This is a genomic window from Bradyrhizobium sp. 41S5, assembly GCF_011516665.3.
GTDB lineage: Bacteria > Pseudomonadota > Alphaproteobacteria > Rhizobiales > Xanthobacteraceae > Bradyrhizobium > Bradyrhizobium quebecense.
Genome location: NZ_CP083721.1, coordinates 5592360 through 5705897 on the forward strand (window position 1 = coordinate 5592360; position 113538 = coordinate 5705897).

Below are 113538 nucleotides of genomic sequence, written 5' to 3' on the forward strand. Positions count from 1 at the left end.
CGCCGGGAGAAGCCGCCGCGATCTTGTCGATGTCGAAGGAGCCCGCCTTCTCCACCGTCAACTTCCACAGCCACGGGCCGAGATAGGCCGCCTGCGTCACGTCTCCGATCACGGTCTTCTCGCCCCACATCTTCTTGAACGCGGGCACGAAGGCCTTGTTGTTCGGATTGTCGAGCGACTGGAAGTACTTCATGCAGGCATAGGCGCCGGCGATATTCTCACCGCCGATGCCGTCGATCTCGTCCTCGGTGACCGAGATCGTGAGCAACGTCTGCTTCGACAGGTCGATGCCGGCCGCCTTGAGCTGCTTGTAGAACGCGACGTTGGAGCCGCCGACGATGATCGCGTAGATCACGTCCGGCTTGGTCAGCTTGATCTTGTTGATGACCGAGTTGAACTGGGTCGAGCCGAGCGGGAAGTACTCTTCGCCGACCACCTTGCAGCCCTGCAGATGGTTCTCGATGTGCTTGCGCGCGATCTTGTTCGAGGTGCGCGGCCAGATGTAGTCCGAGCCAAGCAGATAGAAGCTCTTGGCGCCCTTGGTCTTGTTGACCCAGTCGAGGCCCGCGATGATCTGCTGCGTCGCCTCTTGCCCGGTGTAGATCACGTTCTTGGACTGCTCGAGGCCTTCATAGAAGGTCGGGTAGTACAGCATGCCGTTGTACTGCTCGAATACCGGCAGCACCGCCTTGCGCGAGGCCGAGGTCCAGCAGCCCATCACGGCCGCGCATTTGTCGTTGACCAGGAGCTTCTTCGCCTTTTCCGCGAAGGTCGGCCAGTCGCTCGCGCCGTCTTCCTGGATGAACTTGATCTTGCGGCCGAGCACGCCGCCGGCCGCGTTGATCTGCTCGATCGCGAGCTTCTCGGCCTCGACCGACCCGGTCTCCGAGATCGCCATGGTGCCGGTCACCGAATGCAGGATACCGACCGTGACTTCGCTATCGGTGACTGCAAGACCCGTGGTGTTGACCGCGGAGGTTGCAGGAACGTCGGCAAAGGCGGGACGCCCCAGCATCGAAACGGCCGGCAAAGCAGCCATTCCCATCAAGAGCCTGCGGCGGAGCGGAGACTTCAGGCCTGGTTTGGTTTCGTCTGACATGAGCACCCCATTGGTTCGAGAACGCTTATTGATCAGGCGAGGATTGCTCACTTTTGTGCAGCGCACTGATACGTGAGATCGCGTATACTGCACCGCAAAATAGCGACGTAGGTTTTTGGTACGGGATTTGCCCGCGATCAGAGCATCGTGGACCAGGAGTAGAGCGAGTGGCAGGGCGGCAGCGGATTGACCGCGTCAGGCGCCAATACAATCAATGGGTCGCCAACCAGACGCTGGAAGACTACGCGCTGCGCTTCACCGCCAAGAGCGCGCGGCGCTGGTCCGCCGCCCGCGTCGCCAACACCGCGCTCGGCGCAATCTCCTTCCTCGCGCTGGAGGCGATCGGCGGTACCATCACGCTGAACTATGGCGCGATGAATGCGACTGCCGCGATCCTGGTCGTCAGCGTCATCATCTTCCTCTGCGGGCTGCCGATCGCCTATCATGCCGCGAAAAGCGGCATCGACATCGACCTGCTGACCCGCGGCGCCGGCTTCGGCTATATCGGCTCGACCATCACCTCGCTGATCTACGCCTCCTTCACCTTCATCTTCTTCGCGATCGAGGCCGTGATCCTGGCCAGCGCGCTGGACATGTGTTTCGGTATCCCGCGGCCGATCGGCTACCTGATCAGCGCGGTCGTGATCATTCCGCTGGTCGTCTACGGCATCACGCTGATCAGCCGCTTTCAGCTCTGGACCCAGCCGCTGTGGGTGATTCTCCACATCATGCCGTTCGCGGCGATCGCCTGGGCCAACCCGCATTCGTTCACCGAGTGGCGCAAGTTCGCCGGCGAGCACGGCGATCCTGCGGGCAACCTCGATCTCCTGCTGTTCGGCACGGCGGCCTCCGTCGTGTTTGCGCTGGTGGCGCAGATCGGCGAGCAGGTCGACTTCCTGCGCTTCCTGCCGCGCGACCGCCGCACCTCGCGAAAGGCCTGGTGGATCGCATTGCTCAGCGCCGGTCCCGGCTGGATCGTGCTAGGCGCGCTCAAGCTGCTGGCCGGCTCGTTCCTGGCCTTCTTCGCGCTGAGCCACGGCGTGTCGGCGGAGCACGCGGCCGAGCCCGCCAACATGTATCTTGAAGCCTTCCGCTATGTGCTGTCACAGCCGGATCTCGCAATGGCGCTGACCGGGACGTTCGTGATCCTGTCGCAGGTGAAGATCAACGTCACCAACGCCTATGCCGGCTCGATCGCCTGGTCGAACTTCTTTTCCCGCCTCACCCATTCGCATCCCGGCCGTGTGGTGTGGCTGGTGTTCAACGTCGTCGTCGCGCTGCTGTTGATGGAGATCGGCGTCTACAAGGCGCTGGAGCAGACGCTGGCGCTCTACTCCAACGTCGCGATCGCCTGGGTCGGCGCGCTGGTGGCCGATCTCGTCATCAACAAGCCGCTCGGCTTGCGGCCGCAGCATATCGAGTTCAAGCGCGCCCATCTCTGCGACATCAATCCGGTCGGCGTCGGCGCCATGACGATCGCGACCGTGGTCTCGATCAGCGCGTTCTACGGCCTGTTCGGCCCGACGGCGAAGGCGCTGTCGGCCTTCGTCGCGCTTGCAGTCGCCTTCATCACGGCCCCCCTCATTGCCTGGGCGACCGGCGGCAAGTACTACATCGCCCGCAAGCCGAAGCGGAGCTGGCAGAATATTGAATCGATCCAATGCTGTATCTGCGAGCATGCGTTCGAGCCCGAGGACATGGCCGCCTGCCCAGCCTATGCCGGCCCGATCTGTTCCTTGTGCTGCTCGCTCGACGCGCGCTGCCACGACCTCTGCAAGCCGCATGGACGGATCGGCGCACAAGTCTCGGACGCCCTGGGCAAGGTGATGCCGCAGCCGATCTACGCCCGCATCAATTCGCAGCTCGGCCATTACCTCGGCGTGTTCGCGGTCTCGGCCGGCCTGGTGGCGCTGGTGCTCGGCCTGATCTACCTCCAGACCACCGCTGCCGTGCATGCCAACGAGCTATTGGCTGACGTGCTGTGGAAGGTGTTCTTTGCACTGACCCTCATCATCGGCGTCGTCGCCTGGCTGTTCGTGCTGGCGCAACAGAGCCGGCGCGCCGCGGAAGACGAAACCCGCCGGCAGACCACGCTGCTGATCCAGGAGATCGACGCCCACAAGCGCACCGACGCCGAGTTGCAGCGCGCCAAGGAAGTCGCCGAGGCCGCCAATCTCGCCAAGAGCCGATACGTCGTGGGTCTCAGTCACGAACTTCGCTCGCCGCTCAATGCGATCTCCGGCTATGCGCAGCTGCTGGAGCAGGACGACAGCCTCCCGGTGCGGCCCCGCGGGCAAGTGCGGGTGGTCCGCCGCAGCGCCGATCATCTGTCGGGGCTGATCGACGGCATTCTTGATATCTCCAAGATCGAGGCCGGCCGCCTCTATTTATCGCGCGACGAGGTGCGGCTGAACGATTTCCTCGAGCAGCTGGTCGGCATGTTCCGCCTGCAGGCTGCGGCCAAGGGCATCGACTTCGTGTTCAGGCGGCCGGCCGTGCTGCCGGTCGTGGTCTATGCCGACGAGAAGCGGCTGCGGCAAATCCTGATCAATCTGCTCTCGAATGCGATCAAGTTCACGCAGACCGGCAAGGTGCAATTCGTGGTGCATTATCGCAGCCCGGTCGCCGAGTTCGAGGTGATCGATACCGGGCCGGGCATCCAGCCCGACGATCTCGAACGGATCTTCGCGCCGTTCGAGCGCGGCGCGCTCGGCGTCACCCAGCCGCAGACCGGCACCGGGCTCGGCCTCACCATCAGCCGCCTGCTCGCGGGTGTGATGGGCGGCGACATCAAGGTCTTGAGCACGGTCGGCACCGGCAGCACCTTCCGCGTCAAGCTGCTGCTCTCCGAAGTCACCAATCCACGCCGCGATGCGCCGGTCGACGCTCCGGTGTACGGCTATCACGGCCCGCGCAAGACGATCCTGATCACCGACGATGACCCGACCCACCGCGACCTCCTGCGCGAGATCCTGGCGCCGCTTGGCTTCATCCTGCTCAGCGCGCCGGACGGGCCGGGCTGCCTTGCCCTCGCGCAGCATTGCCGGCCGGACATGTTTCTGCTCGATATCTCGATGGCGGGCATGGACGGCTGGACGGTTGCCGAGACCTTGCGCTCCGAAGGCCATCATCAGGCCCGAATCCTGATGATCTCGGCAAGCGCGCTGGAGGCCCATGGCGCACCGCTGGCGCAACCGTTCCACGACGGCTATTTGATGAAGCCGATCGACATCCCGCGGCTGCTCGAGAGCATCCGCCAGCTCCTCAAGATCGAGTGGCAGTATGAGGCCGAGCAGATTCCGCCCCCGCAATGGAAGCCCGACACTGGTTCGCGCCCGCCGGTGAAATATGTCGAAGAGCTGATCAGCCTCGGCCAGCTCGGCTATATAAGGGCGATCCAGCTCAAGCTCGACGAGATCGGCAACGAATGTCCCGAACATGCCGATTTCGTCGGCCAGATGCGCACGCTAATCGACCGGTTCGATCTCGATCAATATATGGCGACGTTGAAAACATTGCACAGCTATGACCATTGAACAGCGAAAGCGCGACGTTGCCCTCGTCGTCGACGACTCGCCCGAGACATTACGCCTGCTGACCGACGCGCTCGATGGCGCCGGCATGACCGTGATGGTCGCGCTCGACGGCGCCTCCGCGATGCGCATCGTCGACCAGATCACGCCCGATATCGTGCTGCTCGATGCCGTGATGCCCGGCATGGACGGCTTCGAGACCTGCCGGCGGCTGAAGCGCGACGCCGGGCTCGACGGCGTGCCGATCATCTTCATGACGGGGCTGGCCGAAACCGAGCACATCGTACGTGGGCTGGAGGCCGGCGGCGTCGATTATGTCACCAAGCCGATCGTGGTCGAAGAAATGCTGGCGCGCATCCGGGTGCATCTCGCCAACGCACGGATGACCCAGAGCGCCCGCGCCGCGCTAGACGTCTCCGGCCGCTATCTGCTCGCGGTCAACAGCTCAGGCGCGCTGCTATGGGCGACGCCGCAGGCACAGCGACTGCTGTCGGATACGCTCGCCGATGCCGCCGACAATTTCGTGCTGCCGGAGCCGATGCCGCAATGGCTTGAGCAGGCGCAGAAGGGGAAAGCCGGAGCGAAGACCGCAACCGTGGCGTCATTCCCCGGCAGCGAGCAGCTTCGCCTGCAATTCATGGGCAAGCTCGGTCCTAACGAGTTCCTGCTGCGGCTGGCCAAGGACACCAGCGGCGACATGCCGGCCGAGTTCTCCAGCGAGCTCGGCCTGACCACCCGCGAGGGCGAGGTGCTGTCCTGGCTCTCCAAGGGCAAGACCAACCGCGACATCGCGCAGATCCTGGGCTTAAGCCCGCGCACCGTCGACAAGCACCTCGAGCAGATCTACGCCAAGCTCGGCGTCGAGAATCGCACCGCCGCCGCCGCGATCGCGGTCAACGCCAGGCACCGCAAGTCGTAGCCTGCCGCCTCCGCTGCCGGCGCGCGTCTGAAGATGGCCAATCGCCTCGGACCGTGACAGGATGGGCATGATCGCTCATTCCTGCGGAGAATAGCCATGGATCGTCTGGCGGCGATGGAGACGTTCGTGCGGGTGGTCGAGACCGGCTCGTTCTCCGCAGCGGCGCGACAGCTACGGGTCGGCCAGCCGGCGATCTCGAAATCAGTCGCACAGCTCGAGGAATTTCTCGGGGTCAAGCTGCTCACGCGCTCGACCCATGGCCTCACCCCGACTGAAGCGGGGCTCGGCTATCTCGAGCGTGCCAGGCGCTCGCTTGAAGAGGCGGCCGAGGCCGAGATCGCGGCGCGCGGCGCCGGTGCCGGCCTCAAGGGTCGATTGCGGATCTGCGCCGCCGTCACCTTCGCCCGGATCCATCTCATTCCAATGCTGCCGAAGTTTCTCGCACAGCACCCGGAGCTGGAGCTGGAGGTCGTGCTCGACGATCGCCAGATCGATCTCGTGCAGGAAGGCATCGACGTCGCCCTGCGGATGGGCAAGATGACGGATTCGACGCTGACTGCACGCCGCGTCGCGAGATGCAGGCGCCTCGTGCTGGGCACGCCGGCCTATTTCGACCGCGCCGGCACGCCTGCCACGCCGAGCGAATTGAGCCGGCACCAGGCCGTCGTTTATCTCCGCGAGGGCAGCGTGTGGTCCTTTCAGCGCGAGAGCACCGAACTGGCCGTCACGGTGCGAAGCCGGTTGCGGGTCACCGCGGCCGAAGGCGTCCGGGCGGCAGTACTTGCCGATGCCGGGCTCGCGATCGCCTCGGAATGGATGTTCAGCCCCGAACTGAAAGCGGGCACGGTGCGTGCGGTCCTGCCGGAATGGAGCCTCCCCGCGCTCGATCTCTGGGCCGTGCTTCCGACCGGGCGCGCAGCGACTGCCAAGGCCCGCGCATTCGTGAACTTCTTCGAGCGCTGCTTCAATGCATGACGCGTCATCCGCCGGTTGAAGCGATTCACGCTTATTCCGGACAGGAATAAGCGCTAGTCCGGCAGCGGCGCTACCCCGCGCGGCTATCTCCTTTAGCTTCCTGCGTGTGAGTTCAACCGAACAGACGGCGCCGCCGTCCTTCATCCGGAAGCCCAAGGAGATCGCCATGTCGCTTCAAGCCAAGCTCGACGCTTTCAAAGCCGACTTCGAAGCCGGAAAGCCGCCCTACAGCGTTCCGCGCGCCTTCATCGAGACGATGCACCGTGCCACCGCAGAGCTCGTCGCGTCCGGTGCGGCCCAGCGCGCCAAGAAGGCGGGCGATGTCGCCCCCGCCTTCTCGCTCCGGGATCCAGACGGCAATATCGTCAACTCGGCCGACCTGCTGAAGCGCGGCCCGCTGGTGCTCAGCTTCTACCGCGGCGTCTGGTGCCCGTATTGCAACATGGAGCTGCAGGCGCTGGAAGCCGCCAAGCCGGAATTCGACAAATGCGGCGCTTCGCTGGTCGCGATCTCGCCGCAGACCGCGCCGAACAGCCGGAAGTCAGTGCGTCAGAACAAGCTCTCGTTCCCGATCCTGTCCGACGTGAAGGGTCAGATCGGCGACGCCTTCGGACTGCGCTTCCATCTGCCCGACTATCTGGTCGAACTTTACAAGCAGCTGAAGAACGATCTGCCGACCTTCAACGACGATCCGAGCTGGACGTTGCCGATGCCCGCCCGCTACGTCATCGGACAGGATGGCGTGATCCTCTACTCGGAGGTGAACCCCGACTATACCCGCCGCCCGGAGCCCGAGGACATGATCGCAGTTCTCCAGCAGGCGGCGGCCGTGAAGGCATGACAGCGCGCAGTGCGGCCGGTGGCGGTCGCCCATCGGCCGCTTGCCTGTCGTGGGTCAAACTTGTACGGCGCCTGGCGGATCACCCGGTGCGGCGACATCCGTCACGGCATCGGGTTCGGACGGCTGCCCCTTTCGCCACTGCGCCGGCGTCACGCCCATATGGCTCTTGAAGGCGCGCTGAAATGCGGCCTCGGACTGGTAGCCGACGGTCTCCGCAACGGCACCGGTCGACAGCGACGATCTCCTCAACTCGTTCGCCGCAAGCGTCATCCTGATATCGGTAAGCAGATCGCTGGCCGATCGCCCAAGCTTCTCCTGGAACTGCCGTGCAAGCGTGGCGCGCGACATGTTGCAGAGACGCGCAAGCTCCGGCAGCGACCATGCGCGCGCAGGCTGGTTGAACATGGCCGCCACCGCCGGCGCAAGACGGGGATCACCGACCAGTGCAAGCAGACCGTGTGACCTGTCATCGGTCTCGCTCGCAAGCCGCAGCACAAGCGCAAACATCGCCGTGGACAGCGCGTCCAGCATGGCGCGGCCGCCCAGATGATCGTCGGCCGTTTCGCTGCGCATCAGGGACACGAGTCCGGCGAGCTGTGCGGCGGTTCCCTTTCCCGTCCGCGGGCCGGCATGCACGAAAAGACGCGGCGGAAGATAGGTGCGCATCAGGCGGTCGTGCGGAGGTGCAATCGCGAAGTGTCCGCACAGCAGGTCAAGCCGCTCGTCCGAACCCAGGTTTTCGCTGATCGTGAAGTTCTGCGCCGCCCGGTTGCGCGACGGCAGCGGCGTCGCGCCGCTGCCGTCATGCATCACGTGTCGCGGGTTGCCGGGCAGCAGGAGAATGTCACCGGTCTTCAGCAGCAACGGCCGACCGCCTGCGCGATCGTCCAGGATCGCCGAGCCGGCAAGCACCGCATGATAGGGGATCTCGTTGGACGCGCCCGGCCCTTGGTCGATGCGCCAGGGCACGCTGTAGCTGCAACGCAGGTCGAGCCGCCCGCGCACCGGCATCATCGCGAACAGCCGGCTGAGCCAATCCATGGCAGTCCCCCAAAGCGACCGGATTGAGACGATCGAGCATATATATGAGCTAGATTGACATTTAGTGTCTCACATCTCGCTCCTATTGTCACTCCGCAATCGTTCACCAACCCCAACAAGGAGTGCCACCATGTCGCGTCTCTCAGTCCCCAATCTCGAAACCGATACCGGCCCCTCGGGCCAGATCTACGCCCAGATCAAGAAGGCGGCCGGCAGCGTCCCGAACGCCTATGCGGCGATCGCCGCCCACGGCCCGGCCGCGCTCAAGTCGATGCTCGCCGCCGATGCGGTGCTCGCCAGCGGAAGCCTTTCCAAGCGCGATCGGGAGATCATCAAGCTCGTTATCAGCGCCGCCGGCGGCTGCGACTACTGTGTCGCCGCGCATTCCCATCTCGCCAGGCTGGCAGGCGTGAACGCGGACGTCCTCAAGCAGATCCGCGACGGCGCGCCGACGGGTGACGCCAAGCGCGATGCGCTGGTGCATTTCGTCCGCAAGCTCGCACAGTCGAGCGGCACCGTCAGCGACGCGGATTTCGCCGCGATCAAGGCCGCCGGCTACAGCGACGCGCAACTGGTCGAGATAAGCCTGGCGTTCGCGACCATCGTCTTCACCAACGTCTTCAACCGCATCAACGACACCGACATCGACTTCCCCGCGGTCGCCTAGAGCGACCGTGCGATGTCACACGAAGGGATCACGACCATGCTTTCCAACACCACGGAAAATCCACTTGTCCGCACGCTGTACGGGTCCGGCCTGCTCACTGAAGATATCGACTACCACGTCGTCCGCGCCGCGATGGTGATCATGTTCCTGTTCTTCGGTTACCAGAAGTGGTTTCCGTACGAATTCGAACGGCTGGTCCCGTTCATCAGCAACGGGCCGCTGATCTGGTGGCTCTATCCAGCCTTCGGCCATGCCGGCGCCAGCTACTTCCTCGGCGCCGCGGAGTGGACGTTCGGCTCGCTGCTGCTGGCGGGTTTCTGGGACAAGTGCCTCGGCGTTCTCGGCGCCCTCAGCTCGACCGGCACTTTCATCGCGACCGTCACCATCATCCCGTTCATGCCTGATGGCTGGGACGTTGCCGCGGGAGGCTTCCCTGCAATGACCGGCAACGTGCCCTTCCTGATGAAGGACGTCGTTATGCTCGCCGTGTCGCTCTACCTTCTGAGGCAGGACGTGGTTCGCCTGACGCGGCAATAGGTGGCGTCCGCTGATGGCGATGGATCGCCGGTGAACCTCAGGTTCGCCGGCGATCGCGCGTTGATCGGGGGTCGGGGAAGGCGCGGGTGTCGCGACATCGCAGCCATTGTTGCGGTGCGGGCAAGCTCAGATCGTGCTTCGACGTCACGCCATGAGCTGTTGCTGAGTTTGCGGAACGCGTTGCAGTTGCCGGTCCGTTCCTGTGCGGGATCGGACTGGCGGTCCGGATGTTCGATCTAGATCGCATCGACGTTGCCATGCAGGAATGATCGGTCGCTCTCCCGACCATGAACATAGCTCTGCCGTGCGCTCCGGGTTACAAGATACCGCCGGTGTTGTTCTGGGGTGAGTTGATGAAGAAGGGCGACGTCACATGTCCGCGCTGCGGGGCTGGATTCCGGCGCCTTGAGCTGGCATCCGGATCAGGAAGCAAGGGCGAGTATCGCTGCCCGGTCTGCGAGACAACCCTCGAGCAGTTCGATGGCGACACGCTCGTGGCCTACCGCCTGACGATCCAACCCTCGATTCGCGGGCTGAAGACCGGATAACCACCCTGCTGCGTGGAATGCCGACGCAATCCCTCGATCACGATCGCCGCTTGAGGACGTAGCTGTCCATGATCCAGCCGTGCCGCTCACGCGCATCGCGGCGCGTTGCGACGATGCGAGGGCCTGCCTCGACCAGCTCGCCCGCCATGAGGATCTGATCGGGCATGCCGAGATAGGCGCCCCACCAGATCTCTAAGCCCTCCGGATCCAGCGTCTGGAATGCCGCGCCGCCGTCGAGCATCACGACGATGGTGTCGACGCCCGGCGGCCAACCGGTCTCGCGCAACCGCCTGCCTGTCGTGACCAGGAACGGCTCGCCGATCTCGTTGAGCGGCAGCGCATGCGCCGCGCACAGCGCCTGGATCGACGTGATGCCCGGGATCACCTCGATCGATGGCAACGGATCGAGCCGTCGCGCAATCCGCAGGCTCGAATCGTAGAGCGAAGGATCGCCCCAGATCAGCAGGGCGACGCGCCCCTCGCCGCCGAGATGGCGCGCGATTTCCTGCGACCAGGTCGCCGCGACCGCATCGTGCCAATCGTCGACGCCCTTGCGATAGTCCGCCTCGCCGGCGTCACGCACCGGCAGGTCGAACTCGGCAATCCGCGTGCGGTCGTTGTTCAGCGCCTCTGCGCAGATCGTTCGGCGCAAGTCGGCGAGGTCCGACTTCGCGGTCCCCTTGCGTGGGATCAGGACCATGTCGGCGGCATTGATCGCGGCGATCGCAGCAAGCGTGAGCTGCTGCGGATCGCCACAACCGACGCCGATCAGGGAAAGCGTCAACATGGTCGCATCAACCTTGCTCCGGCGCCAACGCGCCGAACAGGATAACGGCAGCCGCGGTGGCAGCGCCTGCATGCGTGAGCCGTTCGGCAAGCTCTGCGATCGTGGTGCGAACAAGCCGCTCGTCGGCATGGCCGAGCGACTCCGCCAACAGTGCGGGCGTCTCGGGAGCGAGGCCATACGCGATCAGCCTTGCCGCCAAGGCCGGAAAGGTGCGCCGGCCCATATAGACGACGGTGGTGGCTTCCGGATCGGCGAGCGCCGCCCAATTCAAATCCGTGGGCAACTCGCCCGTGACATCGGCGCCGGTCACGAACTGAACCCTGCGCGAGGTCAGTCGTCGCGTCAGCGGAATGCCGGCCCGCGCCGCGGCAACCGAGGCCGAGGTCACGCCGGGAATGATCTCGTAGCCGATGCCGGCCGCGCGCAACGCCTCGATCTCCTCCTCGAGCCGTCCAAAGATGCCGGCGTCACCGGATTTCAGCCGCACCACGCGCACGCCCGCCGCCGCGTAGTCGACCAGCAGCCGGCTGACATGATGCTGCTTCGCCGAGAGGCGGCCGGCGCGCTTGCCGACCGCGACGAGATTGGCGCCGGAGCGCGCGAGATCGAGGATCGCGCCCGAGGCGAGGTCATCATAGAGCACCACGTCGGCCTCGCCCAGCCGCGCGGCTCCCTTCATGGTCAGGAGCTCGGGATCCCCGGGGCCGGCCGAGACGAAGGAAACGAATCCGCTCACCGGTCCTCCGCAATCAGATGGAAAAATGTACCCGTTGCGTTGCCGCGCCGCGACCCCATCTCCGCCACGATCGCGCCGGTCGCGTCGCGCACCACCGCGAGCGGTGTGTCCGGCTGCGCGATGATCGTCGAGTAGTGAAATTCGTGGCCGCGCAGGCGTGCGCCGGGACCGTACCCGGGCATCGCAGTGGCCAGCTCGGCGAGCCGGTAGCCCAGATGCATGCGACGCTTGGCATAGCTGGTCTCAAGGCCGAGCAATCCGGCCATCTCATGGCGCACGCCTTCGGCATCGGTCAACGCGGCGCCCAGCACCATGTAGCCCCCGCACTCGCCGTGCACCGGCTTCGTCTCCGCAAAGGCGCGCAACTGCCCAAGAAATCGTGTGTTGGAAGCAAGCCGGGCGGCATGCAGTTCGGGATAGCCGCCGGGCAGCCAGCACACATCGGCGTCCGCGTCGGGGCCTTCGTCGGCAAGCGGCGAGAACGTCACGATCTCGGCACCGGCCGAGCGCCAGGCCTCCAGCATATGCGGATAGACAAAGGAGAATGCGGCGTCGCGCGCGAGCGCAATGCGCTGGGCCGGCGGCGTGATGTCGAGGCTCCGCACGGTCGATTGCGGCGACCAGGCGCGCGCCGATTGCAATACAGCGTCGAGATCGACATGCTCGACGACGAAGCGTGCGGCCTCGTCGATCAGACCGTCGATCTCGGCCTGCTCTTCGGCCTGCACCAGGCCGAGATGCCGCTTCGGCAAGGCGATCTCGGCGTGTCGGGGCAGCGCGCCCAACACCGGAATGCCCGCGCCCGCCACGGCGCTGCGCACCAGCGCTTCGTGCCGCGCACTGGCGACACGGTTGAGCACGACGCCCGCAAGCCGCACGCCGGACCGAAAATCGCGCAATCCCGCCGCGACCGCCGCCGCCGTCTGTGCCTGGCCGGAGGGATCGATCACCAGCAACACCGGCCATCCCATCATCTCGGCAATATCGGCGGTTGTGCCGGTACCCGACACGCCGCGCGTCGCGACGCCGTCAAACAATCCCATCGAGCCTTCGGCCAGCACGAGATTCGCGTCCGCGCCGCGGCTTGCCAGATGCGCGATCGCATCGCGCGACATCGCCCAGCTGTCGATGTTGACGGATGCGCGTCCCGTCGCGACCGCATGAAAGGCGGGATCGATATAGTCCGGCCCGCTCTTGAGGCATTGCACCTTTAGCCCGCGATTGCGATAGGCGCGCGCCAGCGCCAGGGTCAGCGTCGTCTTGCCGACGCCGGATGCCGGTGCCGAGATCACGAGCCCCGCGGTCATCGCGATGATTCCGGAAAGCGCGGCTCTGGCCCCACCGGCCGGTAGCGGCGGTCATAGTCGGCCGCATAGAGACGGCTTTCGGCGAATTCGCCCGCGCCGAGCGTCTTGCCGACCAGGATGAGCGCGGTGCGTTCGAGCTCGGGGCCAACCGCGGCATCGAGCGTCGCAAGCGTGGCGCGCACGATGCGCTGCTCCGGCCAGCTCGCGCGCCAGACGATCGCCACCGGACAGTCGGCGCCATAATGCGGCGTGAGCTCGGCGACGACCTTGTCCAACAGATGAATCGAGAGATGGATCGCGAGCACCGCACCGGTCGCGGCAAAGGCTGCCAGCGTCTCACCGTCAGGCATCGCGCTCGCCCTGCCCGGCGTGCGCGTCAGCACCACCGACTGGGCAAGGCCGGGCAGCGTCAGTTCGGCCTCCAGTGCCGCCGCGGCCGCCGAGAACGCCGGCACGCCGGGCGTGACCGAATAGGGAATCTGCAACGCGCGCAACCGGCGCAGTTGTTCCCCCATCGCCGACCAGATCGAGAGATCGCCCGAATGCAGCCGCGCGACGTCCTTGCCCTCGGCATGCGCCGCGGCGATCTCGGCGATGATCTCGTCGAGCGCGAGCGGCGCCGTGTTGACGATGCGCGCATCCTTCGGGCAATGCGCCAATACGCCCTCGGGGACCAACGATCCGGCGTAAAGACAGACCGGGCAAGAGGCGATGAGATCGCGGCCCCGCAGGGTCAAGAGATCGGCGGCGCCTGGCCCTGCGCCGATGAAATGCACCGTCATTCGCCGTCTCCTTCTGCGATCGCCGCAGTGGCCATCCGATCCTGGGACACGGCCCTGACCGAAATCAGGCGCGCGCCGCGCCCAGCGGCTGCGACCGCGGCTGCTTCGGCCACCGAACCCGTCCCGAACCTGGCCCCGATGAATTCGGATTGTGTCGCGGTTTGCATCTCAGCCAGTATTTCGGCGGGAATGCCCCGGATCGGCAACCCCAGTTCCTGTGCCAGTGCTCGCAATGCCATCGCACCGGCCTTGTCACTCACCGTCGCAACCGCCGCAAGGCCTTCTGGACCGCCGGCCGCGTCGAGCGCTTCGCGCAACGACGCGACGCTGGCATTGCTCCTGAACCCCAAGCCCGCGACCTTCATCGGACCGCGCTCCATTGCACGATCGGCCGCGCGGCTTTCCATGAGCGATAGCGGCCTAACGGCTCAGCCTGCGCGATCTCGATCCGCACCAGTTCGCCGCCAAGGCGCTGATGCAGATCGGAAAGCAGCGCCTCGGTTTCCAGGGTCACCGCATGCGCAACCAGTCGCGTTCCCGATGGAATGCGCGACCAGATCGCATCGAACATATCAGCATCGAGGCCACCACCGACGAATACGGCATCGGGCGCCTCAAGGTCTGACAAAATGCCGGGCGCCCCACCCTCGATGACGGTGACCCGGTGGGTCAAGCCGAAGCTCGCCGCATTGCTGCGGATGTTGGCGGCGCGTTCACCGCGGGCCTCGACGGCGATCGCCGTCCCGCCGCAAAGCGCCCATTCGATCGAGATCGACCCCGAGCCCGCGCCGACATCCCACAGCCGCTCACCAGGCCGCGGCGCAAGCGCCGACAGCGCAAGCGCGCGGACCGGCCGCTTGGTCAGTTGCCCGTCATGCACGAAGAGTGCGTCGGGAAGACCCGAGCTGCGCGCGATCCCCTGCGCTCCCGCGGCCTCCAGTGCAACGGCGACCAGGCTGTCGCTCGAATCGCCAGCATAGCTGTCAGCGCGATGCTGCGCGACGGACTCACGCGGTCCGCCAAGCGCCGAAAGCGTCCACATCGCCGAAGGGCCCCAGCCGCGATCCGTGAGCCATTGCGCGAGATCGGAAGCCGCTCTGCCATCGCGCACCAGGCAGATGATCCGTGCACCACGCGCCAGATGCGGCAACAGCCGTTCGAAGGGTGCGGCATGAAGACCGACACAGACGACATTCTCGAGCCGCCAGCCCAAACGTGCCGCCGCCAGCGAGAACGTCGACGGCGCGGAATGCGCGACCCACTCGCCGACCTGCAACTTCCCGACAAGGCTTCCGCCGACGCCATGCCAGAACGGATCGCCCGAGGCGAGCACAACAGTTGGTCGCCCCCGACATTCGAGCACGATCTTCGCATCGAACGGCACCGGCCAAACGCGGCCGCGCCCGGTGATTCCGGCCAGCGCCAGATGCCTTTCACCACCGAACACCGTTTCGGCTTCGCCAAGCGCCTTTCGGCTTGCGTCGGAGAGGCCGGCAAGGCCATCCTCGCCGATGCCGATGATGGTCAACCAGGGATTACCCATGATGCGCGCCCTGATCCTGGGCGGAACGGCCGACGCCAATTTGCTTGCCGCCGCGATGGCCCGCGCGGGGATCGACGCGGTCTATTCCTATGGCGGGCGCACCGCCGCTCCAGCGGAACAACCTCTGCCGACCCGCATCGGCGGCTTCGGCGGCGTCAGCGGTCTTGCCGACTATCTGCGTCGCGAAGGCATCACGCATGTGATCGATGCGACGCATCCCTTCGCGGCCGAGATGAGCCGCAACGCGATCGCCGCCTGCGCGCAAACCGCAACGCCGCTGCTCGCGCTCGAACGCGCGCCGTGGAAGAAGACATCCGGCGACCGCTGGATCGAGGTCGCTGACGTCGTCTCGGCGGTCGCGGCGTTGCCGGACAGCCGCGCCAACGTGTTCCTCGCGATCGGCCGCCAGCACATCGCGCCGTTCGGCAGCCGACCGCAGCATGCCTATACGTTGCGTTTCGTCGATCCGCCCGAGGAGACGCCGCCGCTGCCCGGCGCCGACGTCATCGTCTCGCGCGGCCCATTCACGCTCGAGAGCGAGCTCGCGCTGATGCGTGCGCGCTCCATCGCGTGGATCGTCGCCCGCAATTCCGGCGGAGGTGGCGCGCGCGCCAAGATCGACGCCGCCCGCACGCTTGGCCTGCCCGTCATTATGATCACGCGGCCGCTGCTGCCCGAGAGGCCGCGGGGCGAAAGCGTGAGCGAGGTGATGGAATGGCTCGGTCATCGGACCTGCCTCGGCGCATAGACCCAGCGGCCGACCCGCCGCGTTGTCGAATTGCAGACGATCACAAGCGTCCGCATGTCGGCCATCTCGGGCCTCGCGTCGCGCAATTCGACCATCTCAATGCGCTGCTCGGGTGTGCTGACGGCGCGCGCAAGAATCACAATGCGCTCGCCGCAGCCCGCCTCTTTCAAAATCTCGAGCGTCCGCGCAAAGCCATCAGGGCGGCTCGCCGAGCGCGGATTGTACATCGCGATCGCAAAATCGGCTTCGGCCGCGAGCCGCAGGCGCTGCTCAATCAGCGGCCAGGGCTTGAGATTGTCGGAGAGGTTGATCGCGCAAAAATCATGACCGAGCGGCGCGCCGGCACTGGCGGCGGCCGCCAGCATCGCCGTCACGCCAGGCAGAACGCGGATCGGCAGGTCGTGCCATTGCGGCGCGCCCTCGAGCGCTTCGAACACGGCGGATGCCATCGCAAATACGCCGGGATCGCCTGAGGAGACTACGACGACATGGCGCCCTACCGACGCAAGCCGCAGGGCCTCGGCGGCGCGCTGCAACTCAACGCGGTTGTCGGATGGATGCAGCGTGAGCCCTTCGCGCGGCGGCACGCGCGTCACGTACGGCGCATAGCCGACGATGTCGGTCGCAATTGCGAGCGCAGCGGAGACCTCCGGCGTGATCAGCGCCTCGTCGCCCGGCCCCAGGCCCGCGATGGTCAGCGTGCCGGTCATTGCGCGGCCTCCCTGCGCCGGCCCTGCCCGTGCACCAGCACGATCGCAAAATACGGACAGTCCGCCTCGCCGAGATCGGCGAGCCGCGCGACCCGCTGATCCGGCATGGTGCCGCGCTCGACGAGCCAGGCATCGTCGAGACGACCCGCGGACACGAGCGCGCGGCGGATCTTCGGAAGATTGCGGCCGGTCTTCATGACGATGAGCGCGTCGAAGCTGCGCATCCGCTGCGCGAGCTCAGCCTCCGGCAGCGTGCCCATCAGCACGGTGGTCACATCGTCTGCAAGCGCGATCGGCTGGCCGACCGCATTCCAGCAACCGACCATGCCTGGAATGCCGGCAATCACCTCGATCTCGACCCGCCCTTGCAGGCGCGCATGCAGGTGCATGAACGAGCCGTAGAAATAGGGATCACCCTCGCAGAGCACGACGACGTCGATCGCGCGCGCAAGCCGCGCCAGGCGCTCGGCCCATTCGTCATAGAAGCCCGCGAGCAGCCGCGCATAGTCCGGACTGTCGAAAGCGATCTCCGTGGTGACCGGGTATTCCATCGGATACTCGCTGACGCCGGCGGCGAGCAGGCCTCCGACGATGCGCCGCGCCTGCCCGAGCTGCCCCTTCTTGCGAAAATAGGCGACATGTTGCGCCGCTCGCACCATGCGGTCGGCGCGCACGCTCATCAGGTCCGGATCGCCTGGGCCAAGCCCGCAGCAAATGATGCGTCCCATCGCTACTCGCTCCGGCTCGCCAGCGCATTGACGGCGGCGACCGTGATCGCCGAACCACCGAGACGTCCCTCGACCGTCAGCGCCGGCACCGGCGGCGCGGCCATCAATGCTGCCTTGGACTCGGCGGCGCCGACGAAGCCGACCGGACAGCCGATGATCGCCGCCGGCCGTGGACAGTCGGCATCCTCCAGCATGTTGAGAAGGTGGAACAGCGCCGTCGGCGCGTTGCCGATCGCGACGATGGCGCCGGCCAGATGCGGCCGCCACAGTTCGAGCGCCGCCGCGGAGCGCGTGTTGCCCATTGACTGTGCGAGTGCCGCAGTCTGGGGATCACCGAGCGTGCAGATCACGGCGTTGCCGGCCGGCAGCCGTGCGCGCGTGATGCCCTCCGACACCATCCGCGCATCGCAGAGAATCGGCGCGCCGTTCTGCAAGGCTGCTCGTGCGCTCGCCGCCATGCCGGGCGTGAAGCGGACATGCGCTTCCAGGCCCACCATACCCGCGGCATGGATCATGCGCACGACCACCGGTTCCTCGTCGGGCGTGAAACGGGCAAGGTCGGCCTCCGACCGGATCGTCGCAAAGGACTGCCGATAGATCGCCGCACCATCAGTCTCATAGACGTGCGGCATCAATGGCCTCCCATGAGCACGGAGGGATTTGCGAGGAGGTCCGAACGGGCCAGCCCTCGCAGGACCGGCACGTCCCGCGTCGTGCCGCGACGGATAAGGTCAAAGCCCTCGCTTGACGCAACCAGGGTGACGTCGGCAGGGCCGGACTGGGCACAGCCCTTCGCGCAGCCGGACACGTGAAGCCGGGCATCCGCCGGGACAAAGGATGCAAGCGCCGATGCCAATGCACGCGTGTCGGCATGCGCCTCACGACAGCGCGGTGCGCCACTGCAAGCGATTACGCGGAGCGCCGGATCATCGGGATCAGTGATGAGGCCCGCGCCGCGGGGCATCTCATGCACGCCCTCTGCCAGCACCATCCGCCACGGCGTCATGCGGAGAGCCCGCGCGCACCCGGCGAGATGGCTGAGCATCTGGTGCGGCATTTGCCCGAAGGCCAGGCCGACCATCGCACCAGTCGGATAGCGGCCGGGCGCCGGGTCCGCCGATAGGGTCAGGGGTTTGGCGTCGCCGCGAAGCGATTCGGGAAGGCCCGCGCCGTGCGCCAGATGGGCCGCCATCCGCCGCTTTTCACCCTTGGCTCCGCCGGAGGCGACAAACCATTCGGCTATCGCGAGCCCGATATCCACCGCCTCTCCGCGCGAGACAGAGCGACCGTACCGTGCGCCATCGGCACGCACCAGCAGTCCGCCATTGCGATCGCGCTCGATCCTGATATCCGCAGACGCGCCGGCCAGCACCCGCTCGCTGCCGTCATCGATTGCGAAGCCGAACTTGGTCGGAAGACCGAGCGACGCGCTGGCGAGCGCCCGCTCAAGCTCGGCCGCGAGCGAAGGCGTGTCGTCATCGGCGGTCCAGAACGGCGTCACCAGAACGTTGCGCTGCGCCTCGGTATCCGAATCTGTGTCCAGCAACCCGAGCTCGGCGAGCCCATCGATCAAGGCGGGATAACCCTCATCGCTGACGCCGCGGATCTGGAGATTGGCGCGGCTGGTCAGATCGATCAGGCCGTTGCCGTATTGTGCAGCCAGATCGGCTATCGCCGTCGCCTGCACTGCATCGAGCCGCCCGCCGCGCGGACGGATGCGCACCACGAGGCCATCGCCTGATAGCATCGGCCGCAGCGCGCCCGGACACCAGCCCTTGATCGCGACCGCGCTCATGAGGCCACCTGCAGCGCCGCCGCGATCGAATTGCGCCGCGTCTGCCAGAGCGACGCCTCGTGCAGCCGAGTGAAGCAGGTTTCAATCGCAGCCAGCGCCGCCGGATTCTCGCGCACCATGAAGGCGCGAACGTCGTCATTGCCGAGCGTCGCGTCGTAGTAGAGGTCGAAGAGGTGCGGCGGCACTACGCCGGCGAGATGCGCGAACGCCGCCATGTGCTCCAGGGTCGCCGATATTTCGGCAGCGCCACGAAAACCGTGGCGCATCATGCCAGCGATCCACGCGGGATTGGCGGCGCGCGCCCGCACCACCCGCGAGATCTCCTCGGTCAACGACCGCGCATGCGGCTGATCCGGCCGCGTCGCATCGAGGTGATAGAGCGACGGGACCTTTGCGCCGAGCCGCCGCGCCGCGGCGGCGATGCCGGCCTCATGCGCGGCATAGTCCGCCGCCAGCAGCAAATCGGTCTCCGGCAAGTCCTGGGTGTGGACGAAGCTGTCGGCAGAGGCGAGCCGTGCCTCGATGCCGGCGCGGTCAGGCCTGATCTCGCCATCAGATGCAACGGCCCAGGACGATGCCGACAGCCAGGCTTCACCAGCCGCGTCGCGCGCCTCCTCCGTGAAGACGTCCGGGACGGACGCGATGCCGGCGCCATAGTGTCCGGGACGAGGCCCGAACACGCGCGAGACGCGCTGCCGGTAAGGATTCTCGTCGCTCTCCTCGCTGCGTTCGGACAGCGCCTCGGTCGCAGCTTCGAACAACTGCGCAAGCCCCGAGAAGACGTCGCGGAACAGCCCCGACACGCGCAGCGTCACGTCGATGCGCGGACGGCCGAGCTCCGCCGGCGCGATGATGTCGTAGCCCGACACCCGGCCCGACCCATGATCCCAGCGCGGCGCGATCCCGGCGAGATGCAGCGCCATCGCAAAGTCCTCGCCGGCGGTGCGCATCGTCGACGATCCCCAGAGATCGACGACGAGGCCTTTCGGCCAGTCGCCATGATCCTGCAAATGGCGGCGCAGCAGCTCCTCGGCGAGCTTGACGCCTTGCGCATGCGCCGACGGCGTCGGCACCGCGCGCGGATCGACCGCAAACAGATTGCGTCCGGTCGGCAGCACGTCCCTCCGCCCGCGATAGGGCGAGCCCGACGGCCCCGGCGCAACCCGCCGGCCGGCGAGCGCATCGCGCAGCGCTGCCCTCTCCGCCTCTCCGCAAGCGCCCTGCCCGAACACATGCAGGCCGTCGCCGAACTGGCTTTCCTTGAGATCGCAGACGAAACGATCGATCTGGGGAATGGCCTCGGCCGCGGAGGCTGACGCCGCGAGACCGAGATCGTTCTCCAGCCCGGCGATGCGTGCTTCCTCGCGTATCGCGGCAATCAGCCGCTGCCGCCGCGCCGGATCGAGACCGTCCGCAGTCGAATATTCATCGAGCAAACGCTCGAGCCTGCGCAACCCATCCGGCACCGCGGCCGGCGCGAGCGGCGGCGGCAGGTGGCCGATCGTCACGGCGCCGACCCGGCGCTTGGCCTGCGCGGCCTCGCCGGGATCGTTGACGATGAAGGGATAGATGACGGGCAGATCGCCGATCAGCGCTTCCGGCCAGCATGCGGATGACAGCGCAACCGACTTGCCGGGCAGCCATTCCAGCGTTCCATGCGCGCCCATGTGAACGACGGCATCGATGCCCTGCTGCCTGAGCCACAGATAGAACGCGACATAGGCATGGCGCGGCGTGCGCGAGAGATCGTGATAGTCGGCATCGCGCTGACCGACCTCACCGCGCTCCGGCTGAACCGCGATGATCGACTTGCCGCTCGGGATCGCCGCGAAATGAAACGCGCCATCGCGGCAATCGGGATCATCCTCCGGTGCGCTCCATGCGCGCGAAAGATCGTCCTGGAGCTGCCGCGGAAGGCTTGAGATCGCTGCGCGATATTCGGCCACGTCCCATGTCAGCTTCCGGTGCAAAAGCGCGTCACCCAGCGGCCCCACCGGCTCAAGGTCAAAGCCCGCAGCCGCGAGATCGGCCAGCAACGCCTCGATCGAGGCAAGTGCATCGAGGCCGACGGCATGCGCGATCTGGTGCGGGCGGCCGGGATAGTTCGAGAGCACGAGCGCAAGCTGCTTCTCCTGCACCGGCTTGTCGGCAAGACCGTGCCAGGCTGCCACGCGCGCGGCGACCGCTGCGACGCGCTCGGCATCCGGCCGATGCGCAAGACGCGCGAATTGCAGATCGGGATCGCGCTCGCCGGGCGATTTGAAGCTCACGACGCCCGTGAACAGGCGGCCGTCGACCTCCGGCAGCACCACGTGCATCGCGAGATCGCCGGGCGACAGGCCGCGCAGCGACAAGGCCCAATCCTCACGCTGCGCCGTCGACAGAGCGACCTGGAACACCGGGCACGATGCGGCATCGAACGGCGTCGTACCGTCGTCACCCGCCGCGGAGAACGCGGTCACATTGACGATGGCGGCCGGGCTGCATTGCGCGAACTGAGCGCGCAGCCAATCGGCCACGCCCGCCGCCTTCAACGAGGTGACGAACACGCCGTGGGCATCGAATCCCTTTTCGCGCAAAGCCTCGATCAGCGCATCGACCGGCGCCGTGTCGCCGGCCGCCAGATAGGAGCGATAAAAAGTCACCAGCACAAGCGGCCGGCCATCCGGTGCCGGCAGCGCCGCGACGGCACCGCGCTGCGAGTCGTAGACGCCGATCTCGGGAAGATCGATCTCACCGACAACCGGCCCGGCATAAAGGCCGGACGCCAGCGCCAGTTGCGCGATCACGGCCTGCGCGGCAACGGGGCCGCCCTTGTCGCACAGCACCTTCAGGCGGCGCAGCGTCGAGACCGGCAAGGTCGAGAATTCATCCAGCCGCAAATCGTCGCGGCCATCCGCCGGCAGCACCACCAGGGCGATGCCGCGTTCCTTCGCCAGGCGATGCACCACTGCCAGGCCATATGACCAATAGGGTTCGCCGCCGATCAGCCGCACCAGGATGCCGCGCGCATGCGACAGGGTCCGCTCGATATAGGTATCGACCGACAGCGGATGGCGCAGCTCCGCGAGATTGGCGAGCCGCAGCGACGGCAGCGCGGCACGGCCCCGCCGCCAGCCGGCTGCAAACGCGGCAAGGTCGCTGTCGGAAAACGACAGCACCACGAGATCGGCCGGATCCTGGCCGAGGTCCCTTGGCGTCGCGGTCTCCTCAAGGCCGCGGCTCTCGCGGAAGACGACGTGCATCAGACACCTAGTCGCGCCCGGATCGCGGCTTCATCGATATCGCTGTGTTCGCCGATCACGACGAGCTTCGACTGCCGCGCCCGCGCGCCCCAGGGCATGTCGAACTGATGCCTCACCCGCTCGCCGACCGATTGCACGAGCAACCGCATCGGCTTGCCTGCGACCGCGATATATCCCTTGGCCCGCAGCACGTTCTGCTCGCGCGACAGCCCCTTGATCGACGCGATGAGCGCGTCGACGTCCGAAATCTCCGGAAGGTCGATCACCACGGAATTGAAGTCGTTGTGCTCATGTTCGTCCTCACCGTCGTGGTGAGACGGCCGCGACGCGAGGTCATCTTCCGCCGCCGCTTCAAGACCGAGGATCACGCGGGCGTCGATCGCGCCATCGACGATGGGCAACATCGGCACCTCGCGCGGCATCTCGGCTGCGATCAGCGCCTTGGCCGCTTTGATCCCCTCGGCACCCGCGAGATCGGCCTTGGTCAGCAGCACGATATCGGCACAGGCGATCTGATCCTCGAACACTTCGGACAACGGCGTTTCGTGGTCGAGATTCTCATCTGCCGCGCGCTGCGCATCCACGGCGGCCGGGTCCGGCGCAAAGCGGCCGGCAGCAACGGCCTCCGCATCGGCCAGCGCGATCACGCCGTCGACCGTGATCCGCGAGCGGATTTCCGGCCAGTCGAACGCCTTCAGCAACGGCTTCGGCAACGCGAGACCCGACGTCTCGATCACGATATGATCGGGCCTCACGGGGCGCGCCAGCAATTGCTCCATCGCCGGGATGAAATCGTCGGCGACGGTACAGCAGATGCAGCCATTGGCGAGCTCGACGATATTCTCGGTCGGGCAATTGGCGTCGGCGCAGGACTTCAGGATCTCGCCGTCGACGCCTTCGCTGCCGAATTCGTTCACCAGCACCGCGAGCTTCTTGCCGTTGGCATTCCGGATCAGATGCTGGATCAGCGTCGTCTTGCCGGACCCGAGAAAGCCGGTCACGACGGTGACCGGAACCTTGGCGAGCGTCATCATTCTGCGGCCTCCGGCACGACGGCGATGGGTGGAATGCGGGCAAGCGATTGCTTGCGAAAGATTTCCGGGCGGCTGCGCCACGGCACGATGCCGTCAGGCGCCGCGGCATAGGCGGAGGCGCCGGCGATCACATCCCTGGCATTGTCAGCGGACAGGCGGCCGTAGACATAGGACCATCGCCCCGGCGCGCTGAGTGCGACCGAGCAACCCTGGCTGCAAGCCGACAGGCATTCGACCGGAACCAGATTGACGTCATCGGGCACGCCGGCCTCAACAAGCGCGGCATGCAGGCGCGCACCGGGCGCGATCTCGCCTTCGGCCGCCGTCTGGCCGGCGCGACAGGTGATACAGACATGAAGTGTAACGCTCATCGCCCTTCCTGGATTGACTGCGGGAAGCGATGAGGCACACGAACCTGACGTGAACAGGTTCGTTCCCCGTCGCGGAACACCCCGTCCGCCGGTCTCAAACACACTGCGTCGGCAGGTCTCCCGGCTTGCGGAGTAGGATTTCTCCCGTGATGCCCACCTTCCCGACTCCATCAGGGAATCAGTGGCTTGGGCATCTCTCCGGTCACGGTCGCGGGGGCGGCTGCGCTTTGGGCAAACCTTGCGGTCCGAGCCCTATCGCATTCCCTCTTCGCCTGTCGTAGGACAGGAACCAACGCGGGGTCACCATTCGTCCTGGCCTCGCACTTGTCAAGCCGAAGGAACGTGATGATTTCTGATGGAAACGACGCTGACGACGGCGACGTCGGCACCGACCCTTCGCTGGATGCGCGCCATGCGGCCAAAATGGCGAAAAAGAAGGTCGCCCGCGACAAGATCATGGCGACCAAGAGCGGCGAAAAGGGTCTGATCATCGTTCACACCGGCGCCGGCAAAGGAAAATCCTCCTCCGCCTTCGGCATGATCGTGCGCTGCGTAGCGCACGGCTTTCCCTGCGCCGTGGTGCAATTCATCAAGGGCGCCTGGGATACCGGCGAGCGCCGCCTGCTCACCGGGCATTTCGGCGATCTCTGTCAATTCCATGCGATGGGTGAAGGTTTTACCTGGGAGACGCAGGATCGCGCCCGCGACATCGCGGCAGCGCAGGCCGGCTGGGAAAAGGCCAAGCAGCTGATCGCGGATCCGAGCCTGCGCATGGTCGTGCTCGACGAGATCAACATCGCGCTCCGTTACGATTATCTGGCGATAGCCGATGTCGTCGAGTTCCTGACGACGTCGAAGCCGCCGATGACGCATGTCGTGCTCACCGGGCGCAACGCCAAGGAGGAGCTGATCGAGATCGCCGACCTCGTCACCGAGATGACATTGGTGAAGCATCCGTTCCGCTCCGGCATCAAGGCCCAGCCGGGCGTCGAGTTCTGACTGTCAGCACCATGGCGCGCGCATTGATGATCCAGGGAGCCGGCTCGGACGTGGGCAAGTCGCTCGTCGTCGCCGGCCTCGCGCGTGCCGCGAGACGGCGCGGCCTGCGCGTGCTGCCCTTCAAGCCGCAGAATATGTCCAACAACGCCGCCGTGACCGTCGACGGCGGCGAGATCGGGCGTGCGCAGGCGTTGCAGGCGCTCGCTGCCGGCGTCGAGCCGCACACCGACATGAACCCGGTGCTGCTGAAGCCGGAAACCGATGTCGGCGCCCAGGTCATCGTGCACGGCAAACGGATCGCGACCGCACGCGCGCGCGAATATGCCACCATGAAGCCGTCGCTGATGGGCGCGGTGCTGGAGAGCTTTGGGCGCCTGAAGCAGCGCGCCGACCTCGTTCTGGTCGAAGGCGCCGGCAGCCCCGCCGAAGTCAACCTGCGCAAGTCCGATATCGCCAATATGGGCTTTGCGCGCAGAGCCGACGTGCCCGTGGTGCTGGTCGGCGATATCGACCGCGGCGGCGTCATCGCGCAACTCGTCGGCATCCAGGCGGTGATCGATCCTGATGATGCCGCGATGATCCAGGGTTTTGTCATCAACAAATTCCGCGGCGATCCGACGCTGTTCGACGACGGCTACCGCCTGATCGAAGCCCGCACCGCCTGGCGCGGCTTCGGCGTGCTGCCCTGGTTCGTTCGCGCCGGCGAGCTTCCGGCCGAAGACGCGCTCGGGCTCGGCGAGGCGCGCAAGCCCGGCCAGTGCAAGATCGCCTTCCTTGCGCTGTCGCGGATCGCCAATTTCGACGACCTCGATCCGCTCAAGCTCGAACCCGGCGTCGATCTCGTGATGGTGCGGCCGGGCCAAGCCATTCCGGGCGACGCGCGGCTCGTCATCCTGCCCGGCTCGAAATCGACCCGCGGCGACCTCGCCTTCCTGCGCGCGCAAGGCTGGGATATCGACCTGCTGGCGCATCATCGCCGCGGCGGCCATATCCTTGGGCTGTGCGGCGGATACCAGATGCTTGGGCAGAGCGTCGCCGACCCTGATGGGATCGAGGGACTCGCCGGCGAAACGCGCGGCCTCGGGCTGCTCGATGTCACCACCACCATGACCGAACAGAAGACGCTGACGCGTGTCAGCGCCGTGCATGTTGCGACGGGTCAGCCGATCAGCGCCTACGAAATTCACATCGGACGCACTGATGGCCCGGATCGCGCGCGGCCCTTTTCAAGGCTTGACGGCTCGCCGGAAGGTGCCATGTCGCGTGGCGGGCGCGTTCACGGCAGCTATCTGCACGGCCTGTTCGCCTCGGACGGATTTCGCAAGGCGTTTCTTGCGCGGCTCGATATCCCGGCGGCGGATCAGCCATATGGCGCCAGGGTCGAGAGCGCGCTCGACGCACTTGCCGAGCACATCGAGGCCCATCTCGATGTCGAGGGCCTGCTCGCGCTGGCGCGCTAAACCATCAACACGACAACGCGGCAGAAAGGCGGGACCATTCGGCCTCGCTGCCCGGCAGACCGAGGCGCAACCATCCCGGCTCTTGCTGAAAGGCGCGCGACCAGATCTGGCCGCGGGCAAGCTTGTCCTGCACGGCCAGAGCGTCGCCGGTCTCGTAGAGACGAAACAGCGGCGTACCGCCGAGCAGCGTCCAGCCCTGCGATCGCGCCTCCGCATCGAGCCTGGCACAATCGTCTGCGAGCCGCGCAATCGTCGCCGTTGCCCAGTCGCGATCGAGCAAGGCGCGCCGCCCGATCGCGATTGCGGCGCCCGAAACCGGCCATGGGCCCACCATCGCCGCAAGCGCAGCGATATCCGGCTCGCTGCCAACAGCGAAGCCGAGCCGCAAGCCCGCAAGTCCGTAAAACTTGCCGAATGAGCGCAGGATCAGGAGCCCGGGTTGTCCGGCCTCTCCTGCAAGTGACAGGTCGGGCACAGCGTCCGCAAAACTCTCGTCAATCACGAGCCGGCCAACGCGCGGCAGCAGCGCGAGCAGTTCGCGCCGATCATGGCACCTGCCATCCGGATTGTTCGGATTGACGACGATGCCAATGTCCGCTCGCGCAAGCGCTGCGAGATCGGACACCTCGGTCACGTCCCAACCGGCGGCCGACAACATCCCGGCATACTCATTGTAGGTCGGCGCAAGAATGCGCGCCCTCCCGCGCGGCGCCAGATGCGGCAGCAACTGAATCGCGGCCTGCGCTCCGCCCATCGCCACGATCGGCGCTTCGGTGCCATAGGCCCGCCGCGCGGCGTTGTGCAGCGACTCGATATCGGATCGCGACGGCAGCGCATTCCATTGCCGCAGCTCGACATCGACGCCAGGATAAGGCACCCGATTGATCCCCGTCGACAGATCGATCCAGTCTTCCGCAGCCCCGCCGAACCGCTGCTGGGCGACATCGAGATTTCCGCCGTGCTCACGCATGCGCCGCTCCTTCACGCCAGCGCCAGGGCCACGAACGCCGCGGCCAACAGCATCATGGCGTAACGATAGAGTTTCAGCCCGGCGAGGACATCAGCGGCGGCCGGATCGCGCGCGCCCTCGTTCAGCCAGGGCTCATCCGCGATGCTGCCGTGATAGATGCGAGGCCCGCTGAGCCGCACACCGAGCGCGCCGGCCATCGCAGCCTCCGGCCAGCCGGCATTCGGCGAGCGATGGCGGCGCGCGTCGCGCAGCATGCAGGACCAAGCCTGCGAGAAGCGCGGCGCAAGCAGCACGAACAGCAGTCCAGTCAGCCGTGCCGGAACGAGATTGGCGAGATCGTCGATCCGGGCAGCGGCCCAGCCGAAGGCTTGATGCCGCTCGGTGCGATGACCGATCATGGAATCCAGTGTGTTGATGGCCTTGTAGCCAAGGATTCCCGGCAGGCCGAACAGCGCCCCCCAGAACACCGGCGCCACGATGCCGTCGGATGCATTCTCGGCAAGGCTCTCGATGGTCGCGCGCGCGATGCCGGCGTCGTCGAGCGTTGCCGGATCACGACCGACAATCTGCGCGACCGCCAAACGCGCGGCCGCGATGTCGCCGGACGCAAGCGGATGTGCCACCGCGGCGACATGGTCATGCAGAGAGCGCAGCGCCACCAGCGGCCACGCCAGCACACCGACCAGGACGACGTGAACCCATCCGGACGGGAGCAAAGATTGCACGGTCCAACCCAGCGCCGTCGCCAGCGCGATCACCAGGATGGCAGCCGCGACACCGGCGACGTGACGAAACGCCGGCGGATCGGAGGCCCGGTTCCAGGCGGTATCGACGAGATGGATCAACCGGCCGAGCCAGGTCACGGGATGGCCGATGCGAGCAAACAGCCAAGCCGGCCAGCCGATCAAGGCGTCCACAGCCATCGCCACCGCCATCGCTCCCGCAAAACCCACGCACCTCTCCTCACCGCGATCCCCCTGATGCGCAAGACGCCGGCCGAGTGCAAGCCCTCCATGGCGGATTTCGGCTTTGTCTTTTACCGCGATTGGTGGTTAGAGCGTTTTCGAGGCGAAGCGGATACCGGTTCGCGACAGGAGACCATATGGCCGTCATTCTGATCACCGGCGGAGCCCGGTCCGGAAAAAGCCGGCGCGCCGAACTTCGCGCGCGCAGCTTTCCAGGTCAGCCGGTCTATGTTGCGACCGCCGAGGCGCTCGACGCGGAAATGGATGAGCGCATCGCCAAGCATCGCGCGCGCCGCGGCAGTGACTGGATCGAACGCGAGGTGCCGCTCGACCTCGTGGAGGCACTGGCCGAGACCGACGGCGGCGGCGCAAGGCTGGTCGATTGCCTGACGCTTTGGCTGTCCAACCTGCTGCATGCGGAGCGCGACTGGTCGCAGGAAGTGACGCGGCTGGCGGACGTGCTGCCGCGCCAGCGCAGCCCGGTCATCATGGTCACCAACGAGGTTGGCCTCGGCATCGTGCCTGACAACGCACTGGCGCGGACCTTCCGCGACGCCGCAGGTCTCATGAACCAGAGCATTGCCGGCGCGGCGGACGAGGTCGAGCTGGTCGTTGCAGGCCTGCCGATGAAGCTGAAATGAGCAACGCGATCGATCCCGCCAAAGGCCCCGCCATGGTCTCGTTCGACGATGCGTTTCGCCGGCAACTGCACGAGCTTTTTGTTTGGCGGCGCGACGTGCGCCGCTTCCGGCCCGAGCCCCTGCCTGATGGCACGATGGAGCGGCTGATCGAGATCGCATGCCTTTCGCCTTCGGTCGGGTTGAGCCAGCCCTGGCGGTTCGTAATTGTCGACGATGCGGCACGGCGCCGCGCGGTGATCGAGGACTTCAAGAGCTGCAACACCGACGCGCTGCGATCCTATTCCGGTGAGCGTGCAGCAAAATATGCCGCATTGAAACTATCGGGCCTCGAAGAGGCGCCCGGCCATCTGGCCGTGTTTGCGGAAAAGACCGACCAGATCGGCTCCGGTCTCGGGCGTGCGACGATGCCGGAGACGACAGAATATTCGGTGGTCGCCGCGATCTGCTCGATGTGGCTTGCCGCGCGCGCGGAAGGCATCGGGCTCGGCTGGGTCTCGATCTTCAATCCAGGCCGCGTTCACGAGATCCTCGAGATACCCGATACGTGGAAATTCATCGGCTATCTCTGCATCGGCTACCCCCAGGCGGAATTCGACCGTCCGGAGCTCGAACAGGCCAAATGGGAATCGCGGCGAAGTCCCGGTGAGTTCACCATCCGACGCTGACCGAACTCGGCCGGCGACGGCGAATATCCCGACCGCGATCGGCTTTGCGCTTTTCGCTCGCGCAGGAATCATTTGAGATTCGCCGCGGAGCCTGATTAGGTTCGGCGATGCCGTCTGCCGCTGGCCTGACGGCGGCAACGCCGAACCGACAGGATCCAACCACCGATGGTCAAGGCGCGACGGACACGACCGACGATTCGTGACGTCGCGGCCGAGGCCGGCGTCTCCGTCTCAAGCGTCAGCCGCACGCTCAACGGCGGCATCTATACCAGCGCCGAGCTGCATGCGCGCATCATGCGCGCGGTGAAGCGCCTGGGCTTCGAGCCCGACCAGGCGGCGCAGGCGCTGCGCTCGCGCGCCTCCAACACGATCGGCTGCATGGTGGCCGATTTCTCCAATCCGCACTACACCGGCATGGTGAGCGCGGCGGAGGAGGAATTCCAGCGCGCCGGCTTCCTCCTGATGCTGGCGGCGACCAAGCATGAGGAGGCACGCGAGGCGGCGTTCCTGTCGGCGGTGCGGCGGCGCCAGATGGACGGCCTGTTGCTGTTCGCCGGCGACAATTCCCACAAGGATTTCATGAAGGGGCTGGCGACGCTTGACCTGCCCTGCGTGACCGTCGACCGCGAGGTACCCGATAGCGTCATGGTTCGGGTCGATCACCGCGGTGGTGCGCTGGAGGCGACGCGCTATTTGATCGGCCTCGGTCATCGCCGGATCGCGTTGCTGACCGGAAGCGCTGCGGTTCTGCCGAGCTCGGAGCGGCTCGCGGGCTACCGGCAGGCGCATCAGGAGGCGAGGATCGAGGTCGATCCAGCTCTGATCCGTCCGCACATGCAGGGCGCCAACACCGCCTTCAGCTCGGTGTGCCAGCTGCTGCAAATGACAAAACCGCCGACCGCGATCATCTCGCTCGGCACCAGCATGCTGGCCGAAGTGCTGGAGGCGATCACCAGCAACGGCCTGCGCTATCCGCAGGACGTATCGATCGTGTGCAGCGGCGACACCGATCTCGCCCGCCATGCGACGCCCGCGATCTCGGCCTTGAGCTGGGACATGAACGAGGTCGGCCGCACCGCCGCGCGGCTGCTGCTGGAGCGCATCCGCGACAACGACAAGGCCGGCAGCAGCGCCCCGGTGTTCCTGCCGACGCGCCTCATCCTGCGCCATTCCTGCGCCGCACCGCCGACGCGCGGACGGAAGTAACGCCGCGCCGATCAATCGGCCTGCGGGGCCGCCGCGTATTGCGCGTCGGAGACGTGCTCCATCCAGGTCGCGTAGTCGCCGTCGAGCGCTTCGTGGATCGCGATATGGCTCATGCCCGTGGTTGGCGCCGCGCCGTGCCAGTGTTTATCGCTCGGCGGAATCCATACCACGTCACCCGGACGGATCACGCGGATCGGGCCGTCCCAGCTCTGCACATACCCGGCGCCGGCCGTGACGTAGAGCGTCTGGCCGAGCGGATGGGTGTGCCACGCCGTACGCGCACCCGGCTCGAAGGTGACGCGCGCGGCCTGCACCCGCGCGGGAGCGGGTGCATTGACGATCCCGTCAGCCCATACCGTGCCGCTGAACCAATCGGCACTGCCGCGCCGGCTTGCGATCGATCCTGCGCGCTTGATATTCATTCGCAATCCTCTCATCTATCCGAGCTGGAAACGGTTCCAGCATTTCGTCATTGCCGGCTATCGCCCCTCTCAATGACGGAGCGAGACGCGGCCGCACTACTCTCAGCGCAGCACAAAACCCTCATAACCGCGCTGCGCGATCTGCGCGATGCGGTGCCGATAACCCTGGCCGACATAGGGCATGAACACGCGCGGCTTGCCCGCGATGTTGGCGCCCTGGTACCAGGAACTCGCCTTCGGATAGAGCGTGCGGCTGGCGGCGTCGGCGACATGCGCCATCCAGGCCCGCTCGGCGTCGCGTTCCGGCTCGATCCGAGTCAATCCCTTGGCGCGCATGTTGTCGAGACAGGCCGTGATCCACTCGACATGGTTCTCGCAGGCATGGATCACGTTTCCGATCACCGACGGGCTGCCCGGCCCGGTCACGACAAACAGGTTCGGAAAGCCCGACACCATCAGGCCGAGATAGGCGCTGGGCCCGTCGGCCCAGGCCTCCTTCAGGGTCGCGCCGTCCCGCCCGCGGATCTGCATCGCGGCGAGCGCCCCGGTCATCGCGTCATAGCCCGTCGCCAGCACCAGCGCATCGAGCGTAAAGGACCGCGTCCCGGTCTCGACGCCGGTCTCGGTGACGGTCTCCAGCGGCTCCGCGCGCAGATCGACCAGCTCGACATGCGGCAGATTGTAGGTCGCGAAATAGCCGGTATCGATGCAGATGCGCTTGACGCCGAGCGGATAATCCTTCGGTGACAGTGCCTCCGCCGTCGCCCTGTCGTGCACGATGCCGCGGATCTTGTCGCGTACGAAGTCGCAGGCGACGTCGTTGACGCCCTCGTCGGTCAGGATGTTCGGGAACGCGGTCAGGATGCCGCCGCCGCCCTGCTCCCACAGCTGCTCATAGCGCGCCCACTGCACATCCCGCCCGGGCACCGGCGCGTCGAAGGCATTCGCGGGCACCCGCCCGAACTCCGGCGTCTCGAGGCTTTCGCGATATTTCGCGATCACGGGCTCGGCGGCAGCGATGTCGGCTTCGGACAGCGGCGCATTCCGTGCAGGCACCGAGTAGTTCGGCGTGCGCTGGAATACGGTCAGACGGCTCGCCGCCTTGGCGACCATCGGGATCGTCTGCACACCCGACGAGCCGGTGCCGATCACGGCAACGCGCAAGCCGGAAAAATCGATCTCCTGATGCGGCCACTGCCCGGTGTGATAGACCGGCCCACGAAAACGCGCGAGGCCCGGGAGCTTCGGCTTGTTGGGCACCGAGAGATTGCCGGTCGCCATCACGCAAGTCGATGCGACGATGCAATCGCCGCGATCGGTGCGCAACGTCCAGCTCTCGCCGGCCTCGTCCCAGTCGGCGCCCGTCACGCGGGTGTCGAAGCGGATCAGGGAGCGCAGATCGAACCGGTCGGCGACGCGCTGCGCGTAGCGCAGGATCTCCGGCTGGGCGGCGTATTTCTCGCTCCAGCGCCATTCCTGCCGCAACTCCTCCGACCAGCTGTAGGAATAGAACAGGCTCGGTATGTCGCAGCGCGCGCCGGGATAGCGATTCCAGTACCACGTGCCGCCGACGTCGGACGCCGCCTCGATGCCGATCACCTTCAGCCCGAGCTCGCGCAACCGATAGATCGCATAGAGCCCGCCGAAGCCGGCGCCGACCACGACCGCATCGCATTCGGCGACCAGCGGCGGCCTCGCGCCATGGTCCGGGCTCGTCTGCTCCAGTCTGCTCATTTGTCACATCTCTCCGGCCGCAGGAATATTGCCATCGGTGGGAACGCGCGCTAGTCTGGAAACGTTTCCAGATCGGAAGCGCATACGATAATTGTCGCGGGGCGTCAACGCACCGGCCCTCGACAAGGGGAACCGCGCGCACGTCACAAGGCGATCAGCGGACAATCAGGGAGTGATTGAGGGATGTTGGACGGATTTTGTCTTCGTGCGTGCCTGGCGGCCGCGGTAACGATCGGCGCGCTGTCGCCGGCGCTCGCGCAGAAGAACTACGGCCCGGGGGTCTCGGATACCGAGATCAGGATCGGCAACATCATGCCCTATAGCGGCCCCGCTTCGGCCTACGGCGCGATCGGCCGGACCGAGGCTGCCTATTTCAAGATGATCAACGACCAGGGCGGCATCAACGGACGCAAGATCAACTTCGTCAGCTACGACGACGGCTTCTCGCCGCCGAAATCGGTCGAGCAGGCGCGCAAGCTGGTCGAGGGCGATGAGGTGCTGCTGGTGTTCCAGCCGCTCGGCACCGCGCCCAATGTCGCGATCCAGAAATATCTCAACGGCAAGAAGGTCCCTCACCTCTTCATCGCATCGGGCGCGACACGCTTCGGTGATCCCCAAGGCTTTCCCTGGACGATGGGCTGGCAGCCGAACTACCAGAGCGAAGGGCGGATCTACGCCAAATACATCCTCGACAAATTCCCGAACGGCAAGATCGCGGTACTCTGGCAGAACGACGATGCCGGCAAGGATGCGCTCAAGGGGTTGCGCGACGGCCTTGGTGACAAGGCCAGCAGCATGATCGTCGCCGACAAGTCCTACGAGCTGACCGATCCGACGCTGGATTCGCAGATCGTGGCGCTGCGCGCCTCCGGCGCCGACATCCTGTTCACCTGGGCGGCGCCGAAGGGCGCGGCGCAGACCATCAAGAAGGTCGCCGAACTCGGCTGGAAGCCGACCTTCTTCCTGACCTCGACCGCGACCTCGGTCGCCTCGGTGATGCGCGCCGCCGGCATCGAGCATTCGCAGGGCATCATCTCGGTTACCTACCTCAAGGATCCGACCGACACGATCTGGAATGACGATGCCGAAACCAGGGAATGGCGGGCGTTCATGGACAAGTACATGCCCGACGGCGACAAGACCAACGGCAATCACGTCTATGGCTACGCCGCCGCGCAAACGCTCGCGCAGGTGCTCAAGCAGTGCGGCGACGATCTCACGCGCGAAAACGTGATGAAGCAGGCGGCCGGCCTGAAGAACTTTGCGCCGAAGATGATCCTGCCCGGGATCAGGATCAACACCAGTGCGACTGACTTCCGTCCGATCGAACAGTCGCAGCTGATGCGGTTCGAGGGCGAAAGCTGGAAGCTGTTCGGCAACATCATCACCGGCGAGGTCGGCAGCGAATAGTGCGCCTGCGCGCTCTGTTCAATTGAGAGGGTGGGACGAGACGCAAAGCTGAAGCAATTCGCGTCGCGAGGATGCGGGTGTTTGACTCACGGGCGTGCAGCATGTTCGACGTCGTCCCTGCGAAAGCAGGGACGACACCGAGTGTGTTGCTTGACAGTTGAGCTCGAAACTCTATTCCGAACGAACATCACCCCACCCTATCCGGCCGGCGTCAGGATCGCCTGCTGTGCGGCATGCCAGCTCGCTTTGTCGGGCGCGCAGAGCAGGCCGCCGGTCAGATTGACCGGCTTGTAGGGCGATCCGTCGAAATGTGCGCTGTAGCCTCCGGCCTCGCGATGCAACAGCCAGCCCGCGGCATGATCCCACGGCATCAGCTTGTTGTAGAACAAGAGATGGCAATGGCCCGACGCCGCCATGCGATACTCATGCGCGGCGCATCGAAGCCAGGCGCTGGCACCAAGCCTGGACAGATTGCCGGCGACAGTTGCGCGCAACGGCTCCGGCAGAAAGTTGACGCCGACCACCGCGTCCATTTGCTCGACCGGCACGGCCGGGGCCACCTTCAAATCATGCCGCCTGCCGTCCGTCATCTCGAGCCACGCGCCCTCGCCGCGCAGCGCGAACGCGGTGTCGTTACTGACCGGATCATGGATCGCGCCGAACACGATCTCGCCGCGCATCGTGCCGGCCACCATGGAACCGAACAGCGGCAGGCTCGAGGTGAAGTTCCTCGTGCCGTCGATCGGATCGATGATGAAGGCAAGCTCAGCGGTTCCGACCTGATCGAGCGCGGCCGGATCGCGTGCCGTGCCCTCCTCGCCGATCACGACCGCATTCGGAAACGCCCGGAGCAGCGCCGCCGAGATCGCCTGCTCGGCAAGTTCATCGGCCTCGGTCACCACGTCGAATGCCGATGTCTTGGTGCGGACCTCGATCTCCCGCACGCGGCGGAACCGCGGCATGATCTCGGTGCGGCCGACCTCGGCGAGGATGTTTCCGATATTTTGCGCATCGGCATGGGACAGTTTCACGCGGCATTCTCCTGCGTTGCGCCGGCATCCTATCGCAGGATCATGACTGCGCGGCAATCACCGGCGCTGGTTGTAGACATCGATGCAGACGGCGCCCAGCAGGACGAGGCCCTTGATCACCTGCTGGTAATCGATGCCGATGCCGAGAATCGACATGCCGTTGTTCATCACGCCCATGATCATGGCGCCGACCACCGCGCCGCCGACCCGGCCGACGCCGCCATAGGCCGAGGCGCCGCCGATGAAGCAGGCGGCGATCACGTCGAGCTCAAAGCCGAGGCCCGCCTTGGGCGTCGCGGTGTTGAGGCGGGCAGCAAACACCAGCCCGGCGAGCGCCGCCAGCACGCCCATGTTGACGAAGGTGAAGAAGGTCAGCCGTTCGGTCTTGACGCCAGAGAGTTTCGCGGCCTTGGCGTTGCCGCCGACCGCATAGATCTGGCGGCCGATCACGGTCCGCCGCGTGACAAAACCGTACAGCGCGATCAGCACCGTCATGATGACGAGCACATTCGGCAGGCCGCGATGCGAGGCGATCAGATAGGTGAAATAGAGCACCGCGCCCGCCAGCGCGATGCTCTTGGCGATGAAGAACGCATAGGGCTCGACCTCGATGCCATGCGACTGCTCGCGCGCCCGGCTCTTGGCGCTCGCGAGCACCAACGCGAACGCCAGCACGACGCCGATCAGAATCGAGGTCGGATAGAGCGTGCCGGCGCTCGGAAACAGCTCGGGTATGAAGCCCGACGACAGCTTCTGGAAGGTCGGCGGAAACGGCCCGACCGACCGGCCCTGCAGCACAGCGAGCGCAAGGCCCTTGAACACCAGCATGCCCGCCAAGGTCACGATGAAGGACGGAATCTTGAAATAGGCGACCCAGTAGCCCTGCGCCGCGCCGATCGCGGCACCGATCAGCAGACAGACGATGAAGGCAGTCGGGTAGTCGACATGGTAGCTCACCATCAGCACCGCCGCGACCGCGCCGACGAATCCCGCGACCGAGCCGACCGAAAGGTCGATATGCCCGGTGACGATCACCAGCAGCATGCCGAGCGCCATGATCACGATGTAGCTGTTCTGCAGCACGAGATTGGTGAGATTGACCGGCTGCAACAGCGTGCCGTCGGTCACGATCTCGAAAAACAGCATGATCGCGAGCAGCGACAGCAGCATGCCGTAGTTGCGCAGATTGTTCTTGATGAAGCCGGAATGCTTGCGGGTCTCGGGAAGTGACACCGTCTTCTCGGTCATTGTGCTCCGCCTCCCGCCCCTACCCCGCTGTCGTGGGCGCCATTCCAGGACATCCTGACATTGCGCATGATGGCACGCATGATCTTCTCCTGCGTCGCGTCGCCCTTCGCGAACTCGCCGACGAAGGCGCCGTCGTTCATCACGCAGATCCGGTCGCAGATGCCGAGCAATTCCGGCATTTCCGACGAGATCACCACGACGCCCTTGCCGGCCTCCGCGAGCTCGTTGATGATACAATAGATCTCGTATTTCGCCCCGACGTCGATGCCGCGGGTGGGCTCGTCCAGCAGCAGCACTTGCGGATCGGTCATCAGCCATTTCGACAGCACCACCTTCTGCTGGTTGCCGCCCGAGAGCTGTCCGGCCTCCTGATAGACGTCGGAACAGCGGATCCGCATCCGGTTGCGGTAATCGCTCGCGGCCTTCAGCTCGGCGACATCGTCGATCACGCCGCGGTCCGACACCTGGCGCAGGCTCGCCAGCGTCACGTTCTTGCGGACGTCGTCGGCGAGGATCAAGCCGAGCTGCTTGCGATCCTCGGTGACATAGGCGAGGCCGGCATGGATCGCGGCCGGCACGCTTGCAAGATTGGCCTCGCGTCCGTCAAGGCTGATCCTGCCGGAGATATTGTAGCCCCAGGCCCTGCCGAACAGGCTCATGGCGAACTCGGTGCGGCCGGCGCCCATCAGGCCGGCGATGCCGACCACCTCGCCACGGCGGACCGTGAAATCGACGTTCTTGATCACCTGCCGGGCAGTATGCAGCGGGTGATACACTGACCAGTTCTCGACCGTCATCACGGGATTGCCGATCGCAACGTTTCGCTCCGGGAAACGATGCGCGAGATCGCGGTTGACCATGCTGCGAATGATGCGGTCCTCGTCGACCTGCTCTGTCCTGCAATCGAGGCTATCGACGGTGCGGCCGTCGCGCAGCACCGTGATCCGGTCGGCGACCCGCGCGACCTCGTTCAGCTTGTGCGAGATCAGGATCGAGGCGATGCCCTGCTCGCGGAAGGCCAGCAGCCGGTCCAGCAGCGCGGCGCTGTCGGCCTCGTTGAGGCTCGCGGTCGGCTCGTCCAGGATCAGCAGGCGCACTTTCTTCGACAGCGCCTTGGCGATCTCGACCAACTGCTGCTTGCCGACGCCGAGATCGGTGACGAGCGTGTCCGGCGATTCCCGCAGGCCGACCTGCGCCAGCAGCTCTGCCGTCCGCCCGTACACAGCGTCGCGGTCCACCACCCCGAACCGCGACGGTGCTCGCGACAGAAAGATGTTCTCGGCGATCGACATCAGCGGGATCAGCGCCAGTTCCTGGTGGATGATGATGATCCCCAGCGCCTCGGAGTCGTTAATGTCGCGGAACCGGCGCTCCTCGCCATCGAACAGGATCGACCCTTCATAGCTGCCGGCGGGATAGACCCCGCTCAGCACCTTCATCAGGGTCGACTTGCCCGCGCCGTTCTCGCCGACCAGCGCATGGATCTGCGCGGCTTGCACGGTGAAATTGACGTCGCGCAGTGCCTGCACGCCGGCAAAGCTCTTGCCGACGTTACGCATCTCAAGCATCGCCGTCATCGGATCACATCCCGCAACGTCACTAGGCCTCGGCGCTATCAGCCCCGCTCGCCCGCCTTAGTCGAATTGCGAACGCTTGTAGTAGCCGCTGTCAATCAGGACTTTCTCCCAATTGGTCTTATCCACCACGACCGGCTTCAGCAGATAGGACGGAACCACCTTGACGCCGTTGTTGTAGGTCTTGGTGTCATTGACACTGACCTCCTTCTTGCTCAGCACGGCATCGACCATGTCGGCCGTGACCTTGGCGAGATCGCGGGTGTCCTTGAAGATGGTCGAATATTGCTCGCCGCGCAGCATGGCCTTGATCGAGGGCACCTCGGCATCCTGGCCGCTGACGAACGGCATCGGCTGATCCTTGCTGCCGTAACCGACGCCCTTCAGGGAGGAGATGATGCCGATCGACAGGCCGTCATAGGGCGACAGCACCGCATCGACGCGCTTCTTGCCGTAGAAGGCGCTGAGCAGATTGTCCATCCGTGCCTGCGCGGTCGCGCCGTCCCAGCGCAAGGTCGCGACTTTACCCATGCCCGTCTGGCCGCTCGCGACGACAAGCTTGCCGCTGTCGATATACGGCTTCAGCACCGACATTGCGCCATCGTAGAAGAAATAGGCGTTGTTGTCGTCGGGCGAGCCGCCGAACAGCTCGATGTTGAAGGGCCCCTTGCCGTCCTTCAGCCCGAGCGCATTCACGATCGACCCTGCCTGCAGCACGCCGACCTGGAAATTGTCGAAGGTCGCGTAATAGTCGACGTTCGGCGTGTCCCGGATCAGGCGGTCATAGGCGATCACCGTGATGCCCTGGGCCTTGGCCTGCTTCAGCACATCGGACAGCGTGGTGCCGTCGATTGCCGCGATGACCAGGACCTTCGCGCCCTTGGTCACCATGTTCTCGACCTGGGCGAGCTGGTTCGGGATGTCGTCGTCGGCATATTGCAGGTCGGTGCCGTAGCCCCGTTCCTTCAGCACCTTGACCATGTTGTTGCCGTCGTCGATCCAGCGCGCCGAGGACTTGGTCGGCATCGCGATGCCGATGGTCGGCTTGCTCTGGGCGCGTGCGTCCGGTGCGGTCGCAGTAAGAGCTGCCAACGCCAGTGCGATCAACGAGACCTTCAGTTTGAACATGCTCCGCTCCCTTGGTTTTTTGAGTTGAGGGTACCGTTGCCGTGGACCGCGTCAATCGACGGCTATCATTCGTGGGCCGGCCGCAGATCTACGGCGATGCCGGATCGGCGCCAGGACCGTCACGACCCGAAATTGCGGAATGTCGATTGAACCCGTCAACAGCCCCAATGCTCACTCCGCACAGTCAGCCATCTCGATCCTGCAATACCAAGTTCACCCGCGAGTCATGTCGTGGGATGAACGAGGTGTCGGAATGACGTGGAGGATCATGAGGCGCCGGTCTCCCGGAACTGTTGGCAAGCGCTACCACCCGCCAGAATTTCTGGTGGTCGTCACTGTCTCGAGCAACCTTTGGCAGATGTCACCCCTACTATATGAATGCGCGCACCGACTGGCCATTTATTTAGATATCCAAATAAATTGACCGGCGACATGGAGGGGCATGAGGCGTTATCTCCCGAAATAGTTGAGCAAGCCTCACCATCCGCTAGGTGCGGCGCTGTTTCTGACAACCTTTGGTGAGATTGTGCCCCTACTATGTAATGGAGGCAAGCATCATTTATTTAACTTCCAGAATTAATTAATCAGAACTGCCGGCCGGCGGCAGCGGCCTTCAGGCGTCGATGCCAGACAGATCGTCAACAACAAGCAACGCTCCGGCGAAATCGTCGTCGCTGAAATAGGTGCTGCGGGTGATGACAACGGGGATGCCCGCCCGCGCAGCCGCGATGAGGCCGTTGCTGGAATCCTCGACGGCAATGCAATCCGCCGGGCCAAGCGCGAGCCGCGCCAGCACCTCGACATAGACATCGGGTGCCGGCTTCTTCCGCGGCACGTCGTCGCCGGCGACGATCGCCTCGAACAGATCGGCCCAGGCCGGCCCCAGCGCAACCGACAGCAGCGCATCGATATTGCCATGCGAGGTCGTCGTGGCGATCGCCAGACGCTGGCCGCGGCTGCGCGCGCCGGCGAGCCAGGCCCTCACGCCCGGCCGCAACGGGCAGTCACCCGCCGCGATCAGCGCGGCGTAGCGCTTGGTCTTGATTCCATGAAGGTCGGCGATGTCGGAAAACGTCAGCGACGGAACCGCGTTGCGCTGGTCGAAGGCGCGGATGCGCTCCTTGCCTCCGGCGACCCGAAGCAGCCGCGCGTAGGTGACCTGGTCCCAGAACCAATCGAGGCCGGCCTCGGCGAACGCCTCATTGAAGGCGCGGCGGTGCACCTCCTCGGTTTCGGCGAGCGTGCCGTCGACATCGAAGATCAAGGCGCGGGCACCCGCAATGATGTGGCGCATCCCGGCGTTCCTGATGCCGGCGAGCGCCTGGTTCATCGTGCCTCGCCCGCCCCTTTTGCGAACACGCGGCTGGCAAGCACGTCGCCGGCCTCGATCGACATCACGTCGTCGGTCGTGAGCGTGCGGTCGAGCTTTGCCACGATCCGGTTTGCCTGGCGCAGCCGGATGCGGTCGAGCGCGTTGCGGATCGAGCGCGCATTGGAGAACAGCGGCTGTTCCTTGCGGATGCCGATGTACCGGGTAAAGGCCTCGCGTGCTTCCGGGGAGAAACGATAATTCTGCTGTTGCAACATCAGTTCGGCGATCCAGAGCAACTCGCCGTCGGAATAGTCGGGGAAGTCGATGTGATGCGCGATGCGGGAGCGGAACCCCGGATTGCTCTGAAAGAACTTCTCCATGCGGTCGCCATAGCCGGCCAGGATCACCACCAGATCCTCGCGCTGCTCTTCCATGATCTGCAGCAGAATCTCGATCGCCTCCTGGCCGTAGTCGCGCTCGTTTTCGGGACGGTACAGGTAATAGGCCTCGTCGATGAACAGCACGCCGCCCATCGCCTTCTTCAATATTTCTTTCGTCTTCGGCGCGGTGTGGCCAATATATTGCCCGACAAGGTCATCGCGGGTGACGCTGATGACGTGGCCGCGGCGCACGAAGCCGAGCTTGTGCAGGATGCCAGCCATCCGCAGCGCGACCGTGGTCTTGCCGGTGCCGGGATTGCCGGTGAACGACATGTGCAGGGTCGGGAACGTCGTCGCCAGCGCCATCTTCCGCCTGATGCGTTCGACCAGCAGCAGCGAGGCGATCTCTCGGATGCGGGTCTTCACGGGCTTGAGACCGATCAATTCGGAATCGAGCTGGTCCAGCACGTCGCCAATGCCGAGGTCGGCGAATTCATGCCGGAGGTCGATGGTCTCGAGCGGCGTCTCGCGGATCTGTTCTTGCGGTTGCGTCATTATCCTCTCGCTTCGAGAAAAGCTCCGTCGCCGCGGCGGCGACGACGGAGAAGTGCATCCGACCAGGACGGTCGAGGGAGCAATCCGCCTGGCTTGCAAGCCGGACGCGGTCAACGATCGGTGTAGCGTTCGCCCTCGGGGCGGCTCGCTGCAAAGGAATGCGTCGCATAGTGCAGGTTGCGTCCGGCAGCCTCCTGGCGGTCGAGCCGGAAGCCGGGTTCCTCGCGCGGCCGATTGACGATGAAGGAGATGCGAACCGACTCCCAGCCGTGACTGGAATCGAAGCCGGAGATCCGGATGTAGCGGTCGCCATAGACCCGCCGGCAGTCGGCGAGTTCCTTCATGATGCCGGCCGCATCGCGCAGGTCGAACATCGGCAGGCCCCACATGTCCCAATAGGTGTTGCGGGGGTGCGGATCGTCGGTGAACTCGATGTTCACCGCCCAGCCCTTGTCGAGGCAGTATTGCACCTGCGCGGCGATCTGCTCATCGGTGAGATCGGGCAGGAAAGAGAAGCAGCCTTGGGTCACGCGCATGAGAAACTCCTGTCAGACCGCCATGCTCGGCGTGGGAACGAAATCGGGGGCGTCGGTCGACTCATAGTTGAAGGTGACGTCCTTCCAGACGTCGAGCGCCTCGCGCAGCGGCGTGCAGGTCTGCGCCGCCTTGGCCAGAATCTCCGGCCCTTCATGGACGTAGTCGCGTCCCTCGTTGCGGGCGAGGATCATCGCTTCCAGCGCGACACGGTTGGCGGTCGCGCCGGCCTGGATGCCGCGGGGATGGCCGATCGTGCCGCCGCCGAACTGCAGCACGACGTCCTCGCCGAGCAGGTCGAGCAGCTGGTGCATCTGGCCGGCATGAATGCCGCCGGAGGCCACCGGCATCAGCTTGTTGAGGCTCGCCCAGTTCTGGTCGAAGAACACGCCGTGCTCGAGCTGCATCGGGTTGAAGTCCTCTCGGCAGATGTCGTAGTAGCCGCGCGTGGTGTTCGGATCGCCCTCGAGCTTGCCGACCACCGTTCCGGCATGGATGTGGTCGACACCTGCGAGCCGCATCCATTTCGCGATCACGCGGAACGAGACGCCGTGGCTGCGCTGCCTGGTGTAGGTCGAGTGGCCGGCGCGATGCAGATGCAGGATCATGTTGTTCCTGCGCGCCCACTTCGCCATCGACTGGATCGCGGTGTAGCCGATCACGAGGTCGATCATGACGATGTTGGAACCGAGCTCATGGGCGAACTCGGCGCGCTCGTACATGTCCTCCATGGTCGCCGCGGTGACGTTGAGATAGGTGCCCTTGATCTCGCCGGTCGCGGCCTGCGCGCGGTTGACCGCCTCCATGCAGTACAGGAAGCGCTCGCGCCAATGCATGAAGGGCTGCGAGTTGATGTTCTCGTCGTCCTTGGTGAAGTCGAGCCCGCCTTTCAACGCCTCGTAGACGACGCGACCATAGTTGCGGCCGGACAGGCCGAGCTTCGGCTTCACGGTGGCGCCGAGCAAGGGACGGCCGAACTTGTCGAGCCGCTCACGCTCCACCACGATGCCGGTCGCCGGGCCCTGGAACGTCTTCACATAGGCGATCGGCAGCCGCATGTCCTCGAGGCGCAATGCCTTCAGCGGCTTGAAGCCGAACACATTGCCGATGATCGACGCCGTCAGGTTCGAGATCGACCCCGGCTCGAACAGGTCGAGATCATAGGCGATATAGGCGAAGTAGCTGCCCGGCGAGTTCGGCACCGGATCGACGCGATAGCACTTCGCCCGATATTTCTCCGCGGCGGTCAACCGATCGGTCCAGACCACGGTCCAGGTCGCGGTCGAGGATTCGCCCGCCACCGCCGCGCAGGCTTCGGTCGGATCGACGCCATCCTGCGGCGTGACGCGGAACAAGGCGATGACGTCGGTGTCCTTGGGCTCGTAGTTCGGCTCCCAATAGCCCATCCGCTTGTATTCCATCACGCCGGACTTGTAGCGATCCTTGCCGCGCACCGTGATCGACTGCTGAATATTCATCAAAATCTCCTGTCCTTCGCCGCCATTTGCTCAGGCGGCCTGGGTTATCTTTCCAATCTGCGGATCGAGCGCACCGGCGCGATAGCGACGGGCCATCTCCGGCAGTGCAACCACCTTGATCCGGGCGGCATTGCCGGCGGTGCCGAACTGCTCGAACCGGTCACGGCAGAGTTCGCGCAGCGCGTCCATCGCAGGCTTGAGGAACTTGCGCGGATCGAACTCGCTCTTCGACTGCGCGGCGACCTTGCGGAAGGCCGCCGCCATCGCCAGGCGGCAATCGGTATCGATATTGACCTTGCGCACGCCGTGCTTGATGCCGCGGACGATCTCCTCGACCGGCACGCCCCAGGTCTGCGGCATCTCGCCGCCGAACTGGTTGAACATGTCCTGCAGCGGCTGCGGCACCGAGGACGAGCCGTGCATCACCAGATGCGTGTTGGGCAGGCGCGTGTGGATCTCCTCGACCACGCGCATCGCCAGTATCTCGCCGTCAGGGCGGCGCGTGAACTTGTATGCGCCGTGCGAAGTGCCCATCGCGATCGCGAGGGCATCGACCTTGGTGGCGCGGACGAAATCGACCGCCTGGTCCGGGTCGGTGAGCAGTTGGTCATGGCTCAGCGTGCCTTCGACGCCGTGACCATCTTCCTGTTCGCCGCCGCCATGCTCAAGCGAGCCGAGCACGCCGAGCTCGCCTTCGACCGACGCGCCGACCCAGTGCGCCATCTCGACGACGCGGCGGGTGATATCGACGTTGTAGTCATAGTCGGCCGCGGTCTTGGCGTCGGCCTTGAGCGAGCCGTCCATCATGACGGAGGTGAAGCCGTAGCGGATCGCGGTGGCGCAGGTCGCCTCTTCGTTGCCGTGATCGAGATGCAGGCAGAGCGGGATCTGCGGATACATCTCCTCCAGCGCGTCGATCATCTTCGCCAGCATGATGTCGTTGGCATAGGACCGCGCGCCGCGCGAGGCCTGTATGATGACAGGCGCATCGCAGGCCGCCGCCGCCTCCATGATGGCGAGGCCCTGCTCCATGTTGTTGATGTTGAAGGCCGGCACGCCATAGCCGCGTTCGGCGGCGTGATCCAGCAACTGCCTCAGGGTAATCCGCGCCATGGTGGGGTCCTCCTTTCAATTCGCTCGTTGCATGAGCTGCTTTGCTGCCGCGGCAACCGCCGCAGGCGTGATGCCGAATTCGCGGTAGAGCACGTCGGCCGGCGCGGACGCGCCGAAGCCGCTCATGCCGACGAATACGCCGTCGTCGCCGAGCCAGCGGGCCCAGTCGCCCTCGACCGCGGCTTCGACACCGACACGCGGGGCGCTACCCAGCACCTTCGTCCGATAGTCGCGCGGCTGCTGGCGGAACAGGTCGAAGCATGGGGCCGAGACGACCGCGGCCTTCACCCCTGCTTCCGCCAGCAGCTTTGCGGCTTCGAGCGCGATCGACACCTCCGAACCCGTTGCAATCAGGGTGACGTCACGCCCGAAGGCCGGCTCGACGAGAACGTAGGCGCCGAGCGCGACCTGGTTGTCCTTGCTGCCGTCGCGGACCGTCGGCAGCGCTTGCCGCGACAGGCAGAGGATCGACGGCGAGGTCTCTGCCTTCAGCGCACAGTCCCAGGCTTCCGCCGTCTCGACCGCGTCGGCCGGACGGAACACCAGCAGGTTCGGAATCGCGCGCAGCGCCGCCAGATGCTCGACCGGCTGATGCGTCGGCCCGTCCTCACCGAGCCCGATCGAGTCATGGGTCATCACATGGATGACGCGGATGCCCATCAGCGCCGCGAGGCGGATCGCCGGCCGGCTGTAATCGGCGAAGCTGAGGAAGGTGCCGCCATAGGGAATGAACCCGCCATGCAAGGCGATGCCGTTCATCGCGGCCGCCATGCCATGCTCGCGGATGCCGTAGTGGATGTAGCTGCCGTCGAGTGTTTCCGGCCGCACCGAGACCTGCGACTTCGCCAGCGTGAGGTTGGAGTGCGTGAGGTCGGCCGATCCCCCCAGGAGATTGGGCAACGCTTCGGCGATCACGTCGATGACCTGCTGCGAGGCCTGCCGCGTGGCGAGCTTCGGCCGCTCGGTCGCGAACCGCCCGACAAGTTTGGTCATCGCCTCGGCATAGGCGCAGGGCAGTTTCCGGTTCAGCGCGTCGTGGAACGGAGACCGCTCGCCCCTATCCGCCTTGCAGGCGCTGCGCGAGCGCTCGATCCAGGCCCGCCGTGCGTCGCGGCCGCGACCACCGAGTTCGCGCCACTCGGCCAGCACCGCATCGGGGATTTCGAAAGCCGGATATGGCCAGTGCAGCGCGCTGCGGGTCTTCGCCACCTCATCGGCACCGAGCGGCGCGCCGTGCACCTTCTCGCTGCCCTGCCGGTTCGGAGCACCGAACCCGATCACCGTGCGGCAGGCGATGAGCGATGGACGATCGCTCGCTCGTGCCTGCCTGATCGCGGCAGAGATCGCCTGCGGATCGTGGCCGTCAATGCGGCAGACGTTCCAGCCGCTGGCCGCAAGCCGCGTCGTCTGGTCGTCCGAGCAGGACAGCGAGGTGGCGCCGTCGATCGAGATGTGGTTGTCGTCGAACAGCACGATCAGCCGGTTCAGCCGCAAATGGCCGGCGAGCGAGATCGCCTCATGGCTGACGCCTTCCATCAGGCAGCCATCGCCGGCGATCACATAGGTGTAGTGATCGACGAGATCGTCGCCGAAGCGGGCGTTCATCAAGCGCTCGGCGAGCGCCATGCCGACCGCGGTCGCGATCCCCTGCCCGAGCGGCCCGGTCGTGGTCTCGACACCAGGCGTATGCCCGTATTCGGGATGTCCCGGAGTTTGCGATCCCCATTGCCGGAACGCCTTGAGCTGATCGAGCGTCATGCGCTCGTAGCCGGTCAGATAAAGTAGCGCGTAGAGCAGCATTGAACCGTGCCCGGCCGACAGCACGAAACGGTCGCGGTCGGGCCAGGCCGGATCGGCCGGGTCGAACTTCAGGAAGTCGGTGAACAGCACGGTCGCGACATCGGCCATGCCCATCGGCATGCCGGGATGGCCGGATTTCGCCTGCTCCACCGCGTCGATGGCGAGGAAGCGGATGGCGTTGGCCATCTCGTCGTGGCTGATTTCGGGCCGGCTGGCAACGGACGCTAGTGCGGTCATATCGTTCGCCTCTTTCGTTCGATCAATTGCAGGATCAGCGGGGTCAGGATGAGCTGCATCGCGAGATCGAGCTTGGCGCCGTGAATCACGATCGAATTGGCGCGCGACATGAAGCTGTTCGGGATCATCGAGAGCAGATAGGGAAAATCGATGCCGCGCGGGTTCTTCAACCGGATCACGACCATCGATTCATCCGGCGTCGGGATCCAGCGCGCGATGAACGGGTTCGACGTATCGACCGTCGGCACGCGCTGGAAGTTGATGTCGGTCTCGCTGAATTGCGGGCAGATGTAGTTCACGTAGTCCGGCATGCGGCGCAGGATGGTGTCGGTCACCGCCTCGGTGGAGTAGCCGCGATGGCTGCGATCGCGATGCAGCTTCTGGATCCATTCGAGGTTGATCACCGGCACGACCCCGATCTTCAGATCGGCGTGCTGCGCGACGTTCACCTTGTCGGTCACCACGGCGCCATGCAGCCCCTCGTAGAACAAGAGGTCGGAATTCTCCGGCAGCGCTTCCCACGCGGTGAAGGTGCCGGGCTTGGCGCCGTAGAGCCGCGATTCGTCTTCGTCGTGCACATAGTGCCGCGTCGTGCCGGTGCCGGTCTCGGCATAGTCGCTGAACAGCTTCTCCAGCTCCTCGAACAAATTGGTCTCGGGGCTGAAATGGCTGAAATGCTTGTCGCCGCGCTCGGCCTTCTCCAGCATCTGGCTGCGCATCTCGGCGCGGTCGTAGCGGTGGAAGGCGTCGCCCTCGATATAGGCCGCGACCACATTCTCGCGGCGGAAGATGTTCTCGAACGTTTTCTTCACCGAGGTGGTGCCGGCGCCGGACGAACCGGTAATCGAGATGATGGGATGTCGACGAGACATACACTCCCCCTCAGCGGAACAGGCCGCGCCGCGCGAACAGCGGGGCATCGCTGCTCTCGAACAATGGCTCGACGGTCAGGTGGATCGCATCGACGTCGCGCACGGCGCGCGCCGATCCCATGATCAGCGGCACGCGCTGATGCGGCGTGCGTGCCGAGAGTTCGAGAATGCGCGACCGGCCACTGGACGCGGCGCCGCCTGCCCATTCCATGATCAGCGCGATGGGATGCGCCTCATACAGCAGGCGCAGCCGGCCTTCGCGGTAGCCCTGGCGCGCATCCGCAGGATACAGGAACACGCCGCCGCGCATCAGGATGCGGTAGGCCTCGGCCACCAGCGAGCCGATCCAGCGCATGTTGAAGTCCTGGCCGCGCTCGCCGTTCACGCCGGCAAGGCACTCGTCGATGTAGTTGCGCACCGGGCCGCTCCAGTGCCGCCGGTTCGAGGCATTGATGGCGAACTCCGACGCGTCCTGCGGCACCCGCAGCTCACGCGCAGTCAGGACGAACTCGCCGGCTCGCGGGTCCAGCGTGAAACAGTCGACGCACTTGTCGAGCGCCAGTACCAGCACGGTCTGCGGACCGTAGATGAAGCAGCCTGCGGCACATTGCGCCGTGCCGGGCTCGAAGAAGGTCGAGAGGATGTCGTTGCCCTTCGGCCGGATCGAGAAGATCGTGCCGATCGAGATGTTGTTCTCGAGATTGCCCGATCCGTCGAGCGGATCGATCGCGACACAGAGCGGCGCATCGGGATCGAGCGTCTCCGGCAGCTCGACCTCCTCCGACAGCACAGCGGCGACCGGCGCGGCGCGCAACGCGTCGCGCATCAGGCCGTCGGCGACGATGTCGATGGTCTTCTGGCGATCGCCGTCGGGATTGATGCCGCCGCTCTCGCCGCCGATGCCGGCGAGCGGTCCGGCGGCGATGATGCGCGAGAGCTCGATCGCGGCGCCGGCAAGGGCTTCGATCACCGCAACGGTCGCGGCGCGCAGCGGATCGTGCTGCGTCGGCCACTCCAGATGGGCATGCAATACAGGACGAATCTCCACCGGCCTCTCCCTTGATCGCGCCCTCTGTCCCGAGGTGTCGAGAGGCGACCTCAGGGGAGTCGCCTTGGCCGTATCAACGCGCGAATTGCCCAATTAGGGAAATTTCATTATCTTTGGTCTGGGCAAAGTTTTTCTTATGGAGCTTGTGATGGCCGGAAACTTCTCGCGGGACCTCACCATCCGCCAGCTGCGCGCGCTGTCGGCGGTGCACGGAGCCGGCTCGATCACGTCGGCAGCCAACCAGCTGAACCTGACGCAGCCGGCGGTGACGCTGCAGCTCCGCAACCTGCAGGCACTCGCGGGATTGCCGCTGATCCAGCGCACCGGCGACGGCATGGCGCTGACGGATGCCGGCGCGCATGTGCTGGCGCTCATCGAGCGGATCGAGGCGGCGCTGAAGGACTGCGAGCAGTCGCTCGACATGATCGCAGGCCGCAGCGGCGGCCGCGTCGCGATGGGCGCGGTCTCGACCGCGAAATACTTCGTGCCGTTCGCGATCGCGGCATTCTCGCGGCGCTTTCCCAAGATCGAGGTGACGCTCAGGATCGGCAACCGCGAGGAAATCCGCGACGCGCTGCGCGGCTACGATCTCGACATCGCGGTGATGGGCCGGCCGCCGGCCGATGTCGAGGTCGAGATGAAGCCGCTCGGCCGGCATCCGCACTTCATCATCGCCGCACCCGATCATCGGCTGGCGCGACGGCGGCACGTCGCGACATCGGAGCTCGCCAATGAAACCTTCATCACCCGCGAGCAGGGATCGGGCACGCGGATGCTGATGCAGCAATACTTCGAGCGGGTCGGACTGGAGCCGAAGCTCGGCATGGCGATGGACAGCAATGAGACCATCAAGCAGGCGGTCATGGCCGGACTCGGCATCGCCTTCATTTCCCAGCACACCGTGTTCCATGAACTGGAGGATGGCCGGCTGGTGGTGCTCAAGGTGAAGGGCCTGCCGATCGTCCGGCAGTGGCACGCAATCAGGCGCACCGACAAGATCCTGCTGCCGCCCGCGCAGGCGATGCTGGACTTCCTGGGCAAGGAGGGCTGGCGCTATCTGCCGAATTCCCGCTAGCGCCGCGACGTTGCAACACCCGTTCGATCGAAAAAATCGAGTTAACGCCGTATGTTAAGCATTGAAGTTCCCGCGAACGCGTGCCAAACGTTAATTGCGGTCGCGCGCGGACCGTATCCCTGCGAGGGAGGATGAACTGCAGAACCAGTCCCCGCCGATGCCTGACTTCAAGGCGTTATTCGAGGCGGCGCCCGGCCTCTATCTGGTACTGACGCAGCCTGACTTCCGCATCGTGGCAGTAAGTGACGCCTATCTGCGCGCCACCAAGACCGAGCGCGCCGCGATCCTTGGGCGCGGGCTGTTCGACGTATTTCCCGATAATCCGGAAGATCCGGCCGCCGACGGCGTGCGCAACCTGCGCGCCTCGCTGGAACGCGTGGTCCAGTTCCGCCGCCCCGATACCATGCCGGTGCAGAAATACGATATCCGCAAGCCCGAGTCGGAGGGCGGCGGATTCGAAGAGCGCTACTGGAGCCCGCGCAACACGCCGGTGTTCGGACTGAATGGTCAGTTCACCTACATCATGCATCGGGTCGAAGACGTCACCGGCTTCGTTCAGCTGAAGCAGCGCGGGGCCGAGCAAGACCAGCTGGCGGACCGGCTGCGCGAGCGCACCGAGCAGATGGAAGCGGAAATCTTCACGCGTGCCCGCGAGGTCGAGGCCGCGCGGGAGCAGCTCGAAGCCGAGCAGAAGCTGCGCCAGGTGCAGAAGATGGAAGCCGTCGGGCACCTCACCGGCGGCATCGCGCACGACTTCAACAATATCCTGACCGTCATCACCGGCCTGATCGACATCCTTGCCGAGGCCGTCGAACACGATGCCGCGCTGTCATCCGTCACCAAGATGATCAGCGACGCCGCGTTTCGCGGTGCCGAGGTGACCAAGCACCTGCTGGCCTTCTCGCGGCAGCAGCCGCTGCAACCGCGAGAAGCCAATCTCAACACGCTGGTGCAGGACACCGCGCGACTGCTGCGCCCGTCGCTCGGCGAGCAGATCGAAATCGAAACCGCGCTCGAACCCGACGCCTGGCCGGCGTTCATCGACCCCAACCACATGTCGACCGCGCTGCTCAATCTCGCCCTCAATGCCCGCGATGCGATGCCGGATGGCGGCAAGCTGATGCTGGAGACCAGCAACGTCATCCTCGACGAGACCTATGCCGCCACCAACCTGGATGTGCGGGCAGGTGAATATGTGATGGTCGCGGTCAGCGACACCGGCGGCGGAATCCCGGAGGGGATCCGCGAAAAGGTGTTCGAGCCGTTCTTCACCACCAAGGACACCGGCAAGGGCACCGGCCTCGGGCTCAGCATGGTGTACGGTTTCATCAAGCAGTCCGACGGGCATCTCAAGATCTATTCCGAAGAAGGCCACGGCACGTCGATCAAGCTCTATCTGCCGCGCAGCATGGGTGACGTCGTCGACGTCGAGCCGCCTCCTCCGGTCGACACGCGCGGCGGTCACGAATCCATCCTGGTCGTCGAGGATGATCCGCTGGTCCGCAATTACGTCGCCGCCCAGCTCGAGCAGCTTGGCTACCGCACCATGGTCACCGCCAACGGCCCGGAAGCGCTGGCCGCCGTCGACAACGGATTCGTCTGCGACGTGCTGTTCACCGATGTCATCATGTCCGGCGGCATGAACGGCCGGCAAGTGGCCGATGCCGTGATAGCCAGGCTGCCCTCGGTGCGCGTGCTGTTCACCTCGGGCTATACCGAGGACGCGATCATTCATCACGGCCGTCTCGACCCCGACGTCACGCTGCTGCCCAAGCCCTACCGCAAATCCGACCTCGCCCGGATGATCCGGCAGGTGCTGGCCCAGCCTCCCGCATCGGCGGTGGCGGCCAAATAGCGCGGCGACATCAGGGACCAAAGCTCGACCGGCTCTGCATTTTCCAGGCGCCGCCGAGCAGGCTCAGCACATAGAGGGAATCGTAGACCCCGATGACCGATCCGTCCTCGCGGTAGCGCGTATAGCGGACGGCGTAGTGCGCCTTGGCCGGCGAGGACTGCACGAGCTTGGTCTCGTTCCAGGCGCTGTGATGCCAGCCGTCCTGCTTGCGCAGCCGCTCGAACAGATCCATCGGATTGTTGCCGCTCTGCTGATAGACGGTAACCGTGCCACCGGCGATCCGCACGTGCGGGAAGTGCATCAACGCATCCATGGCGGACGCGTCATGGCGATTGAGCGCGGCCATCCAGCGCATCAGCACATCCTCGCATCTGGCCTGGTCATCGCGCGAGATCTGCGCGTCGACAGTATAGGTCGCGGCCGGCCCGGCCATTACACGCCTCCGCTCTGCTTGTTGGCCCGGTCGGCCGGCACGGCGCATCCGGACAGGAACAGCGCGGCGCAAGCCTTGGCGCGCGCTTCGATCTCGCTGCGCGTCGGCACTGGCTTGTGCCCGAACATGACGTCGCGCTGCGGCTTGAACACCAGCATGCCGAGCAGCATGCCTGCTGCGGCTTCGGTGTCGTCGAGCACGATCCGCCCTCGCCGCTGCTGGACGCCCAGCCAATTCGCCAGCGCGGCGATCGAGCGCTGCATGGCCTTTTCGTAGAACGTCTCGGCTATGTCAGGGAATTTGTCGCTCTCGGCCAGGATGATCCGCTGCAGCGCGATGACCTCGGCATCGAGAATAAGTTCGGCACAGGTCAGCAGCGCGGCCTCCAGGGCCGCCGCAACATTGCGGCCATCGCAGGCGCCGAGATTCACGATGGACACGAACCGCTCCACCCGATCGGTCACCATGCCTTCGAACAGCGCCAGCTTGGTCGGGATCAAACGATAGAGCGTCTTGGTGGAGACGCCGGCGCGGCAGGCGACGTCGGCGATGCTGGCCGCGGCGAAGCCGCGCTCCGAGAATTCGCGCCGCGCGGCCTCATAGATCAGCGCGCGCGTCTCGTCGTCGGAACGAAGCTGTGGCCGCCCACGGCCGCGCCGTTCCGGCGCCGACGCGGTCTGCTCTGTCTGGTCTTTGTCATTCCGGTTCATCCGCGAGCCATGCTTTTAGATGATGACTGTCATTCTATTGACAGTCCCAATATGGGCTCTATTTTGGAAAACATCAAGTTTCCTAATTATCCTGGGCCGTCGAAATCAAGATTCCTACGGTTTCCCAGCGGGATAGAACGATCAGGAGCGCCTGCCATGAGCCAGCACGAGACGTCATTCAAGGCCGAGAGCCAGGTTCCGGCCGAGACCGCCAAGCAGTTGATCGCAAATCCGGAGGCGGCCAAGCCCGCCGCGAAGGGCAAGCTTCGCCGCCTGCTCATGACCGGCGCAGCACTCGCCCTGCTTGCGGGTGGCGCCTGGTATGGCTGGGATTACTGGACGGTCGGCCGCTTTCAGGTCTCGACCGACGACGCTTATGTGAAGGCCGACAACACCACGATCGCACCGAAGGTGTCCGGCTATCTCAGCGCGGTGCTGGTGGGCGACAACGAGCGTGTGCACGCCGGCCAGATCCTGGCGCGGATCGACGAGCGCGATTTCAAGGTCGCGCTTGATCAGTCGAAGGCTGACGTCGCTGCCGCCGAAGCCGCGATCACCAGCAAACGCGCCCAGCTCGACGTGCAGCACTCGGTGATCGAGGCGGCGCGCGCGACGCTTGCGGTGGACACCGCGACGCAGACATTCGCCGAGCAGGAGAACAAGCGCTACACCGACCTCGCGGGCACCGGCTACGGCAGTGTGCAGAACGCGCAGCAGGCGCAGTCGCGCTATGCCAGCGCGCAGGCCGCCATCGCCCGCGACACCGCAAACCTCGCCTCCGCAGAGCGCCAGGTGGAACTGCTCAAGGCCGAGATCGCCCAGGCGGTTGCCGCGTCGGGACGGGCGACCGCGCTCCAGAATCAGGCCGAGTTGAACCTGGGCTACACCACCATCATCGCCCCGATCGACGGCGTCGTGGGCAACCGCACGCTGCGTACCGGCCAGTACGTCCAGGCCGGCACGCAGCTGATGTCGCTGGTGCCGGCCACCGGCGCCTACGTGATCGCGAACTACAAGGAGACTCAGCTCACCAATGTCCGCAAGGGCCAGCCGGTCGAGATCGAGGTCGACATGTTTCCCGGTCAGGTCGTACGCGGTCATGTCGACAGCCTTGCGCCGGCGAGCGGTCAGGAGTTCGCGCTGCTGCCGCCGGACAACGCCACCGGCAACTTCACCAAGGTGGTGCAGCGCATCCCGGTGAAGATCGTGCTCGACGCAACCAATGTCGACCTGCGGCCGGGCATGTCGGTGATCCCCTCCATCGCGACGCTGTCGCATCCTGCCGAGGAAACGCCGCGCTCCAGCGCCTCGCCCAAGCTCGCTGTCGCCTCTTTCAAATAGGTGATGTCATGTCCGACCTCGCGCTCTCCTCCCCGGCTGCTGCGCCCCGCGCGGCAGCGGTCGATCCCAACCACGCCAGCATGGCCGTCTGGATTTCCATCGTCGCCGCGATGATCGGCGCCTTCATGGCGATCCTCAACATCCAGATCACCAACGCCTCTCTGCTCAACATCGAGGGCGGCATCGGAACCGGGGTCGACAACGGCTCCTGGATCTCGACGTCCTATCTGATCGGCGAGATCGTGGTCATTCCGCTGACCGACTTTCTCAGCCGGGTGTTCTCGTTCCGCAAGATCATCATTGGCTTCGCCACCCTGTTTGCGATCTTCTCGGTCGCCTGTGCCTTCACCCACGATTTGCCCTCGATGATCGCGATGCGTGGGCTGCAAGGCTTCTTCGGCGGCGTGTTGATCCCGATGGCCTTCACGCTGGTTTTCACCAAGCTGCCGAAGGTGCAGCAGCCGATCGGCCTCGCGATGTTCGCGCTCGCCGTGACGTTTGCCCCGGCGATCGGCCCGACCATCGGCGGCTACCTGACCGAGAATTACGGCTGGCAGACCATCTTCTTCGTCAACGTGATTCCGACTGCGGTGATGGTCATCACGCTTTCATTCACGCTGGAACGCCAGCCGTTGCAGCTGCACCTGCTGCGCGAGGGCGACTGGCTCGGCATCGCCACGATGGCGATCGGCCTCGCCTCGCTGCAGGCGGTGCTCGAGGAAGGCAACAAGGACGACTGGTTCGGCTCGCCCTTCATCGTCAAGCTCGCGGTGATCGCAGCCGTCAGCCTGACCCTGTTCGTCTGGATCGAGCTCGTGGTCGAGAAGCCGCTGCTCCGGCTGCGGCTCTTGACTCAGCGCAGCTTCGGCTTTGGCACCATCTCGGCGGTGTTCGTCGGGTTCGCGCTGTTCGGCTCCGTTTACCTGCTGCCCGCCTATCTCGGCCAGGTGCAGCGCTACAATGCCGAGCAGATCGGCCAGGTGCTGGCCTGGACCGGCCTGCCGCAGCTGATCCTGATCCCGCTGGTGCCGAAGCTGATGCAGCGCTTCGACGCGCGCTTCATCGCCTTCACCGGCATGATCCTGTTCGCGGTGTCATCCTTCATGAACATACAGATGTCGCTCGATTACTCCGGCGACCAGTTCTTCGTCCCGAATATCGTCCGTGCGGTCGGCCAGGCGATCATGCTGGCACCGCTGTCGGCCGTCAGCCTCGGCAGCGTTGCGCCGCAGGATGCGCCGGCGGCCTCCGGCATCTCCAACATGATGCGTAACCTCGGCGGCGCGATCGGCACGGCATTGCTCGCCACCATCGTCACCAAGCGCGAGCAATTCCACTCCAACATCATCGGCCAGTCCGTGCATCTGGGCCGCGAGGAGGTACGTGCCCGGATCGCCGAGGTCACCAACTACTTCCTCAGCCACGGCATCTCGGACCCCGCAACCGCACACAGCCAGGCTATCGTGGCGATCGGCAATATCGTGAAGCGCCAGGCGCTGGTGCTCGGCTTCAGTGACGCCTTCGCGGTGATCGGCGTGGTGCTGGTGCTTGCCGGGATCGCGATCGTGTTGACCGGCAAGCCGAAGAACGCCGCCGGCGGTGGCGCGGCGCATTGACCGCTCGTTGATCCCCGGGGCGACGGCCAGCGGCCGTCGTCCCCTCTCAGCTCGCCTCGCGCAGCTTGAAGCGCTGGATCTTTCCGGTCTGGGTCTTCGGCAACGCTTCGACAAAGGCGATCGCGCGGGGATATTTGTACGGCGCGATCGTCGCCTTGACGTGATCCTGCAACACCTTGACCTCGACATCGTCGCTGCGCGCGCCCTGTTTCAGGACGATGAAAGCCGAGACGATCTGTCCCCGCTCCTCGTCGGGCGCACCGATCACGGCACATTCCGCGACGTCGGGATGCCCGAGCAGCGCCGCCTCGACCTCGGGACCAGCGATGTTGTAGCCCGCCGAGATGATCATGTCATCGGCCCGCGCCACGAATGACAGCCGGCCGTTTTCGTCGCTGACGAAGGCATCGCCGGTGATGTTCCAGCCATCGCGGACATATTTGGTCTGCCTGGAGTCGGCGAGATAGCGGCAGCCGGTCGGGCCGCGAACCGCCAGCTTGCCGACCTGGCCCGGCGGCAGCTCGTTCATGTCGTCGTCGACGATCCTGGCCTGGTAGCCGGTAACAGGGGTGCCCGTCGTGCCAGCGACGGCGCTCCCGGCGCGGTTGGTGATGAAGATGTGCAACAGCTCCGTGCTGCCGATGCCGTCGAGGATCGGCTTGCCGGTCTTCTTCGTCCAGCTCTCGAACACCGGCGCCGGCAGCGTCTCGCCGGCCGAGACCGCGAGTCGCAGCGACGACAGGTCGGCGCCCTTGTCCATCGCCGCCATCATCGCCCGATAGGCGGTCGGCGCCGTGAAGCAGATCGTCGCCTTGTAGGTCTCGATGATCCGGATCATCTCGCTCGGGGCCGCGTTCTCCAGCAGTGTCGCGGTGGCGCCGAAGCGCAGCGGGAAGATCGCGAGCCCGCCAAGGCCAAACGTAAATGCGAGCGGCGGCGAGCCGACGAACACATCGTCCGGCGTCACCTTTAGCACTTCCCTGGCATAGCCGTCCGCCACGATCAGAAGATCGCGGTGGAAATGCATCGTCGCCTTCGGTTCGCCCGTGGTGCCCGACGTGAAGCCGAGCAGCGCGACGTCGTCGCGGCCGGTCTTCACCGCATCGAACTTGACCGGCTTGTTCAGCGCGATCCGGTCGAGCTCGGCATCGTGATTTTGCGTGCCGTCGAAATTGACGACCTGCTCGAGGAATTTGCTGGTCTTGGCGCAGGCCACCAGCTCGTCCGCGATGCGGCTGTCGGTCAGCGCCAGCGAGATCTCGGCCTTGTCGACGATCTTGGCCAGTTCGCCGGCGCGCAGCATCGGCATCGTGTTGACGACGACAGCACCGGCCTTGGTCGCCGCGAGCCAGGCCGCGACCAGCGCCGGGTTGTTGCCCGAGCGGATCAGGACGCGATTGCCGGGCTTGACGCCGTAATTCTCCACCAGCGCATGCGCCAGGCGGTTCGACCAGTCGGTCAATTCCTTGTAAGTGCGCTGGCGGCCGTTGCCGATCAGCGCGATGCGATCGCCCATGCCCTGCTCGACGAGGCGGTCGGTCAGTTCGACCGCGGCGTTGAGATAATCGGGATAGCTGAATTCGGGCCGATCGAGCAGCAGCTGCGGCCATTGCTCTGATCGCGGCAGGTTGCGCCGCGCGAAATCGTCGACATGCCCGGATGGGCCGAGCCCGGGAAATTCACCTGACATTCGATTGCCCCTCGCTTTCCATCCAGAAAGGCCAAGACCAAATATCGAAGACTAACATCGAGGACGCCCGGCAGCGTCCCGATCGCCAATCATTTTATACTTAAAATAATTTGGCGCAAGAGTGGATATCGCGCGGAAATGGCGCGGTCCTGCAAACCTCAGATCTGCGTAAGCTGCTTCAGCCGCGCGACCATCGCCGAGCCCGGGTCGGCGAGCGGTGCGATCGCGGTGAAATGATTGGCATTGGGCACAGTGCCGAACCGCGTTGCTACGCCCGCTTTGCCCCAGACATCGGCGATGGTCCGGCTCTGCCGGTGATATTCGGCGCTCTCGTCGCCACCGACTACCGCATCGAGCGTCGCGCCTGCGGGCGCTTTCCAGAGCAGCGGGCTCACTGCCCTTGCTGCGTCGCGGTCAAGACCAAGCGCCTTGTTGATGGAGGTGCCGACCAGCGGTTCGAGCTCGAACAGGCCGGAGATCGCGTAAGCAGCCCTGACCAGACTAGCCGGCAGCGACGCATCGTAGGCCGGCCAATCGGTCGCAAGCATGCAGGCGGCAAGATGCCCGCCTGCGGAGTGTCCCGACATGACCAGCGACCGGCCGAGCTTCGCCAGTTCGCGTGACGCCGCGCGCATCTCGCCGATGATGTCGGCGACTGTGACGTTGGGGCAGAGGTCGTAACTCGGCACCGCGACGCTGATGCCGTGGCCATTGAGGCCCCGCGCGCAGTGGCTCGATGACGAGCCATCGAGCGCCTGCCAGTAGCCGCCGTGGATGAAGACCACGAGCGGCCCGTCGCGATCGCCCTCAAAGAGATCGATGACGTTGCGGCTTCCAGGTCCATAGGTCAGTCGCCGTGGCGGGTGCTGCTCACGATAGGCCGCCGAGTCCCTCGCCCAGCCGGCCATCAGCGCCGGATTTTCCGGCACCCGCGCCCGGTTGTTGTATTCGACCTCGTAATCGATGTCGGCCACGGCGCTACGCGGTCCTCGCCCTCGCCGAGCGCTGGGCCGAGCCCTTGGCCTTGGCGAGCAGCCGCATCAGTTCGCGGATATCCTTCGGCGACAGGTCGCCGAAGATATCGGCGATCCATTTCTCGTGCTCGGCCGCCATCTTGCGGAACTCGGCGCGGCCGAGCTTGGTCAGCCGGATGAACTGCACGCGGCGGTCCGTCTCCGAGGTGCGGCGATCGAGATGGCCGGAATCGACCAGGCGCTCGACCAGCCCGGTGACGTTGCCGTTGGAGACCATCATTCGCTTCGACAGGTCCGACAGCGTCATGCCGTCGGCCACCTTGTCGAGCTGGGCCATCAGGTCGAAGCGCGGCAGCGTGACGTCGAACTTCTCACGCAGCCGGCTGCGCACCTCGCCTTCGATCAGCGTGGTGCAGGTCAAGAGACGCAGCCACAGCCTGAGCTCGGTGCCATGATCGTCGGGCAGTTCGACGGCTTTGGTTTCGGAATCGAGGATCATGCGGCGATCGTGCCTCCGCGGCGGGTTTCGGTCGGACCAACTGCTTTGAGCTTCAAGCAATTCGCGCCGCCCCGCAAGGACAATTGCGAATCCTGCCCGACACGTCCGGCCCATCCTGCTATTTCTTTAAACTTCAAGCAATTGGCGCGGCGCTTGCATGTGCAACACCTGGAAGGTGCGCGGCGATCGCCCTGACGCAATGCCACATCGCTTGCAGCGGTCGCGCGCGTCAGACTAAGCTGAGGTCAAACAAATTGAGGCCAATTGAGGCTGAGACAACGGCAGCAAGCCGGTGGTTGGGGGAGAGATATGAAGCAATTGACGAAGCTCGTGGGACTGGCGGCGCTACTCGGTATCGCGGTGACCCCGGCGACCGCGCAGGAGAAGATCAAGATCGGCGTGCTGGTGACGACCTCCGGCCCGGCCGCGGCGCTTGGCCAGCAGGTCCGCGACGGCTTTGCGCTCGCGGTCAAGGACCTCGGCGGCAAGATGGCCGGCCGCGAGGTCGAGATCGTCAATGCCGATGACGAGCTGAAGCCCGACGGTGCGGTGGTCAAGGTGCGCGGCCTGCTCGAGCGCGACAAGGTCGATTTCGTGGTCGGTCCGATCTTCTCCAACATCCTGCAGGCGATCCACCGCCCGGTCACCGAGAGCAAGACCTTCCTGATCAGCCCGAATGCAGGTCCCTCCAGCTACGCCGGCAAGGAGTGCAACCCGTTCTTCTACGTGACGTCGTACCAGAACGACCAGGTGCACGAGGTCCTCGGCAAGGTGGCACAGGACCGCGGCTACAAGCGCGTCTATTTGCTGGTGCCGAACTATCAGGCCGGCCGCGACTCCGTCGCCGGCTTCAAGCTCGACTACAAGGGCGAGATCGTCGAGGAGTCCTACACACCGCTGAACACGCTGGATTTCCAACCCGAGCTCTCCAAGATCGCCTCGCTGAAGCCGGACGCGCTGTTCACCTTCATGCCGGGCGGCATGGGCGTGAACCTCGTGAAGCAGTACAAGCAGGCCGGCGCAACCGTGCCGGTGCTCTCCGCCTTCACCGTCGACGAATCCACCCTGCCCGCGCAGCAGGACGCCGCCGTCGGCATGTTCGGCGGTGCGAACTGGGCGCCGAACCTTGACAATCCCCAGAGCAAGAAGTTCGTCGCAGCCTATGAGGCGGCCTACAAGGGCGTGCCCGGCACTTACGCCATGCAGGCCTATGACGCAGCGCTGTTGATCGACAGCGCGGTCAAGGCGGTGAAGGGCGACCTCTCCAACAAGGACGCGGTCGCCGCGGCGCTGAGAAAGGCCGACTTCACCTCGCTACGCGGTAACTTCAAGTTCAACAACAACGGCTATCCGATCCAGGATTTCTACCTCACGAAGGTCGCGAAGCGGCCGGACGGTAAATTCCAGACCGAGATCGTCGAAAAGGTCTTTTCGAATTATGGCGATCGCTACGCCAAGGACTGCGCGGCCAAGTAGATCGCCCAAAGCGTTTTCAAGCGAAGTGAAGAAGACGCGTCAAATGGAGACATGGAGCAAACATGACGATGAAAGACGAGATCGCCGGCATCACCCGGGCCAATGAGGGCATCCAGGGCATTTCCTGGAGCATCCTCGGCCAGACCTACGTGCCGAAGAGCCGTACCGAGCATTCGTTCTCCTGGCACGCCACCTTCCCGCCGGGCACCTTCGTTCCGCCGCACATCCACCCCGACCAGGACGAGTATCTCTACATCCTCGAGGGCAAGCTCGACTTCATGCTCGACGGCGCCGATGAATCAGCCACGCCAGGCGATCTGGTGCGCTTGCCGGCGGGCAAGCCGCACGGCATCTTCAACAAGTCGCAGCAGTCGGCCAAGACGCTGTTCTGGGTGTCGCCGACGCGCAGGCTGTACGACCTGTTCTGGGCGATCCACAACATGAAAGAGCAGAACCCGGACGACGTGGTGCGGCTCGCCGCCGAGCACAACATCCACTTCCTGCCGCCGCCTCCGGCGTGACATACGCGCCGGCTTCTCTCCGTCACCTGAGGAGCGCGTAGCGCGTCCCGAAGGATGCACGGCCCGGCTCGTGGCCGTCGACCCTTCGAGACGGCCACGCTGCGGCCTCCTCCAGCGACAACGGCGAAGCCGTTGCGCGGGGGTGGCGGATCGACGGATCGGGACGTTGCCTCCTACTGCCGCGCCACCACGCGGGCGGCGAAGCCGGCCCTGGCGGCATAGCCACGCACGATCGCCTCGCGCGCCTCATAGTTGAGGATGGTGTCGACGTCGGTAAAACCCTGTGGCGCGAGTTGCTCGACCGCGTCGATCACGCCCTCGGGCCCTCCGCGGCGATTGGAGGCGACGATGTCGGCGGTCATCGGCAGCCGTTGCCGCTCGTAGCCGGCCAACGCCTGGCGCGGATGCTCTGCTCGCGCCAGCATGTCGGCGAGGCAGCGCGCATCGAGGATGGCCTGCGACGCGCCGTTCGAGCCGACCGGATACATCGGGTGCGCGGCGTCGCCGAGCAGCGTGACGCGGCCGCACGACCAATAAGGCAGCGGATCGCGGTCGCAGCACGGATACTCCCAGAACTCCGGCGTCGCATTGATCAGGCCGGCGAAGTCGACCTGCGGAATCGTGAAACCAGTGACATAGGGCATCATCTCGTCGCGCCGGCCGAGATTGGACCAGCCCTCGCGGCGCGGCGGCGTCGAGGAGCCGTCGCCGATCCGGACCAGCACCGCCCAATTGGTGAGGCGGCTCGCCGGGCTCGAGCCCGGCGCGATCGGATAGATCACGGCCTTGGCGTTCAACCCGCCGGCGATGATCATCGAGCGGCCGGTCAGGAAGGCCGGCCAATCGGTGGCGCCGCGCCACAGCATCAGCCCGTTCCAGCAGGGACCGCCCTCATCCGGAAACAACATCTCGCGCACCTTGGAGTGGATGCCGTCGGCGCCGATTAGGATGTCGCCACGCGCGGTGCGGACATGGCTGCCGCTGCGATCGAAGAAATAGGCCGAGACGCCGCCTTCGTCCTGCGTGAAGGAGCCGAGCCGGCAACCGGTGCGGATCGCATCCGCGCCAAGCCGATCGATCACTGCCTGATGGATCACGCCCTGCAGGCGGCCGCGATGAACAGAGAATTGCGGCACGTCGTGGCCGGCATCGAGCCCGCGCTTCTCGTGCCAGACCTGCTGGCCGTGCCGCGTCAGATAGAACAGCTCATAAGTGCGGATCGCGACCTCGTCGAGCCTGTCGAGCAGGCCAAGCCCCGCCAGCTCGCGGATCGCATGCGGCAATGTGTTGATGCCGACGCCGAGCTCGCGGATCGTCTCGGACTGCTCGTACAGCTCGCAACTGATGCCGCGCGAACGCAGCATCAGCGCAGTGGTGAGGCCTCCGATTCCGCCTCCGACGATAATCGCCTTCATCGTCCCTTACTCCACTCACAACAGGACGCTTTTACGCTTTCGCCTAAGGTCGCACGCCACCTTGTCCGGCCGCAAGCGGGTTTGTCGGCCGGGGCCTGGACCGACCTGCGACGATTGGGCTTAGGATTAACACTCTCACAGCGCATTTCTATCCATCACCGTCACCCTGAGGAGCGCGGAACGCGCGTCTCGAAGGGTCGACGGGCACCAACCGGACCGTTCACCCTTCGAGGCTCGCTCCGCGAGCACCTCAGGGTGACGGGACTGATAGGCGCGCGCCTCCATTAATCCGGCACCATCGCGATCGCCTGGATTTCCACCTTGGCACGGTCCTCGATCAGGCCCGCAACCTGAATCGCGGTCATCGGCGGAAACCGCCGGCCGATCACGTCGCGATAGACCCCGCCGATCTCCTTCAGCCGCGCGGAATATTCCTTGCGGTCGAGCAGGAACCAGGTCATCGACACGATGTGCTCGGGACCGGCCCCGCCGGCGGCGGCGATCGCGACGATGTTGCGCAGGGTCTGGCCGATCTGCGCCACGAGATCGTCGCTCTCGAACACGCATTGCCCGTTCCAGCCGATCTGGCCCGCGATGAAGATCTGTTTGCCGCGCGCGGCCATGCCGTTGGCGTAACCGATCGGCTTCGCCCATCCTTCCGGTTGTAGGATCTCGATCATCTCAATTGCCCTCGAAGGCTGGTTTCTGCTTGGCGGCGAAGGCCTCGAAGGCGCGGCGGAAATCGCCCGTCACCATGCAGATCGCCTGCGCCTGCGCTTCGGACTCGATCATCTCGTCGACACCCATCGCCCATTCCTGGTTGAACATCGTCTTGGTCACGCCATGCGCGAACCACGGCCCATCCGCAAGCGAGCGCGCGAGCTCCTGCGCGGCGGCGGTGAGCTCCGCCGGCGCCACCAGGCGGTTGTGAAAGCCCCACGCAAAACCTTCGTCGGCACTCATCGCGCGTCCGGTGTAGAGCAGATCGGCGGCATGGCCCTGCCCGATCACGCGCGGCAGCAGCCCGCATGCGCCCATGTCGGCGCCGGCGAGGCCAACGCGGGTGAACAGGAACGCCGTCTTGGCTTGCCGCGTCGCCAGCCGCAGGTCGGAGGCCAGCGCCAGCATCGCGCCGGCCCCGGCGCAGATGCCGTCGATCGCAGCGACGATGATCTGCGGACATTTGCGCATCGCCCGCACCACCTCACCGGTCATCCGGGTGAAGGCGAGCAGGTCCGGCATCGCCATCCGCGTCAGCGGCTCGATGATCTCGAACACGTCGCCGCCGGAGCAGAAATTGCCGTCGGCGCCGGTCAGCACGATGGCGCGGACATCGGAAGCGTATTTGAGATTGGTGAAGAGATCGCGCAGCTCCTCATAGGACTCGAAGGTCAGCGGGTTCTTCTTGTCCGGCCGGTTCAGGGTGATGGTCGCGACACGGCCGCTCGCATCCGTCGACCAGCGGAAGTGCTTTGCGGGATAATCCTTGAACGGCCGGAGCTTTGCTTTCATCTCGGACATGGTTTCTTCCTTCACCCGGTAAAGACTTCGCCGCCGGCGACTGCGACGGCTTGTCCGTTGATTGACGATGCGCCTTCGGAAGCGAGCCAGAGGATGGTGTCGGCGACCTCCTCCGGCGTGACCAGCCGCTGCATCGGATTGACCTTGGCGAGCGCAGCCCGCGCCTCCTGCTCGCTGCGGCCGGTCTTGGCGACGATGTTGGCGGCCGCATCCGCCACCAGCGGCGTATCGGTGTAGCCCGGGCAGACCGCATTCACAGTGATGCCGCGCCGCGCGTATTCCAGCGCCAGCGAGCGCGTCAGGCCGATGACACCGTGCTTGGCGGCGACATAGGCCGAGACGTAAGCGTATCCGGTGAGACCGGCGGTCGAGGCAACGTTGATCACCCGCCCGCGACCGCGGTGCGCCATGGCAGGCAGTACCGCATGCGTCACCAGGAACACGCTGGAGAGGTTGCTCGCCAGCATGTCCGCCCATAGCCCCGAGCTCGTCTTGTCGAACGGCGCGCTGGCGGCCTTGCCGGCATTGTTGACGAGGATATCGATCGGCCCCGCCTCGGCCTCGATCTGCGCGACCCCCTTGGTCACGGCAGCTTCATCGGTCACATCCATCGCGACAACAGCGCCCGCGTGCTTATCGAGCATCGCCGCCGTCGCCTTCAGCGCATCGATCCGACGTCCGGCGATGCTGACGCGCACGCCGGCTCTTGCGAGCGCGATTGCCGTCGCGGCCCCGATGCCGGAACCGGCACCCGTGACCACCGCATGGGCGTTGGGCCAGAACCGTGTCATGCCTTCACTCCCGCGGTTAACCGTTCGAGATTCGCCTCGTATTGCGACTTGCCCGACAGATACTGCTTCGGCCAGGCGATCTGTTTGACGCCGATCTTCGCGGCCTCATGCAGCGTCCATGCGGGATCGGCGAGATGCGGCCGCGCGATGGCGCAGAGATCGGCGCGGCCGGCGGCGATGATCGAGTTGGCGTGATCGGCCTCCGAGATCGCCCCGACCGCGATGGTGGCGATGCCGACTTCGTTGCGGATCTTGTCGGCGAACGGCGTCTGGTAGAGCCGGCCATAGATCGGCTGATCGTCGGCCCAGACCTGGCCCGAGGAGCAATCGATCAGGTCGGCACCGGCCGCCTTGAACAGCTTTGCGAAGGCCAGCGCATCCTCAGGCGTGTTGCCGCCCTCGGCCCAGTCGTGACAGGACAGGCGGACCGACATCGGCTTGTCATCCGGCCACACCGCGCGGATGGCGCGGAACACCTCCAGCGGATAACGCGCGCGGTTCTCGATCGATCCGCCATAGGCGTCGCTGCGGCGATTGGTCAGCGGCGAGAGGAAGCTCGATAGCAGATAGCCGTGGGCGCAGTGCAGCTCCAGAATATCGAAGCCCGCGGCGGCGGCGCGCCTGGCGGCGGCAACGAACTGGTCGCACACCTCATCCATCTCGGCGCGGCTCATCGGCTCCGGGATCTGGCCGTCGGGCAGATAAGGCACCGGTGAGGCCGACACCAGCGGCCAGTTGTGGTCCGGCAGCGGCTCGTCCATGCCTTCCCAGGCAACCCGCGTCGAGCCCTTGCGTCCGGCATGGCCGAGCTGGATGCCGATCCGGGCTTGCGAATTGCGGTGCACGAACTCGACGATCCGCTTGTAGGCCACCGCCTGCGCGTCGTTCCACAGGCCGCAGCAGCCGGGCGTGATCCGCGCTTCCGGCGAGACGCAGGTCATTTCGGTGAACAGCAGGCCGGCGCCGCCGAGCGCGCGGGAGCCGATATGCACCAGGTGGAAGTCGTTGGGCACGCCCTCCTCCGCCGAATACATCGCCATCGGCGAGACGATGATCCTGTTGTGCAGCGACAGGCCGCGGATCTGGAACGGCGTCAGCATCGGCGGCGTGACGCGCTCGTTGGTCGCCGGCACGCCGCTGCGCTCGGCGAACCAGCGCTCATAGCCCTCGAGCCATGTCTTGTCGCGCAGCCGCAAATTCTCGTGGCTGATGCGCTGCGAGCGGGTCAACAGCGAATACATGAACTGCTCCGGCTCAAGCGTATCGGCATAACGCGAGCCGACCACCTCGAACCATTCCATCGCGTTGCGTGCGGCATTCTGGATCCGCGCCACGTCGACCCGGCGCAGCTCCTCGTAAGCCTTCAGCACGGCGGGAATGCTGTCCTTGGTTGCGCCGTGGATCTTGAACTGGTTGGTGAGCTCGATCGCATCTTCCAGCGCGAGCTTGGTGCCCGAGCCGATTGCGAAATGCGCGGTGTGGGCCGCATCGCCCATCAGCACGACATGACTGTTGCCGTTGAACGCGGTCCACTTGCCGCAGATCAGCCGCGGAAACGACAGCCAGGCCGAGCCGCGCAGATGCCGCGCGTTGGAGACCAGATGATGCCCCTCGAGGATTTCCGCGAACACGTTCTCGCAGAACGCAATGGATTCTCCCTGATCCATCTTGTCGAGGCCGTGGGCGAGATACGCCTCCTCGGTGGTCTCGACGATGAAGGTCGCCGCGCCCTCCTCGAACTTGTAGATGTGCGACTGGAACCAGCCATGCTCGGTCTTGCGGAAATCGAAGGTGAAGGCATCGAACGGCCGGTTGGTGCCAAGCCAGATATAGCGGTTCGGCCGCATCAGCATGTCGGGCTGGAAGGTTTCGGCATACTTTGCACGAACCTTCGAGTTGACGCCGTCGCACGCCACGATCAGATCGGCGTCGGGGAACTCGATATCGGAATTGACCTCGCGCTCGAAGATCAATTCGACGCCGAGTTCCTCGGCCCGCGCCTGCAGGATGTTGAGCAGCCGCTTGCGGCCGATGCCGACGAAGCCGTGGCCGGTGGTGCGCATCCGGCGGCCCTTGATCAGGACCTCGATGTCGTCCCAATGGTTGAAGGCCTGCTCGATCGTATCAGCGGTGACCGGGTCCCATTTGCGCATGTTGTCCATGGTCGCATCGGAGAACACCACGCCGAAGCCGAACGTGTCGTAGGGCCGGTTGCGCTCGACCACGGAGATCCGGTGCGCGGGATCCAGCATCTTCATCAGGATGCCGAAGTAGAGCCCGGCCGGCCCGCCTCCAATGCAAACGATGCGCATGGCGTTCTCCCGTTGGCCTCGGCCGGGGTCGTTTTCCCCAGGGAGGCGATGAGGGATAATATTTTATACTTAAAATAATTGTCAAGGGCGGCGTGGACCGACCCATAGCTGTCGTCCCTGCGAAAGCAGGGACTCATAACCACAGGATCGCGTTGTTGAAATGGGCTGCGGCCCCAGCGCCGTAACCAACAGCAATTGGTGGCTATGGGTCCCTGCTTCCGCAGGGACGACACTGAGTTTGTGGCGCGCCGCGCGCCCTTAATGCACCGCGGCGTACAGGATCTTGTCCTGCGTCGCGTCGGCCGCGTCGAACTCGGCGACGATGCGGCCGGTGCGGGCGACCAGGATGCGGTCGGAGACGGCGAGGATCTCCGGCAGATAGGACGAGATCACCACCACCGCCTTGCCCTCGTCGGCGAGACGGCGGATTTCGCCGTGGATGTGCGGGATGGTGCCGACGTCGACGCCGCGCGTCGGCTCGTCGAAGAAGATGATCGACGGCTCCTGCACCAGGGTCTTGGCCAGCACCACCTTCTGCTGGTTGCCGCCGGACAGCTCGATGATCCTGGCCTTTCGCTGCAGCGCGCTGATCTTGAGTCGCTCGACCCAATAATTGGCGAGCTTGCTGCGCCTGGCGCGCGACAGCAGGAAGCTCCAGCCCTTCCTTGTGGCGAGGCTGCCGATATAGACGTTGTCGTCGACCACCATGGTCTCGAAGAAGCCGTTGGCCTTGCGGTCCTCGGTGATGTAGGCGATGCCGTCATTGATCGCCTGCCGTGGCACGCGATAGCGGATCGGCTTGCCGCGCAGCCGGATGGTGCCGCCATTGACCAGGTTGCGCTTCAACGCGCCGTAGACGATCTTGGCAATCTCGGTGCGGCCGGAGCCGATCAGGCCGGCGATGCCGACCACCTCGCCGGCATAGACCGAGAACGACATGTTCTTGACCGCCATGCCCATGGTGACGTTCTCGACCGTCAGCACCTTCTCGCGGCGCTGATGGGTCTTCGCTTTGCCGCCATAGACCGCCTGCGCCACCTCGCGCCCGACCATGTGCTGCACCAGCGCATCGCGGGTGAGCTGCTTGGCGGGCGCCGTGATCACGAGCTTGCCGTCGCGCAGCACCGTGATGCGGTCGGCGATCTGCAGCGATTCCTCCAGCGCATGCGAGATGTAGATGATCGAGACGCCGCGGGCACGCAGGTCGCGCACCAGGTGGAAGAAGTGGACGATCTCTTCCGGCGTCAGCGATGCGGTCGGCTCGTCGAAGATGATGATACGGGCCTTGTTGTAGATCGCGCGCGCGATCTCCACCATCTGCTTCTTGGCGGTGCCGAGCAGCGCCACCGGCGTTGCCGGATCGACGTGGAAATTGAGCGACTGCAACAGCTGCTGGGCCTGGATGTTCAGGGTGCGGAAGCGCGTCAGCAGCTTTTCATTGCCGAGCTCGATGTTCTGCGCGGCGGTCATGGTCGGCACCAGGCTGGTCTCCTGATAGACCATGCAGATACCGGCATCGAGCGCGTCGCGCGGCTGCTCGAAATTGGCGGGCTTGCCGTCGAGCAGATAGTCGCCGGAGGTGAGATTGATCGCGCCGGCGATCGCCTTGCACAGCGTCGACTTGCCGGCGCCGTTCTCGCCGACCAGCGCATGCACCTCGCCGGGATAGAGATCGAAATTGACGTCCTCGATGGCGTGGACACCGCCATAGATCTTGGAGCCGTTGCTGATCTGCAGCACCGGCTCGCGGGTTGCGGACTGGGTCGGGGTCACGGACTGCGTCACACCGTCATTCATCGCAGCTCTCCCGTGTAGCGTAGCAGCCGTCCGGCGCCGCGCGCCGCGATCACGATGCCGGAGGGCGTCGCGCAGGCCGCGGTGATGCCGTGGAAGCGGCCGCCGGCGCGGCTGTGCAGGCTGTCGCTGGCCTCGCCTTCGGCATCGAGATGCACGAGCAGGCCGTAGGAGCGCGGCGGCGCCCATGGCTTCTGGATGCCGAGCGCCTTGACGCTGCCGATCTGCATCGGCTCCAGGCAATCGCTGCCGCCGACCAGTGCCGGCGCCACCCAGTAATCAGGCGGCATCGACGCCATCATCTCCTCGCGGAAGTCGTCTTCCTTGAGCACGAACTCGATCAGATGCGTGCGGCGCGCGAACACGCCGAGCAGCAGCCCGCCATGACCATCCGGACGCAGCCGCGCCGGATAGCCCGGCATGTTGGTGGCGACGGTCTCGCGCGGGCCAAGTCCGCCCGCAGCGAGCGCGAACCGGCTGAGGCGGTGCGCCCAGCTCTCGGTGAGCCACAGGTTGCTGCCGTCGGCGGAGACCATCACGCCATAAGGATATGGCAGGTCGCGCAGCAGAACCTGCGGATTGTCGAGGCCGGTGCCGCAACCGATCAGGCGGCCATTGGCGCGCTTCTCCATCAGATCGTGCCGCCACTCGCTCGGGCGGCGGCCGATGCTGCCTTCGACCGCATAGATGCGGCCATCGGGCGCCGCCGTCACCGACAACAGCCCCGTGAGCGCGCTCCCGCCGACGGCATCCAGCCAGCGCGGCACGGGCTTCGCAGGATCGATCGCGGCAAGCCCCCTGCCCGCGACGCAGACCAGCAGGCGGCCGTCCGGATGCAACGCAAGCCCGCCGGCATCATCATCGAACTCGGCGACAACCGTGCGGGCCGAGAAATCCGCTCCGTTGAGCTTCAAGACCTGGCGGCCGGCAGAGACATAGACCGCACCGTCACCGGCGGCGATGACGTCGTCGACGCCCGGCAGCGGCTCGCCGATCGGCACGGCGGTGTCGAGCCGGTCGTTCGGGCTCATCGCACCGTCGAGCGGGGGGATCGCGTTCTGGCCGCCGTCGCGGTCGATGACGCTGCGGATGTCGCGCAGCAGATGATCGAAAAATCCCATTACGTCGTCACCCTGCTTTTGGCGCCCCAATAGGCATCGTAACCGGTCCAGTTGTCGTCGACGCCGTCGAGCCTGATGCGGCCGATCCGGTTGTTCTCGAGCCCGCCGAGATAGAGATAGCCCTGATGCTCGCGCATCGAGGTCAGCGTCGAGTGCGAGATGCCGGTCGGATCCCACCACGATTCCAGTGCCTCGCCCTGCTCGTTGAACTTCAGCACGCAGCCATGGTTGAGCGCGGGCGCCAGCCACTCGTCGGTCGGCACCTGCTTGACCATGCGCAGGCGGAAACCGGGCTTTCGCGCAGCAAGGTCGAAGGTCGGCGTGCGGATCCCGACCAGCGCCAGCCAGTAGGTACCGTCGGAGGCGCGGTTGATGTTGTCGGGGTTGCCCGGCAACTCGTCCATCAGCACTTCGGTCTTGCCCTTGTTCGGCCCCTCGATCCAGTGGCGAAACACCTTGCACAGCGAGGTCGACGCGATCAGGATCGACTTGCCGTCATGGGAGACGCAGATCCCGTTCGGGAAATAGAAGTGGTTGATCACCGTGCGCGTGGTCTTGGTCGCCGGATCGTAGCAGACCACGCGGCCGTTCGGCCGGCCCTCGAGGATGTCGAGGGTGTTGGTGGTCATCTCGTAGCGCGTGGTGCAGTCGCTGAAATAGATCTTGCCGTCGGGCGCGATGTCGAGATCGTCGGCCATGCGCAGGCGGCTGTCGTCGTTCAGCTTGTACCAGGTGCGGTTGGTCTCGTCGGTGACCTTGAAAATGCGGCCGTCGGGCGCGACGCCGTAGACGCCCATGCCGGCGACCGCGACGATCAGGTTCTCGTCGCGATCGAACTGCATGCCGAGCGGCCGGCCGCCGATATGGGCGAACACCTCGCGGGTCTTGAAGTCCGGCCCGGAGAAGCGGATCACATTGCCGTCGCGGGTCGAGCCGTACAGCCGGCCCTGGCGATCGAGGATGACGTCCTCGGGCCCCTCGACCTGGTCGACGCCGATCGCCTGCGCGTTGATCAGCCGGTCGTTCTGCGCATAGGGCGAGGACGCGCCGGGCTGCACCGCGGGCGCGGACGCGAGCGGCACGAAGGCCGGATTGACATAGATCTTCTGGATCGCCTTGCCGCGGTTCTTCGACCATTTGACGTCGATGCCGACGGCGGCGAGCAGGATCATGCCGGTCACCGCCGAGGTGACGTAGCCCGGGATACCCATGCGCACGAGGCCGTTGATCAAAAGGAAGATGATCAACGCGCCGATCATCGCCCGCCACACTGTGCCCTTGCCGCCGGCCAGCGACACGCCGCCGAGCACCACGGCGGTCAGCGCCTGGAATTCCCACCCCACGCCGGTGGTGGAATCCGTCGAGGCCTGCCGTGCCGCATAGAAGATACCGCTCGCCGCGCACAGCGTGCCCGACAGCACGTAGGTCATGAACAGCATCAACCGGACGCGGATGCCGGCATGACGCGCCGCCTTGCGGCTGGCGCCGATCGCGGTGAGATGCCAGCCATAGCGCGAACGCGACAGGAAGATGTGGCAGATCAAAAGCACCACGAACAGCGTCGCGGCATTGACGGGGATGCCGAGCACGCTGCCGCCGCCGATGAAATCCCAGGCGTCGCTCTCGACCGAGTTGGTCGCGAACACCTGCGCATAGCTGGTGTTGAGCAGATTGACCGAGGCACGCAGGATGATCAGCGTCACCAGCGTGGTCAGGAACGGCCGCGTCTTCAGGAAGCCGATCAAAAAGCCGTTGATGCTCCCGAGCAGCGCGCCGACGAGGAGCGTCGCCGGCACCGCAAGGCCGACCGGCCATTCGCGCACCAGCAGGAAGTACAGCGCCGCGAAATTGCACAGCGCGAAGATCGCGCCGACCGAAAGGTCGATGCCACCGGTGACGAGGCAGAAGCCCATCGCGAGCGCAACGAAGCCGAATTCGGCGAACAGCCGCAGCAGCGAGACCGAGTTCTGCACCGAGGCGTAGTCGGGAATGGTGAGCGCGAAATACGCCCACAGCCCGATCATCACGGTGAAGGGAACAACCGGCTCGAACCACTGTTTCAGCAACAGCTCCGACAGCAGGAGCCGGGGTGAAAACCGCCGCACCGATGCGGCAAAGGAATCAACTGCCATCGACATCGCCAAAGCACTCCCTGATCCGGTTTCAACGTTTCCGGATTCTGACCCGTGATACAGCCGGCGCGGGAATGCCCCCCGCGCCGGCTGTCTCGCGCCTTGTTAGTTTTTCTTGGGTAGCGCGAAGCAGGTGCCGCCGAGCGAGGCGTTCGACTTATCGATCCAGATCGGCCGCGTGTAATAGGACAGGTTTTTCGTGCCGGGCTTGTCGCCGGACATCAGCAGCGTCTCGGCTGCGAACATCAGGTCGTGGCCCTGCTCGGTCGCCTTGTAGCTGAGGAACTTGCTGAAGTTCCCGGAAGTGACCTGGTCGCAATCGAGCTGCGAGCCCTCGCCCGAGGCGAACACCTTCACGTCGTCGATCTTGCCGGCATTGCGGATCGCCTGCGCGGCGCCCGACTCCATGATGCCCCAGAAGCCGATCGAGGCGCAGAGATCGGGATGCTGCTGGATCACGGTGGCGGTGATGTTGAGCGCAGTGTTGGCATCCCAGTTCGCCGCCTGGTTCGACACCACCTTGATGTTGGGATCCTTGTTCAGGACCTCCATGATGGCACCGACCTGGTCGACGCTGGCGGCTGCGGTCAATTCGCCCTGCACGATCTGCACCTTGCCGGATTTGCCGGAGCCGGTGCCGCAGGCCTTGACGGCTTCGTTCGCGAGCATCCTGCCGATCTCGCGCCAGTCGACGCCGACAAAGGCACCGGACTTGTAGTTCGAGGCCATATTGACCTGGATCACATGCGTGCCCTGGCTTTCGGCGCGCTTCAGGTCCTTCATCAAGAGCGTCACGCTCGGATTCTGCACGATCAGGACGTCGGGCTTCTGGTCGACCAGCGCGGTCAGCGCCTGCTGCATGGCGGATGGATTGTTGTTGGGATCGCGCACGATGTATTTCATGCCGCGCCACTCGGCCTCTTCCTGCACCACGCGGCCCCATTCGTCGGACAGCGGCACGCCGAGCGCGATCGGCAGATAGGCGATGGTCTTGCCCTGCAGCGACTTGTCGTAGGCGGTGCGCAGCTCGCGCCCGGCCTTGGTACCTTCCTCCTGTGCCGATGCCGCGAACGGCATCCCGGCGAGCGTCACTCCGGCGAGCAGGATCGTCCAGAACTTGGTCGTCTTCATCGTCTCCTCCACACAAAATTCTTTTGATTGATTGGATTTCTTTTTGATTGGCGCGGCGCGCTCAGTCGCCTTGTTTCAGTCTCCTTGCCGCGCGGTCTCCTCGTCGCGGGGATGCAGCCAGTTGTCGAGCACGATCGCGGCCAGCAGCACCACGCCCTTGATGATGTTCTGCACCTCGCTGTTGACGTCCATGATGGTGAAGGCGTTGAGCAGCGTGCCGATCAGGACGCAGCCGACCACGACGCTGAACACGCTGCCGCGGCCGCCGATCAGGCTGATGCCGCCGATCACGACGACCAGCACGACGTCGAAGATCATTGTCCCTTGCGTGATCGCCATCTGCATGCTGCCCGTGGTGCCGACCCAGACCAGGCCCGCAATCCAGGCGAGCAGCGCAACCAAGACGTGCTCCAGCACGATCAGTGGACGCAGCGGAATGCCGGTCAGCCGCGCGGCCTCCGGATTGTCGCCCTGCGAATAGATGAATCGGCCGATCGAGGTGCGCGACAGGAACAGGTGCATCGCGATCGCGCAGACCGCGAACACCAGGATCGGAACCGGGATGCCGAACAGCCGCCCGGCGCCGAGATACATCAGGCCCGGCGCATCCTTCGGCGCGTAGACCACCCAGGCCGGCGCGATCCAGAAGGCGAGACCATAGATCACGAAGCCGGCGGCCAGCGTCACGAACAGCGCCGGCGCCTCCACGAAGGCGACCATGACGCCGTTGACGACGCCGATCAGCACCGCAATGGCCAGCGCCAGCAGCACTGCCGTGAAAACAGGCATGCCGTTCTGCATGTAGATCAGGGCGATCGCCCAGGAACCCGCCATGATCGCGACCTCGGAGAGGTCGATGCCGCGGCTGATCACGATCAGCCCCATGCCGAGGCCGAGCACGCCAAGGATGGAAATACTGCGCAACAGATTCAGGAGATTGGAAACGCTGGCAAAACCGTTCAGGGTCAGGCCGAACACGACCAGAAGCGCGATCGTGATCAGGAGCACGATCTGCTCCTGGCTCGGTTTTGCGAACATTGTGCCCGATCGAGATGATGCCGCAGGGACAGCAACGCCGCGCGATGGCGATTGCACGCTCATCGTTTCCTCCAGGTATTATTTTGCTTGAGACTTTAAGAGCGCCAACTCATATTCGTCAAATGCATTCGGCGGATACGAATTGATTATTTACATGCATGTGCGCGATATCGATCTGAACCTGTTCGTCGTGTTCGACGCGATTTACACCGAGGGCGGCGTCAGCCGCGCCTGCTTCCGCCTCAATTTGACCCAGCCCGCGGTGAGCCATGCGCTGAGCCGGCTGCGCGCGATGTTCAACGATCCGCTGTTCGTGCGCCGCCATCACGTGATGACGCCGACCCCGCTGGCGCGCCAGATCATCACCACCGTGCGCCAGGCGCTCAACGGCCTGGAGACGACCCTGACCCACACCGACCGCTTCGATCCGGCCAGGACGCCGAAGCGCTTCGTGATCGGCCTGCGCAACAATCTCGAGGCGCCGATGCTGAGTGCGCTGGTCAACCGCATCAGCGCCGTCGCGCCGCTGGTCGAGATCGCGACCGTGCGCAGCGAGCGCAACAATCTGGAGCGGGAGCTTGCCGCCGGCACGCTGGATGTCGCGATCGACACGCTGCTGCCGCTCTCCACCGAGGTGCGGCGCGAGCAGATCCTGACCGAGCATATCGCCGTGTTCGCCCGGCGCGGCCATCCCGAGCTCGGCACGCGGCTCGACAAGAAGGCGTACCTGCGCCTGGAACACGTCTGCGTGACATCGCGGCGCAGCGGCCTGTCGTTCGAGGACTTCCAGTTCCAGCGGCTCGGCCTGACGCGCACCGTTCGCCTGACCTGCCAGAACTTCGCGACCGCCTGCCATGTCGTGAGCCGCAGCAACATGCTGCTGACGGCGTCGGAGAGCGCCGCCTCCGTGCTGGAGAATCCCGGGCTGTTGCAGTGCTTCCCCTGCCCGTTCCCAATCAGCCCGCACGTCAATTATCTCTATTGGCATGCCACCGCGGAGGGCGACACCACCAATCAATGGCTGCGCGAGCAGCTGCGCGCCGCCGCCGCGTTGCTCGCCGGCAGCCGTTTCAGCAAGAAGAACCGCCGCGCGGCCAAGGCGCGCCCCAAGGTGGGCATCCCGGCGCCGACCAGCCTCGCCGCGGAATGAGAGCGCCTCGAGCGCCGCAACAAGCAATCATGCGGCAGCCTGCGGCCGCGTATCCTCGCGACGGAGATGGCGCCGCGCCCAGGCGGCCACCTCCTCTATTGTCGCCCGCGTCTCGGGCAGGAACGGAAAGATCGGGTAGACATGGACTGAGTCCTCAACCACCCGCAGCGTCACCTCGACCCCGGCCTGCTCCGCGCGCTCGGCCAGCCGTGTGGTATCGCTGAGCAGCACCTCGCCCCGGCTCGCGGTCAGGAACAGCGGCGGCAGGCCGGTAAGATCGCCGAACAGCGGCGACACCAGCGGATCGGTCGGCTCGTGCCCCTGGAAGTAGGACGCCCCCATGAACGTGAGCAGATCGCGGTTGGCGGCAGGATCGTCGCCATTGAACTGGCGGATCGTGGGGCCCGACAATGTCAAATCGGCGAACGGCGCCGCGGCCAGGATCGCCGCCGGCAGCGGATCGCCGGCATTGCGGAGCGCCAGCACCATTGCAACGGCAAGGCCGCCGCCCGCGGATTCGCCGGAGACCATGATCGAGCCCGCAGGAATGCCGCGCGCCAGCAATGCGCGATAGGTGGCCACCGCGTCGTCGAGCGCGGCCGGATAGGGATGCTCCGGTGCGAGCCGGTAATCGACGGTGTAGCAGATTCCCTCTACCGCAGCCGCAAGCCGGCTTGCGTATTCCAACGAACCCCTGGCGGACCCGATCAGATAGCCGCCGCCGTGAAAGTGCAGCACGACTTTGCCACCCTGCGCGTCCGGAGCCGCGACGCGCCAAGCCTTGACGTCGCCAAGCTCGTCCTCCACCGCGGCCGCGCCTTCGGGCAGCGGAAAGTTGGTCACGAGGAAACGGTCATAGGCCTCGCGCAACCCGTCATGACCACGTGCGACATCTTCAGGCTGGAACGCATACTTCCAAAGGTCGAACGCGCGCTGCGCTTCCGGACGCTGCAAGCGCTTGCCTTCGCGCAGGCCGGTGACATTGAGCACTTCACCGGGCGGCCCTTCGGTGGCCTTGACCACATCATAGTCCCACGCGAGGCCCCAGCTGGTCTCCGCCAGCGGATCGATGCGCGCCATGCCCTTCCAGCGGTGGTTGCGGTGGCGCAGGCGATCGGCATCGGTCTCGTGCATCAGCTTGACCACCGCACGCGCACCGGCCTGGATCTGCGTCGTGCGCGGCAGCCGCCGCTGCTCATACTCCTTCAGCGCGCCCGGGACATCGCTCTGCCGTCGCGAGAGCACGCGCGCAAGCGTCCAGCCATCCTCGATGCTCTGGCCGGCACCGGCGGCAAGAAACGGCACCATCGGGTGAGCCGCGTCGCCGAGCAGCGTGATGCGTCCGGAGCTCCAGCAATCGATCGGATCGCGATAATACATGCCGGTGATGAATGCGCTCTGGCATTGCTCGAGCATTTTTCGCGCACGCGGCTCGGCGTCATTGAAGGAGCCCAGCAGCTCGGAAATGTCGCCGGTCTCGTCCCAGGATTCCCGTGTCACCTCGTGCGCAGGCACCGAGGCGAGGATGCTGTAGAGATTTTTCGGCCGCACCCAATAGGTGATCAGCGTCCGGCCGGGGCCGAACCAGTAATTGCCACGCTCCTCCAGGTCGAGGCCTTCGATCCGCTCGGCCGGAATCAGCGAGCGCCACATCAGAATGTTGGCAAAGTGCTTCTCCTCCCGGCCGCGCAGATGCTGCCGTACCACCGAATGGATGCCGTCGCATCCGATCAGCACGTCACCGCGCACGGTCTCGCCATTTGCGAGCTTTACCTCGACGCCGTCGGCGTCCTGTGAGACCGCCACGCAGCGGGCATCAAGCCGTCTGGCTTCCGGCGGCACCGCGTCGGAAAGGATCTGAACCAGATCGGCGCGATGGATATTGTACATCGGCGCGCCATAGCGCCTGGCGGCCTCATCGCCCAGCGGAGCCTGGTAGAGCATCTTGCCGGTGCGCAGGTCGCGGTAGTCATAGGATTGCGGCTTGACGCCAACGCTGCGAATGGCGGCCTCCAATCCAAGCTCGCGCAACACGATCGCCGCATTGGCGGCAATCTGGATGCCGGCGCCGATTTCGCTCAATGCCCTGGCCTGCTCGAGCACGAGAACGTCAATGCCTTGATGACGCAGCGCAATCGCTGTAGTCAGTCCACCGATGCCGCCGCCCACGATGAGTACACGCATGACCTGCTTCCTCTCCGAGTCCGAATTAAGCGATTTCACTTAATTAATCCAGGATCAGTTCGCATGTCAAGCAGGCGGAAGGGCACGCGCGCGACGTCGGAAGAGACGCGGAACCAGATCAAGGCGGCCGCGCAAATGCTGTTTGCCCGCCATGGGGTCGACGCCGTGACCGTGCAGCAGATCGTCGACGCAGCCGGACAGCGCAACAACGCCGCGCTGCACTATCATTTCCGGTCCAAGGAAGAGCTGATCCGGCAGATGGTCGTCGACGGCGCGACTGTGCTCGAAGAGCGGCGGCGTGACATGCTTGGCGAGATCGAGGCGCGCGGCGGACCGAAAACCATTCGCGAGCTGATCGTGGTGCTGGTCATGCCCGTGATCGAACTCGGTGACGACGAGCGATGGCGCGGATATATCCGCTTCACCTCGAACCTGCAGGCCTCCGATCCCAAGGCGTTGCGTGAGGCGCTGAACGGCCGCTGGAATGCCAGCTATATCGAATGCTTCAATCAGCTGAAGCAGATGCTGCAACTCCCGGCGCCGATCGTCGAACAGCGGCTCTCGATCCTCGCCATCTACGCCAACGCGATCCTGTCCGCCCACGAAGCTGCACTCGAGTTGCGCAACACCAAAAGCAGCCGGCTATGGGGCCAGCCCTTCACGATCGAGAATATTCTCGACACGCTTGAAGCCACGCTGACTTGCCCGGCTTCAAAAAGCGTCCTGTCCAAGCTGCCGGAGAGTTGACCGGATCATTCCGGCCACGCCCAGGGCCGCGGTCTGGCTTGCGACAGCCGCCGGAGCGGCGCTTCGCTCACAGTCCGCTCAGGCCGCTATCCACCGCGAGCGTCTGCGCCGTGACGTAGACGCTCTCATCCGACATGAAGAACAGCACCGCATAGGCGATCTCCCACGCCGTCGCCTGGCGGCCGAACGGAACCTGCCCCTTGCCGCGCGACGGCCGTCCCGCGCCGGCCTCGCGGCCGTTCGGGGTGTCGACCAAGCCGGGATAGACCAGGTTGGCGCGGATGCCGCGCTGCGCGCCGGTATGCGCGATGTTGCGCATCAGGCCGCCGAGCGCCGCTTTGGAAGAATCATAGACCGCCATCTGCGATCCCGCCTTCAGCGCCGCGATCGAGGAGATGAAGACGATCGAGCCGCCATCGGCGAACTTCGGCAAGGCGGCGCGGCAGCACAGCATCGGGCCGCGGACATTGACGTCGTAGATCCTGTTCCATTCCTCCGCGCTGACATTGTCGAGCCCGGTCTTGCCGAAGGTGCCGATGTTGAGCACCATGCCGTCGAGCCCGCCCATGGCGTGATGCGCCTCGGCGATCATCCTGACGACATCAGCCTCCCTGGTGACGTCGGCAGCGATCGCGAAAGCGCGACCGCCGTCAGCCGCGATGCGCGCGACCGTATCCTCGGCGGAGCCACGGTTGAGGTCGGCGACCGCGACATGCGCGCCCTCGCGCGCGAACAGCAGGCTCATGGCGCGGCCGTTGCCGATCGGGTCGGTCGCGGCATCGAACACGCGCTGACCGCCGCCGACCACCAGGATGCGGCGGCCGTTGAGGCGTCCCCTGCCCGGCGCCATGCCCGAGGACTCCGCGCTCAGCGGACGGACATAGCGCTCCGGCTTCGTGTCTTGCTTGGCCGCTTGCGAAGTCTCCGACATCCCATCAACCCCGCTTCTTGCCGCCCTCATAGACGGCCATGCCGGCGGCCGGATCGAGATCGGTCTCGGTCGCCTCCGTCAGCCGCGCCATCATCATGTAGAAGCCGAGCGTGACGATCGCCTCGACGATCTCCTGATCGCTGAAATGCTCGCGCATAGCGGCAAAGGCTGCATCGCCGACGCGGACCTTCTCGACCACCTCGCGGCCGAAGCCGAGTAGCGCACGCTCGGCCGCATTGAGCGCGGCATCGTCGTATCTGCCGCGCTCGACGGCATCGATCTGCGCTTGCGTAACGCCGACGCCGAGCGCGATCGGCACATGCTGCCGCCACTCATAGGCGCCGCCCTCGAGCTGCGCGGCCTGCAGGATCAGGAGCTCGCGGTTGACCGCCGACAGCTTCTGCTTGTGCAGGATCGAATTGCCGAGCCGCATCAGGGGCATCGCATTGGCCTCCGCATGGGCCATCATGCGGAAGATGTTGAGCTTGACCGGCATGCGGTCGAACGCCGCGCGGATGTCGCCGCTCGTGGTATCCGGATCAATCAGAGGCAGCCTTGCCACGCGTCTCTCCCTTGTTCGTTGTTCTTGCCGTTCGTGCGTCCACCTAATGCACTGGGCTAACCGATATCAAGCCGACCGGGCCGGATTGCCCGAATAGTGGGGTTCAGCCATGCGGTTCCGCGCTTGAATCGGCTGCTGCGGGCGGGCATAAGGACTGCCATCTCCCCTAAAAAATGACCTTAGCCCAAGGATTTACGATGCCCGCCTATCGCTCCCGCACCACCACCCACGGCCGCAACATGGCGGGTGCACGCGGCCTGTGGCGCGCCACCGGCATGAAGAACGAGGATTTCGGCAAGCCGATCATCGCGGTGGTCAACTCCTTCACCCAGTTCGTGCCCGGCCACGTCCATCTGCAGAATCTCGGCCAGCTCGTCGCACGCGAGATCGAGAAGGCCGGCGGCGTCGCCAAGGAATTCAACACCATTGCGGTCGATGACGGCATCGCGATGGGCCATGACGGCATGCTTTACAGCCTGCCCTCGCGCGAGCTGATCGCTGACAGCGTCGAATACATGGTCAACGCGCACTGCGCCGACGCGATGGTCTGCATCTCCAACTGCGACAAGATCACCCCCGGCATGCTGATGGCGACGCTGCGCCTCAACATCCCGACCGTGTTCGTCTCGGGCGGTCCGATGGAATCCGGCAAGATCCTGCTCAAGGGCAAGAAGCGCGCGGTCGACCTGATCGACGCGATGGTTGCCGCGGCCGACTCCAACGTGTCGGACGAAGAGGTCGAGGTGATCGAGCGCTCGGCCTGCCCGACCTGCGGCTCCTGCTCCGGCATGTTCACCGCGAATTCGATGAACTGCCTGACCGAGGCGCTCGGCCTCGCGCTGCCCGGCAACGGCTCGGTGCTGGCGACGCACGCCGACCGCAAGAGCCTGTTCGTCGAGGCCGGCCATCTGATCGTCGATCTCGCCCGCCGCTATTACGAGCAGGACGACGCCAAGGTGCTGCCGCGCAACATCGCGAATTTCAAGTCGTTCGAGAACGCGATGACGCTCGACATCGCGATGGGCGGTTCGACCAACACCGTGCTGCATCTGCTCGCCGCCGCGCGCGAGGGCGAAGTGCCGTTCACGATGGCCGACATCGACCGGCTGTCGCGCAAGGTGCCGGTACTGTGCAAGGTCGCGCCCTCGGTGCAGGACGTCCACATGGAGGACGTGCATCACGCCGGCGGCATCATGGCGATCCTCGGCGAGCTCGACCGCGCCAGGCTGCTCACGACCGACGGACCGACCGTGCACGCCGCGACGCTGGACGACGCGCTGAACCGCTGGGACGTGGTGCGGACCACGAGCGACAAGGTGCGTAATTTCTACCGCGCCGCGCCGGGCGGCGTCCCGACCCAGGAAGCCTTCAGCCAGGACCGCCGTTTCGACGACGTCGATGTCGATCGCGCCGAGGGCGTCATTCGCAACGCCGAGCACGCCTATTCCAAGGACGGCGGCCTCGCGGTGCTGTTCGGCAATTTGGCTGAAGACGGCTGCATCGTGAAGACCGCCGGCGTCGATCAGAGCATCCTGAAATTCTCGGGCCCGGCTCGCATCTTCGAGAGCCAGGACGCCTCGGTCGACGCCATCCTGACCAACAAGGTGAAGGCCGGCGATGTCGTGCTGATCCGCTATGAAGGTCCGCGTGGCGGCCCGGGCATGCAGGAGATGCTCTATCCGACCAGCTATCTGAAGTCGAAGGGCCTCGGAAAGGCCTGCGCGCTGATCACCGACGGTCGCTTCTCCGGCGGATCGTCGGGCCTGTCGATCGGCCACGTCTCGCCGGAAGCCGCCGAAGGCGGCCTGATCGGCCTCGTCGAGGAAGGCGACATGATCGAATTCGACATCCCGAACCGCAAGGTCAACCTCAAGGTCGACGATGCCGAGCTGAAGCGCCGCCGCACGGCGATGGAGGCCAAGGGCAACGCGGCGTGGAAGCCGGCCGCGCCGCGCAAGCGCGCCGTCTCGACCGCGCTCAAGGCCTATGCGGCGTTCGCAAGCAGCGCGGCAAAGGGTGCCGTGCGCATCCTGCCGGAGTAATCGGCCAACCGCTGCCGAGTGCGAAGCGGATACCGGTTCGCGTGAAGAAAACGCCTCAAAACAAAAATCCAGAGCCCCGTTCCGATTCAATCGGAACGGGGCTCTGGATGCGTCAGGTCACTTGCAAATCGGCCGCTTCGATCCGGATGCGGTCGGCATGCAATGACCAGTCGCAGAGCGCCTGTTCCTGACAGAATATGAGCTTGGCCATCTCGGTGGCCTGGCCTTCGCTCAAGGCGTCGACCTCGAGTTCGCCCTGGCAAACCTCGCGCTGGCGGCCGTTGCCGCCGAGCACGTCCTTCATGAACTGAACGACGAAGCGTGACATGGAAACCCTCCCTGCTGCGCCGGCAGAGCCCGGGGGTACCACGTTAGCACTAACGCGAAATGGTGTTGAGTTAATTCAGCGCGCGCGGATGCGACGCTTCGCAGCGGTGGAAAACTACGCGCCGGCCTGCGGCAGGCTGGCAGCGGCGATCGCGACGATCTGCGCAATGCGGCGGCCGATCCTGGCGGGCGCGTTGCGGAGCAGTGACTGGACCTGTCGCATGACATTTCTTCCTTCCGTGCCCGGAACGGCCGGGCACAAAGGGAAAATGGCGATATCGGGCTAAGCCGTCGATATCTCGGGGAAAATAGCAACGGACGCGTTGTGAGGTGGTGCTTTGGCAGTGGGTTTATTGCCTCGATCGAGGCTACGACGAAGGAGATTTTCTCCGGTGTTTTCGCGCGAGCAACAACACTCGCAGGCTGGCCATTTGCGTGAGGGACGCACTACCGAAGCAGTTCCGCCCTTGCGGTATCTCTCTCCGCAAGGCCGGGCGCTTGCACGATTTCTGAATATTGGAAATGTACCCTTGAGTTGCCCGACGCGTCAAGTTGCCTGGTCGAACTGCCGGCAGCCGCCAGCTCCTTTGCATGGGGTTGTTTTCGATATTTGGCCGCGCGCAGCCGCGGCCTCGCAATGGGGAGGCCTGACCAGCGTGCTCACCTCACCTGGCTGACTTCATCGTTGACAGCAATGATCGTCGACCTACCCCGGCATAAACCCGAACGCCTTCTCGAACCGCTTCACGTAAACCGGCCAGACCTCGGGATTGATGATGCGCGGCGGGCGCTTGCCGTCGAGTGCATCGAGGATCTGCTCGGCTGCGATGCGGCCCATGTTGATGCGCGCCTCGCGGGTGACGCCGGCGGTGTGCGGGCTCGCCAGCACGTTGTCGAACCGCAAGAGCGGATGATCCGGCGGCGGCGGCTCCTTGGCCCAGACGTCGAGGCCGGCGCCGGCGATGCGCTTTTCGCGCAATGCCTCTTCCAGTGCCTTCTCGTCATGAATGAAGCCGCGCGCGGTGGTGACGAAATAGGCGTGCGGCTGCATCAGCGCGAATTCGCGCGCGCCGATCATGCCTCGGCTCTTGCCGTCCAGCGGACAGGAGATCGAGACGAAGTCCGCGCGACGCAGGAGATCGTCGAGCTCGACCTTCTCCCCGCCCCGCTTCGCCATCTCCTCCGCCGTGAGATATGGATCGTAGGCGATCGCCTTCATGTGCAGCAGCCCCTTGCACAGCTCGGCGATGCGGCGGCCGACATTGCCGAGGCCGACGATGCCGACGGTCTTCCCGTTCAGCTCATTGCCGATCAGGTCGTTGCGGTTGACGTTGGCCTCGCGCCGCAGCCTGCGGTCGGACTGGATGATCCGCTTCGACAGCGTCAGCATCATGCCGAGCGCGTGCTCGGCGACCGAGTTGGCGTTGCCGCCGGACTGGTTGACCACGAGCACGCCCGCCACCGTGCAGGCATCGACGTCGACGGGATCGAACCCGGCGCCGTTCGACGAGACGATCAACAGGTTCGGCGCGCGCTTCAACAGCTCGGCATGGGCATGGAAATGCGGCGCCAGCTCATCGCGGGCGGCGCCGATCTGATAGGCATGCGCGTCCGCCAGAACGGGGGCGAATTGCGCCTCCGGCGTCTCGTTCTCCAGACGGTCGAGCCGGACATCCGGCCGCTTCTTCAGGATGTCGACGTAGATCTCGTGGGCGAGGTATTTGACGTAGAACACGCGCTTGTTGTTGACGGTCATGTGTTCGGGCAGCTTTCAGTTTGGGAAGCCATAGAGTCGTGCGGGATTGTCGACGAGGATGCGGTGTCGTGTCGCGGCGTCCGACGTCCACACCTGGAACAGCGTCAGCAGATGGCCGGCGTCGGGCATCTCACCCTCGACGCGCGGATGCGGCCAGTCGCCGCCCCATACGAGCTGTTCGGAATTGGCAGCGACCAGCGCCTCGTGGAACGGCCGCGCGTCCGGATAATCGGGCGCCCGCCGGCTCAGGCGATGCGCGCCCGAGAGCTTGGCCCAGCACCAGCCCTCGCCGACCGCGCGCAGCAGGCTCTGAAAGCCCGCGGTGTTGATCCCGGCGGCGGCATCGGTGCGGCCCATGTGGTCGACCACGATCGGCAGGCCCAGCGCCTTCAGTGTCGGGAGCGTGTCAGGCAAATCCTTCACGTCGATCCAGAGCTGCAGATGCCAGCCGAGTTCGGCCATTACAGGCGCGTGCGTCTCGGCGACGCCGAGCGGAATGCCGCCGCGATAGTGCAACTGTCCGCCGCGGAAGAAATGGTTGAAGCGCAAGCCGCGGACGCCGAGCACATGCCATTGCCGCAGCGTGCCCGCCGCGACATCGGCATCGGCCACCGCGACGCCGCGCAGCCGCGCCGGCTCGCGCTGCAACGCATCCAGCATCGCCGAATTGTCGTGGCCATGCGCGCTGCCCTGCACCAGCACGCCGCGGGTGAAACCCAGTGCGTCGAGCATGCCGAGATAGGTCGCGAGCGGCGCGTCCGGCGGTGTGTAGCTGCGATCGCCGGCATAGGGAAAGCGGTCCGCCGGGCCGAACACATGCGCGTGGGTATCGCAGGCCTTTGGCGGCAACTTCTCTCTGGGCGGCGTCACCGGACGCGGCGGCAGGCAGGCGGGAATCTCTGATGCAGCCATCTTCCTACTCCGCCTTCATGCCGGCGGCCTTGATGATCGGGCCCCATTTGTCGTAGTCGGCCTTGATCTTGGCGACGAATTGTTCCGGCGTCGAGCCGATCGAAATCGCGCCGAGCTTGCCGAGACGCTCCTTCACGGCATCGGTGTTCACGGCCGCCACGAAATCGTGCGAGATCTTTGCGACGAGATCGGCGGGCATGTTGCCGGGTCCGAGCAGGCCCCACCACACCTCGGTGTCGTAGCCCGGCACGGCCTCCGACATGCTGGGCACGTCGGGCAGGAACGGCGCACGCGAGCCCGTCGTCACCGCCAGCGCGCGCACCGTGCCGGCCTGCAGCTGCCCGACCGATTCCGGCCCGTTGTTGAACGACATCGGAATCTGTCCGCCGAGCAGATCGTTGATCGCGGGCGCGCCGCCCTTGTAGGGGATCGGATTGAGATCGATCTTCGCAAGGCTGTTGAGCAGTTCGCCGGCCAGATGGGTCGAGGTGCCGTTGCCGGCATGGGCGAACGACAGGCTGCCGGGCTTCGCCTTCGCCGCGGCGATGACATCGCTGACCGACTTGTACGGTGAGTCCGCACGCACCAGCAGCACGTTGGGCGATGACGCCAGCAGCGAGATCGGCGAAAAATCCTTGAACGTGTCGTAGGGCAGTTTTGGATAGAGGAATGGATTGGTGGCGTGGCCGCTCGCCACCATGATCAGGTTGTAGCCATCGGGCGCGGAGCTTGCGATCGCCTGCGAGGCGATCACCCCGCCGGCGCCCGGCCGGTTCTCCACCACGATCGACTGCGTCCAGGTTTTCGACACGGCTTCGGCCAGCGTCCGCGTCAGCACGTCGACGCCGCCGCCGGGCGGATATGGGACGAGAATATGAACGGCCTTTGCCGGGTATGGCTGCGCGGACGCAAGACCGGCCACAAAAATGGCCGCTGCCGCAATGGCGGTCCGCCAGACCCATCCGGCCATCGACGCCTCCCGTCCCTTGATCGTTCCGTCGCTTTGTCGTTACCGCCTGTATCGCACGCCGGTCAGGCGCTGCGATGGCCGAATTGCGCAGATCGCGTTGCGACCGCGACATGTTGACAATCGTATAGTCAGCGTCAAGTTTCGAGCACCAAGCGGCCATCAGCGTCGCGCGAGAGGGAGAACAGGATGGCGGCCGCGGAACAAGCCTCGTCCAAGGATAAAGCCCAGTCAGCGACCACCTGGCACGGCATCGTGCTGCAGACGCTGAAGCGGAACGAGATCAAGCTGGTGCCCTATGTGCCCGACCGGGTGCTGACCACGCTGATCAAGGACCTGCACGCCGATTCGTATTTCACGACGTTTCCGACCGCGCGCGAGGAAGAGGCCGTCGGCATCGTCTCCGGCGCCTGGATGGCCGGCACGCGCGGCGCGGTGCTGATGCAGACCTCGGGCTTTGCCACGCTCGCCAACGTGCTGGCCTCGCTCGCGGTGCCCTACCAGATCCCGCTGATCATGTTCGTCTCCGAGCGCGGCACGCTCGGCGAGTTCAATTACGGCCAGGCACTGGTCTGCCGCACCATGCGCCCGGTGCTGGATTCGCTGGCAATGGAACATCACACCATCACCCGGCTCGACGAGCTCGAATTCATCGCCGACCGCTCGATCAAGCAGGCCGTCACCACCCAGGCGCCGGTGGCGCTGATCCTCTCGCCGCTGCTGACCGGCGGCAAGACCTTCGACAAGTGAGATCAGCCATGACCGACACACACGCGCGCAACACCAAGGTGATGAACCGCTTCGACCTCACCCAGCGCCTCGTCGCCGGGCTGAAGGACGAGGCCGTGATCGGCGGCATCGGCAACACCAATTTCGATCTCTGGGCCGCCGGCCACCGGCCACAGAATTTCTACATGCTGGGCAGCATGGGGCTGGCGTTCCCGATCGCGCTCGGCGTCGCGCTGGCGCAGCCGAAGCGCCGCGTGTTCGCGCTCGAAGGCGACGGCTCGCTCTTGATGCAGCTCGGCTGCCTCTCGACCATCGCGACGCTGGCGCCAAAGAACCTGACCATGGTGGTGATGGACAATGGCATCTACCAGATCACAGGCAGCCAGCCGACGCCGGCGGCAGGCCATACCGACATCGTCGCGGTCGCGCTCGCCAGCGGGATTGCGAGCAGCTCCTGGGCCGCCGACGAGGACGATTTCGAGCGGCTGATCGAGCAGTCCAAATCGGCAGCCGGCCCGACCCTGATCGGTGTCCGCATCGACGACAAGCCCGGCACCGGCACCACCCGCCGCGACCCCGTGCAGATCCGCGAGCGCTTCATGCACGGGATGGGAGTAAGGCAGCTGCTGTAAGCGAACTGCCGTCATTGCGAGCGAAGCGCAGCAATCCATCTCGCCGCGTATGTGGAGGCATGGATTGCTTCGTCGCTTCACTCCTCGCAATGACGACGGTCACTATTCCTCGCTACCTCAATTCAGCCGCAACTCGGTGACGTGCCGGGGATCCGGCGCGAGTTCGCCGCGCTCGACGCGCTTGACGATGTCGGTCAGCGCGGCGTTGGCATTGCAGGCGAGGCCGAGCTTCTCGCCCTCGCGCACCACGAAGCCGTTGAGGAATTCGATCTCGGTGCGGCGGCCCTTTTGCATGTCCTGGCCCATCGAGGGGCGCTGCGCCGATGAAGTGCGCTTGGCATCCTCGAAGCGCTGCTCGTCGCAGGCGCGCGTCGCGGCCTCGTCGCCCTCGCCGGCGCGGGCAATGGTCTCGGGCGGCAGATGCAGGATCTCTTCCAGCTGATAGCCGTGCGCCTGGCCGACGCGGATCGCCTCGCTGCCGAGCCGCGTCGAGAAGCGGCGCAGCGGTTCGCTTTGCAGCACCTCGAGGTCACCTTGGCGCTGTCGGAGAAGCCGACCAGCCGGCACACCTCCTCTGCCCGCGCGGTGATGCGGCCATGCACCTCGCCGGCGCGAAACACTGTGTGAGCGGCGCCACCCTTGCCGGCTCCGCGGTGGATGTGGCCGGGCTCGGGCAGGTTGACGGTGATGCTGCTCGCGATGCAGCCGAGCGTCTTGCCCCAGCCGACGATATTAGCAATCGCCTCCTCATTCATGCAGTTCTGCAACGACACGACGTAACCATCAGCGGCGAGATATTGCCGGATCAGCATGGTGGCCCAGGCCGTGTCGTAGGACTTCATGCAGACGAAGGCGATGTCGACCGGCTTTTCCTTTGCCAATTGCTGCGCGTCGGTGACATCAAGCGCGCGCACCGGCACCGAGAATTCGGCAACGTCCATCGCGTGCGTGACGCGCAATCCGTGCTTGCGCATGTGCTCGACATGCTCGGGCCAGGGATCGATGAAGGTGACGTCCTCACCCGCCTGCACCATATGCGCTCCGGCATAGCCGCCGACCGCACCCGCGCCGACGATCGCGATCTTCCGACCCATGTTTCCACCCTGCTCTTGATTGCGGCGGACGCTAGCTGCGTCCGCTTGTTGCGGGCCAGTCTAGAGGATCGAGCCGTCAGGCCAACCGGGCCCCTTATGAAAAAAGCGGGCCCGTGCCATGCGAAAATCCCCGCGAGCCATGAGCCCGCGAGGATCTTTGCAGTTGGAAATATCGGCGCGATCAGTCGATGATCTTGACGACCCGGCGGGTGCGCGGCTCCACAATCACGCGGCGATCATTGACAACGGCGTAGCGGTATTCGGTGTAGCGCGGCACCGGACGAAGCACGACGGTGTCAGGCAGCGGCTCGCCGACCACGACGCGCTCGCGCACCACAACCGACGGTTCGTCGCGCGGGATCGATGTGATCACCGCATTCGGAATCTCGAGGCCGGCGCCGACCGCAGCACCAACGGTGCCGCCGACGATCTCGCCAACCGGGCCCGCGATCTCGCCACCGGTCCGCGCACCGTTCGCGGCGCCCGCCGCAGTTGTGGACTGTGCGAAGGCCGAACCGGACACGAGCATCGACGCGGCGGCAACAAGGGAAACGGCAAAACGCTTGTTCATGATTCTCCTCCTCCGAGCTATGAGACGCCCCTTCAACATCGCAGGGAACGAGACGTTCCAGTTCCAACGTGACAACTTGCGCGCAAATTCCAGTTCCGCAGCAACTCGCTTCGGTTCCGGTTCAAATGAAAATGCCGCTCCGGATCGTGCCCGAAGCGGCATTCATCATTGGTTCAGATTCAGAGATGGTTCAGAGCAGGAGCGCGTTGCGCGCCGTTCATTCCGGCGGCTTTTGATCGGCTCGTCGTCTTGGCGTTCGCCGTCTTGGCGGCGGTGCGGCCGCCTGCTTGATGCGGATTCGCGTCGTCCCGCCCTTGGGCTGTTCGATCTCGAAGGCGTTTGTCCTGCGCACCAACTCGCTCAGGGTGCGGAAGCCGTAAGTCCTTTGATCGAAATCCGACGCCAGATTGGCAAGCTGCCGTCCGACCTCACCAAGCGTAACCCAGCCGTCTTCGCTGGCCATCTGGCCGATCACCTTCTTGAGGATGGGCGTGGCGGCGTCCGGCGGCTGCAACGGCTGGGGACGCACGGCCGCATCCTGATTGCTCGTCACGCCGCCGCGCAAATTCTCGGTGTAGACGAACCTGCGGCAGGCCTGCCGGAAGCTCTCCGGCGTCTTCTGCTCGCCGAACCCGAACACGTCGATGCCGTGCTCGCGGATGCGGGCGGCGAGCCGGGTGAAATCGCTGTCCGACGACACCAGGCAAAAGCCATCGAACCGACCGCTGTGCAGCAGGTCCATCGCGTCGATCACCAGGGTGATGTCGGATGCATTCTTGCCGGTCGTATAGGCGAATTGCTGCTGCGGGATGATGGCGTGCTTGGACAGAATGTCGGCCCAGCCCTTGGACCTCGGATTGGAGAAGTCACCATAGATGCGGCGCACGCTGGCCTCGCCGATCTTGGCGATCTCCTCGAACAGCCCATCGGCGATCCTTGCAGATGCATTGTCGGCGTCGATCAGGACCGCCAGACGGGGCGAACGGAGTTCGGAAGGCATGGCTTCTCTCTGCTGGGATGGGATGGATCAAGATTCCGCTGACGGCTCCGGAACCGACGCAGCCGTCGCATCGGAGCACATCGCGCGTCCCAAGCATAGGGGCGGTGGCATCGCCGGGACTATCGCGGCGAAAGCACCCTCGGGCGGTGTGGTCAGAGCACCTCGCCCATATCGATCGCGCGCCTGGCGAACTCGATGGCCTTCTCCGCGGTGATCGCATCCGCTGTCGTCGTCGCCTCGTCGCGCACCGACGGCGGAGACGCGATCCGGATCTTCTTGCCGTTCGACCGGCGGATCGTCGCGCGCCAGCGATCGACATCGCGCCGGTAGGCATCGATCACGAAATCCCGATAGGTGACGCCGCTCATGAGCGGCTGAAGGGACGCGGCTTCGAGACCGGCCGGCCGGCTTGCGACATCGCGCACCATCTCGACAATCATCTCGACGGCATGCTCACGCGCGGCGCCGGTCGCGTCCCTGAGCAGATAGCTCACCGCCGCGCCGATCTGCGCCCGTGCGCGATCGTCGCTCGCAAAATCCAAATCGACCTGAACTGACATGATGGGGAAAACGCCTCCTCCGGACCCAATATCGGATACCTCCAGGCATCCGGCACGTCGCAACCACGAGACCTTTAGTCGGCCCCCATTAAAACCGGATTATCGGACAGGCCCCGATTTCTCGGATGCCGTTAACCGGGCTTTGATGCCGCTTCGGAAGATGTCCGAAGCGGCATCGAACGTCGATCGGATCACAGCAGGCCAGCGCCGCGCGCCGATTTGTCCCCGGCCCTGTCCGGCGCGCAGGCCAACTCGCTCCCGCCAATTCGCGCGTGATCACCAATTGACATATCACTGCTATCCGTGTGACATTTTATGGAACAGGGCCGACAAGAGCCCGGCAACGTCCATCTGGGGAGGACAGCAATGACCATTTCCGACGTCACCGCAGCGGCCGGAAGCCGGGCTCCGGCCGCCGTCGCGCGCACCGCGCAGGCGCAGCAGGTCGCCGACATCGCGGCACGGCTCGAGCGCCTGCCGCTGACCTCCTATCAACGATGGATCTTCGGGATCATCGCAACCGCATGGTTCTTCGACAGCATGGACCTGGCCGCGCTGACCTTCGTGCTCGGCTCGATCCGCCAGACCTTCGGCCTGTCGACGGCGGAAACCGGGCTGCTGTCCAGCATGAGCTTCCTCGGCATGTTCGTCGGCGCCGCGTCCGCCGGCCTGCTGGCCGACCGTTTCGGCCGCGCCCGCGTCTTCCAGGTCAGCATGATCTTCTGGGGCTTGGGCAGCCTGTGCTGCGGTCTCTCGACGACGGCGACCGCGCTCGGCGCTTCCCGCCTGCTGCTCGGCTTCGGCATGGGCATGGAGTTTCCGGTCGCGCAGTCGATGGTCTCGGAGATCATGCCGGCCCGCAACCGCGGCCGCTACATCGCGTTCCTCGAAGGGTTTTGGCCGCTCGGCTTCATCGCTTCGGGCCTGCTGACCTACTTCGTGCTGCAGGCCGCCGACTGGCGCTGGGTCTTCATCCTGCAGGCGATCCCGGCCGTGTTCGTGCTCGTGGTGCGACGCTACGTTCCGGAATCGCCGCGCTGGCTCGCTTCCCACGGCTATTCCGAGCGGGCCGAAGCGACCGTGCGCGACATCGAGAGCAGGGTCCGGAATCGTCTCGGCAGCAAGGATCTGCCGCCGGTCGTACGCCAGGCCGCCGCTCCCACGTCCGAAGTGACCGGCCTGAGGACGCTGTTTTCGGGCATCTACGCCAAGCGGACCACGATGTTGTGGACCTTGTGGTTTTTCGCCCTGCTCGGCTTCTACGGTCTGACCACCTGGCTCGGCGCGCTGCTGCAGGCCAAGGGATTCCCGATCACCAAATCGGTGTTCTACACTATCCTGATCTCGCTCGCGGGCATCCCCGGCTTTCTGGTCTCGGCGTGGCTCGTCGAATCCTGGGGCCGCAAGGCGACACTGGTGATGAACCTGCTCTGCGGTGCGATCGCCTGCCACTTCTACGGCTCGGCGGCGGACCAGACCCAGCTCATCATGGCCGGCCTCTGCATGCAGTTCTTCCTGTTCGGCATGTGGTCGGCGCTCTACGCCTATACGCCTGAACTATATCCGACCCATGTCCGCGCCACCGGAACCGGTTTTGCCTCCGCGGTCGGCCGAATCGGTTCGCTGATCGGCCCCTATGTGATCGGCGTGATCCTGCCCGCGGCGGGACAGAGCGGCGTGTTCGCGCTCGGCGCCGGCGCGTTCGTGGTGGCGGCGCTGGCGGTGCTGTTGCTCGGCGAGGAAACCCGCGGCCGGACGCTGGAGAGCATTTCGCACTGATGATGCGCCGCTGTTCGCTGCACGCGACCGGATTCGGTGCAGCGCCGATCGAGCGGCCTTGTCAGTGCCAGCGGGGCGTGTGAGATATCTGCTGTACAGCAGCACCCAAGATCCCGATGGCAGATTCGAACAAGCGATCCAGCACGGTGCGCGCCCGCGCAGCAGGAAGCCGCCGGCCGGCGCGGCAATCGCCGGCCGCCGCCGGCAAGCCGCGCGCTGCCGCGCAGGCCCTGCTCCCGCAAGGCGACGTCACCCTCACCGATCGCGCCTATGCCGAGCTGGAAGAGCTGATCGTGACGCTGCAACTGCCACCCGGCACCGCGCTGTCCGAGCTCGTGCTCGCCAAGCGGCTCGACATCGGCCGCACCCCGATCCGCGAGGCGTTGCAGCGGCTGTCGCGGGATGGACTCGTCAACATCCTGGCCCGTCGCGGCGTGCTGGTGTCCGAGATCGACCTGCGGGCCCAGCTACGCCTGCTCGAGGTGCGCCGCGAGCTGGAACGGCTGATGGCGCGCGGCGCCGCCGAGCGCGCCACCAGCGAGCAGCGCGCGCAGTTCTCCGAGATAGCCGCCGGCATGCGGCGTGCGGCGGAAAAGTCCGACGATCTGCTGTTCATGCGCCTGGATCACCAGTTCAACACACTGATCTCGGCGGCGTCGCGCAACGAGTTCGCCTCCCGCGCCATGGGCCTGATGCACGGCCTGTCGCGCCGATTCTGGTACCAGCATTACAAGGAGGCGGCCGACCTGCCGCTCGCAGCGCGGCTGCATGCCGACGTCGCCGAAGCCGTCGCGGAGCGCCGCGTCGACGCCGCGGGCGCGGCCTCTGACAGCCTGATCGACTACATCGAAAGCTTTGCGCGTTCGACGCTGTAAGGACTTTCAGAGCTCAACGATCGTGCGGATCGAGCGGCCGCGCCGCAACGCCTCGAAGCCGTCATTGATGCCGTCGAGGCTGCAGCGGCCGGTGATCAGCTCGTCTAGCTTGAGCCGGCCGTCGAGATAGGCCTGCGCCAGCAACGGAAAGTCGCGCCGTGGCCGCGCGCCGCCGTAGCTCGAGCGGCGAAATCGCTTCTCGCCCATCAGCGCGCCCCAGCGGAAACTCACGTCTTGCGTGACGTCGATCTTGCCGAGCCAGATCACCTCGCCGCCCGGCCGCACCGCCTCCGCGGTCTGCCGAAACGCCAGTGGATGGCCCGCCGCCTCGAGGATGACGTCGGCACCCCGCCCGCGCGTCGCCTCCTTGGCGAACTGGACCGGGTCCTCGCGCGCCGCGTTGACGGTGTGCGTCGCGCCGAGTTGCCGCGCCAGTGCAAGCTTTGCATCATCGAGGTCGACCGCGATGATCGCACCGGCGCCGGCGAGCCGGGCGCCCTGCACCGCAGCCAGCCCGACCGCACCGCAGCCGGTAACCATCACGGTATCGCCATATCCGATGTCCGCGACGTTCAGCGCAGCGCCTACTCCGGTCATGACGCCGCAGCCGATCAGGCACGCACGATCGAACGGGATGTCCTTGGGCACGACGATCGCCTGCTGCGCCGGCAGCACGAGGTATTCCGAGAACGCGCCGAGGAACATCAGATGGGCCAGGCTGCCGCCGCCCGCGAGCTGCGCCTTCGACGCGCCGTCGAAATGCATGCCTTCCGCGCCCCTGGCGAGATAAGTCTCGCACAGAATCGGCTGCGCGCGGTCGCAGTGAAAGCAGTGCCCGCAATGCGGATTCCAGGAAAGGATCACGTGATCACCGGCGCGCACGTCATGCACCGCGCTGCCGACCTCCTCGACCACACCGGCCGCCTCGTGCCCGAGGATCATTGGCAAGGGATAGCGCAGCGACCCGTCGATCACCTCCAGATCGGTGTGGCAGAGCCCCGCGGCACGCACTTTCACCACGACGTCGGTCGGCATCGGTGCAGCAAGCGAAACGCGCTCGATGGAGAGCGGCATTCCGCTTTGATGCAGCACCGCCGCGCGACAGGTCAGGGTCATCTCGAAGAATTCTCCGGCGGAGAAATCCGCGTCGGGTCAGGCAGCTTGTTCGGATCGCAGTGCCGCGATCGCCTCGTCGAGGTCGGCCGAGGAGAGCTCCCATTCATTGCCGAAATTGGCGACGATGCGCCGCATGAAGCTCTCGTGCAGCGCCTTCGCCGCGGTCGCGTCGTGCAGATGATCGTAGAGCAGCGCGAAGGCCAGCTGTGCCGGCTCGGGTCCCTCGTAGCTCCATTCAAATCCGTGTTCGGTGAGCCGAAGCTGGTCGTAATGCGGTGACAGCGGCTCGCCGTCGACCAGTACGGAAATGCCGTCGATGGTGCGGTCCCCGGCATAGCTCGCCATCGGTGCCTCCCTGTGCTGCAGCATCATATCAGGATCCCGGCGGACGCATCTTGAGGTCCTTCTTGACGACCTCGGGGAAGATCCACATTGCGACGGTGGCGAATACGCCAAGGAAGGCGACCGCGTAGCTCGGTCCCTGCTGTCCGAGATAGACCATGAAAAAGTATCCGCAGGCCGCCGTGGCAAGGCACGCCAGCGAGAGCATGAGCTTGATGTGGCTTGGCATCGAGACCTCCCTTCAGGTCATCCAGATGTGAAACTACGGTGCAGCCACGCCGACGAGCAGCGCAAGCGCCGCGATCATGGCGCAGCAGGACAGCCGCAATCCCGCGCGTCCGTCGCGCCACCATTCCGGCAGCGCCTGAAACAGCCCGGGCAGGAACAGGAACAGCACACCACCCACCACAACGACGGTGGTCCAGCGCAGCTCGACCAAGGCGAACGCCAGCGTGCCGGCGAGCAACATCAGCCACAATGCGGTCGTCATCGTCACCGGCAGAACGGCGCGTCCACGCAGCGGATACATCCCCGCCAGCTGCAGGAAGCCGATGCAGCATACGCTCCACAGCAGGCCGAACCAGGCGAGGCCGGCTAGATTGGGTTCAAGCTGCGGCATGCGGCACCGATTGCTCCTTCACCACGACCCGCGGCGTCCGCGCCGTGCGCCGCATGTCGGTCTTCACGTAGCGCGTGCTGTAGCCGTTGAAGATGTGGCCAAGCAGGCCGCGGTTGAGATCGGAGGTGCCGAACACATAGTCCATCACCGGGAAGGTCAGGTTCATGTTCCGCTCCATCATGATCGACTGGTTGTGATGGGCGGTATGATGCCGGCGGATGGTGTTGACGAACGGCATGTTGCGCACGAAGGCATTTTCCTCGACGTGGCAGCAGAAGTGCATGAATTCGTAGATCAGGTACATCGACGTCGTCGTGGTGATCAGCAGCCAGCCGGTATTGGCCGAGATCACGAGGCCGGCGACGATCGCCGGCGGGATCGACATCAGGGTAAACACCACCAGCGCATAGGGCGGGAAGAAGGTGACGCGCCAGTCGTGATGGTCGGCGAAGCGCATTTCCTCCTCAGTGAAGAACTGATGGTGCATCAGGGTGTGGCGGCTGTAGATCGCGCGCAGCAAGGGCACGTTCGAGGGCCGGTGCATGACGAAGCGATGCACCGCCCATTCGAAGAAGTTCGCAATCAGGAACACCACCGGAATGGTGAGGTATTCCCACCACCTCACGTCGTGCACATTGGCCAAATAGACGTACAGCGCCGTGAAGCCGATCGTGTAGATCAGCACGACGTGCAGCCAGCCATTGTACCAGCCCACCACGCGCTCGCGGTAGGTCGCGCGATACTTGCGCTGGCGGTCGGTCATCCCTGTTGCAGCCAACTCCATCGCGGCACCCTCCATCATTCTTATCTGACATATCAGTAGCACATCAGATGCGAAAGGCAAGCTGCCTTGGGGAGCCGAACGCGATCGGAAAAAGGGAACGACGCGCGGAACCCGCGCAAAGCGGAGCAGGAAAGCCCGGGCTGATTTCGAACGATCGGGCTGATGTCGCCCTTCCCCCTCCATCGCCGGCAAAGGCTCGAATGGGAGCGCCCCAACAAAAGGCCGCCCCGGACAATGTCCGAGGCGGCCTCTGGTCTTCGGCAGATCAGACGATCAGAGCAGTCCCGCGCCGCGGGCCCACTTGTACTTGGCGCCGAGCACCTCGACCGGCAGCTCGGTCGAATAGGCGTAGGCCGGAATGCCGTTCTGGTAGAGATATTCGGCCGCTTCCTCGACCTCGACGTCGCCGGCGAGCGAGGCGACGATCGGCTTCACGAAGCCCTTGGCCTCCATCTCCTTCTTCACCTCGACCATGTTGCGCGCGAACACCATCGGCGGCGTCACGATGGTGTGCCAATAGCCGAGGATCAGCGCGTGGATGCGCTCATCGGAGAGACCGAGCTTCACCGTGTTGACGTAGGTGATCGGCGGCTCGCCACCGGTGATATCCACAGGATTTCCAGCCGCGCCGAACGGCGGGATGAACTTGCGGAACGCCGCATCGAGATCCGGCGGCATCTGCATCAGCGACAGGCCGTTGTCGACGACAGAGTCCGAGAGCAGCACGCCGGAGCCACCGGCACCAGTGATGATCAGGACGTTCTCGCCCTTCGGCGTCGGCAGCACCGGAACGCCGCGGGCGAACTCGAGCAGCTGCCGGAGCGAGCGAGCGCGGATCACGCCGGACTGCTTGAACACGTCCTCATAGATCTTGTCGTTGCCGGCGAGCGCGCCAGTGTGCGACGACGCCGCCTTCGCACCCGCAGACGTGCGGCCGGCCTTCAGCACGACCACCGGCTTCTTCTTAGAGACGCGTTTCGCGGCCTCCGCGAAGGCACGGCCGTCCTTCAGGTCTTCGCAGTGCTGCGCGATCAAATTGGTGTTCGGATCCTGCTCGAAGAAGGCGAGCAGATCGTCCTCGTCGATGTCGGACTTGTTGCCGAGGCCGACGATCGCCGACACGCCCATCTTGGCCGAGCGCGAGAAGCCGATGATCGCCATGCCGATGCCGCCCGACTGCGACGACAGCGCCGCGTGGCCCTTGACGTCATAGGCAGTGCAGAACGTGGCGCAGAGGTTGGCCGGGGTATAGTAGAAGCCGTAGATGTTCGGCCCCATCAGGCGGATGTTGTACTTCTTGCCGACCTCGACGATCTCGGCCTGCAATTCGGGCGCGCCGGCTTCGGCAAAGCCCGAGGGAATCAGCACCGCACCGGGGATTTTCTTCTCGCCGCACTCGACGAGCGCGCCGGCGACGAATTTCGCCGGGATCGCAAACACCGCCGTGTCGATCACGCCGGGCACGTCCTTGACGCTCTTGTAGGCCTTGTAGCCGAGGATCTCCTCGGCCTTCGGGTGGATCGGATAGATCTCGCCCTTGTAGCCGCCGTTGATGAGGTTCTTCATCACGGAGTTGCCGATCTTGCCGTCCTCGGCGGAGGCGCCGATCACCGCAACGCCCTTCGGCTGCATGATGCGACTCATCGCGGCGACGATCTCTTCGGTCGGACGCGGCGCCGGGCGCGGCTTGTAGTCGAAATCGACGACGATGCGGACGTCGGCGGCGATCGCGTTCTTGCTGGTGGCAAACACCGGATTGAGATCGAGCTCGACGATCTCGGGGAAATCGCTGACCAGCTGCGACACCTTGACGATGATTTCGGCGAGCGCCTCGCGATTGACCGGCTCGCCGCCGCGCACGCCCTTCAGCATCTCATGCGCCTGGATGCCGTCGAGCATCGACAGCGCATCGCCCTTGGTCGCGGGCGCGAGGCGGAAGGTGATGTCCTTGAGGATTTCGACCAGCACGCCGCCGAGGCCGAAGGCGACCAGCTTGCCGAACGAGCCGTCGGTGATCGAGCCGACGATCACCTCGGTGCCGCCGCCCAGCATCTGCTGGACCTGGATGCCCTCGATCTTGGCATCGGCCTTGTACTTCTTGGCGTTGGCCAGAATCGTCTCGTAACTCTTCTCGGCGTCCGCGGCGCTCTTGACGCCGACCACGACGCCGCCTGCCTCGGTCTTGTGGAGGATGTCGGGCGAGACGATCTTCATCACCACCGGGAAGCCCATGTCGGAGGCGATCCGGGCAGCCTCGGCGGCCGACTTGGCGACGCCCTCCTTAGGCACCGGAATGCCGTAGGCGTCGCAGACCACCTTGCCTTCGGGCGCGGTGAGGCTCGTGCGCTTGTCGGCCCTGACCGCATCGAGAATTTTGCGGACCGCATCCTTCGAATTTGACATTGGCTTCCTCCTGGGACAGATTTCGTGGCATTTGGTATGCCAAAAACGTAATTGTCAAGGTCGGTCGACGTGCAAAAATACCGAAAAATATGGGCAGCTTGACATTCTGGTATTTGGCATGCCAAAAATCTAAGGTACTTTCTTCTGCTAAGAAGACGTCTCCAAGAGGAGGAGACGAGTCGTGCCAGAACCGAAACAGACCAAGGCGTCACCCACCATGGCTGACACAGATATCGCCATCGTCCGGATCGCGCCGGAGACGAGCTTCAAGAACAAGGCCTATGAGGCCTTGAAAGAAGCGATCCTGAAGATGGACATCTACGCGACGCCGGAGCCGGTGATGCTCGACGAGCGCGCATTGTCGGAGCGTCTCGGCGTCAGCCGCACGCCGATCCGCGAAGCGATCGCGATGCTCGAGCAGGACGGATTCGTGAAGACCGTGCCGCGGCGCGGCATCGTTGTGGTCCGCCGCACCAAGGCGGAGATCGTCGATATGATCCGCGCCTGGGCAGCGCTGGAAAGCATGGCGGCGCGCCTGATCACGACCACCGCGCGCAAGAAGGACATCTCGGCGCTGCGCGACTTCTTCAAGGACTTCAGCGACGATCGCCTGCCGCAGGATCACGTCGAGGAATATTCCAAGGCCAACATCGCCTTCCACCAGGCGCTGATCTCGCTGTCGGAATCGCCTGTGCTGGTCGACCTCACCAATGACCTGCTGCTGCATGTGCGCGGCTATCGCCAGCTCACGATCGGCCGCAAGGATCGCACCGCGACCTCGCTGCCCGAGCATCTCGGGATCATCGAGGCACTGGAAGCGCGCGACACCGAGCTCGCCGAAAAGCGCGCCCGCGATCACACGCTCGGCCTTGCCGCCTATGTCGAGGCGCACGGCCAGGAGTTATTCACGTAGAACCGATCACGTAAGTTTGAGAGTCCACACCCGCTTCAGACGACGATCAGATCGTCCGAACAAAGAACGATCAGGGAGACGATGCCGATGCTGAATACCGCTACGAAGTCCGAGGCACCGGGCACCGAGCAGGAACTAACCGATGGCTTCCACCTCGTCATCGATGCGCTCAAGCTCAACGGCATCGACACCGTCTATGGCGTGCCGGGTATCCCGATCACGGACCTGGGCCGCATGGCCCAGGCGGCGGGCATTCGCGTGCTCTCGTTCCGCCACGAGCAGAATGCCGGCTATGCGGCCTCTATCGCCGGCTTCCTGACCAAGCGTCCCGGCGTCTGCCTCACGGTGTCGGCGCCCGGCTTCCTCAACGGCCTCACGGCCCTCGCCCACGCTACCACCAACTGCTTCCCGATGATCCTGATCTCGGGCTCGTCCGAGCGCGAGATTGTCGACCTGCAGCAGGGCGACTATGAGGAAATGGACCAGCTCGCGATCGCCAAGCCGCTATGCAAGGCAGCGTTCCGCGTGTTGCACGCACAGGACATCGGCATCGGCCTTGCGCGCGCGATCCGCGCCGCGGTGTCGGGCCGACCGGGCGGCGTCTATCTCGACCTGCCCGCAAAGCTGTTCGGCCAGGTCATGGACGCGGCGGCCGGTGAGAAGTCGCTGGTCAAGGTGATCGATGCTGCGCCGGCGCAGCTCCCTGCCTCGTCGGCGGTCAAGCGCGCGCTCGACGTGCTGAAGAACGCGAAGCGTCCGCTGATCATCCTCGGCAAGGGCGCAGCCTATGCGCAGGCCGACGAGGCGATCAAGAATTTCGTCGAGAAGAGCGGCGTGCCGTTCCTGCCGATGAGCATGGCCAAGGGCCTCTTGCCCGATCTGCATCCGCAATGCGCGGGTGCGGCGCGCTCGACCGTGCTGAAGGAAGCCGACGTCGTGATGCTGATCGGCGCCCGCCTCAACTGGCTGCTCTCGCACGGCAAGGGCAAGACCTGGGGTGAAGCTCCGAAGAAGTTCATCCAGGTCGACATCGAGCCGAAGGAAATGGATTCCAATGTCGAGATCGTCGCCCCCGTGGTCGGCGACATCGGCTCCTGCGTGTCCGCGTTCCTCGACGCCATAGGCGCCAACTGGTCGGCCGCGCCGAGCGACTGGCTCGCCACCGTGGCGAAGAAGCGCGACGACAACGTCGCCAAGATGGCGCCGAAGCTGATGAGCAACGCCTCGCCGATGGATTATCACGGTGCGCTCGGCGCGCTGCGCACGATCATCGCGGAACGTCCGGACACCATCTTCGTCAACGAAGGCGCCAACACGCTCGACCTCGCCCGCGGCGTCGTCGACATGCACAAGCCGCGCAAGCGGCTCGACGTCGGCACCTGGGGCGTGATGGGCATCGGCATGGGCTATTCGATCGCGGCTGCGGTCGAGACCGGCCTGCCCGTGCTCGCGGTCGAAGGCGACAGCGCGTTCGGCTTCTCCGGCATGGAGGTCGAGACCATCTGCCGCTACAAGCTGCCGATCTGCGTCGTGATCTTCAACAATGACGGCATCTATCGCGGCACCGACGTCAACAGCGCGGGCGAGGATCCGGCGACCACCGTGTTCGTCAAGGGCTCGCGCTACGACAAGATGATGGAAGCTTTCGGCGGCGTCGGCGTCAACGCCACCTCGCCGGACGAGCTGAAGCGCGCGGTCAATGCGGCGCTGGATTCCGGCAAGCCGACCTTGATCAACGCGGTGATCGACCCGGCGGCGGGCTCGGAGAGCGGCCGCATCGGCAATCTCAATCCGCAAAGCGTGCTGAACAAGAAGAAGTAACCCCCTAACCCCAATCACTCCCTGCGGGTGCAGGGGCAGACAGAGTACGGAGCAATAGATATGACCAAGGCGCTCAAGGGCGTTCGCATTCTCGATTTCACCCACGTTCAGTCGGGTCCGACCTGCACGCAATTGCTGGCCTGGTTCGGCGCCGACGTGATCAAGGTCGAGCGTCCCGGCGTCGGCGACATTACGCGCGGCCAGCTGCAGGACATCCCGAACGTGGACAGCCTGTATTTCACCATGCTGAACCACAACAAGCGCTCGATCACGCTCGACACCAAGAACCCGAAGGGCAAGGAAGTGCTGACCGCGCTGATCAAGCAGTGCGACGTGCTGGTCGAGAATTTCGGTCCCGGCGTGCTCGATCGCATGGGCTTCCCCTGGGAGAAGATCCAGAGCATCAACCCGAAGATGATCGTCGCCTCGATCAAGGGTTTCGGCCCCGGCCCGTATGAGGATTGCAAGGTCTACGAGAACGTCGCGCAGTGCACCGGCGGCGCCGCCTCGACCACCGGCTTCCGCGACGGCTTGCCGCTCGTCACCGGCGCGCAGATCGGCGACAGCGGTACCGGGTTGCACCTCGCGCTCGGCATCGTCACCGCGCTCTATCACCGCACCCACTCCGGCAAGGGCCAGCGCGTCACCGCGGCGATGCAGGACGGCGTGCTCAACCTCGCCCGCGTCAAGCTGCGCGACCAGCAGCGCCTCGCCCACGGTCCGCTCAAGGAATACAGCCAGTTCGGCGAAGGCATTCCGTTCGGCGATGCCGTGCCCCGCGCCGGCAACGATTCCGGCGGCGGCCAGCCCGGCCGCATCCTGAAGTGCAAGGGCTGGGAGACCGACCCGAACGCCTACATCTACTTCATCACCCAGGCCCCGGTCTGGGAGAAGATCTGCGACGTGATCGGCGAGCCGAGCTGGAAGACCGATCCGAACTACGCCAAGCCGGCGGCCCGCCTGCCGCGCCTCAACGAAATTTTTGCCCGCATCGAACAGTGGACGATGACGAAGACAAAATTCGAGGCGATGGAGATCCTCAACAAGGACGACATCCCCTGCGGCCCGATCCTGTCGATGAAGGAGATCGCCGAAGACCAGTCGCTGCGCGCGACCGGCACCGTGGTCGAGGTCGATCACCCGACCCGCGGCAAGTACATCTCGGTCGGCAACCCGATCAAGCTGTCGGATTCGCCGAGCGAAGTCGCCCGCTCGCCGCTGCTCGGCGAGCACACCGACGAGATCCTGCGCGAGGTGCTCGGCTTCAGCGATCACCAGGTCGCCGAGATCCACGACTCCGGCGCGCTCGATCCGCCGCGCAAGCAGGCGGCCGAATAACGGCTGCGCTCAATCAAAACGACAAATGGCCGCGGGGAACCGCGGCCATTTTTGTTCCGGCTGATCGTCTGCACCGGACATTCATGAGCTCGATGCCATATGTCTGTCCAGGGCGAAGTGCGGATAACCCATTCAGCTTTTGCGACAATAGCCTGTTCGATCACTGCGCCGGTACCGCCGAGCAACGCCCGCGAGGGTGCGACCGGTCAACTTCTGCGCACCGCGTCGGCGGTGCTTGACGCCAAGGGTATGCCGGATGATCGCGTCGATCTCGGCGGCGCAAGATCCTGGATAAAATCTCTTAGCGCCTCGGTATCGAACGGCTTGCGGAGTATTCTCAGGCTTGGCGGAGCTGCTTTTGCAGCATCGCTGTAACCGGTTGTGAGGGCTATGGGCAAACCGGGGTACCGCGACCGAACTTCCCTCGCGAGCCCGACGCCATCGATGGTCCCTGGCATGACGATATCGCTGAAGACGAGATCGATCTTCGTACCGGTATCGAGCAGTTTCAATGCCGCTTCGGCCGAATCTCGATAGATGGTTTCATAACCCAGATGCTCGAACAGCGATGATGTCACATCCGCCACTTCGGGGCTGTCGTCGACAACGAGAACCGTCTGTCGCGGCGGCTGCCTTGGCCTTGCCCGGGCAGCGGCGAGCTCTTTGCTGGTGATCTGCTCGTCCGCACAGGACGGCAGATAGATTGTAATCGTTGTTCCCTGTCCGACCTTGCTGTCTGCCGTCACGGTTCCGCCCGCCTGGTGCGCAAAACCATAAACTTGGGACAAACCGAGCCCGGTCCCCTTGCCGACCTCCTTGGTCGTGAAAAACGGATCGAACATCTTGGACAGCAGATTTGGCGGAATACCGGTGCCCGTATCGCCAAGTGTGATCGCAAAGAAGGCCTTCCCACGGCGATCGCCGCCGGTTTCCTGATTGGCGGTGACCGCGTGGACGGACAACGTGAATGTGCCGCCGCTTGTCATTGCATCTCGCGCATTGACGGCGATGTTGACGATCGCAAGTTCAAGTTCGGCGAGGTCAACCTTGACCGGCGCAACACCGTCGCCAACGTTCTCGTTGTACACGATGTTCCCGCGCAGCGAGCTCTCGATCATGGTCCGCATGTTCTTGATGGACGCATTCAGATCGACGACCGTCGGGCTGAGATGCTGGTGACGAGAGAACGTCAACAATTGTCGCGTGAGACTCTCGCCGCGTTTGGCCGCGGTTTGTATGGCTTCGATGGCCTTTGGCAGTTTTGGATCAAGCAGGCGTTGAAATATCTGGGCACTTCCTCCGATGATCATCAATAGATTGTTGAAGTCGTGTGCGATCCCGCCGGTCAGCTTGCCGATTGCCTCCATCTTCTGAGACATCGCGAGCTGTTCGCGCGCCTGGACCAGCTTCTCCTCCGCGTCGCGCCGCTCCGTCGCGTCGCGCAGGATACTGATGAAGCCGATCAGATTTCCTGCGTCATCACGGCTCGAAGAGACTGAGCCCGTGATGAAAAACGGCGTACCATTCTTTCTGATACGCCAACCCTCTACGTCGTACTTGCCGCCTTCGATTGCCGACTCCAGCGCGTGTGTCGGTGAACCCGCGCGGCGTTCATCCGGCCGATAGAATATCCCGAAGTGCTTGCCTATGATTTCTTCCGAGGTGTAGCCGATGATCTTTTGAGCGGTGCTATTCCAGCTCGTGACGTGTCCTTCTCGATCAAGCGCAAAAATTGCATAGTCGACAACGCCTTCGATGAGGGTCTGGAAGTGCCGTCTGATGCTGTCGAGCGCCAGGGCTTTCCGTTCAAGTTGACTGTTCAGCTGGTCCTGCACGGAAAGCAAATGGGCTTCCCTGGCCTGCCGCGTCGCACTTGCCGCGGCGAGCGCAAGAGGAGGCGCCGACACGATGATCGAAAGCACGAACAAGGATAACAGCGCTCCGTTCGGATCGATTTTCGGAAATGGATCATTCCCCACCGAGAAACCCCATACGGCAGTTCCGATGAAAATCAACGCGGCCGTCGCCACGGTGCATCGATCGCCGCGCAGGCCGGCCCAGATCAAGGGCAGCAGAACCAGAAAGCCCAGAAGGCTCCGATGTGGCAGCGACACGTCGAGCCCGTTGCTGACGAGATCGCTACCGATCAGCGGGCTGTAAGCAGCGAGCCCGATGATACCAGCGAGAGCAGCGACCGTGATCGATTCCAACAGAGCCCATTTGGAAGCAATGCGTAAGGGCATCGTCGCCCAGAGCACGATGACCGGAGCAATCACCAGGGCCTCAGCAGCGTCCGCAAGCCACCAGGTCAACCCGGTGACGACGGAATCGGAAAAGCTTGCTTCGTTGATGAGCGTGAAGCCGGCCAAGGCGATGGCTGAACTGATGATCGTGGTCGGCGCAAAGCAAATGATTGCAAACTTTGCGACACCGGATGGTGTGGCAAGCGTCTGGCGACCGTTCGACCAGCGGCCAATCAGCCATGTTCCGGCACATGCGGCAAGGAGGCTGCCGATCCCGGCGGCGCCGATCTCCAGGAGCGATCGGTCGGCCATGAGGTAAGGTGAGAGAGCCCCCACCAGGATCGCGGGCCAGATCCGGTAGCCGCGCAGCAGGACCAGCGCGAGCGCAAGCCCGGTTGGTGGCCATAGCGGTGTCGCGGCTGGATTGATTGCGGGAAGCAGTCGCGCAGATTCGGCAAGACCAGCATAAATTGCGGCAACTATCAGGATTTCGACCGCGTAGGTCGCAACGCTCCGAGCGTCGCCAAAAGCGAAAGTCCTGGCCTTGTCGACCGTTGCCCTTTCCATCGCAAGCCTTTGCAGTGGGCATCTCAAGGATGCGAATGCAGTTTTGACCAAAACATGGCCGCACGATCGTGAGTAGAGAGGCGCTCGGCAACTTCGGAACGAGCGGCCATCGGGCAGCACCATTGACCTAACAACGATGGTACACTAGGTGCGGCGGCATCCGGAATATGAATCGGTCCGATCCTGCCGCGTGTCGGCGACATCATCAGCAATCATTTTCCCTGTCGGCGCAAGAACTCTCGCTGTCGCTCCGATGACCACTTCGGGCCAAAGCTGAGAGTGTCCCGGAGAGGCGTGCTCCCCCCTCCTCTAATGCGTGGCAGCCTTCGGACACAGCGCCGCGAAAGCGGAACTTGCGACCGCGGTTCCTCCCGCGGCGTTTCGAAAGCTTGTCGTTGCTGTCGAGGTCGAGAATGTCGCCGTCCAGGCTTGGAGATTGCGCCCAATGAAGTCGGTGTACTTTCTGGTTCTGCCATTCGCGTGCAGCGTCGTTCTTCTCTCGCGCGTACTGTGTATCATCTTCGACCGCGGCCAGTTCCGGATCAGCCGCCCTCCCCGCCATCGGCATCCCCCTCATCGCCCGGCACATATTCCAGAATGTCCCCCGGCCGGCAGTCGAGCTCGCGGCAGATCGCCGACAGCGTCGAGAAGCGCATCGCCTTGGCCTTGCCGGTTTTCAGGATCGACAGGTTCTGGATCGAGATGCCTATCGCGTCCGCGAGGTCTCCGAGGCGGCGCTTGCGCTTTGCGAGCATGACATCGAGGTTCACCACGATGGGCACGAGCATCACCTTCAGATCGTCAGATCGTTTTCGGACTGCAACAGGATGGCATGCTCGAGCACGAACTTCAGCGCCATCAGGAACACACCGCCGGCGATGGTGCCGACATCGAGGTTGTAGTTCAGCAGCAGGAACTTGATGTCGCCGATCCGATACAGGACATAGATCACCGCGTTGGTCGTGATCGTATCGACGAACGGCCAGCCCACCAGAAAGACCCCATCCACCAGACGCCCTGCAGTTTCTCGGACACAAAAATCCGGCCGTTCGCGAATCGGTTCACCATGCGATGAAGCATGCCGATCAGTACGGCGTAAAACGATACCCCAAGCGCAAACAGCGACCAGAACAGCAGCTGGCCCATGGCCGACATGGTGAGCGGGTTGGCGACGATGCTGGCGCACTTCGCCTGCTCGCCGCTCAGGCTTTCCGCAATCGTGACCGGAGCCGTCGTGGTGCGGTGATAGGCCAGCCACAGCACCACCGGCAGCGCGGCCCAGATCACCCAGAACGCCCGATCGAGCCGGCGAAACCAAAGCTGGCGCTGCTCGCGAACCGATTTCCTCATCGCATCCATCCGATAATTTTTTGCCCGTACAGGCCGCTAGGGCCGGCCCGCATCATGCTGCGGTAATGTTGTTGACTCAACCTTAAACGTGATTTATTTCATGTTTATCATGAAATTTTTCATGAAGAAGGTAGATGATGACGTTGCCCCCGGATATTGACGGCCTCCGCAGCGCCCTGAAACAGCTGATCCACGCTCACCTCATGCGCCGCCTGATCGTGGCGGCATTCCACATTCCGCTGCTCGGCAGCGCCGCCGATGCCGCCAAAGCCGCCGACAAGGCCAACGATCCGGCCGGCGTCTGGCTGACCCAGTCCGGCGACGCCAGGATCAAGGTCCAGCGCTGCGGCAGCGCGCTGTGCGGCCGCGTCGTCTGGCTGAAGGAGCCGACCGACAAGGCCACCGGCAAGCCGCAGCGCGACGACAAGAATGCCGATCCCGCGCAGCGGACCCGGCCGGTCATAGGCATCTCGCTCTTCATCATGCAGCCCGCAGGCCCGAACAAGTGGGCCGGCAGGATCTACAACGCCGATGACGGCAAGACCTATGAGAGCTCGGTGACGCTGGTGTCGTCGGGCACGCTGAACGTTCGCGGCTGCATGGGAACGCTGTGCGCGGGCGAAGACTGGACGCGGTGAAGGGATCTGGCCCCGACCCTTCATCGGCCAAGAAGAAAAGCAAACCCAGTCACTCAAGGCCGCCCCGTCAGGCGGCCTTCTTTATGTCGGCGGCGACGAGGTCGGTCCGGCCGCATTGAAATGCACCGCGCGCGAGCGGCCCGATTCCCGGGCGTGGTGAAGGCCCGCGCTTGCCTGGCCTTGGCCGTGGCTTCAATGCGCTCCCCTTCAATCTGGGATGCCAACCAGCCCATCTTGTTGCATTGCACAATTGACCATGCTGCTATGCAAACAAGCCCATTGCCTCTGGCATCTGGTATACATAGTTTGAATGCAGATGATGAGCGGGCCCGTTGCTGGCCCTCCAGCCAAAGGGGACACCAATGTCCAAGACCACTGCCCTCACGCTCGCGCCCTCCTCCACCCTGTTCGGCCGCCTGATGGCCTCGATCGACCGCCTGCTGATGAAGAGCGCGGAGATCTCCAACCGCAATGGCGACCTGCCGCACTTCGGCCTCTGAGGCAGAAGGATTCGGCGCGCGCTGCACCGAGACCGTTTCGTCGCAAGTTGCGATCTGACATTGAACCTTCGACCAATGGCCCCGATTTTCGGGGCCATTTTATTGCGCGCTGAATTACTCTCGCTGCGGTGACCGCCTTCAGTCCTCTGCGGCATATGCGCACGCAACATCTGCGACAGCTTGAACCTTGGCATATCAAATACCAATATGGCCGAGCCGCGCCACAAGCAGAATGACAAAGCGCGCACTGGGAGGATCAATGTCGGAGATGGTTCAGGCAACTGCGGCCCCCGCGGCCGCGCGGGTCAGCGATACCTATCGCTGGACGCAACTTGCGATCGGCGTCGCCGCGATGGTGATGATCGCAAACTATCAATACGGGTGGACGTTCTTCGTCCCCGACATCCAGAAGAAGTTCGGATGGGATCGTGCATCGATCCAGTGGGCCTTCACGCTCTTTGTGCTGTTCGAGACCTGGCTGGTGCCGGTCGAGGGCTGGTTCGTCGATAAATACGGTCCGCGCCTCGTCGTGCTGATCGGCGGCATTCTCTGCGCGATCGGGTGGGCGATCAACGCGCAGGCGACCTCGCTGAACGGCTACTATCTCGGCATGATCATCGCCGGCATCGGCGCCGGCGGTGTCTACGGCACCTGCGTCGGCAACGCGCTGAAATGGTTTCCCGACAAGCGCGGGCTTGCGGCGGGCATCACCGCAGCCGGCTTCGGCGCGGGCTCCGCACTCACGGTGGCGCCGATCCAGGCGATGATCAAGGACTCCGGCTTCCAGACCACCTTCCTCTATTTCGGTCTCGGCCAGGGCATCATCATCGTGCTGCTCGCCTTCTTCCTCCTCGCGCCGAAGGCAGGACAGGTGCCGGCCGTCGTGGCGAACGCCAACATCATCCAGACCCGGCGCAACTATCAGCCGACCGAAGTGCTGCGGCAGCCGATCTTCTGGCTGATGTACTTCATGTTCGTGATCGTCGGCGCCGGCGGCCTGATGGTGACGGCGAACCTGAAGCCGATCGCGGTCGACTGGAAGGTCGACAGCGTGCCGGTCACCCTGATGGCAGTGACGATGACGGCCGTGACCTTCGCGGCCACCATCGACCGCGTCCTCAACGGTCTGACGCGTCCGTTCTTCGGCTGGATCTCCGACATGATCGGCCGCGAGAACACGATGTTCATCGCCTTCGGCATGGAAGGCTTCGGCATCTGGATGCTCTACCTCTGGGGCCACGACCCGGTCTGGTTCGTGCTGCTCTCGGGCTTCGTGTTCTTCGCCTGGGGCGAGATCTATTCGCTCTTCCCCTCGACCTGCACCGACACGTTCGGCGCCAAGTTCGCGACGACGAATGCGGGCCTGCTCTACACCGCGAAAGGCACCGCCGCGCTGTTGGTGCCGATCGCCAACTACATGCAGCAGTCGTCGGGCCATTGGGACAACGTGTTCATCATCGCAGCCGGCGCCAATATCCTTGCCTCGCTGCTCGCGATCGCCGTGCTCAAGCCGTGGCGGAAAATCGTGGTCGCGAAATCGGCGGCGATGGCTTAAGCAACCCACCACGCTTCTGCTGACGAAAGCGCCCGGCCAACGCCGGGCGTCTTCATTTTTCGGCGTCCGTTATGGGCTCGAATCCGAGGCTGAACCGGCGTGTCGTATGCCAGTTTTGCTGCGACGCAGCAGAAAGATGGGCTTGCTTTCTGGAATATAGTATACCAATTTCGGTCGAGCACTTGCGACGATACGCCACAAGAATTGCGACACTGGGCCACAACAAGGCCAGGCGCGCTCGGGAGGATTTGATGGTTTCCAGCAATGCTGCCGCAACACAAGCACAACCTTCGTCCAGTGGCTTCCGCTGGCTGCAGCTCGTCATGGGCATCGTCTGCATGGCGATGATCGCGAACCTGCAATATGGCTGGACGCTGTTCGTCGATCCGATCGATGGCGCGCATCACTGGGGCCGCGCGGCGATCCAGTTCGCCTTCACGATCTTCGTGGTGACGGAGACCTGGCTGGTGCCGGTCGAGGCATGGTTCGTCGACAAATACGGCCCGCGGATCGTCATCATGTTCGGCGGCGTCATGATCACGCTGTCCTGGGTGCTGAACTCCTACGCGGATTCACTCACGCTGCTCTACGCCGCGGCTGTGATCGGCGGCATCGGCGCCGGCTCGGTGTACGGCACCTGCGTCGGCAATGCGCTGAAATGGTTTCCCGATCGCCGCGGCCTCGCCGCCGGCGCTACCGCCGCGGGCTTCGGCGCTGGCGCGGCGCTGACCGTGGTGCCGATCGCCAACATGATCGCCTCGAGCGGCTATCAGACCGCGTTCTTCGATTTCGGCATCGGGCAAGGCCTGATCGTGTTCCTGCTCGCCTTCTTCATCCAGAAGCCTGCGGTCACGATCCCGCCGAAGAAGAAGCAGCTCAATCTGCCGCAGACCAAGATCGACTTCACGCCGCCGCAGGTGCTGCGCAGCCCGATCTTCTGGGTGATGTATCTGGTGTTCGTGATGGTCGCCTCAGGCGGCCTGATGGCGGCAGCCCAGATCGCGCCGATCGCGCACGACTACAAGATCGCCACCACGCCGGTCTCGCTCGCCGGCTTCCAGATGGCCGCGCTGACCTTTGCGATCTCGCTCGACCGCATCTTCGACGGTTTCGGACGGCCGTTCTTCGGCTGGGTCTCCGACAATATCGGCCGCGAGCACACCATGTTCATCGCGTTCGGCACCGGCGCACTGATGCTGCTGACGCTGTCCACCTGGGGCCACAACCCGCTGGTGTTCGTGCTGGCGACCGCGGTCTATTTCGGCGTGTTCGGCGAGATCTACTCGCTGTTCCCGGCGACCTCCGGCGACACCTTCGGTTCGAAGTTCGCGACCACCAACAACGGCATGCTCTACACCGCGAAGGGCACCGCCGCGCTCTTGGTGCCGGCCGCCAGCATCGTTGCCGCCAGCTATGGCTGGCAGGCGGTGTTCGTGATCGCAGTCGCGCTCAACGCCACGGCGGCGCTGATGGCGCTGTTCGTGATCAAGCCGATGCGCCGTGCCTTCATCAACGGCAACGAGGCTGCCGCGGCCGCAGCGGAGACCGCGACGAGCGCGAAGACAGCCTGAGATGACGGCTGGAAATGTGGGCCTGATTTGACGGTCCGAGTTCGGGACTTCCCGCGGAACTGATGGAGGCGCACTTCGGTGCGCCTCTTTCGTTTGGAGCGAACAGGTATTCCAGATACCAGATACGCCGAGCGCGGCAAATGACCAGCGCGCTCACATCAGGTCACAATCCTCTGAAACGTCAGCAACTCTGCCTATTTCGGCAGTTTCCTGGTGATAGATTTCCGTACCGGCCGCATTGACAATTGGCATTTTGTATACCAAAATTCCATTAACGATAGCCAAGGAGGTTGCCATGCAAGTCGGAGATATCCTGCGCAAGAAGACCCCTCGCGTTGCCACGGTTCGCATGAACGAGACGGTGGCGATCGCCGCGCAACTGATGCGCGCCAGCAATATCAGCGCGCTGGTGGTCAAGGATGTCGTTCGCACCGAAGGCAACACCGCCGTCGGCATGTTCACCGAGCGCGACGTGGTGCGTGCGATTGCCGAGCACGGCGCGGCCGGCGCCAGCATGAAGGTTTCGCAATTCGTCTCGGTGCAGCAGCTGGTGTCGTGCACCTCGAGCGACACGCTCGAGCACATCCGTCATCTCATGACCAAGCACCACATTCGCCACGTGCCCGTGATCGACAATTACAGCCTGATCGGCGTCATCAGCATGCGCGACATCGCGGCCGCGTTCGACGAGGAAACTTCGGCGTCGAAGAAGGACGCGGTGCCGGCGTAGCAAGCCTCTCCGCTGTCGTTGCTCTCGGCAGGCGCTGCGTGCCGATCATCAGCGCCTGCCGCAATAACCAAAGACTCCGCCCTCGCCGGACCGCCGCGCCCCGTCATTTCCGCATGGGCGCGCCGCAGGTCGCCGGTAGACATTTGCCGGACAGGACTGCATCCTTCCCTCGACATCCAAAAACAACACCGTGCGCGGCCGTCCGCGTCGCGGAAAATTCTGATGGAAACGAGGGCAGAATGATCAAGACACGCTTCACCGAAATGTTCGGCGTCGACCACCCGATCGTGCAGGGCGGCATGCAATGGGTCGGGCGCGCGGAGCTGGTTGCCGCCGTCGCCAATGCCGGCGCGCTCGGCATGATCACGGCGCTGACGCAGCCGACGCCGGACGATCTGCGCAAGGAAATCGCGCGCTGCCGCGAGCTGACCGACAAGCCGTTCGGCGTGAACCTGACCATCCTGCCCGCGATCAAGCCGCCGCCTTATGCCGAATACCGCCAGGTCATCATCGAGAGCGGCATCAAGATCGTCGAGACCGCCGGCAACAAGCCGCAAGAACATGTCGACGAATTCAAGAGGCACGGCATCAAGGTGCTGCACAAATGCACCAGCGTCCGCCACGCGCTGTCCGCCGAGCGGATGGGCGCCGACGCGATCTCGATCGACGGCTTTGAATGCGCCGGCCATCCCGGCGAGGACGACACCCCCGGCCTGATTCTGATTCCGGCCGCGGCGGACAAGGTGAAGATCCCGATGATCGCCTCGGGCGGCTTCGGCGATGCCCGCGGCCTCGTCGCAGCGCTGGCGCTCGGCGCCGAAGGCATCAACATGGGCACGCGCTTCATGTGCACCAAGGAAAGCCCGATCCATCAGCTCGTGAAGGAACGCATCGTCGCCAATGACGAGCGCGAGACCGAGCTGATCTTCCGCACCATGCGCAACACCTCGCGCGTCGCCAAGAATGCGATCTCGACCAAGGTCGTGCAGATGGAGAAGGAAGGCGCCAAGTTCGAGGACGTCCGCGAGCTGGTCGCCGGCGCCCGCGGCAAGATGGTCTACGCCACCGGCGATGCCGACGAAGGCATCTGGTCGGCCGGCCAGGTGCAGGGCCTGATCCACGACATTCCGTCCTGCGCCGAACTGATCTCGCGCATCGTGAGCGAGGCGGAAGCGATCATCCGCGAACGTCTGGACCGCATGACATCGGTGGGCAAGCGCCAAGCCGCGGAGTAAGCATCGAGTAGCGATCCGCCACCCTGAGGTGGCCGCTTCTTCAGCGGCCCTCGAAGGGTCGACGGCCACCGGCCGGGCCGTTCATCCTTCGAGACGCGCTGCGCGCTCCTCAGGATGACGGAACTCAGAGTCATCTCGAATTCGACGACACAACGAGAAGAAGCCCATGAAAGCCTATGTGTACGGAGCCAACGGCCCTGAAATCACCGACGTCGCCAAGCCTGTGCCGAAGGGCACCCAAGTGCTGGTCAAGGTTCACGCCTGCGGGCTGAACCGCGCCGATCTCGGCATGACCAAGGGCCACGCCCACGGCGCGGCCGGCGGCGTCGGCACCGTGCTCGGCATGGAGTGGGCCGGCGAGGTCGCCGAGCTCGGCCCCGAAGCAAAGGGCGTCAAGGTCGGCGACAAGATCATGGGCTCCGGCGGCGCGGCGTTTGCCGAGTACACGCTCGCCGACCACGGCAGGCTGTTCCGCGCGCCATCGAACATGAATTTCGACGAGGCCGCCACCCTGCCCGTCGCGCTCGCCACCATGCACAACGCCGTCGTTACCAATGGCGCACTGCAGGCGGGCCAGACCGTGCTGATCCAGGGCGCGAGCTCCGGCGTCGGCCTGATGGCGATGCAGATCGCCAAGCTGAAGGGCGCGAAGCTCGTGGTGGGGTCCTCGACCGATGCGATGCGCCGCGGGCGCTTAAAGGAATTCGGCGCCGATCTCGCGGTGGATTCCAAGGATCCCGGCTGGGTCGATCAGGTGTTGCAGGCAACCAATGGCGGAGGCGTCGATCTGATCGTCGATCAGATCTCGGGACCGGTCGCGAA

General features: G+C 64.9%; 104 protein-coding genes, 1 pseudogene and 1 riboswitch (2 of these 106 running past the window's edge). Of the genes and pseudogenes, 37 read left to right on the plus strand and 68 right to left on the minus strand.

The features are described from left to right. Positions 1-1099 carry the 5' portion of an urea ABC transporter substrate-binding protein gene (gene urtA / locus HAP47_RS27185; RefSeq protein ID WP_173641966.1) on the minus strand. 164 nt of this gene lie to the left of the window's left edge, so only the first 1099 of its 1263 coding nucleotides appear in the window; the start codon lies at positions 1097-1099; its stop codon lies off the left edge, out of view. Between the two features lie 167 nt (positions 1100-1266). On the opposite strand from urtA, the gene HAP47_RS27190 reads away from it, so the two are divergent. From HAP47_RS27190 to HAP47_RS27205, 4 genes are all read left to right on the plus strand, one after another. Continuing rightward, a complete protein-coding gene (locus HAP47_RS27190) occupies positions 1267-4635 on the plus strand; it encodes a hybrid sensor histidine kinase/response regulator (protein WP_173641965.1) in 3369 nt (1122 codons plus the stop codon). Beyond that, positions 4625-5551, plus strand: coding sequence for a response regulator transcription factor (locus HAP47_RS27195; protein ID WP_173641964.1), 927 nt, complete (start codon positions 4625-4627; stop codon positions 5549-5551). Before HAP47_RS27190 ends, HAP47_RS27195 begins: the two co-directional genes overlap by 11 nt. A 96-nt stretch (positions 5552-5647) precedes the next feature. Then, the gene (locus HAP47_RS27200) at positions 5648-6526 is read left to right on the plus strand and encodes a LysR family transcriptional regulator (RefSeq protein ID WP_173641963.1); all 879 of its coding nucleotides are present in this window, start codon (positions 5648-5650) and stop codon (positions 6524-6526) included. A gap of 166 nt (positions 6527-6692) precedes the next feature. Further along, positions 6693-7367 carry a peroxiredoxin-like family protein gene (locus tag HAP47_RS27205; RefSeq protein ID WP_173641962.1) on the plus strand — a complete coding sequence of 225 codons (675 nt, stop codon included), beginning with the start codon at positions 6693-6695 and terminating at the stop codon, positions 7365-7367. 54 nt (positions 7368-7421) lie between these two features. On the opposite strand, the gene HAP47_RS27210 is transcribed toward HAP47_RS27205, so the two are convergent. After that, a complete protein-coding gene (locus HAP47_RS27210) occupies positions 7422-8408 on the minus strand; it encodes an AraC family transcriptional regulator (protein WP_173641961.1) in 987 nt (328 codons plus the stop codon). A gap of 130 nt (positions 8409-8538) precedes the next feature. Between HAP47_RS27210 and HAP47_RS27215 the strand changes: the two genes are divergently transcribed. The 3 genes from HAP47_RS27215 (at position 8539) to HAP47_RS27225 (ending at position 10160) form a co-directional block, all read left to right on the plus strand. Then, positions 8539-9075 carry a carboxymuconolactone decarboxylase family protein gene (locus HAP47_RS27215; RefSeq protein WP_173641960.1) on the plus strand — a complete coding sequence of 179 codons (537 nt, stop codon included), beginning with the start codon at positions 8539-8541 and terminating at the stop codon, positions 9073-9075. A 36-nt stretch (positions 9076-9111) separates the two neighbouring features. Further along, positions 9112-9612, plus strand: coding sequence for a YkgB family protein (locus HAP47_RS27220; RefSeq protein ID WP_231168412.1), 501 nt, complete (start codon positions 9112-9114; stop codon positions 9610-9612). A gap of 353 nt (positions 9613-9965) precedes the next feature. Next, positions 9966-10160 carry an IS1 family transposase gene (locus HAP47_RS27225; protein WP_173641958.1) on the plus strand — a complete coding sequence of 65 codons (195 nt, stop codon included), beginning with the start codon at positions 9966-9968 and terminating at the stop codon, positions 10158-10160. A 37-nt stretch (positions 10161-10197) separates the two neighbouring features. On the opposite strand, the gene cobF is transcribed toward HAP47_RS27225, so the two are convergent. Genes cobF through cbiE form a run of 6 tightly spaced genes read right to left on the minus strand, consistent with a single transcriptional unit; the run spans position 10198 to position 15315 of the window. Continuing rightward, the gene (cobF, locus tag HAP47_RS27230; protein WP_173641957.1) at positions 10198-10947 is read right to left on the minus strand and encodes a precorrin-6A synthase (deacetylating); all 750 of its coding nucleotides are present in this window, start codon (positions 10945-10947) and stop codon (positions 10198-10200) included. A gap of 7 nt (positions 10948-10954) precedes the next feature. Then, positions 10955-11683 carry a uroporphyrinogen-III C-methyltransferase gene (cobA, locus tag HAP47_RS27235; RefSeq protein ID WP_173641956.1) on the minus strand — a complete coding sequence of 243 codons (729 nt, stop codon included), beginning with the start codon at positions 11681-11683 and terminating at the stop codon, positions 10955-10957. Continuing rightward, positions 11680-12990 carry a cobyrinate a,c-diamide synthase gene (locus tag HAP47_RS27240; RefSeq protein ID WP_173641955.1) on the minus strand — a complete coding sequence of 437 codons (1311 nt, stop codon included), beginning with the start codon at positions 12988-12990 and terminating at the stop codon, positions 11680-11682. Before HAP47_RS27240 ends, cobA begins: the two co-directional genes overlap by 4 nt. Further along, a complete protein-coding gene (gene cobM / locus HAP47_RS27245) occupies positions 12987-13772 on the minus strand; it encodes a precorrin-4 C(11)-methyltransferase (RefSeq protein WP_173641954.1) in 786 nt (261 codons plus the stop codon). Before cobM ends, HAP47_RS27240 begins: the two co-directional genes overlap by 4 nt. Next, complete coding sequence (locus HAP47_RS27250; RefSeq protein WP_173641953.1) at positions 13769-14137, minus strand: cobalamin biosynthesis protein; 369 nt, start codon at positions 14135-14137, stop codon at positions 13769-13771. Before HAP47_RS27250 ends, cobM begins: the two co-directional genes overlap by 4 nt. Continuing rightward, positions 14134-15315 carry a precorrin-6y C5,15-methyltransferase (decarboxylating) subunit CbiE gene (cbiE, locus tag HAP47_RS27255; RefSeq protein WP_173641952.1) on the minus strand — a complete coding sequence of 394 codons (1182 nt, stop codon included), beginning with the start codon at positions 15313-15315 and terminating at the stop codon, positions 14134-14136. The genes HAP47_RS27250 and cbiE overlap by 4 nt, the downstream gene beginning before the upstream one ends. Here cbiE and HAP47_RS27260 point away from each other — a divergent pair. Beyond that, positions 15314-16063 (plus strand): cobalt-precorrin-6A reductase, encoded by a 750-nt coding sequence (locus tag HAP47_RS27260; protein ID WP_173641951.1) that lies wholly within the window; start codon positions 15314-15316, stop codon positions 16061-16063. The genes cbiE and HAP47_RS27260 overlap by 2 nt on opposite strands. On the opposite strand, the gene cobJ is transcribed toward HAP47_RS27260, so the two are convergent. From cobJ to HAP47_RS27295, 7 genes are read right to left on the minus strand one after another with little or no spacing between them, the layout of a single operon-like run. Further along, positions 16039-16773 (minus strand): precorrin-3B C(17)-methyltransferase, encoded by a 735-nt coding sequence (gene cobJ, locus HAP47_RS27265; RefSeq protein ID WP_173641950.1) that lies wholly within the window; start codon positions 16771-16773, stop codon positions 16039-16041. The two genes, HAP47_RS27260 and cobJ, sit on opposite strands and share 25 nt — an antisense overlap. Further along, positions 16770-17501 carry a precorrin-2 C(20)-methyltransferase gene (locus HAP47_RS27270; RefSeq protein ID WP_173641949.1) on the minus strand — a complete coding sequence of 244 codons (732 nt, stop codon included), beginning with the start codon at positions 17499-17501 and terminating at the stop codon, positions 16770-16772. The genes cobJ and HAP47_RS27270 overlap by 4 nt, the downstream gene beginning before the upstream one ends. Before the next feature lie 2 nt (positions 17502-17503). Further along, positions 17504-18133 carry a precorrin-8X methylmutase gene (locus tag HAP47_RS27275; protein ID WP_173641948.1) on the minus strand — a complete coding sequence of 210 codons (630 nt, stop codon included), beginning with the start codon at positions 18131-18133 and terminating at the stop codon, positions 17504-17506. Continuing rightward, a complete protein-coding gene (cobG, locus tag HAP47_RS27280; RefSeq protein WP_173641947.1) occupies positions 18133-19296 on the minus strand; it encodes a precorrin-3B synthase in 1164 nt (387 codons plus the stop codon). The genes HAP47_RS27275 and cobG overlap by 1 nt, the downstream gene beginning before the upstream one ends. Then, on the minus strand, positions 19293-22541 hold the full coding sequence (gene cobN / locus HAP47_RS27285) for a cobaltochelatase subunit CobN (protein ID WP_173641946.1): 3249 nt from the start codon (positions 22539-22541) through the stop codon (positions 19293-19295). Before cobN ends, cobG begins: the two co-directional genes overlap by 4 nt. Further along, the gene (cobW, locus tag HAP47_RS27290) at positions 22541-23575 is read right to left on the minus strand and encodes a cobalamin biosynthesis protein CobW (RefSeq protein ID WP_173641945.1); all 1035 of its coding nucleotides are present in this window, start codon (positions 23573-23575) and stop codon (positions 22541-22543) included. Before cobW ends, cobN begins: the two co-directional genes overlap by 1 nt. Then, on the minus strand, positions 23572-23946 hold the full coding sequence (locus HAP47_RS27295) for a DUF1636 family protein (RefSeq protein WP_173641944.1): 375 nt from the start codon (positions 23944-23946) through the stop codon (positions 23572-23574). Before HAP47_RS27295 ends, cobW begins: the two co-directional genes overlap by 4 nt. Before the next feature lie 93 nt (positions 23947-24039). Further along, a riboswitch (cobalamin riboswitch) is annotated at positions 24040-24255 on the minus strand. 36 nt (positions 24256-24291) lie between these two features. Between HAP47_RS27295 and cobO the strand changes: the two genes are divergently transcribed. After that, positions 24292-24945 carry a cob(I)yrinic acid a,c-diamide adenosyltransferase gene (gene cobO / locus HAP47_RS27300; RefSeq protein ID WP_173641943.1) on the plus strand — a complete coding sequence of 218 codons (654 nt, stop codon included), beginning with the start codon at positions 24292-24294 and terminating at the stop codon, positions 24943-24945. Positions 24946-24956: 11 nt separating this feature from the next. Beyond that, positions 24957-26405, plus strand: a complete 1449-nt coding sequence (locus HAP47_RS27305) for a cobyric acid synthase (protein ID WP_173641942.1) — start codon at positions 24957-24959, stop codon at positions 26403-26405. A gap of 4 nt (positions 26406-26409) precedes the next feature. Here the strand turns inward: HAP47_RS27305 and cobD are convergent, their stop codons facing one another. After that, positions 26410-27375 (minus strand): threonine-phosphate decarboxylase CobD, encoded by a 966-nt coding sequence (cobD, locus tag HAP47_RS27310; protein WP_173641941.1) that lies wholly within the window; start codon positions 27373-27375, stop codon positions 26410-26412. Positions 27376-27386: 11 nt separating this feature from the next. After that, entirely contained in the window at positions 27387-28310 is a 924-nt protein-coding gene (gene cbiB, locus HAP47_RS27315; protein WP_210285667.1) for an adenosylcobinamide-phosphate synthase CbiB, read from the minus strand. Between the two features lie 167 nt (positions 28311-28477). On the opposite strand from cbiB, the gene cobU reads away from it, so the two are divergent. The 3 genes from cobU (at position 28478) to HAP47_RS27330 (ending at position 30852) form a co-directional block, all read left to right on the plus strand. Next, positions 28478-28981, plus strand: coding sequence for a bifunctional adenosylcobinamide kinase/adenosylcobinamide-phosphate guanylyltransferase (gene cobU / locus HAP47_RS27320; RefSeq protein ID WP_173641939.1), 504 nt, complete (start codon positions 28478-28480; stop codon positions 28979-28981). 32 nt (positions 28982-29013) lie between these two features. Then, complete coding sequence (bluB, locus tag HAP47_RS27325) at positions 29014-29646, plus strand: 5,6-dimethylbenzimidazole synthase (RefSeq protein WP_173643093.1); 633 nt, start codon at positions 29014-29016, stop codon at positions 29644-29646. Positions 29647-29811: 165 nt separating this feature from the next. Then, positions 29812-30852: a LacI family DNA-binding transcriptional regulator gene (locus HAP47_RS27330; protein ID WP_173641938.1), complete on the plus strand. Its 1041-nt coding sequence runs from the start codon at positions 29812-29814 to the stop codon at positions 30850-30852. 11 nt (positions 30853-30863) lie between these two features. On the opposite strand, the gene HAP47_RS27335 is transcribed toward HAP47_RS27330, so the two are convergent. Beyond that, the gene (locus tag HAP47_RS27335) at positions 30864-31274 is read right to left on the minus strand and encodes a (R)-mandelonitrile lyase (RefSeq protein ID WP_173641937.1); all 411 of its coding nucleotides are present in this window, start codon (positions 31272-31274) and stop codon (positions 30864-30866) included. A gap of 102 nt (positions 31275-31376) precedes the next feature. Then, positions 31377-33008, minus strand: a complete 1632-nt coding sequence (locus HAP47_RS27340) for a flavin-containing monooxygenase (RefSeq protein ID WP_173641936.1) — start codon at positions 33006-33008, stop codon at positions 31377-31379. A gap of 183 nt (positions 33009-33191) precedes the next feature. Between HAP47_RS27340 and HAP47_RS27345 the strand changes: the two genes are divergently transcribed. Further along, positions 33192-34418, plus strand: a complete 1227-nt coding sequence (locus tag HAP47_RS27345; RefSeq protein WP_173641935.1) for an ABC transporter substrate-binding protein — start codon at positions 33192-33194, stop codon at positions 34416-34418. A gap of 197 nt (positions 34419-34615) precedes the next feature. Here HAP47_RS27345 and HAP47_RS27350 read toward each other — a convergent pair whose 3' ends face one another. From HAP47_RS27350 to HAP47_RS27405, 12 genes are all read right to left on the minus strand, one after another. Next, positions 34616-35449, minus strand: a complete 834-nt coding sequence (locus HAP47_RS27350; protein WP_231168413.1) for an inositol monophosphatase family protein — start codon at positions 35447-35449, stop codon at positions 34616-34618. A 57-nt stretch (positions 35450-35506) separates the two neighbouring features. Further along, a complete protein-coding gene (gene mmsB, locus HAP47_RS27355) occupies positions 35507-36697 on the minus strand; it encodes a multiple monosaccharide ABC transporter permease (protein WP_173641934.1) in 1191 nt (396 codons plus the stop codon). After that, positions 36694-38274 carry a multiple monosaccharide ABC transporter ATP-binding protein gene (mmsA, locus tag HAP47_RS27360; protein ID WP_173641933.1) on the minus strand — a complete coding sequence of 527 codons (1581 nt, stop codon included), beginning with the start codon at positions 38272-38274 and terminating at the stop codon, positions 36694-36696. The genes mmsB and mmsA overlap by 4 nt, the downstream gene beginning before the upstream one ends. A gap of 57 nt (positions 38275-38331) precedes the next feature. Beyond that, positions 38332-39399 (minus strand): multiple monosaccharide ABC transporter substrate-binding protein, encoded by a 1068-nt coding sequence (gene chvE, locus HAP47_RS27365; RefSeq protein ID WP_173641932.1) that lies wholly within the window; start codon positions 39397-39399, stop codon positions 38332-38334. A gap of 613 nt (positions 39400-40012) precedes the next feature. Further along, positions 40013-40729, minus strand: a complete 717-nt coding sequence (locus HAP47_RS27370) for an HAD family hydrolase (RefSeq protein WP_173641931.1) — start codon at positions 40727-40729, stop codon at positions 40013-40015. Continuing rightward, a complete protein-coding gene (gene cbbX, locus HAP47_RS27375) occupies positions 40726-41646 on the minus strand; it encodes a CbbX protein (protein ID WP_173641930.1) in 921 nt (306 codons plus the stop codon). The genes HAP47_RS27370 and cbbX overlap by 4 nt, the downstream gene beginning before the upstream one ends. Positions 41647-41756: 110 nt before the next feature. Continuing rightward, on the minus strand, positions 41757-42182 hold the full coding sequence (locus HAP47_RS27380) for a ribulose bisphosphate carboxylase small subunit (RefSeq protein ID WP_173641929.1): 426 nt from the start codon (positions 42180-42182) through the stop codon (positions 41757-41759). A 12-nt stretch (positions 42183-42194) separates the two neighbouring features. After that, the gene (locus HAP47_RS27385; RefSeq protein WP_173641928.1) at positions 42195-43658 is read right to left on the minus strand and encodes a form I ribulose bisphosphate carboxylase large subunit; all 1464 of its coding nucleotides are present in this window, start codon (positions 43656-43658) and stop codon (positions 42195-42197) included. 30 nt (positions 43659-43688) lie between these two features. Further along, positions 43689-44771, minus strand: coding sequence for a class II fructose-bisphosphate aldolase (gene fba / locus HAP47_RS27390; RefSeq protein ID WP_173641927.1), 1083 nt, complete (start codon positions 44769-44771; stop codon positions 43689-43691). Positions 44772-44786: 15 nt separating this feature from the next. Then, positions 44787-46808 (minus strand): transketolase, encoded by a 2022-nt coding sequence (tkt, locus tag HAP47_RS27395; protein WP_173641926.1) that lies wholly within the window; start codon positions 46806-46808, stop codon positions 44787-44789. Next, on the minus strand, positions 46805-47680 hold the full coding sequence (locus HAP47_RS27400) for a phosphoribulokinase (RefSeq protein ID WP_173641925.1): 876 nt from the start codon (positions 47678-47680) through the stop codon (positions 46805-46807). The genes tkt and HAP47_RS27400 overlap by 4 nt, the downstream gene beginning before the upstream one ends. Positions 47681-47690: 10 nt before the next feature. Further along, on the minus strand, positions 47691-48710 hold the full coding sequence (locus HAP47_RS27405) for a class 1 fructose-bisphosphatase (RefSeq protein WP_173643091.1): 1020 nt from the start codon (positions 48708-48710) through the stop codon (positions 47691-47693). Between the two features lie 166 nt (positions 48711-48876). Here HAP47_RS27405 and HAP47_RS27410 point away from each other — a divergent pair, with 166 nt between their 5' ends. After that, on the plus strand, positions 48877-49803 hold the full coding sequence (locus tag HAP47_RS27410) for a LysR family transcriptional regulator (protein ID WP_173641924.1): 927 nt from the start codon (positions 48877-48879) through the stop codon (positions 49801-49803). A gap of 157 nt (positions 49804-49960) precedes the next feature. Continuing rightward, positions 49961-51658: an ATP-binding protein gene (locus tag HAP47_RS27415; protein ID WP_173641923.1), complete on the plus strand. Its 1698-nt coding sequence runs from the start codon at positions 49961-49963 to the stop codon at positions 51656-51658. Between the two features lie 10 nt (positions 51659-51668). Here the strand turns inward: HAP47_RS27415 and HAP47_RS27420 are convergent, their stop codons facing one another. Together HAP47_RS27420 and HAP47_RS27425 are read right to left on the minus strand one after the other, a co-directional pair. Beyond that, the gene (locus HAP47_RS27420; protein WP_173641922.1) at positions 51669-52091 is read right to left on the minus strand and encodes a hypothetical protein; all 423 of its coding nucleotides are present in this window, start codon (positions 52089-52091) and stop codon (positions 51669-51671) included. Continuing rightward, positions 52091-52801 (minus strand): TetR/AcrR family transcriptional regulator, encoded by a 711-nt coding sequence (locus HAP47_RS27425; protein WP_173641921.1) that lies wholly within the window; start codon positions 52799-52801, stop codon positions 52091-52093. Before HAP47_RS27425 ends, HAP47_RS27420 begins: the two co-directional genes overlap by 1 nt. A 156-nt stretch (positions 52802-52957) precedes the next feature. Here HAP47_RS27425 and HAP47_RS27430 point away from each other — a divergent pair, with 156 nt between their 5' ends. Together HAP47_RS27430 and HAP47_RS27435 are read left to right on the plus strand one after the other, a co-directional pair. Next, a complete protein-coding gene (locus tag HAP47_RS27430; protein WP_173641920.1) occupies positions 52958-54142 on the plus strand; it encodes an HlyD family secretion protein in 1185 nt (394 codons plus the stop codon). Between the two features lie 8 nt (positions 54143-54150). Then, positions 54151-55758 carry a DHA2 family efflux MFS transporter permease subunit gene (locus tag HAP47_RS27435; protein WP_371821665.1) on the plus strand — a complete coding sequence of 536 codons (1608 nt, stop codon included), beginning with the start codon at positions 54151-54153 and terminating at the stop codon, positions 55756-55758. 46 nt (positions 55759-55804) lie between these two features. Here HAP47_RS27435 and HAP47_RS27440 read toward each other — a convergent pair whose 3' ends face one another. The 3 genes from HAP47_RS27440 to HAP47_RS27450 form a co-directional block, all read right to left on the minus strand. Then, the gene (locus HAP47_RS27440; protein ID WP_173641919.1) at positions 55805-57448 is read right to left on the minus strand and encodes a benzoate-CoA ligase family protein; all 1644 of its coding nucleotides are present in this window, start codon (positions 57446-57448) and stop codon (positions 55805-55807) included. Positions 57449-57606: 158 nt separating this feature from the next. Next, the gene (locus tag HAP47_RS27445; protein ID WP_173641918.1) at positions 57607-58422 is read right to left on the minus strand and encodes an alpha/beta hydrolase; all 816 of its coding nucleotides are present in this window, start codon (positions 58420-58422) and stop codon (positions 57607-57609) included. A gap of 4 nt (positions 58423-58426) precedes the next feature. Further along, the gene (locus tag HAP47_RS27450) at positions 58427-58921 is read right to left on the minus strand and encodes a MarR family winged helix-turn-helix transcriptional regulator (RefSeq protein WP_173641917.1); all 495 of its coding nucleotides are present in this window, start codon (positions 58919-58921) and stop codon (positions 58427-58429) included. A 309-nt stretch (positions 58922-59230) separates the two neighbouring features. Between HAP47_RS27450 and HAP47_RS27455 the strand changes: the two genes are divergently transcribed. Both HAP47_RS27455 and HAP47_RS27460 read left to right on the plus strand, forming a co-directional pair. Continuing rightward, the gene (locus tag HAP47_RS27455) at positions 59231-60397 is read left to right on the plus strand and encodes an ABC transporter substrate-binding protein (protein WP_173641916.1); all 1167 of its coding nucleotides are present in this window, start codon (positions 59231-59233) and stop codon (positions 60395-60397) included. Between the two features lie 68 nt (positions 60398-60465). After that, on the plus strand, positions 60466-60918 hold the full coding sequence (locus HAP47_RS27460; RefSeq protein ID WP_173643089.1) for a cupin domain-containing protein: 453 nt from the start codon (positions 60466-60468) through the stop codon (positions 60916-60918). Positions 60919-61091: 173 nt separating this feature from the next. Here the strand turns inward: HAP47_RS27460 and HAP47_RS27465 are convergent, their stop codons facing one another. The 10 genes from HAP47_RS27465 to HAP47_RS27510 form a co-directional block, all read right to left on the minus strand. Then, positions 61092-62333 (minus strand): flavin-dependent oxidoreductase, encoded by a 1242-nt coding sequence (locus HAP47_RS27465; RefSeq protein ID WP_173641915.1) that lies wholly within the window; start codon positions 62331-62333, stop codon positions 61092-61094. 284 nt (positions 62334-62617) lie between these two features. Then, the gene (locus tag HAP47_RS27470) at positions 62618-63013 is read right to left on the minus strand and encodes a RidA family protein (protein WP_173641914.1); all 396 of its coding nucleotides are present in this window, start codon (positions 63011-63013) and stop codon (positions 62618-62620) included. Position 63014: 1 nt separating this feature from the next. Beyond that, on the minus strand, positions 63015-63854 hold the full coding sequence (locus HAP47_RS27475) for an enoyl-CoA hydratase family protein (protein WP_173641913.1): 840 nt from the start codon (positions 63852-63854) through the stop codon (positions 63015-63017). Between the two features lie 11 nt (positions 63855-63865). Next, entirely contained in the window at positions 63866-64645 is a 780-nt protein-coding gene (locus tag HAP47_RS27480; RefSeq protein WP_173641912.1) for an SDR family NAD(P)-dependent oxidoreductase, read from the minus strand. Continuing rightward, positions 64642-66957, minus strand: a complete 2316-nt coding sequence (locus HAP47_RS27485; RefSeq protein WP_173641911.1) for a bifunctional salicylyl-CoA 5-hydroxylase/oxidoreductase — start codon at positions 66955-66957, stop codon at positions 64642-64644. Before HAP47_RS27485 ends, HAP47_RS27480 begins: the two co-directional genes overlap by 4 nt. A 258-nt stretch (positions 66958-67215) precedes the next feature. Next, entirely contained in the window at positions 67216-68754 is a 1539-nt protein-coding gene (locus tag HAP47_RS27490) for a sugar ABC transporter ATP-binding protein (RefSeq protein WP_173641910.1), read from the minus strand. Then, positions 68751-69872, minus strand: coding sequence for an SMP-30/gluconolactonase/LRE family protein (locus tag HAP47_RS27495; RefSeq protein ID WP_173641909.1), 1122 nt, complete (start codon positions 69870-69872; stop codon positions 68751-68753). Before HAP47_RS27495 ends, HAP47_RS27490 begins: the two co-directional genes overlap by 4 nt. Continuing rightward, positions 69872-72010 carry an ABC transporter permease gene (locus HAP47_RS27500; protein WP_173641908.1) on the minus strand — a complete coding sequence of 713 codons (2139 nt, stop codon included), beginning with the start codon at positions 72008-72010 and terminating at the stop codon, positions 69872-69874. Before HAP47_RS27500 ends, HAP47_RS27495 begins: the two co-directional genes overlap by 1 nt. A gap of 99 nt (positions 72011-72109) precedes the next feature. Next, a complete protein-coding gene (locus HAP47_RS27505; protein ID WP_173641907.1) occupies positions 72110-73135 on the minus strand; it encodes a sugar ABC transporter substrate-binding protein in 1026 nt (341 codons plus the stop codon). A gap of 75 nt (positions 73136-73210) precedes the next feature. Further along, positions 73211-74173 (minus strand): ABC transporter permease, encoded by a 963-nt coding sequence (locus HAP47_RS27510; protein ID WP_173641906.1) that lies wholly within the window; start codon positions 74171-74173, stop codon positions 73211-73213. Between the two features lie 142 nt (positions 74174-74315). On the opposite strand from HAP47_RS27510, the gene HAP47_RS27515 reads away from it, so the two are divergent. Further along, positions 74316-75323, plus strand: coding sequence for a LysR family transcriptional regulator (locus tag HAP47_RS27515; RefSeq protein ID WP_231168414.1), 1008 nt, complete (start codon positions 74316-74318; stop codon positions 75321-75323). A 27-nt stretch (positions 75324-75350) separates the two neighbouring features. Here HAP47_RS27515 and HAP47_RS27520 read toward each other — a convergent pair whose 3' ends face one another. Continuing rightward, complete coding sequence (locus tag HAP47_RS27520) at positions 75351-77507, minus strand: alpha/beta hydrolase fold domain-containing protein (RefSeq protein WP_173641905.1); 2157 nt, start codon at positions 77505-77507, stop codon at positions 75351-75353. A 63-nt stretch (positions 77508-77570) separates the two neighbouring features. On the opposite strand from HAP47_RS27520, the gene HAP47_RS27525 reads away from it, so the two are divergent. Next, positions 77571-78254 (plus strand): TetR/AcrR family transcriptional regulator, encoded by a 684-nt coding sequence (locus tag HAP47_RS27525; protein WP_173641904.1) that lies wholly within the window; start codon positions 77571-77573, stop codon positions 78252-78254. Positions 78255-78321: 67 nt separating this feature from the next. On the opposite strand, the gene HAP47_RS27530 is transcribed toward HAP47_RS27525, so the two are convergent. Further along, positions 78322-79185: an SDR family NAD(P)-dependent oxidoreductase gene (locus HAP47_RS27530; RefSeq protein WP_231168416.1), complete on the minus strand. Its 864-nt coding sequence runs from the start codon at positions 79183-79185 to the stop codon at positions 78322-78324. Between the two features lie 4 nt (positions 79186-79189). Continuing rightward, positions 79190-79747 carry a carboxymuconolactone decarboxylase family protein gene (locus tag HAP47_RS27535; protein WP_173641902.1) on the minus strand — a complete coding sequence of 186 codons (558 nt, stop codon included), beginning with the start codon at positions 79745-79747 and terminating at the stop codon, positions 79190-79192. 197 nt (positions 79748-79944) lie between these two features. Here HAP47_RS27535 and ilvD point away from each other — a divergent pair, with 197 nt between their 5' ends. Further along, positions 79945-81789: a dihydroxy-acid dehydratase gene (ilvD, locus tag HAP47_RS27540; RefSeq protein ID WP_173641901.1), complete on the plus strand. Its 1845-nt coding sequence runs from the start codon at positions 79945-79947 to the stop codon at positions 81787-81789. 112 nt (positions 81790-81901) lie between these two features. On the opposite strand, the gene HAP47_RS27545 is transcribed toward ilvD, so the two are convergent. The 4 genes from HAP47_RS27545 to HAP47_RS27560 form a co-directional block, all read right to left on the minus strand. After that, the gene (locus HAP47_RS27545) at positions 81902-82117 is read right to left on the minus strand and encodes a hypothetical protein (RefSeq protein WP_173641900.1); all 216 of its coding nucleotides are present in this window, start codon (positions 82115-82117) and stop codon (positions 81902-81904) included. 705 nt (positions 82118-82822) lie between these two features. After that, a complete protein-coding gene (locus tag HAP47_RS27550) occupies positions 82823-83872 on the minus strand; it encodes a hydroxyacid dehydrogenase (RefSeq protein ID WP_173641899.1) in 1050 nt (349 codons plus the stop codon). A 15-nt stretch (positions 83873-83887) separates the two neighbouring features. Continuing rightward, complete coding sequence (locus HAP47_RS27555; RefSeq protein WP_173641898.1) at positions 83888-84784, minus strand: amidohydrolase family protein; 897 nt, start codon at positions 84782-84784, stop codon at positions 83888-83890. Positions 84785-84788: 4 nt separating this feature from the next. After that, positions 84789-85754: a Bug family tripartite tricarboxylate transporter substrate binding protein gene (locus HAP47_RS27560; protein WP_173641897.1), complete on the minus strand. Its 966-nt coding sequence runs from the start codon at positions 85752-85754 to the stop codon at positions 84789-84791. 186 nt (positions 85755-85940) lie between these two features. On the opposite strand from HAP47_RS27560, the gene HAP47_RS27565 reads away from it, so the two are divergent. Then, positions 85941-86501: a thiamine pyrophosphate-binding protein gene (locus HAP47_RS27565; protein WP_173641896.1), complete on the plus strand. Its 561-nt coding sequence runs from the start codon at positions 85941-85943 to the stop codon at positions 86499-86501. 8 nt (positions 86502-86509) lie between these two features. Further along, complete coding sequence (locus HAP47_RS27570) at positions 86510-87112, plus strand: thiamine pyrophosphate-dependent enzyme (protein ID WP_173641895.1); 603 nt, start codon at positions 86510-86512, stop codon at positions 87110-87112. A gap of 117 nt (positions 87113-87229) precedes the next feature. Here the strand turns inward: HAP47_RS27570 and HAP47_RS27575 are convergent, their stop codons facing one another. From HAP47_RS27575 to HAP47_RS27595, 5 genes and pseudogenes are all read right to left on the minus strand, one after another. Continuing rightward, positions 87230-87634, minus strand: coding sequence for a ketopantoate reductase family protein (locus HAP47_RS27575; protein WP_173641894.1), 405 nt, complete (start codon positions 87632-87634; stop codon positions 87230-87232). A gap of 185 nt (positions 87635-87819) precedes the next feature. Then, positions 87820-88206 (minus strand): annotated as a pseudogene (locus tag HAP47_RS41650) (ketopantoate reductase family protein); the annotation flags it as partial. A 181-nt stretch (positions 88207-88387) separates the two neighbouring features. Further along, positions 88388-88777, minus strand: a complete 390-nt coding sequence (locus tag HAP47_RS27585) for a DUF1236 domain-containing protein (protein WP_173641893.1) — start codon at positions 88775-88777, stop codon at positions 88388-88390. A 217-nt stretch (positions 88778-88994) separates the two neighbouring features. Beyond that, complete coding sequence (locus HAP47_RS27590) at positions 88995-89777, minus strand: NYN domain-containing protein (protein WP_173641892.1); 783 nt, start codon at positions 89775-89777, stop codon at positions 88995-88997. Between the two features lie 152 nt (positions 89778-89929). Continuing rightward, on the minus strand, positions 89930-90337 hold the full coding sequence (locus tag HAP47_RS27595) for a hypothetical protein (protein ID WP_173641891.1): 408 nt from the start codon (positions 90335-90337) through the stop codon (positions 89930-89932). A gap of 366 nt (positions 90338-90703) precedes the next feature. Here HAP47_RS27595 and HAP47_RS27600 point away from each other — a divergent pair, with 366 nt between their 5' ends. After that, positions 90704-92116 (plus strand): MFS transporter, encoded by a 1413-nt coding sequence (locus tag HAP47_RS27600; protein ID WP_173641890.1) that lies wholly within the window; start codon positions 90704-90706, stop codon positions 92114-92116. 116 nt (positions 92117-92232) lie between these two features. After that, positions 92233-92991: a GntR family transcriptional regulator gene (locus HAP47_RS27605; protein WP_173641889.1), complete on the plus strand. Its 759-nt coding sequence runs from the start codon at positions 92233-92235 to the stop codon at positions 92989-92991. 6 nt (positions 92992-92997) lie between these two features. Here the strand turns inward: HAP47_RS27605 and HAP47_RS27610 are convergent, their stop codons facing one another. From HAP47_RS27610 to HAP47_RS27635, 6 genes are all read right to left on the minus strand, one after another. Next, positions 92998-94107 carry a Zn-dependent alcohol dehydrogenase gene (locus HAP47_RS27610; RefSeq protein WP_173641888.1) on the minus strand — a complete coding sequence of 370 codons (1110 nt, stop codon included), beginning with the start codon at positions 94105-94107 and terminating at the stop codon, positions 92998-93000. Between the two features lie 36 nt (positions 94108-94143). Then, the gene (locus tag HAP47_RS27615; protein ID WP_231169006.1) at positions 94144-94452 is read right to left on the minus strand and encodes a DUF6166 domain-containing protein; all 309 of its coding nucleotides are present in this window, start codon (positions 94450-94452) and stop codon (positions 94144-94146) included. 28 nt (positions 94453-94480) lie between these two features. Further along, positions 94481-94678, minus strand: coding sequence for a hypothetical protein (locus tag HAP47_RS27620; protein WP_024579640.1), 198 nt, complete (start codon positions 94676-94678; stop codon positions 94481-94483). A gap of 33 nt (positions 94679-94711) precedes the next feature. Next, positions 94712-95068: a hypothetical protein gene (locus HAP47_RS27625; protein WP_173641886.1), complete on the minus strand. Its 357-nt coding sequence runs from the start codon at positions 95066-95068 to the stop codon at positions 94712-94714. Further along, the gene (locus HAP47_RS27630) at positions 95055-95852 is read right to left on the minus strand and encodes a sterol desaturase family protein (RefSeq protein WP_173641885.1); all 798 of its coding nucleotides are present in this window, start codon (positions 95850-95852) and stop codon (positions 95055-95057) included. The genes HAP47_RS27625 and HAP47_RS27630 overlap by 14 nt, the downstream gene beginning before the upstream one ends. Positions 95853-96125: 273 nt before the next feature. Beyond that, positions 96126-98255: an acetate--CoA ligase family protein gene (locus HAP47_RS27635; RefSeq protein ID WP_173641884.1), complete on the minus strand. Its 2130-nt coding sequence runs from the start codon at positions 98253-98255 to the stop codon at positions 96126-96128. 217 nt (positions 98256-98472) lie between these two features. Here HAP47_RS27635 and HAP47_RS27640 point away from each other — a divergent pair, with 217 nt between their 5' ends. The 3 genes from HAP47_RS27640 to frc all read left to right on the plus strand — a co-directional run bounded on the left by HAP47_RS27640 (position 98473) and on the right by frc (position 102327). Further along, complete coding sequence (locus tag HAP47_RS27640; protein WP_050387017.1) at positions 98473-99168, plus strand: GntR family transcriptional regulator; 696 nt, start codon at positions 98473-98475, stop codon at positions 99166-99168. 87 nt (positions 99169-99255) lie between these two features. Continuing rightward, positions 99256-100989 carry an oxalyl-CoA decarboxylase gene (oxc, locus tag HAP47_RS27645; RefSeq protein WP_173641883.1) on the plus strand — a complete coding sequence of 578 codons (1734 nt, stop codon included), beginning with the start codon at positions 99256-99258 and terminating at the stop codon, positions 100987-100989. A gap of 60 nt (positions 100990-101049) precedes the next feature. Then, complete coding sequence (frc, locus tag HAP47_RS27650) at positions 101050-102327, plus strand: formyl-CoA transferase (RefSeq protein WP_173641882.1); 1278 nt, start codon at positions 101050-101052, stop codon at positions 102325-102327. Positions 102328-102533: 206 nt separating this feature from the next. Here frc and HAP47_RS27655 read toward each other — a convergent pair whose 3' ends face one another. The 4 genes from HAP47_RS27655 to HAP47_RS27670 form a co-directional block, all read right to left on the minus strand. Further along, a complete protein-coding gene (locus HAP47_RS27655; protein ID WP_173641881.1) occupies positions 102534-105137 on the minus strand; it encodes an MASE1 domain-containing protein in 2604 nt (867 codons plus the stop codon). Between the two features lie 542 nt (positions 105138-105679). Continuing rightward, positions 105680-105919 (minus strand): helix-turn-helix domain-containing protein, encoded by a 240-nt coding sequence (locus tag HAP47_RS27660; protein WP_173643087.1) that lies wholly within the window; start codon positions 105917-105919, stop codon positions 105680-105682. 11 nt (positions 105920-105930) lie between these two features. Beyond that, positions 105931-106089 carry a hypothetical protein gene (locus HAP47_RS27665; RefSeq protein ID WP_173641880.1) on the minus strand — a complete coding sequence of 53 codons (159 nt, stop codon included), beginning with the start codon at positions 106087-106089 and terminating at the stop codon, positions 105931-105933. Further along, positions 106086-106487 (minus strand): hypothetical protein, encoded by a 402-nt coding sequence (locus tag HAP47_RS27670; RefSeq protein WP_173641879.1) that lies wholly within the window; start codon positions 106485-106487, stop codon positions 106086-106088. The genes HAP47_RS27665 and HAP47_RS27670 overlap by 4 nt, the downstream gene beginning before the upstream one ends. Before the next feature lie 134 nt (positions 106488-106621). On the opposite strand from HAP47_RS27670, the gene HAP47_RS27675 reads away from it, so the two are divergent. From HAP47_RS27675 to HAP47_RS27705, 7 genes are all read left to right on the plus strand, one after another. Further along, complete coding sequence (locus HAP47_RS27675; RefSeq protein WP_173641878.1) at positions 106622-107125, plus strand: DUF2147 domain-containing protein; 504 nt, start codon at positions 106622-106624, stop codon at positions 107123-107125. Positions 107126-107487: 362 nt separating this feature from the next. After that, on the plus strand, positions 107488-107625 hold the full coding sequence (locus HAP47_RS27680; protein ID WP_173641877.1) for a hypothetical protein: 138 nt from the start codon (positions 107488-107490) through the stop codon (positions 107623-107625). 259 nt (positions 107626-107884) lie between these two features. Further along, positions 107885-109180 (plus strand): oxalate/formate MFS antiporter, encoded by a 1296-nt coding sequence (gene oxlT, locus HAP47_RS27685; protein WP_173641876.1) that lies wholly within the window; start codon positions 107885-107887, stop codon positions 109178-109180. 251 nt (positions 109181-109431) lie between these two features. Continuing rightward, positions 109432-110751, plus strand: coding sequence for an oxalate/formate MFS antiporter (oxlT, locus tag HAP47_RS27690; protein WP_173641875.1), 1320 nt, complete (start codon positions 109432-109434; stop codon positions 110749-110751). A gap of 295 nt (positions 110752-111046) precedes the next feature. Further along, positions 111047-111481, plus strand: a complete 435-nt coding sequence (locus HAP47_RS27695) for a CBS domain-containing protein (RefSeq protein ID WP_173641874.1) — start codon at positions 111047-111049, stop codon at positions 111479-111481. A 239-nt stretch (positions 111482-111720) separates the two neighbouring features. Next, positions 111721-112716: an NAD(P)H-dependent flavin oxidoreductase gene (locus HAP47_RS27700; protein ID WP_173641873.1), complete on the plus strand. Its 996-nt coding sequence runs from the start codon at positions 111721-111723 to the stop codon at positions 112714-112716. A gap of 166 nt (positions 112717-112882) precedes the next feature. Further along, a protein-coding gene (locus HAP47_RS27705; RefSeq protein WP_173641872.1) for a zinc-binding dehydrogenase crosses the window boundary here: on the plus strand, positions 112883-113538 show its 5' portion. Its footprint extends 313 nt past the window's final position; only the first 656 of its 969 coding nucleotides appear in the window; the start codon lies at positions 112883-112885; its stop codon lies off the right edge, out of view.

What these genes read in the sequence shown, in the direction of transcription:
- HAP47_RS27625 (WP_173641886.1), bottom strand. Translation starts at nt 95,068, where the DNA reads ATGCCGCAGCTTGAACCCAATCTAGCCGGCCTCGCCTGGTTCGGCCTG.
- mmsA (WP_173641933.1), bottom strand. Translation starts at nt 38,274, where the DNA reads ATGACGGCGATGCTTGAGATGCGTAACGTCGGCAAGAGCTTTGCCGGC.
- HAP47_RS27470 (WP_173641914.1), bottom strand. Translation starts at nt 63,013, where the DNA reads ATGATCGAGATCCTACAACCGGAAGGATGGGCGAAGCCGATCGGTTAC.
- HAP47_RS27480 (WP_173641912.1), bottom strand. Translation starts at nt 64,645, where the DNA reads ATGACACGGTTCTGGCCCAACGCCCATGCGGTGGTCACGGGTGCCGGT.
- HAP47_RS27400 (WP_173641925.1), bottom strand. Translation starts at nt 47,680, where the DNA reads ATGTCTCGTCGACATCCCATCATCTCGATTACCGGTTCGTCCGGCGCC.
- HAP47_RS27415 (WP_173641923.1), top strand. Translation starts at nt 49,961, where the DNA reads ATGCCTGACTTCAAGGCGTTATTCGAGGCGGCGCCCGGCCTCTATCTG.
- HAP47_RS27610 (WP_173641888.1), bottom strand. Translation starts at nt 94,107, where the DNA reads ATGACCCTGACCTGTCGCGCGGCGGTGCTGCATCAAAGCGGAATGCCG.
- HAP47_RS27490 (WP_173641910.1), bottom strand. Translation starts at nt 68,754, where the DNA reads ATGAATGACGGTGTGACGCAGTCCGTGACCCCGACCCAGTCCGCAACC.
- cobW (WP_173641945.1), bottom strand. Translation starts at nt 23,575, where the DNA reads ATGATGACGCTCGCCAAGGTTCCGGTCACCGTCGTGACCGGCTTTCTC.
- HAP47_RS27585 (WP_173641893.1), bottom strand. Translation starts at nt 88,777, where the DNA reads ATGAACAAGCGTTTTGCCGTTTCCCTTGTTGCCGCCGCGTCGATGCTC.
- HAP47_RS27485 (WP_173641911.1), bottom strand. Translation starts at nt 66,957, where the DNA reads ATGCGCATCGTTTGCATTGGAGGCGGGCCGGCCGGGCTCTACTTCGGC.
- frc (WP_173641882.1), top strand. Translation starts at nt 101,050, where the DNA reads ATGACCAAGGCGCTCAAGGGCGTTCGCATTCTCGATTTCACCCACGTT.
- HAP47_RS27205 (WP_173641962.1), top strand. Translation starts at nt 6,693, where the DNA reads ATGTCGCTTCAAGCCAAGCTCGACGCTTTCAAAGCCGACTTCGAAGCC.
- HAP47_RS27435 (WP_371821665.1), top strand. Translation starts at nt 54,151, where the DNA reads ATGTCCGACCTCGCGCTCTCCTCCCCGGCTGCTGCGCCCCGCGCGGCA.
- HAP47_RS27510 (WP_173641906.1), bottom strand. Translation starts at nt 74,173, where the DNA reads ATGTTCGCAAAACCGAGCCAGGAGCAGATCGTGCTCCTGATCACGATC.
- HAP47_RS27455 (WP_173641916.1), top strand. Translation starts at nt 59,231, where the DNA reads ATGAAGCAATTGACGAAGCTCGTGGGACTGGCGGCGCTACTCGGTATC.
- tkt (WP_173641926.1), bottom strand. Translation starts at nt 46,808, where the DNA reads ATGACCGCACTAGCGTCCGTTGCCAGCCGGCCCGAAATCAGCCACGAC.
- HAP47_RS27460 (WP_173643089.1), top strand. Translation starts at nt 60,466, where the DNA reads ATGAAAGACGAGATCGCCGGCATCACCCGGGCCAATGAGGGCATCCAG.
- cobF (WP_173641957.1), bottom strand. Translation starts at nt 10,947, where the DNA reads ATGTTGACGCTTTCCCTGATCGGCGTCGGTTGTGGCGATCCGCAGCAG.
- HAP47_RS27620 (WP_024579640.1), bottom strand. Translation starts at nt 94,678, where the DNA reads ATGCCAAGCCACATCAAGCTCATGCTCTCGCTGGCGTGCCTTGCCACG.
- HAP47_RS27250 (WP_173641953.1), bottom strand. Translation starts at nt 14,137, where the DNA reads ATGAAGGTCGCGGGCTTGGGGTTCAGGAGCAATGCCAGCGTCGCGTCG.
- HAP47_RS27465 (WP_173641915.1), bottom strand. Translation starts at nt 62,333, where the DNA reads ATGAAGGCGATTATCGTCGGAGGCGGAATCGGAGGCCTCACCACTGCG.
- HAP47_RS27345 (WP_173641935.1), top strand. Translation starts at nt 33,192, where the DNA reads ATGTTGGACGGATTTTGTCTTCGTGCGTGCCTGGCGGCCGCGGTAACG.
- HAP47_RS27240 (WP_173641955.1), bottom strand. Translation starts at nt 12,990, where the DNA reads ATGACCGCGGGGCTCGTGATCTCGGCACCGGCATCCGGCGTCGGCAAG.
- cobJ (WP_173641950.1), bottom strand. Translation starts at nt 16,773, where the DNA reads ATGACCGGCACGCTGACCATCGCGGGCCTGGGGCCGGGCGACGAGGCG.
- cbiE (WP_173641952.1), bottom strand. Translation starts at nt 15,315, where the DNA reads ATGGGTAATCCCTGGTTGACCATCATCGGCATCGGCGAGGATGGCCTT.
- HAP47_RS27260 (WP_173641951.1), top strand. Translation starts at nt 15,314, where the DNA reads ATGATGCGCGCCCTGATCCTGGGCGGAACGGCCGACGCCAATTTGCTT.
- HAP47_RS27635 (WP_173641884.1), bottom strand. Translation starts at nt 98,255, where the DNA reads ATGTCAAATTCGAAGGATGCGGTCCGCAAAATTCTCGATGCGGTCAGG.
- cobN (WP_173641946.1), bottom strand. Translation starts at nt 22,541, where the DNA reads ATGCACGTCGTCTTCCGCGAGAGCCGCGGCCTTGAGGAGACCGCGACG.
- HAP47_RS27370 (WP_173641931.1), bottom strand. Translation starts at nt 40,729, where the DNA reads ATGAACCAGGCGCTCGCCGGCATCAGGAACGCCGGGATGCGCCACATC.
- HAP47_RS27655 (WP_173641881.1), bottom strand. Translation starts at nt 105,137, where the DNA reads ATGGAAAGGGCAACGGTCGACAAGGCCAGGACTTTCGCTTTTGGCGAC.
- HAP47_RS27220 (WP_231168412.1), top strand. Translation starts at nt 9,112, where the DNA reads ATGCTTTCCAACACCACGGAAAATCCACTTGTCCGCACGCTGTACGGG.
- HAP47_RS27565 (WP_173641896.1), top strand. Translation starts at nt 85,941, where the DNA reads ATGGCGGCCGCGGAACAAGCCTCGTCCAAGGATAAAGCCCAGTCAGCG.
- cobU (WP_173641939.1), top strand. Translation starts at nt 28,478, where the DNA reads ATGGCCGTCATTCTGATCACCGGCGGAGCCCGGTCCGGAAAAAGCCGG.
- HAP47_RS27630 (WP_173641885.1), bottom strand. Translation starts at nt 95,852, where the DNA reads ATGGAGTTGGCTGCAACAGGGATGACCGACCGCCAGCGCAAGTATCGC.
- HAP47_RS27430 (WP_173641920.1), top strand. Translation starts at nt 52,958, where the DNA reads ATGAGCCAGCACGAGACGTCATTCAAGGCCGAGAGCCAGGTTCCGGCC.
- oxlT (WP_173641875.1), top strand. Translation starts at nt 109,432, where the DNA reads ATGGTTTCCAGCAATGCTGCCGCAACACAAGCACAACCTTCGTCCAGT.
- HAP47_RS27450 (WP_173641917.1), bottom strand. Translation starts at nt 58,921, where the DNA reads ATGATCCTCGATTCCGAAACCAAAGCCGTCGAACTGCCCGACGATCAT.
- HAP47_RS27555 (WP_173641898.1), bottom strand. Translation starts at nt 84,784, where the DNA reads ATGGCTGCATCAGAGATTCCCGCCTGCCTGCCGCCGCGTCCGGTGACG.
- HAP47_RS27330 (WP_173641938.1), top strand. Translation starts at nt 29,812, where the DNA reads ATGGTCAAGGCGCGACGGACACGACCGACGATTCGTGACGTCGCGGCC.
- HAP47_RS27590 (WP_173641892.1), bottom strand. Translation starts at nt 89,777, where the DNA reads ATGCCTTCCGAACTCCGTTCGCCCCGTCTGGCGGTCCTGATCGACGCC.
- cobD (WP_173641941.1), bottom strand. Translation starts at nt 27,375, where the DNA reads ATGCGTGAGCACGGCGGAAATCTCGATGTCGCCCAGCAGCGGTTCGGC.
- HAP47_RS27550 (WP_173641899.1), bottom strand. Translation starts at nt 83,872, where the DNA reads ATGACCGTCAACAACAAGCGCGTGTTCTACGTCAAATACCTCGCCCAC.
- bluB (WP_173643093.1), top strand. Translation starts at nt 29,014, where the DNA reads ATGGTCTCGTTCGACGATGCGTTTCGCCGGCAACTGCACGAGCTTTTT.
- HAP47_RS27495 (WP_173641909.1), bottom strand. Translation starts at nt 69,872, where the DNA reads ATGGGATTTTTCGATCATCTGCTGCGCGACATCCGCAGCGTCATCGAC.
- HAP47_RS27545 (WP_173641900.1), bottom strand. Translation starts at nt 82,117, where the DNA reads ATGTCACGCTTCGTCGTTCAGTTCATGAAGGACGTGCTCGGCGGCAAC.
- HAP47_RS27680 (WP_173641877.1), top strand. Translation starts at nt 107,488, where the DNA reads ATGTCCAAGACCACTGCCCTCACGCTCGCGCCCTCCTCCACCCTGTTC.
- HAP47_RS27500 (WP_173641908.1), bottom strand. Translation starts at nt 72,010, where the DNA reads ATGTCGATGGCAGTTGATTCCTTTGCCGCATCGGTGCGGCGGTTTTCA.
- HAP47_RS27670 (WP_173641879.1), bottom strand. Translation starts at nt 106,487, where the DNA reads ATGAGGAAATCGGTTCGCGAGCAGCGCCAGCTTTGGTTTCGCCGGCTC.
- HAP47_RS27305 (WP_173641942.1), top strand. Translation starts at nt 24,957, where the DNA reads ATGGCGCGCGCATTGATGATCCAGGGAGCCGGCTCGGACGTGGGCAAG.
- HAP47_RS27210 (WP_173641961.1), bottom strand. Translation starts at nt 8,408, where the DNA reads ATGGATTGGCTCAGCCGGCTGTTCGCGATGATGCCGGTGCGCGGGCGG.
- chvE (WP_173641932.1), bottom strand. Translation starts at nt 39,399, where the DNA reads ATGTTCAAACTGAAGGTCTCGTTGATCGCACTGGCGTTGGCAGCTCTT.
- HAP47_RS27600 (WP_173641890.1), top strand. Translation starts at nt 90,704, where the DNA reads ATGACCATTTCCGACGTCACCGCAGCGGCCGGAAGCCGGGCTCCGGCC.
- HAP47_RS27225 (WP_173641958.1), top strand. Translation starts at nt 9,966, where the DNA reads ATGAAGAAGGGCGACGTCACATGTCCGCGCTGCGGGGCTGGATTCCGG.
- cobG (WP_173641947.1), bottom strand. Translation starts at nt 19,296, where the DNA reads ATGAGCGCGGTCGCGATCAAGGGCTGGTGTCCGGGCGCGCTGCGGCCG.
- ilvD (WP_173641901.1), top strand. Translation starts at nt 79,945, where the DNA reads ATGCCCGCCTATCGCTCCCGCACCACCACCCACGGCCGCAACATGGCG.
- oxc (WP_173641883.1), top strand. Translation starts at nt 99,256, where the DNA reads ATGCTGAATACCGCTACGAAGTCCGAGGCACCGGGCACCGAGCAGGAA.
- HAP47_RS27385 (WP_173641928.1), bottom strand. Translation starts at nt 43,658, where the DNA reads ATGAATATTCAGCAGTCGATCACGGTGCGCGGCAAGGATCGCTACAAG.
- oxlT (WP_173641876.1), top strand. Translation starts at nt 107,885, where the DNA reads ATGTCGGAGATGGTTCAGGCAACTGCGGCCCCCGCGGCCGCGCGGGTC.
- cobO (WP_173641943.1), top strand. Translation starts at nt 24,292, where the DNA reads ATGATTTCTGATGGAAACGACGCTGACGACGGCGACGTCGGCACCGAC.
- HAP47_RS27615 (WP_231169006.1), bottom strand. Translation starts at nt 94,452, where the DNA reads ATGGCGAGCTATGCCGGGGACCGCACCATCGACGGCATTTCCGTACTG.
- HAP47_RS27270 (WP_173641949.1), bottom strand. Translation starts at nt 17,501, where the DNA reads ATGGGACGCATCATTTGCTGCGGGCTTGGCCCAGGCGATCCGGACCTG.
- HAP47_RS27275 (WP_173641948.1), bottom strand. Translation starts at nt 18,133, where the DNA reads ATGCCGCACGTCTATGAGACTGATGGTGCGGCGATCTATCGGCAGTCC.
- fba (WP_173641927.1), bottom strand. Translation starts at nt 44,771, where the DNA reads ATGGCGCGGATTACCCTGAGGCAGTTGCTGGATCACGCCGCCGAACGC.
- mmsB (WP_173641934.1), bottom strand. Translation starts at nt 36,697, where the DNA reads ATGACCGAGAAGACGGTGTCACTTCCCGAGACCCGCAAGCATTCCGGC.
- HAP47_RS27195 (WP_173641964.1), top strand. Translation starts at nt 4,625, where the DNA reads ATGACCATTGAACAGCGAAAGCGCGACGTTGCCCTCGTCGTCGACGAC.
- HAP47_RS27595 (WP_173641891.1), bottom strand. Translation starts at nt 90,337, where the DNA reads ATGTCAGTTCAGGTCGATTTGGATTTTGCGAGCGACGATCGCGCACGG.
- HAP47_RS27425 (WP_173641921.1), bottom strand. Translation starts at nt 52,801, where the DNA reads ATGAACCGGAATGACAAAGACCAGACAGAGCAGACCGCGTCGGCGCCG.
- HAP47_RS27475 (WP_173641913.1), bottom strand. Translation starts at nt 63,854, where the DNA reads ATGTCCGAGATGAAAGCAAAGCTCCGGCCGTTCAAGGATTATCCCGCA.
- cbbX (WP_173641930.1), bottom strand. Translation starts at nt 41,646, where the DNA reads ATGACGCAACCGCAAGAACAGATCCGCGAGACGCCGCTCGAGACCATC.
- HAP47_RS27695 (WP_173641874.1), top strand. Translation starts at nt 111,047, where the DNA reads ATGCAAGTCGGAGATATCCTGCGCAAGAAGACCCCTCGCGTTGCCACG.
- HAP47_RS27675 (WP_173641878.1), top strand. Translation starts at nt 106,622, where the DNA reads ATGATGACGTTGCCCCCGGATATTGACGGCCTCCGCAGCGCCCTGAAA.
- HAP47_RS27605 (WP_173641889.1), top strand. Translation starts at nt 92,233, where the DNA reads ATGGCAGATTCGAACAAGCGATCCAGCACGGTGCGCGCCCGCGCAGCA.
- HAP47_RS27380 (WP_173641929.1), bottom strand. Translation starts at nt 42,182, where the DNA reads ATGCGCGTGACCCAAGGCTGCTTCTCTTTCCTGCCCGATCTCACCGAT.
- HAP47_RS27200 (WP_173641963.1), top strand. Translation starts at nt 5,648, where the DNA reads ATGGATCGTCTGGCGGCGATGGAGACGTTCGTGCGGGTGGTCGAGACC.
- cobM (WP_173641954.1), bottom strand. Translation starts at nt 13,772, where the DNA reads ATGACGGTGCATTTCATCGGCGCAGGGCCAGGCGCCGCCGATCTCTTG.
- cbiB (WP_210285667.1), bottom strand. Translation starts at nt 28,310, where the DNA reads ATGGCGGTGGCGATGGCTGTGGACGCCTTGATCGGCTGGCCGGCTTGG.
- HAP47_RS27700 (WP_173641873.1), top strand. Translation starts at nt 111,721, where the DNA reads ATGATCAAGACACGCTTCACCGAAATGTTCGGCGTCGACCACCCGATC.
- HAP47_RS27520 (WP_173641905.1), bottom strand. Translation starts at nt 77,507, where the DNA reads ATGCGTGTACTCATCGTGGGCGGCGGCATCGGTGGACTGACTACAGCG.
- HAP47_RS27420 (WP_173641922.1), bottom strand. Translation starts at nt 52,091, where the DNA reads ATGGCCGGGCCGGCCGCGACCTATACTGTCGACGCGCAGATCTCGCGC.
- HAP47_RS27440 (WP_173641919.1), bottom strand. Translation starts at nt 57,448, where the DNA reads ATGTCAGGTGAATTTCCCGGGCTCGGCCCATCCGGGCATGTCGACGAT.
- HAP47_RS27215 (WP_173641960.1), top strand. Translation starts at nt 8,539, where the DNA reads ATGTCGCGTCTCTCAGTCCCCAATCTCGAAACCGATACCGGCCCCTCG.
- HAP47_RS27410 (WP_173641924.1), top strand. Translation starts at nt 48,877, where the DNA reads ATGGCCGGAAACTTCTCGCGGGACCTCACCATCCGCCAGCTGCGCGCG.
- HAP47_RS27560 (WP_173641897.1), bottom strand. Translation starts at nt 85,754, where the DNA reads ATGGCCGGATGGGTCTGGCGGACCGCCATTGCGGCAGCGGCCATTTTT.
- HAP47_RS27570 (WP_173641895.1), top strand. Translation starts at nt 86,510, where the DNA reads ATGACCGACACACACGCGCGCAACACCAAGGTGATGAACCGCTTCGAC.
- HAP47_RS27340 (WP_173641936.1), bottom strand. Translation starts at nt 33,008, where the DNA reads ATGAGCAGACTGGAGCAGACGAGCCCGGACCATGGCGCGAGGCCGCCG.
- HAP47_RS27640 (WP_050387017.1), top strand. Translation starts at nt 98,473, where the DNA reads ATGGCTGACACAGATATCGCCATCGTCCGGATCGCGCCGGAGACGAGC.
- HAP47_RS27505 (WP_173641907.1), bottom strand. Translation starts at nt 73,135, where the DNA reads ATGAAGACGACCAAGTTCTGGACGATCCTGCTCGCCGGAGTGACGCTC.
- HAP47_RS27525 (WP_173641904.1), top strand. Translation starts at nt 77,571, where the DNA reads ATGTCAAGCAGGCGGAAGGGCACGCGCGCGACGTCGGAAGAGACGCGG.
- HAP47_RS27295 (WP_173641944.1), bottom strand. Translation starts at nt 23,946, where the DNA reads ATGAGCGTTACACTTCATGTCTGTATCACCTGTCGCGCCGGCCAGACG.
- HAP47_RS27335 (WP_173641937.1), bottom strand. Translation starts at nt 31,274, where the DNA reads ATGAATATCAAGCGCGCAGGATCGATCGCAAGCCGGCGCGGCAGTGCC.
- HAP47_RS27530 (WP_231168416.1), bottom strand. Translation starts at nt 79,185, where the DNA reads ATGTCGGAGACTTCGCAAGCGGCCAAGCAAGACACGAAGCCGGAGCGC.